Origin of the sequence: Methylocystis sp. SB2, assembly GCF_049817085.1 — a bacterium.
Taxonomy (GTDB): Bacteria; Pseudomonadota; Alphaproteobacteria; order Rhizobiales; family Beijerinckiaceae; genus Methylocystis; species Methylocystis rosea.
Genome location: NZ_CP187401.1, coordinates 782400 through 893094, shown reverse-complemented (window position 1 = coordinate 893094; position 110695 = coordinate 782400). Strand labels below are relative to the sequence as shown.

General features: G+C 63.7%; 107 protein-coding genes and 1 tRNA gene (2 of these 108 only partly in view). 60 read left to right on the top strand and 48 right to left on the bottom strand.

Going from position 1 to position 110695, the window contains the following annotated elements; all coding sequences use genetic code 11:
• Together ACPS74_RS04550 and ACPS74_RS04545 are read left to right on the top strand one after the other, a co-directional pair.
• On the top strand, positions 1-106 hold the 3' portion of the coding sequence (locus ACPS74_RS04550; protein WP_018408820.1) for a hypothetical protein. Its footprint begins 311 nt before the window's first position; the window shows 106 of its 417 coding nt (coding positions 312-417); the start codon falls outside the window, past its left edge; its stop codon occupies positions 104-106.
• Positions 107-191: 85 nt separating this feature from the next.
• Complete coding sequence (locus tag ACPS74_RS04545; RefSeq protein WP_051381762.1) at positions 192-1028, top strand: DUF3108 domain-containing protein; 837 nt, start codon at positions 192-194, stop codon at positions 1026-1028.
• Between the two features lie 16 nt (positions 1029-1044).
• On the opposite strand, the gene ACPS74_RS04540 is transcribed toward ACPS74_RS04545, so the two are convergent.
• The gene (locus ACPS74_RS04540; protein ID WP_018408818.1) at positions 1045-1437 is read right to left on the bottom strand and encodes a DUF1190 domain-containing protein; all 393 of its coding nucleotides are present in this window, start codon (positions 1435-1437) and stop codon (positions 1045-1047) included.
• 790 nt (positions 1438-2227) lie between these two features.
• Between ACPS74_RS04540 and ACPS74_RS04535 the strand changes: the two genes are divergently transcribed.
• Positions 2228-3013: a response regulator transcription factor gene (locus ACPS74_RS04535; RefSeq protein ID WP_018408815.1), complete on the top strand. Its 786-nt coding sequence runs from the start codon at positions 2228-2230 to the stop codon at positions 3011-3013.
• A 15-nt stretch (positions 3014-3028) separates the two neighbouring features.
• Here ACPS74_RS04535 and ACPS74_RS04530 read toward each other — a convergent pair whose 3' ends face one another.
• Positions 3029-3820: a YdcF family protein gene (locus tag ACPS74_RS04530; RefSeq protein ID WP_029650240.1), complete on the bottom strand. Its 792-nt coding sequence runs from the start codon at positions 3818-3820 to the stop codon at positions 3029-3031.
• A 57-nt stretch (positions 3821-3877) separates the two neighbouring features.
• The gene (locus ACPS74_RS04525; RefSeq protein WP_029650237.1) at positions 3878-5554 is read right to left on the bottom strand and encodes an electron transfer flavoprotein-ubiquinone oxidoreductase; all 1677 of its coding nucleotides are present in this window, start codon (positions 5552-5554) and stop codon (positions 3878-3880) included.
• Between the two features lie 176 nt (positions 5555-5730).
• On the opposite strand from ACPS74_RS04525, the gene ACPS74_RS04520 reads away from it, so the two are divergent.
• The 5 genes from ACPS74_RS04520 to ACPS74_RS04500 are packed head-to-tail and all read left to right on the top strand — an operon-like array spanning position 5731 to position 9540.
• Positions 5731-6720, top strand: coding sequence for an HlyD family secretion protein (locus ACPS74_RS04520; protein ID WP_029650235.1), 990 nt, complete (start codon positions 5731-5733; stop codon positions 6718-6720).
• The gene (locus tag ACPS74_RS04515; protein ID WP_029650233.1) at positions 6717-7646 is read left to right on the top strand and encodes an ABC transporter ATP-binding protein; all 930 of its coding nucleotides are present in this window, start codon (positions 6717-6719) and stop codon (positions 7644-7646) included. The genes ACPS74_RS04520 and ACPS74_RS04515 overlap by 4 nt, the downstream gene beginning before the upstream one ends.
• A complete protein-coding gene (locus tag ACPS74_RS04510; RefSeq protein WP_029650231.1) occupies positions 7643-8830 on the top strand; it encodes an ABC transporter permease in 1188 nt (395 codons plus the stop codon). Before ACPS74_RS04515 ends, ACPS74_RS04510 begins: the two co-directional genes overlap by 4 nt.
• A 49-nt stretch (positions 8831-8879) precedes the next feature.
• The gene (locus tag ACPS74_RS04505) at positions 8880-9083 is read left to right on the top strand and encodes a hypothetical protein (RefSeq protein WP_029650229.1); all 204 of its coding nucleotides are present in this window, start codon (positions 8880-8882) and stop codon (positions 9081-9083) included.
• 13 nt (positions 9084-9096) lie between these two features.
• Positions 9097-9540: a hypothetical protein gene (locus ACPS74_RS04500; protein WP_154453455.1), complete on the top strand. Its 444-nt coding sequence runs from the start codon at positions 9097-9099 to the stop codon at positions 9538-9540.
• Between the two features lie 10 nt (positions 9541-9550).
• On the opposite strand, the gene ubiA is transcribed toward ACPS74_RS04500, so the two are convergent.
• Both ubiA and ACPS74_RS04490 read right to left on the bottom strand, forming a co-directional pair.
• A complete protein-coding gene (gene ubiA / locus ACPS74_RS04495; RefSeq protein WP_029650227.1) occupies positions 9551-10507 on the bottom strand; it encodes a 4-hydroxybenzoate octaprenyltransferase in 957 nt (318 codons plus the stop codon).
• Positions 10504-10968 carry a hypothetical protein gene (locus ACPS74_RS04490; RefSeq protein WP_239754246.1) on the bottom strand — a complete coding sequence of 155 codons (465 nt, stop codon included), beginning with the start codon at positions 10966-10968 and terminating at the stop codon, positions 10504-10506. Before ACPS74_RS04490 ends, ubiA begins: the two co-directional genes overlap by 4 nt.
• Before the next feature lie 122 nt (positions 10969-11090).
• On the opposite strand from ACPS74_RS04490, the gene ACPS74_RS04485 reads away from it, so the two are divergent.
• Positions 11091-11861, top strand: coding sequence for a 16S rRNA (uracil(1498)-N(3))-methyltransferase (locus ACPS74_RS04485; RefSeq protein WP_036241793.1), 771 nt, complete (start codon positions 11091-11093; stop codon positions 11859-11861).
• A gap of 247 nt (positions 11862-12108) precedes the next feature.
• The gene (locus ACPS74_RS04480; protein WP_029650222.1) at positions 12109-12432 is read left to right on the top strand and encodes a hypothetical protein; all 324 of its coding nucleotides are present in this window, start codon (positions 12109-12111) and stop codon (positions 12430-12432) included.
• A gap of 26 nt (positions 12433-12458) precedes the next feature.
• On the opposite strand, the gene ACPS74_RS04475 is transcribed toward ACPS74_RS04480, so the two are convergent.
• From ACPS74_RS04475 to ACPS74_RS04465, 3 genes are all read right to left on the bottom strand, one after another.
• A complete protein-coding gene (locus ACPS74_RS04475; RefSeq protein WP_029650220.1) occupies positions 12459-13847 on the bottom strand; it encodes a glutamate--cysteine ligase in 1389 nt (462 codons plus the stop codon).
• A 191-nt stretch (positions 13848-14038) separates the two neighbouring features.
• A complete protein-coding gene (locus ACPS74_RS04470) occupies positions 14039-14914 on the bottom strand; it encodes a DUF937 domain-containing protein (RefSeq protein ID WP_029650218.1) in 876 nt (291 codons plus the stop codon).
• Between the two features lie 51 nt (positions 14915-14965).
• Complete coding sequence (locus ACPS74_RS04465) at positions 14966-15109, bottom strand: hypothetical protein (RefSeq protein WP_157055242.1); 144 nt, start codon at positions 15107-15109, stop codon at positions 14966-14968.
• A 102-nt stretch (positions 15110-15211) separates the two neighbouring features.
• On the opposite strand from ACPS74_RS04465, the gene ispH reads away from it, so the two are divergent.
• The 11 genes from ispH to ACPS74_RS04410 all read left to right on the top strand — a co-directional run bounded on the left by ispH (position 15212) and on the right by ACPS74_RS04410 (position 25174).
• Positions 15212-16180, top strand: a complete 969-nt coding sequence (gene ispH, locus ACPS74_RS04460; protein ID WP_029650214.1) for a 4-hydroxy-3-methylbut-2-enyl diphosphate reductase — start codon at positions 15212-15214, stop codon at positions 16178-16180.
• A gap of 29 nt (positions 16181-16209) precedes the next feature.
• On the top strand, positions 16210-17175 hold the full coding sequence (gene thrB / locus ACPS74_RS04455; protein WP_029650212.1) for a homoserine kinase: 966 nt from the start codon (positions 16210-16212) through the stop codon (positions 17173-17175).
• On the top strand, positions 17172-17648 hold the full coding sequence (gene rnhA, locus ACPS74_RS04450; RefSeq protein ID WP_029650210.1) for a ribonuclease HI: 477 nt from the start codon (positions 17172-17174) through the stop codon (positions 17646-17648). The genes thrB and rnhA overlap by 4 nt, the downstream gene beginning before the upstream one ends.
• A 192-nt stretch (positions 17649-17840) precedes the next feature.
• Positions 17841-19592, top strand: coding sequence for an OmpA family protein (locus ACPS74_RS04445; RefSeq protein WP_244471423.1), 1752 nt, complete (start codon positions 17841-17843; stop codon positions 19590-19592).
• A 21-nt stretch (positions 19593-19613) separates the two neighbouring features.
• Positions 19614-20402, top strand: coding sequence for a hypothetical protein (locus ACPS74_RS04440; protein WP_029650206.1), 789 nt, complete (start codon positions 19614-19616; stop codon positions 20400-20402).
• Positions 20403-20436: 34 nt separating this feature from the next.
• A complete protein-coding gene (locus ACPS74_RS04435) occupies positions 20437-21216 on the top strand; it encodes a pentapeptide repeat-containing protein (RefSeq protein ID WP_029650203.1) in 780 nt (259 codons plus the stop codon).
• Positions 21213-22136 (top strand): ROK family protein, encoded by a 924-nt coding sequence (locus ACPS74_RS04430; protein ID WP_029650201.1) that lies wholly within the window; start codon positions 21213-21215, stop codon positions 22134-22136. Before ACPS74_RS04435 ends, ACPS74_RS04430 begins: the two co-directional genes overlap by 4 nt.
• Before the next feature lie 129 nt (positions 22137-22265).
• The gene (locus tag ACPS74_RS04425) at positions 22266-23069 is read left to right on the top strand and encodes an NAD kinase (RefSeq protein WP_029650196.1); all 804 of its coding nucleotides are present in this window, start codon (positions 22266-22268) and stop codon (positions 23067-23069) included.
• A 5-nt stretch (positions 23070-23074) separates the two neighbouring features.
• Entirely contained in the window at positions 23075-23374 is a 300-nt protein-coding gene (locus tag ACPS74_RS04420) for a (2Fe-2S) ferredoxin domain-containing protein (RefSeq protein WP_029650194.1), read from the top strand.
• Positions 23375-23453: 79 nt separating this feature from the next.
• Positions 23454-24170: an aldolase/citrate lyase family protein gene (locus tag ACPS74_RS04415; RefSeq protein ID WP_239754261.1), complete on the top strand. Its 717-nt coding sequence runs from the start codon at positions 23454-23456 to the stop codon at positions 24168-24170.
• 8 nt (positions 24171-24178) lie between these two features.
• Entirely contained in the window at positions 24179-25174 is a 996-nt protein-coding gene (locus tag ACPS74_RS04410) for a hypothetical protein (RefSeq protein WP_029650189.1), read from the top strand.
• Between the two features lie 53 nt (positions 25175-25227).
• Here the strand turns inward: ACPS74_RS04410 and ACPS74_RS04405 are convergent, their stop codons facing one another.
• Entirely contained in the window at positions 25228-26865 is a 1638-nt protein-coding gene (locus ACPS74_RS04405; RefSeq protein ID WP_029650186.1) for an outer membrane beta-barrel protein, read from the bottom strand.
• 353 nt (positions 26866-27218) lie between these two features.
• Here ACPS74_RS04405 and ACPS74_RS04400 point away from each other — a divergent pair, with 353 nt between their 5' ends.
• Positions 27219-28772: an FAD-dependent oxidoreductase gene (locus tag ACPS74_RS04400; RefSeq protein ID WP_029650183.1), complete on the top strand. Its 1554-nt coding sequence runs from the start codon at positions 27219-27221 to the stop codon at positions 28770-28772.
• A 7-nt stretch (positions 28773-28779) separates the two neighbouring features.
• Here the strand turns inward: ACPS74_RS04400 and ACPS74_RS04395 are convergent, their stop codons facing one another.
• Positions 28780-34833: an Apolipoprotein A1/A4/E family protein gene (locus ACPS74_RS04395; protein ID WP_029650182.1), complete on the bottom strand. Its 6054-nt coding sequence runs from the start codon at positions 34831-34833 to the stop codon at positions 28780-28782.
• A 269-nt stretch (positions 34834-35102) separates the two neighbouring features.
• On the opposite strand from ACPS74_RS04395, the gene ACPS74_RS04390 reads away from it, so the two are divergent.
• A complete protein-coding gene (locus ACPS74_RS04390) occupies positions 35103-35546 on the top strand; it encodes an Hpt domain-containing protein (protein ID WP_051381758.1) in 444 nt (147 codons plus the stop codon).
• Here ACPS74_RS04390 and ACPS74_RS04385 read toward each other — a convergent pair.
• Positions 35513-36424: a transporter substrate-binding domain-containing protein gene (locus ACPS74_RS04385; protein ID WP_029650178.1), complete on the bottom strand. Its 912-nt coding sequence runs from the start codon at positions 36422-36424 to the stop codon at positions 35513-35515. The two genes, ACPS74_RS04390 and ACPS74_RS04385, sit on opposite strands and share 34 nt — an antisense overlap.
• Positions 36425-36496: 72 nt before the next feature.
• Here ACPS74_RS04385 and ACPS74_RS04380 point away from each other — a divergent pair, with 72 nt between their 5' ends.
• A complete protein-coding gene (locus ACPS74_RS04380) occupies positions 36497-38506 on the top strand; it encodes a glycosyltransferase (RefSeq protein WP_029650177.1) in 2010 nt (669 codons plus the stop codon).
• On the opposite strand, the gene ACPS74_RS04375 is transcribed toward ACPS74_RS04380, so the two are convergent.
• Entirely contained in the window at positions 38465-39535 is a 1071-nt protein-coding gene (locus tag ACPS74_RS04375; protein WP_029650176.1) for a DGQHR domain-containing protein, read from the bottom strand. The genes ACPS74_RS04380 and ACPS74_RS04375 overlap by 42 nt on opposite strands.
• Before the next feature lie 291 nt (positions 39536-39826).
• Between ACPS74_RS04375 and ACPS74_RS04370 the strand changes: the two genes are divergently transcribed.
• Together ACPS74_RS04370 and ACPS74_RS04365 are read left to right on the top strand one after the other, a co-directional pair.
• Positions 39827-41311, top strand: a complete 1485-nt coding sequence (locus ACPS74_RS04370; protein ID WP_036241782.1) for an ATPase domain-containing protein — start codon at positions 39827-39829, stop codon at positions 41309-41311.
• Positions 41308-42879, top strand: coding sequence for a hybrid sensor histidine kinase/response regulator (locus tag ACPS74_RS04365; protein WP_051381756.1), 1572 nt, complete (start codon positions 41308-41310; stop codon positions 42877-42879). Before ACPS74_RS04370 ends, ACPS74_RS04365 begins: the two co-directional genes overlap by 4 nt.
• Here the strand turns inward: ACPS74_RS04365 and ACPS74_RS04360 are convergent.
• From ACPS74_RS04360 to ACPS74_RS04335, 6 genes are all read right to left on the bottom strand, one after another.
• On the bottom strand, positions 42872-44275 hold the full coding sequence (locus ACPS74_RS04360) for a sensor histidine kinase (protein ID WP_051381755.1): 1404 nt from the start codon (positions 44273-44275) through the stop codon (positions 42872-42874). The two genes, ACPS74_RS04365 and ACPS74_RS04360, sit on opposite strands and share 8 nt — an antisense overlap.
• Positions 44276-44277: 2 nt before the next feature.
• On the bottom strand, positions 44278-44952 hold the full coding sequence (locus tag ACPS74_RS04355; protein ID WP_029650168.1) for a response regulator: 675 nt from the start codon (positions 44950-44952) through the stop codon (positions 44278-44280).
• Complete coding sequence (locus tag ACPS74_RS04350; RefSeq protein WP_029650166.1) at positions 44949-45506, bottom strand: cytochrome b/b6 domain-containing protein; 558 nt, start codon at positions 45504-45506, stop codon at positions 44949-44951. The genes ACPS74_RS04355 and ACPS74_RS04350 overlap by 4 nt, the downstream gene beginning before the upstream one ends.
• A gap of 1 nt (position 45507) precedes the next feature.
• Positions 45508-45786 carry a PepSY domain-containing protein gene (locus ACPS74_RS04345; RefSeq protein ID WP_029650163.1) on the bottom strand — a complete coding sequence of 93 codons (279 nt, stop codon included), beginning with the start codon at positions 45784-45786 and terminating at the stop codon, positions 45508-45510.
• A gap of 116 nt (positions 45787-45902) precedes the next feature.
• Positions 45903-47525 (bottom strand): ABC-F family ATP-binding cassette domain-containing protein, encoded by a 1623-nt coding sequence (locus tag ACPS74_RS04340; RefSeq protein ID WP_029650161.1) that lies wholly within the window; start codon positions 47523-47525, stop codon positions 45903-45905.
• A 174-nt stretch (positions 47526-47699) separates the two neighbouring features.
• Entirely contained in the window at positions 47700-48413 is a 714-nt protein-coding gene (locus ACPS74_RS04335) for an MgtC/SapB family protein (RefSeq protein WP_029650159.1), read from the bottom strand.
• 282 nt (positions 48414-48695) lie between these two features.
• On the opposite strand from ACPS74_RS04335, the gene ACPS74_RS04330 reads away from it, so the two are divergent.
• Entirely contained in the window at positions 48696-50045 is a 1350-nt protein-coding gene (locus tag ACPS74_RS04330; protein WP_036241763.1) for a DEAD/DEAH box helicase, read from the top strand.
• Between the two features lie 36 nt (positions 50046-50081).
• Positions 50082-51548: a glycerol-3-phosphate dehydrogenase gene (gene glpD, locus ACPS74_RS04325; protein ID WP_029650155.1), complete on the top strand. Its 1467-nt coding sequence runs from the start codon at positions 50082-50084 to the stop codon at positions 51546-51548.
• Between the two features lie 144 nt (positions 51549-51692).
• Here the strand turns inward: glpD and ACPS74_RS04320 are convergent, their stop codons facing one another.
• Positions 51693-53432, bottom strand: coding sequence for an acyl-CoA dehydrogenase (locus ACPS74_RS04320; protein WP_029650153.1), 1740 nt, complete (start codon positions 53430-53432; stop codon positions 51693-51695).
• A 122-nt stretch (positions 53433-53554) separates the two neighbouring features.
• Between ACPS74_RS04320 and ACPS74_RS04315 the strand changes: the two genes are divergently transcribed.
• From ACPS74_RS04315 to ACPS74_RS04295, 5 genes are all read left to right on the top strand, one after another.
• Positions 53555-54115 (top strand): hypothetical protein, encoded by a 561-nt coding sequence (locus ACPS74_RS04315; protein ID WP_051381754.1) that lies wholly within the window; start codon positions 53555-53557, stop codon positions 54113-54115.
• 38 nt (positions 54116-54153) lie between these two features.
• Positions 54154-54378 carry an FmdB family zinc ribbon protein gene (locus ACPS74_RS04310; protein WP_029650147.1) on the top strand — a complete coding sequence of 75 codons (225 nt, stop codon included), beginning with the start codon at positions 54154-54156 and terminating at the stop codon, positions 54376-54378.
• Positions 54375-55253: an alpha/beta fold hydrolase gene (locus ACPS74_RS04305; RefSeq protein ID WP_029650144.1), complete on the top strand. Its 879-nt coding sequence runs from the start codon at positions 54375-54377 to the stop codon at positions 55251-55253. Before ACPS74_RS04310 ends, ACPS74_RS04305 begins: the two co-directional genes overlap by 4 nt.
• 181 nt (positions 55254-55434) lie before the next feature.
• Positions 55435-55962 carry a translation initiation factor IF-3 gene (infC, locus tag ACPS74_RS04300; protein ID WP_018408763.1) on the top strand — a complete coding sequence of 176 codons (528 nt, stop codon included), beginning with the start codon at positions 55435-55437 and terminating at the stop codon, positions 55960-55962.
• A 262-nt stretch (positions 55963-56224) separates the two neighbouring features.
• The gene (locus tag ACPS74_RS04295; RefSeq protein ID WP_244471422.1) at positions 56225-56923 is read left to right on the top strand and encodes a hypothetical protein; all 699 of its coding nucleotides are present in this window, start codon (positions 56225-56227) and stop codon (positions 56921-56923) included.
• A 34-nt stretch (positions 56924-56957) separates the two neighbouring features.
• On the opposite strand, the gene ACPS74_RS04290 is transcribed toward ACPS74_RS04295, so the two are convergent.
• The 8 genes from ACPS74_RS04290 to ACPS74_RS04255 form a co-directional block, all read right to left on the bottom strand.
• A complete protein-coding gene (locus ACPS74_RS04290; protein WP_029650139.1) occupies positions 56958-57788 on the bottom strand; it encodes an ABC transporter permease in 831 nt (276 codons plus the stop codon).
• On the bottom strand, positions 57785-58531 hold the full coding sequence (locus ACPS74_RS04285; protein ID WP_029650137.1) for an ATP-binding cassette domain-containing protein: 747 nt from the start codon (positions 58529-58531) through the stop codon (positions 57785-57787). The genes ACPS74_RS04290 and ACPS74_RS04285 overlap by 4 nt, the downstream gene beginning before the upstream one ends.
• Before the next feature lie 145 nt (positions 58532-58676).
• Positions 58677-59630, bottom strand: coding sequence for a YVTN family beta-propeller repeat protein (locus tag ACPS74_RS04280; RefSeq protein WP_029650135.1), 954 nt, complete (start codon positions 59628-59630; stop codon positions 58677-58679).
• A 131-nt stretch (positions 59631-59761) separates the two neighbouring features.
• Positions 59762-60940: an ABC transporter substrate-binding protein gene (locus tag ACPS74_RS04275; protein WP_029650945.1), complete on the bottom strand. Its 1179-nt coding sequence runs from the start codon at positions 60938-60940 to the stop codon at positions 59762-59764.
• 65 nt (positions 60941-61005) lie between these two features.
• Positions 61006-61407, bottom strand: coding sequence for an EF-hand domain-containing protein (locus ACPS74_RS04270; RefSeq protein ID WP_029650947.1), 402 nt, complete (start codon positions 61405-61407; stop codon positions 61006-61008).
• Positions 61408-61498: 91 nt separating this feature from the next.
• Entirely contained in the window at positions 61499-63898 is a 2400-nt protein-coding gene (locus ACPS74_RS04265) for a TonB-dependent receptor (protein ID WP_029650948.1), read from the bottom strand.
• A gap of 316 nt (positions 63899-64214) precedes the next feature.
• The gene (locus tag ACPS74_RS04260; protein ID WP_029650950.1) at positions 64215-64943 is read right to left on the bottom strand and encodes a DUF1614 domain-containing protein; all 729 of its coding nucleotides are present in this window, start codon (positions 64941-64943) and stop codon (positions 64215-64217) included.
• Positions 64944-65148: 205 nt separating this feature from the next.
• Positions 65149-66480, bottom strand: a complete 1332-nt coding sequence (locus ACPS74_RS04255; RefSeq protein WP_029650953.1) for an ATP-binding protein — start codon at positions 66478-66480, stop codon at positions 65149-65151.
• Between the two features lie 108 nt (positions 66481-66588).
• Between ACPS74_RS04255 and ACPS74_RS04250 the strand changes: the two genes are divergently transcribed.
• Complete coding sequence (locus ACPS74_RS04250; protein WP_029650955.1) at positions 66589-67209, top strand: response regulator transcription factor; 621 nt, start codon at positions 66589-66591, stop codon at positions 67207-67209.
• Positions 67210-67335: 126 nt separating this feature from the next.
• Here the strand turns inward: ACPS74_RS04250 and ACPS74_RS04245 are convergent, their stop codons facing one another.
• Together ACPS74_RS04245 and pqqA are read right to left on the bottom strand one after the other, a co-directional pair.
• Positions 67336-68397, bottom strand: coding sequence for a cytochrome-c peroxidase (locus tag ACPS74_RS04245; RefSeq protein WP_029651804.1), 1062 nt, complete (start codon positions 68395-68397; stop codon positions 67336-67338).
• A 134-nt stretch (positions 68398-68531) separates the two neighbouring features.
• Complete coding sequence (gene pqqA, locus ACPS74_RS04240; protein ID WP_083481414.1) at positions 68532-68609, bottom strand: pyrroloquinoline quinone precursor peptide PqqA; 78 nt, start codon at positions 68607-68609, stop codon at positions 68532-68534.
• A gap of 348 nt (positions 68610-68957) precedes the next feature.
• Here pqqA and ACPS74_RS04235 point away from each other — a divergent pair, with 348 nt between their 5' ends.
• From ACPS74_RS04235 to ACPS74_RS04205, 7 genes are all read left to right on the top strand, one after another.
• Positions 68958-70058, top strand: a complete 1101-nt coding sequence (locus ACPS74_RS04235; protein WP_029651803.1) for a formylmethanofuran dehydrogenase — start codon at positions 68958-68960, stop codon at positions 70056-70058.
• Positions 70049-71686: a formylmethanofuran dehydrogenase subunit A gene (locus ACPS74_RS04230; RefSeq protein ID WP_029651802.1), complete on the top strand. Its 1638-nt coding sequence runs from the start codon at positions 70049-70051 to the stop codon at positions 71684-71686. The genes ACPS74_RS04235 and ACPS74_RS04230 overlap by 10 nt, the downstream gene beginning before the upstream one ends.
• Positions 71674-72582: a formylmethanofuran--tetrahydromethanopterin N-formyltransferase gene (fhcD, locus tag ACPS74_RS04225; RefSeq protein WP_029651801.1), complete on the top strand. Its 909-nt coding sequence runs from the start codon at positions 71674-71676 to the stop codon at positions 72580-72582. The genes ACPS74_RS04230 and fhcD overlap by 13 nt, the downstream gene beginning before the upstream one ends.
• Positions 72579-73388, top strand: coding sequence for a formylmethanofuran dehydrogenase subunit C (locus tag ACPS74_RS04220; protein WP_029651800.1), 810 nt, complete (start codon positions 72579-72581; stop codon positions 73386-73388). Before fhcD ends, ACPS74_RS04220 begins: the two co-directional genes overlap by 4 nt.
• A 62-nt stretch (positions 73389-73450) precedes the next feature.
• Entirely contained in the window at positions 73451-73666 is a 216-nt protein-coding gene (locus ACPS74_RS04215) for a hypothetical protein (protein ID WP_029651799.1), read from the top strand.
• 34 nt (positions 73667-73700) lie between these two features.
• Positions 73701-76769 (top strand): bifunctional proline dehydrogenase/L-glutamate gamma-semialdehyde dehydrogenase PutA, encoded by a 3069-nt coding sequence (gene putA, locus ACPS74_RS04210; RefSeq protein ID WP_029651798.1) that lies wholly within the window; start codon positions 73701-73703, stop codon positions 76767-76769.
• Between the two features lie 142 nt (positions 76770-76911).
• Complete coding sequence (locus ACPS74_RS04205; protein ID WP_029651797.1) at positions 76912-77418, top strand: Hsp20/alpha crystallin family protein; 507 nt, start codon at positions 76912-76914, stop codon at positions 77416-77418.
• Positions 77419-77451: 33 nt separating this feature from the next.
• Here ACPS74_RS04205 and ACPS74_RS04200 read toward each other — a convergent pair whose 3' ends face one another.
• Positions 77452-78729 carry an FAD-dependent monooxygenase gene (locus tag ACPS74_RS04200; protein WP_036242229.1) on the bottom strand — a complete coding sequence of 426 codons (1278 nt, stop codon included), beginning with the start codon at positions 78727-78729 and terminating at the stop codon, positions 77452-77454.
• Between the two features lie 132 nt (positions 78730-78861).
• Here ACPS74_RS04200 and ACPS74_RS04195 point away from each other — a divergent pair, with 132 nt between their 5' ends.
• From ACPS74_RS04195 to rlmH, 4 genes are all read left to right on the top strand, one after another.
• Entirely contained in the window at positions 78862-79575 is a 714-nt protein-coding gene (locus ACPS74_RS04195; protein WP_029651795.1) for a CDP-alcohol phosphatidyltransferase family protein, read from the top strand.
• Positions 79568-80539 carry a quinone oxidoreductase family protein gene (locus ACPS74_RS04190; protein ID WP_029651794.1) on the top strand — a complete coding sequence of 324 codons (972 nt, stop codon included), beginning with the start codon at positions 79568-79570 and terminating at the stop codon, positions 80537-80539. The genes ACPS74_RS04195 and ACPS74_RS04190 overlap by 8 nt, the downstream gene beginning before the upstream one ends.
• Positions 80540-80973: 434 nt before the next feature.
• On the top strand, positions 80974-81402 hold the full coding sequence (gene rsfS / locus ACPS74_RS04185; protein WP_029651793.1) for a ribosome silencing factor: 429 nt from the start codon (positions 80974-80976) through the stop codon (positions 81400-81402).
• A gap of 66 nt (positions 81403-81468) precedes the next feature.
• Complete coding sequence (rlmH, locus tag ACPS74_RS04180) at positions 81469-81948, top strand: 23S rRNA (pseudouridine(1915)-N(3))-methyltransferase RlmH (protein ID WP_029651792.1); 480 nt, start codon at positions 81469-81471, stop codon at positions 81946-81948.
• A 29-nt stretch (positions 81949-81977) separates the two neighbouring features.
• Here the strand turns inward: rlmH and ACPS74_RS04175 are convergent, their stop codons facing one another.
• From ACPS74_RS04175 to ACPS74_RS04165, 3 genes are all read right to left on the bottom strand, one after another.
• The gene (locus tag ACPS74_RS04175; RefSeq protein ID WP_029651791.1) at positions 81978-82409 is read right to left on the bottom strand and encodes a hypothetical protein; all 432 of its coding nucleotides are present in this window, start codon (positions 82407-82409) and stop codon (positions 81978-81980) included.
• Between the two features lie 14 nt (positions 82410-82423).
• Complete coding sequence (locus tag ACPS74_RS04170) at positions 82424-82747, bottom strand: hypothetical protein (RefSeq protein ID WP_029651790.1); 324 nt, start codon at positions 82745-82747, stop codon at positions 82424-82426.
• Between the two features lie 229 nt (positions 82748-82976).
• A complete protein-coding gene (locus ACPS74_RS04165) occupies positions 82977-83450 on the bottom strand; it encodes a YgaP family membrane protein (RefSeq protein WP_029651789.1) in 474 nt (157 codons plus the stop codon).
• 167 nt (positions 83451-83617) lie between these two features.
• Here ACPS74_RS04165 and ACPS74_RS04160 point away from each other — a divergent pair, with 167 nt between their 5' ends.
• The 6 genes from ACPS74_RS04160 to ACPS74_RS04135 all read left to right on the top strand — a co-directional run bounded on the left by ACPS74_RS04160 (position 83618) and on the right by ACPS74_RS04135 (position 89416).
• Positions 83618-84910 carry an adenylosuccinate synthase gene (locus ACPS74_RS04160; RefSeq protein ID WP_029651788.1) on the top strand — a complete coding sequence of 431 codons (1293 nt, stop codon included), beginning with the start codon at positions 83618-83620 and terminating at the stop codon, positions 84908-84910.
• A 238-nt stretch (positions 84911-85148) separates the two neighbouring features.
• A complete protein-coding gene (locus ACPS74_RS04155; RefSeq protein ID WP_029651787.1) occupies positions 85149-85637 on the top strand; it encodes a DUF2948 family protein in 489 nt (162 codons plus the stop codon).
• A gap of 28 nt (positions 85638-85665) precedes the next feature.
• On the top strand, positions 85666-86967 hold the full coding sequence (gene hisD, locus ACPS74_RS04150; protein WP_029651786.1) for a histidinol dehydrogenase: 1302 nt from the start codon (positions 85666-85668) through the stop codon (positions 86965-86967).
• A gap of 2 nt (positions 86968-86969) precedes the next feature.
• A complete protein-coding gene (locus ACPS74_RS04145) occupies positions 86970-87449 on the top strand; it encodes a UPF0262 family protein (protein WP_018408731.1) in 480 nt (159 codons plus the stop codon).
• 83 nt (positions 87450-87532) lie between these two features.
• The gene (locus ACPS74_RS04140) at positions 87533-88960 is read left to right on the top strand and encodes a hypothetical protein (RefSeq protein WP_029651785.1); all 1428 of its coding nucleotides are present in this window, start codon (positions 87533-87535) and stop codon (positions 88958-88960) included.
• 72 nt (positions 88961-89032) lie between these two features.
• On the top strand, positions 89033-89416 hold the full coding sequence (locus ACPS74_RS04135; protein WP_370646339.1) for a low molecular weight phosphatase family protein: 384 nt from the start codon (positions 89033-89035) through the stop codon (positions 89414-89416).
• A gap of 134 nt (positions 89417-89550) precedes the next feature.
• On the opposite strand, the gene ACPS74_RS04130 is transcribed toward ACPS74_RS04135, so the two are convergent.
• The 3 genes from ACPS74_RS04130 to ACPS74_RS04120 form a co-directional block, all read right to left on the bottom strand.
• Positions 89551-90726 (bottom strand): amidase, encoded by a 1176-nt coding sequence (locus ACPS74_RS04130; RefSeq protein ID WP_029651783.1) that lies wholly within the window; start codon positions 90724-90726, stop codon positions 89551-89553.
• A gap of 320 nt (positions 90727-91046) precedes the next feature.
• The gene (locus tag ACPS74_RS04125; protein ID WP_029651781.1) at positions 91047-91517 is read right to left on the bottom strand and encodes a DUF2269 family protein; all 471 of its coding nucleotides are present in this window, start codon (positions 91515-91517) and stop codon (positions 91047-91049) included.
• A complete protein-coding gene (locus ACPS74_RS04120; protein ID WP_029651780.1) occupies positions 91514-92809 on the bottom strand; it encodes an SDR family oxidoreductase in 1296 nt (431 codons plus the stop codon). The genes ACPS74_RS04125 and ACPS74_RS04120 overlap by 4 nt, the downstream gene beginning before the upstream one ends.
• A gap of 702 nt (positions 92810-93511) precedes the next feature.
• Between ACPS74_RS04120 and ACPS74_RS04115 the strand changes: the two genes are divergently transcribed.
• A complete protein-coding gene (locus tag ACPS74_RS04115; protein WP_239754285.1) occupies positions 93512-95956 on the top strand; it encodes a TonB-dependent receptor domain-containing protein in 2445 nt (814 codons plus the stop codon).
• Positions 95957-96075: 119 nt separating this feature from the next.
• On the opposite strand, the gene ACPS74_RS04110 is transcribed toward ACPS74_RS04115, so the two are convergent.
• The 4 genes from ACPS74_RS04110 to ACPS74_RS04095 form a co-directional block, all read right to left on the bottom strand.
• Complete coding sequence (locus ACPS74_RS04110) at positions 96076-96474, bottom strand: addiction module antidote protein (protein WP_083481411.1); 399 nt, start codon at positions 96472-96474, stop codon at positions 96076-96078.
• Positions 96471-96776, bottom strand: a complete 306-nt coding sequence (locus tag ACPS74_RS04105) for a type II toxin-antitoxin system RelE/ParE family toxin (RefSeq protein ID WP_029651776.1) — start codon at positions 96774-96776, stop codon at positions 96471-96473. Before ACPS74_RS04105 ends, ACPS74_RS04110 begins: the two co-directional genes overlap by 4 nt.
• Before the next feature lie 288 nt (positions 96777-97064).
• Positions 97065-97142, bottom strand: a tRNA-Pro gene (locus tag ACPS74_RS04100).
• 49 nt (positions 97143-97191) lie between these two features.
• A complete protein-coding gene (locus ACPS74_RS04095) occupies positions 97192-97782 on the bottom strand; it encodes a MerR family transcriptional regulator (protein ID WP_029651775.1) in 591 nt (196 codons plus the stop codon).
• Between the two features lie 159 nt (positions 97783-97941).
• Here ACPS74_RS04095 and ACPS74_RS04090 point away from each other — a divergent pair, with 159 nt between their 5' ends.
• Genes ACPS74_RS04090 through ACPS74_RS04075 form a run of 4 tightly spaced genes read left to right on the top strand, consistent with a single transcriptional unit; the run spans position 97942 to position 101380 of the window.
• Complete coding sequence (locus ACPS74_RS04090) at positions 97942-99054, top strand: COX15/CtaA family protein (protein WP_029651774.1); 1113 nt, start codon at positions 97942-97944, stop codon at positions 99052-99054.
• A gap of 10 nt (positions 99055-99064) precedes the next feature.
• Positions 99065-99988, top strand: coding sequence for a TIGR04222 domain-containing membrane protein (locus tag ACPS74_RS04085; RefSeq protein ID WP_029651773.1), 924 nt, complete (start codon positions 99065-99067; stop codon positions 99986-99988).
• Positions 99969-100811: a DUF692 domain-containing protein gene (locus ACPS74_RS04080; protein WP_029651772.1), complete on the top strand. Its 843-nt coding sequence runs from the start codon at positions 99969-99971 to the stop codon at positions 100809-100811. Before ACPS74_RS04085 ends, ACPS74_RS04080 begins: the two co-directional genes overlap by 20 nt.
• Positions 100802-101380, top strand: a complete 579-nt coding sequence (locus ACPS74_RS04075) for a hypothetical protein (RefSeq protein ID WP_029651771.1) — start codon at positions 100802-100804, stop codon at positions 101378-101380. The genes ACPS74_RS04080 and ACPS74_RS04075 overlap by 10 nt, the downstream gene beginning before the upstream one ends.
• Here ACPS74_RS04075 and ACPS74_RS04070 read toward each other — a convergent pair.
• Positions 101377-101781 (bottom strand): flagellar export protein FliJ, encoded by a 405-nt coding sequence (locus tag ACPS74_RS04070; protein ID WP_018408714.1) that lies wholly within the window; start codon positions 101779-101781, stop codon positions 101377-101379. The genes ACPS74_RS04075 and ACPS74_RS04070 overlap by 4 nt on opposite strands.
• Positions 101782-101958: 177 nt before the next feature.
• Here ACPS74_RS04070 and ACPS74_RS04065 point away from each other — a divergent pair, with 177 nt between their 5' ends.
• On the top strand, positions 101959-102432 hold the full coding sequence (locus ACPS74_RS04065; RefSeq protein ID WP_029651770.1) for a cupin domain-containing protein: 474 nt from the start codon (positions 101959-101961) through the stop codon (positions 102430-102432).
• Position 102433: 1 nt separating this feature from the next.
• Here the strand turns inward: ACPS74_RS04065 and pqqE are convergent, their stop codons facing one another.
• From pqqE to pqqB, 3 genes are read right to left on the bottom strand one after another with little or no spacing between them, the layout of a single operon-like run.
• On the bottom strand, positions 102434-103906 hold the full coding sequence (gene pqqE / locus ACPS74_RS04060) for a pyrroloquinoline quinone biosynthesis protein PqqE (RefSeq protein ID WP_029651769.1): 1473 nt from the start codon (positions 103904-103906) through the stop codon (positions 102434-102436).
• Entirely contained in the window at positions 103899-104669 is a 771-nt protein-coding gene (gene pqqC, locus ACPS74_RS04055; protein ID WP_029651768.1) for a pyrroloquinoline-quinone synthase PqqC, read from the bottom strand. Before pqqC ends, pqqE begins: the two co-directional genes overlap by 8 nt.
• Positions 104666-105595, bottom strand: a complete 930-nt coding sequence (gene pqqB / locus ACPS74_RS04050) for a pyrroloquinoline quinone biosynthesis protein PqqB (RefSeq protein WP_029651767.1) — start codon at positions 105593-105595, stop codon at positions 104666-104668. The genes pqqC and pqqB overlap by 4 nt, the downstream gene beginning before the upstream one ends.
• Before the next feature lie 315 nt (positions 105596-105910).
• Here pqqB and ACPS74_RS04045 point away from each other — a divergent pair, with 315 nt between their 5' ends.
• From ACPS74_RS04045 to ACPS74_RS04035, 3 genes are all read left to right on the top strand, one after another.
• Positions 105911-107029: an alpha/beta hydrolase gene (locus ACPS74_RS04045; protein ID WP_244471443.1), complete on the top strand. Its 1119-nt coding sequence runs from the start codon at positions 105911-105913 to the stop codon at positions 107027-107029.
• A 69-nt stretch (positions 107030-107098) separates the two neighbouring features.
• Positions 107099-107311: an AbrB/MazE/SpoVT family DNA-binding domain-containing protein gene (locus ACPS74_RS04040; protein WP_029651765.1), complete on the top strand. Its 213-nt coding sequence runs from the start codon at positions 107099-107101 to the stop codon at positions 107309-107311.
• Positions 107311-107691, top strand: coding sequence for a type II toxin-antitoxin system VapC family toxin (locus tag ACPS74_RS04035; RefSeq protein WP_029651764.1), 381 nt, complete (start codon positions 107311-107313; stop codon positions 107689-107691). The genes ACPS74_RS04040 and ACPS74_RS04035 overlap by 1 nt, the downstream gene beginning before the upstream one ends.
• Before the next feature lie 15 nt (positions 107692-107706).
• Here ACPS74_RS04035 and pssA read toward each other — a convergent pair whose 3' ends face one another.
• The 4 genes from pssA to ACPS74_RS04015 form a co-directional block, all read right to left on the bottom strand.
• The gene (pssA, locus tag ACPS74_RS04030; protein ID WP_018408706.1) at positions 107707-108549 is read right to left on the bottom strand and encodes a CDP-diacylglycerol--serine O-phosphatidyltransferase; all 843 of its coding nucleotides are present in this window, start codon (positions 108547-108549) and stop codon (positions 107707-107709) included.
• A gap of 7 nt (positions 108550-108556) precedes the next feature.
• Complete coding sequence (locus tag ACPS74_RS04025) at positions 108557-109255, bottom strand: phosphatidylserine decarboxylase (RefSeq protein ID WP_029651763.1); 699 nt, start codon at positions 109253-109255, stop codon at positions 108557-108559.
• An 87-nt stretch (positions 109256-109342) separates the two neighbouring features.
• Positions 109343-110545 (bottom strand): molybdopterin molybdotransferase MoeA, encoded by a 1203-nt coding sequence (gene glp / locus ACPS74_RS04020; RefSeq protein WP_029651762.1) that lies wholly within the window; start codon positions 110543-110545, stop codon positions 109343-109345.
• 7 nt (positions 110546-110552) lie between these two features.
• Positions 110553-110695, bottom strand: partial view of a hypothetical protein gene (locus ACPS74_RS04015; protein ID WP_029651761.1) — the 3' portion only. The gene runs 43 nt beyond the window's last position; only the last 143 of its 186 coding nucleotides appear in the window; its start codon lies beyond the right edge, outside the window; its stop codon occupies positions 110553-110555.

Sequence of the window (110695 nt, the reverse complement as noted above, 5' to 3'; positions counted from 1 at the left end):
CAAGCATCTTGTCGCCGAGGCGAAGGCGGGACGGCTCGTGGTCGCAAAGGCGGGGTTGCGGGCATGGCGCATTTTCGAAGACGGACATTGGCAAGAATGGGCCTGAGCCTCACAGCCGCGCGCGCCATCAATTCGACCGAGAGGTCGAGTGCGGTAGAAGAATGGGCTGCAACAAGCGATACGCTCAGGCCATGAGAGTGCTCAACCGACTTTCATGCCTTACGGCGCGCGGCGGCTGCGCCGCCGCAGCGATATCGGTAGCGCTCTGCACGCCCGCCGCCGCGGAGATGCTGAAGGCGCATTACGCCCTGAGCCTCATGGGACTCTCCATCGGCAGCGCATCCGCTTCCGGCATCGTCGACGCGCAAAACTACCGCGTCGAGATCTCGATGCGGACCACAGGTCTCGCCAATCTCATCAACAACGCCAAGGGCGCGGCCAGCGCCAGCGGCGGCCTGACCGCCGGCGGTCCGTCGCCGGCAAATTACGCCAACACCACCTCGAATAGCGACGAAACGCGCACGGTGCGCATGTCGCTCGCCGGCAACGCAGTGCGCGCGGTGGAGGTGAGGCCCGCGCCCTGGGACGCCGAAGCGCGCGTGCCCGTGACGGAAAGCGCCAAGCGCCACATCGTGGATCCGGTCAGCGCGCTGATCATGCGCGTGCCGCCTGGAGAGGAGCTGACGGGTCCTTCGGCGTGCAACCGAACCATTTCCGTTTTTGACGGCGTGACGCGTTTCGACGTCGAGCTCGCCTATGCCGGCGCGCACACGGCGCAAACGCGCGGTTACGCTGGCCCCGTCACCGTGTGTTCGGCGCGCTATACCCCGATCGCCGGGCATCGTCCCGACAGCTCCGCGACACGCTATATGGCGGCCAACAACGACATCAGCGTCTGGCTCGCGCCGCTTCCCGACGCCCATGTGGTCGTGCCGATTCACATCGCGATCGGCACCGCCGCCGGCAAGCTCGTCATCGATGCGTCGGAGTTCCAGATCGAGCAGCGCCGCGCCGATGTCAGGCGCTGACCGGCTTCGGCCGATTTCACTGGACGCGAACTTCCTTGGTCTTTTTCCGGTTCATGCGATCGGATTCATATTCGAGATATCTGACTTCCAGAGGGTCGGCCCCCTTGTTTGGGCGTAGACAGAATGAGGGACGCGGCGAAAAGCCTCCGTCCTGCGCCTCGAAGCAATCCGAGAAGCGCACCTCGCATTGAAACATCGTTTCGCTTTTTGGCGCCGCCCGCGCCACCACAGCGCGCGCTTTCTCGATCGCCTGCTTGCAGACGTCGGGGTTGAAGCCCCATGCCTCGCAGTCGCTTTGCGTCGCCATATACTTGCCGTCGGCGGAACAGACGGGCGAGCGTCGGAACGCGTAATAGGCTGAAAATCCAGCGGCCGCGACAGCGACAGCGATGATGAAAAACTTGAACATCGGACGTCACGCTCGCGAGATGAACTGTTGCCGCGCTCCGATAGATAGTCTTCGGCGCGCTGCGGCGGCAAGCGCAAACTGAGCCTTTGTATGGGCTTTGATGCGGCGATGCAGCGCAGCGGCCGCCCTGTCGATCGCTTGACAGCGCTTTGCGTCTGCAATACTCCGAAACCACCGCATTTCGGAACCGCGGCCGAGAGCTGCGAGCATTATGGCTCTCCGGGCGCGGCTAGGGCCGAATAGCGATGCAGACGCGTTCCCGCCTAGGTGAGGTCAACGTTGAACCAAGACCGAGGTGGGCCGGCGTCAGCCAAGCTTTCCACTTGACCAATTCGACGAAGAAAGCAACGCCGCAATCGCGGATTGCAGCCTGAATCTCGGCTTGTGGCGAAACGGCAGTGTGTGTGACAGAAGGAGGAAACTATGGGCGCTATTCTTGAACTGACGAGCTATGCAGCGACCCCGGTCGGCATGATCGCGATCATCGTCATCGGCGCGGCCGCGTATTTCGCCGCCCGCTGGGTGTTCAACGACTAAAACAAGCTTCACAAAGCTTTCAAAGCGCGGCGCGCTGGCCTTGGCCAGCGCGCCGTTTTTGTTTGTCAGTTCGCCAGCGCCGGCCCGCGCAAAGAGGCTTGCATCCGTGGGAGCCTGCGGTATTGTGACTTACGCCCCACCTCTAACGGGCAGGGTACGCCGACCCGCCGAGCCCTAGGATTGCGGAGCGTCTGAGGCCATAACGTGGTGATCTTGACCAATACGCTGCGCTCCGCGCGGCGGCGGAGGCTGAATGGCTCCTACCTCTTCGATTAGGGCCGCAAACGACCAGAGGGACGGTTCGCGCGCCGCTCGGCCCGATGGCGTCGACGGCGTCCGCAAGACGACAGAGGCGGATCGCATCGACGTCGCGATCGCCGATAAGAGCCCGCTGATTCTGGCAGGGCTCGACAAGCTGCTGTCGGACGACCGGCGATTCACGCTTGTGGCGAAGCTGACGGACGGCGAAGAGTTTCTCGAGGCGGCGCGTCAGCAGAAATTCACCATCGCCGTGATCGGCTGGCAATTGCCGACGCTGCACGCCCGCGACGTCTTGCGCGCGCTGTCGCGTCAAGTCGCGGCGCCCAAGATCGTCGTCTACAGCGGCACCAATGATCCTGCGGCGCCGGCCGAGACTCTGCAGCTCGGCGGCGCGGGCTTCGTTTCAAAACGGGCGCCGCCGGAGCGGCTCCTCGACGTGCTTGCGGCGGTGGCGGCGGGCGACATGGTGTTTCCCTTCGTCGACATCCGCAAGATGCGCAGCGATCCGCTGGAAAATCTAACTCTGCGGGAGCGAAGCCTGCTGTCGGCGCTCGGCTCCGGGCACACCAACAGTCAGCTCGCCAAGGATTTCGGCGTCTCGATCAACACGATCAAATTCCATTTGCGCAATCTTTTCGAAAAGCTCGACGTGCGCAATCGGGCGCAGGCGATCGCGCTTTTTCTGGAGATGAAGCACGGCGCATATCCAGGCGGCGCCGGCGGGCGCAGCATGGAGCCCGCGGGCTCGTCGCGCGGACGCCGGCATCGCACGGACTGAGCGCGGCAGCGGCAGCTAAGGCGCGGGGAACAGCGCGTCGCTTTTTCCGGTCAGCCGATAGACGACGAGTCCTGCCCACTCATGCGCGGCGAATTCCACAAGGCCGAGCGCTTTCGTCGCGAAACGCGGGAATTCGAGTCTGGAGTCGCCGCTGGTGCGATAGTCGACCGGATAGGCGATCACATCGAAGCCCGCTTGACGGAACACGCCGACGGCGCGCGGCATGTGAATCGCCGAGGTGACGAGCAGCCAACGCGCGTCGGCTTTGGGGCGAAGCAGTTCGCGCGTGAAGACGGCGTTCTCGTAAGTGTTGCGCGAGCGGCGCTCGTAGAGAACGTCGCCCTGATCGAGTCCGATCTCACGCCAGAAGCGCTGCACGGCGTCGGCTTCAGAGTAGGGCGACGCCTGCAGCGCGGCGGAGCCGCCGGTAAAGATGAGGCGCGCGCTCGGATATTTGCGCTTCAGCGCGATCGGCGCCGTCAGGCGCTCGGCCGCGTCGACCAACGCCGGGCGGTTGCGGCTGACGCTCAGCCGTTCGTCGATTGTGCCGCCGAGCACGATGATGCCGTCGGGCGCGGGCATGTCATCTGGCGACGGCGGAAACCGCGCCTCGAGCGGACCCGCAAGGAGACCGCCGAGCGGTCCGAAAGCCATCAGCAGCAAGGCGAACGCGCTTAATGCCGAGAGCGCGCGTCCCCAAGTCTTCCAGCGCGTGAATAGCAGCATTGCGCCGATGACCGCGAGGAAAATGAAAAAGTGGACCGGCGCCAGAACGAACGCGAAGATTTTCGAGATGATGAAAAACATCGGTTCACGCAAATTCCCGGCGCGTCATCGCGTTTAACGAGGCTTCGCCGGGTCCGATCACATATTCGGATAGTTCGGTCCGCCGCCGCCTTCCGGCGGCACCCAGGTGATGTTCTGCGCCGGGTCCTTGATGTCGCACGTCTTGCAGTGAACGCAATTCTGCGCGTTGATCACAAAGCGCGGATCACGGCGCGTCGCCTCATCGGCATAGACCACCTCATAGACGCCCGCGGGGCAATAGAGTCGCGCCGGCTCGCCGTAGATCGGGAGATTGCGCGCGATCGGAATCGCGGGATCGGCAAGCTTCAGATGAACCGGCTGATCCTCCTCGTGATTGGTGTTCGAGACGAACACCGACGACAGCTTGTCGAAGACGACATTGCTTGCGCGTTTCGGGTAGACGATCGGCGTGACTTCCGAGAGCGGCTTTAATGTCTCGTAATCGGCCTTTCCGTGCTTGAGCGTGCCGAAGAAGGAAAAGCCGAACAGCTCATTCGTCCACATGTCGAGGCCAAAGAGCGGCGCGCCGACATAGGTGCCGTATTTCGACCAGAGCGGCTTGACGTTGCGCACGGGCTTCAAATCGCGGCCGATCTCGGAGGCGCGCCAGGCGGCGTCATAGGCGTCCACCGCGTCATGCGCGCGGCCTTCGCCGATCGCCGCCGCGACATGCTCGGCGCACAGAATGCCCGAAACAATGGCGTTGTGGGACCCTTTGATGCGCGGCACGTTCATGAAGCCCGCGGCGCAGCCGACCAGCGCGCCGCCCGGCATGACGAGCTTTGGCACGCTCTGCCACCCGCCTTCTGTCAGCGCGCGCGCGCCGTAGGAAAGACGTTCGCCGCCTTCGAGCGTCGGCGCGATCATCGGATGCGTCTTGAAGCGCTGAAATTCGTCGAAGGGAGAGAGCGTCGGATTGGAATAGTTGAGGTGCACGACGAAACCGATCGACACAAGATCGTCGTCGAAATGATAGAGGAAAGAGCCGCCGCCGGTGTCGGCCGCAAGCGGCCAGCCGAAGGAATGCTGCACAAGTCCATCCTTGTGCTTCTCTTTCGGAATGCGCCAAAGCTCCTTGAAGCCGATGCCGAACTTCTGCGGCTCGCTGTTGGCGCAAAGGTCGTATTTCGCCAGCAATTGCTTGGTGAGCGAACCGCGCGCGCCTTCGGCGAAGATCGTATATTTGCCTTTGAGCTCCATCCCGCGGGTGAAACTGTCCGTGGGTTTGCCATCGCGTCCCACGCCCATGTCGCCCGTCGCGACGCCGACGACTTCGCCCGTGTCGCCGTAAAGAACTTCGGCGCCGGCGAAACCAGGATAGATCTCGACGCCAAGGTTTTCCGCTTCCGACGCGAGAAAGCGAACGACATTGCTGAGTGAGCCGATGAAATTGCCATGATTGTTCATCAGCCGCGGCATCAACATATTGGGAATGCGCAAGCCGCCCTTTTCCGAAAGCAACAGGAAATGGTCCTCATGCACTTTCGTTTTCAGCGGCGCGTCGTCGCGCGTGCGCCACTCGGGCAGAAGCCGGTCGAGGCCGATCGGATCAATGACCGCGCCGGAGAGAATATGCGCGCCGGGCTCGGAGCCCTTCTCGATGACGACGACGGAGAGATCCGGCGCAACTTGCTTCAAGCGAATCGCCGCGGCGAGGCCGGCCGGTCCCGCGCCGACCACGACCACGTCATATTCCATCGATTCGCGTGGCGGCAGCTCCGTATCTTCAGCCATTTTCAATCCCTTTTGCCTTTTCTTGGAGGCATTCTAGCCTTTTTGCCGCCGCCGCGGCAAAAGGAGTTTCGCCTTCGGGAGGAGCTTTGTTGGAGGCGCCCTCGCGGCGAGGTTCGCCGGCGGCGGGATGAGGTGCATAATCAGGCCATGCTCGATCCGCTCTACGCCCCCGCCGCATGAAGCGGCTCGCGGTCTTCATCGCGCTGGCGCTTCTCGCCATCGTCGTTTGGCGCGTCGCCTATCGTCCGACGACTCCCGCCGATGTGTTCCTGGGCTATGTGGAAGGAGAAATCCTCTACATCGGTCCCTACGAGACCGAAAGGGTCGCGAATCTCGCGGTCTCCGCCGGCGCCCAGGTGAAAAAGGGCGATCCGCTGTTCACGATGTCGACGACGCTTCTCGACCGGGCGCGCGACGAGGCGAGCGCGCGTATCGCCCAACTCGAGGCGCAAGTCGAAAATGTGCAGGCCGCGATGAATCGGCCGGAGCAGATCGCCGTTCTACAAGCGGGGCTGGAGCGCGCCGAGGCGGCGCTCCAATTGTCCCGCGCGGATTACGATCGGCAGCGCAAGCTTTACGCCGAAGGCCATGTCGCGAAGGCGGCGCTCGATCGCGCTGAGATGGCCCGCGCGCGCGACGAGGCGAGCGTGAAGGAAGCGCGCCGGCAGGTCGAGGCGTCGCGTATGGCGAGCCGTTCGCAGGAGATCGAGGCTGCGGAAGCTAATTTGAAACAGGCGCGCGCGCAACTCGACGCGATGAATATCCGCATCAAGCGCCAAAGCGTGCTCGCGCCCGCCGAAGGCGTCGTGCAGGACGTTTTTTTCCGGCCTGGCGAAATCGTCAACGCCGGCCAGCCCGTCGTCGCGCTGCTGCCGCCGGAGAATCGCAAAGTGCGCTTCTACGTCTCTGAGCCTGAGTTGCCGAAAATTTCTCTTGGCGAACGGATGCGCGTCACATGCGACGGCTGCGCCGACGACCTCTTTGGGCGCGTCAGCTATATCGCCAGCCGGCAGGAATATACGCCCCCCGTGATCTTCAGCGACAAGGAGCGCGCAAAACTCGTTTTTAAGGCCGAAGCGCGCCTGGAAGGCGCGGCGCGCGCGCTGCCCCTTGGCATGCCGGTCGCCGTCAGGCCGGCGCCCGAGCCGACGGGAACGGCGCAATGAGCGTCGACAGCGACATCGCGATCGACGTGCGCGGGCTGACCAAATTCTTCGGCGCCAAAAAGGTCGTCGACAATTTCACGCTGCAGGTGGCCCGCGGTCACATCCAGGGCTTTCTCGGCCCGAACGGCAGCGGCAAGACGACGACGATCCGCATGCTCTGCGGCCTTCTGACGCCCGATTCGGGCGAGGGGAGGTGTCTTGGCTACGACATCCGCCGCCAGCAGGAGGAGATCAAGCGTTACGTCGGCTACATGACGCAGGGTTTTTCGCTCTATCGCGATCTCACCATTCGCGAAAATCTGGAATTTGTGGCGCGAGTCTACGGCCTGGAAGCGCCGGAGGACGCGGCTCAAGTGGCGCTGGAGCGCCTGGGGCTCGTCGCGCGCGCCGATCAGCTCGCCGGCGAACTGTCCGGCGGCTGGAAGCAGCGGCTGGCGCTTGGCGCCTGCATCCTGCCGGGCCCGTCGCTGCTCCTCCTCGACGAACCGACCGCGGGCGTCGATCCGAAGGCGCGACGCGACTTCTGGGACGAGATCCATCATCTGGCGACGCAAGGCTTAACGGTGCTCGTCTCGACGCACTACATGGACGAAGCGGAGCGTTGTCACCGGATCGCCTATATCGCCAATGGGCGGCTGCTCGCTTCGGGCACGATTCCGGAGATCATCGCCAGCGCGAATCTCTCGACTTGGGTGGTGACGGGCGAGGGCCTCGATCCGCTCAGCAGCCAATTGAAACGTCAACCCGGCGTGGACATGGTTGCGCGTTTCGGCTCGGCGCTGCACGTCGGCGGGCGCGATGAAGCCGCGATGGAGCGCGTCGCGGACCGCTATAGCGCCGAAGGGCTTCATCATTGGAGACGCGACGAGCCATCGCTCGAAGACGTGTTCATTGATTTGATGACTCGCGCTGGAGCCGACCAGTGAGCACGCAGGAAGGCCTGCCGAGCGTCGTTCCCCGTCCCGCGCGACGCGGCGCGCTCGCCCAGTCCTGGCAGCGTTTCGTCGCGATGTTCGTCAAGGAATTCATTCAGCTTCGGCGCGACCGGCCGACCTTTGCGATGATCGTCGGCATTCCGATCATTCAGCTGATGCTTTTTGGATATGCGATCAACACCGATCCCAAACATCTGCCGACGGCCGTGCTGACGGGCGATGATAGTCCGATCGCGCGCGCGCTGATCGGCGCGTTGCGCGCCACCGATTATTTCAACATCAAATATGTCGCGCGCGGCGAGGCCGACGCCGACAAATTGATCCTCTCGAACAAGGTGCAATTCGTCATTCAAATTCCGCCCGATTTCTCTCGCCAGCTCGTCCGCGGCGAAAAACCGGGACTGCTTCTCATCGCCGACGCCACGGACCCGACGGCGACCTCGGGCGCGGTCGCCGCCGCGCTCGGCGCCGCAAATCAGGCGCTCGACCGCGAACTGATCGGACCGCTGGCGTCTCTTGCGCAGAATGCGCCGCCTTACGAGATCCGCGTGCATCGGCGCTACAATCCCGCGGGAGAGACGCGCCGCAATATCGTGCCCGGACTGATCGGCACGATTCTCACCATGACGATGCTGATCTACACGGCGCTGTCGGTGACGCGCGAAATCGAGCGCGGGACGATGGAGGCCTTGCTCGCCATGCCGGTGCGCCCGGTCGAGATCATGCTCGGCAAGATCGCTCCTTATGTCGTCGTCGGCGCCGTGCAGATGTCGACGATCCTCATCGTCGCTTCCTTGTTGTTTCAGGTGCCGGTGGTCGGCTCGCTCTTTACGCTCACCGTGCTGACTCTGCTTTTTATCGTCGCAAATCTGTCGGTGGGCTACACTTTCTCGACGGTCGCGGTAAATCAGCTGCAGGCGATGCAGATGACCTTCTTCTTTTTTCTGCCGAGCATGCTTCTGTCGGGCTTCCTTTTTCCTTTCCACGGGATGCCGATGTGGGCGCAATATACGGGTGAGGCGCTGCCGCTCACCCATTATCTGCGCATTGTGCGCTCGGTGATGTTGAAGGGCTCTAACTTCGGCGATCTCGCCGTCGACGCCGGCGCGCTTGCAGCCTTCACGCTTGTTGCGATGAGCGTCGCGGTGATGCGCTTCCGGCAGACGCTGGACTGACGTTGACGGCCCAATTTTCGGCGGCATAACATTGGCGCGGAGACAAACAATGTCGGAAACCCAAGACGCGGAAACGCGATTTAACATCATCATGAAAATCGCCGCCGTCGCCGCGGTGGTGCTGACCGTCTATTATGTCTGGTCCTTCTTCGTCAGCAGTCGCTACGAGGCGCTCTGCGGCGGCTCTTATTGGGAGCTCGACAAAAAACAAATCGACTCCTGTCTCGACAGGAAAAAGGAACTCGAAAAATAAGGGAAGGCCGCCAATGCTGCGAAGCCACCCCAGTCGTTGCGCTTGCATAATCGTCGCCGCGCTGGCGTTGCTTGCGTCAAACGCATCGGCCAGGGAGATACATCTCGATTGCGCCCGCGGCAATCAGACCGCGATGGTCGATATCGACAGCGACCGCGCCTTTATGCAGATCATGTGGGGAGATGGCGTCGCCGAGGAATTCAAGGAAGGCGACTCCTATATTTCCGGCCCCGACAAGTTCGGCCGCAAGGAGAAGGTCGTCTATGTGATGCGACTCGAGAAGGACCTCGTCACCTTCGGAACCGACCGCAACTGCCTTGAGGACGGCGTCAAAAAGTGCGTGGAGCAACATGTGCGCAACACGCTCGACGTCAATCGCGGCGAAATGAAATATGACGAGGGCGACTCAATCGCGGTGCTCAGATGCAATCCCGCGCCGCCGGGACGGCGGTTCTAATAAGCCGCCATCAGAAGAGAAATGCCAGGCTCTGCGCAAAAAAGCCTGCGAACAGCAGCAGACCCGCGTCGCGATTTGAGCGGAACAGGCGCAGAGCGGTGATCGGCGCGACATCTTGTCGGGTCTGCGCAGTTTGCCATGCGAGATGCGCCGCATAGGCGACGACTCCGACGTAGGCGAGCCATCCGCCGCCCGCCAGAAAAACGGCGAAGGCGGCGCATGCGGCGGACATGGCGTAGAGCGCGCCGACCGCCAATTGCACGCGCGGTCCGAACAATCTCGCCGTGGAGCGCACGCCGACGATCGCGTCGTCACGCAAGTCCTGAAGCGCGTAAATCGTGTCGAAGCCGATTGTCCATGAGATCGCCGCCGCATAGAGAAATAGCGCCGGCGCGCCGAGTTCGCCCGTGCACGCCGTCCAGCCGAGCAGCGCGCCATAGGCGAAGGCTAATCCAAGGATCGCCTGCGGCCAGGACGTGAAGCGCTTGGCGAAGGGATAAATCAGCACGATCAGCGGCGAGATCAGTCCAAGGGCGATCGTGAGGCCGTTGAACGACAAAAGCACTGCGAGCCCAACGAGGCATTGGGCGACGAGGAAGCGCACCGCCGCCGCAGGCGTCGCGCGCCCGCTCGCGAGCGGTCGTAGACGCGTGCGCTCGACTTTGGCGTCGATCTCGCGATCAACGTAATCATTATAGGTCGAGCCCGCGCCGCGCATGGCGACGGCGCCGATAAAGAAGAGCGCCAAGTGCCAGACGTTGGGGCCTTCGCGCATCGACGCGGAGGCGAGCGCGCTCGATTCCCAGCAGGGAAGCAGCAGCAGCCACCAGCCGATGGGCCGGTCGAGTCGCGCAAGCTGGACATAGGGCAGGAATGCTGGCGGCGCGCGGCGCAGTAACGGATGATTCGCGATAGCGTCGGGCAGCGCGGTCGTCCCCGCCGGATCGCCGCTTCGCCTTATGCTCACAGCGGTCCGGCAGGCAACTTTGGCGGCGCCATCATGCCGCCGCCGCCCCCAGCCGCCGCTTGATCACGCATCTCTTTCATCTTCGCTGCGGCCGCACAGGCCTGCGACGCGAAGCCCTGAGTCTTGGCGCGCGCTTCCTTGAAGCCGTCGGCGACATTGTCAGGAATGTTGCACCATTCCTTGTTCTTGGTGATGTAATTCATCATCTCGGTTTCGACGGCGACGAGACGTTTCGCCGCGGGGCAGGCGGCTTCGGGATCCATCTTGCCCTTGCCAGCCTTTCCCAGATTGTTGAGCGCCTCGATTCCCGCCATGCGCTTCTCGGTGAGCTTCCTGAAGTCTTCTTGACAAGCTTGCGCATGCGCGCCGGTCGAGGCGAGCAGCATCGCAAACAGCGAAAGCCCCGCGACAGCGCGGGAAATATCGACAGCGCCGATGATCATGTGTTTTGGTCCGCTCATCAGGCTCGCAGCATTACCAGCAGGCTTGCCGGCGACGCAAGTTTTGGCGAACCTGCACGCAACAAAGCGGCGGCTTCATGGCGAGCGCGCCTTGCGCTCGCGTCTCCGCTTGGGAAGCCATTGTGTCAGCTTACGATTTTTCTGCGCAGCGCTTGTTCGTTCGTGACGATCTCGCGCCGGATGTCGAACTCGCGCCTTCAGCTGAGGCGGCGAACTATCTGCTCAATGTCCTGCGCATGCGGGAGGGCGCCCCGATCCATGTCTTCAATGGCCGCGACGGCGAATTTCGCGCGACGCTTGCGAATGTCTCGCGACGCTCCGCAAAATTACGCGTCGGCGAGCGACTACGCTCCCAAACCGAACGCGCCGACCTCGATTATTGTTTCGCTCCTCTAAAGCAGGCGCGGCTCGACTACATGGCGCAGAAGGCCACTGAGATGGGCGCCGGCCGTCTCCTGCCGGTGATGACGCGCCGAACGCAGGTCCGCCGGCTCAATTCGGGGCGGCTCGAGTCCAATGTCATCGAGGCCGCCGAGCAATGCGGCGTGCTGGCCGTGCCCGAAGTCGCAGCCGCCGTCGAACTCCCTGATTTTATAGCCCGTTGGCCGGCGCGGCGGCTCTTGGTTTTTTGTGACGAACACGCCGCGCTCGCCAATCCGCTGGACGCGCTCGGCGGGCGTACGGCGCGAGATGGCGTGAGCGTGCTCATCGGACCGGAAGGCGGCTTCGATGACGCCGAACGCGCCGCCATCGCCGGTCTGCCGAACGTCGCGCGGCTTTCGCTCGGGCCGCGCGTGTTGCGCGCGGACACCGCCGCCGTCGCGGCTCTGGCGATCGTCCAGGCCGCAATCGGCGACTGGGTCGCGGACGGCCGCCGTCTAAACGAAAAATAAATAAATAAAAAATAAAGCGTAGTTCTCACATGGCGCCGACAGTTTTCGCCAGTGAGCGTCCAAGACACGATCCTGCCACGATGTTTGGCTCTAGTTGGACTGCAGCGCCGGAATGCGCCGCTCGAAGGCGAGGAGGTTCTCGTCGCCGCCAGCGTATTTACGGCGTATCGAGACATTTGTCGGGATCGCAAGGCTCCTGAAATCTCGCGCGACGCGCGCGAACTTTCGGAAATGAGGCCCAAAACTCATGACCCTAGACAACATCAGCCGCAGTAACCGTCTTCTGCCGGCGGGCTTTTTCGGCGCCATCGCGCTCACGGCCATCGCCGTTGCGCCGGCGCATGCCGATAATGTCAGCCAATGCGCGCGATATGGCGCCGATTATGTCGCGGTCGCGGGGTCAAACGGTTGTGTTCGTCTCGGCGGCCACGTCCGCGTCTCTATGCCCCGCACCCCCGTCGCCCCATTGGGTTACACGGATATGCGTCGTGACGGCATGCAGCATGCCGCTGCGCGCTCCTCGCTGCCGCCGATGGCGCCCTTCGGGCTGCACGACCTCTTCCCACGCTAACCATCGCGTCGGCGCCGGCTCCCACACTATTGCGGAAGCACGCAATCGGTGAAGGCGGCGTCGATCGACTGTCCCCACCGGCCGTAATAGGCGTCCAAACGCCGCTGGGCCAAGGTGCGTCCGTCTTCGATAATCGCTTCCAGGGGCGCGAGAAAAACGCTCTCGTCGCGCCCTTTGGCGTCGAGGCGGGCGCGTTGGCGCAAGCCGCCTTTCGCTAGCGCGAGAACGTCGCGCCCAACGTCGCGCAGGCTACGGCCCTCGATTCTCGCATCGAGCGCCAGACCGGGCACATCGGCGCGTAGCGCCTGACGCGCGGCGGCGCTCCACCCCTTCGTCAGTTCGCGCGCCTGATCGAGCGCGGCGGCGTCATAGAACAGGCCGGCGCAAAGCGCGGGAAGGGCAGTGAAATGGGCGCGCGGGCCTGCGTCCGCGCCGCGCATTTCGAGATAGGTCTTTAATCTCACCTCCGGAAAGATCGTCGAGAGGTGATTGGCCCAGTCGGACATTGTGGCGCGCTCGCCGGGCAGCTGCTGAAGCCGGCCCTCCAGCAAGTCCCGAAAGCTCGCTCCCGCCACGTCGTGATAGACGTCGCCGCGTTTGACGAAATACATCGGCACGTCCAGCGCATAGTCGACGTAGCGTTCGAATCCGAATCCCTTCTCGAAGGCGAAGGGCAGCATGCCGGTCCTGTTGGGATCGGTGTCGAGCCAAATATAGGACCGTTGCGACAACCGGCCGGTCGGCTTGCCGTCGAGAAACGGCGAGTTGGCGAACATCGCGGTGATGAGCGGCTGTAAAGCGAGGCCGACACGCGTTTTTTGAACCATGTCGGCTTCGTCGACGAAGTCGATGTTGACCTGCACGGTTGCGGTGCGAAACATCATATCGAGCCCGAGCGCGCCGACTTTCGGCATGTAGGCTTGCATGATGGCGTATCGCTGCTTGGGCATGGTCGGCGTCTCCGCGCGCGACCATTTGGGGCTTGCGCCCAGATCGAGGAAGCGCACGCCAAGCGCGCGGGCCACGGGCGCAAGGGCCGCGAAATGCGCGTCAAGCTCGTCATGCGTGGCGTGAACGTCGGCCAGCGGCGCCCCGGAGAGTTCGAATTGTCCGCCGGGCTCGAGCGAAATCGCGCCGCCGCCATCTGACTGATAGAGGCCGATCAGCGCGTCCCGGTCGAGGATGGGCGCCCATCCGAGCGTGTCGCGCAGGCCCTCAAGCAGCGCGCGCACGCCGCCCCGGCCGCCGGCGCCCTCATAGGGGACCGGCGAATCGTCGGCCGCATAGAAGGGGATCTTCTCGTGCTCCGTGCCGATAAGCAGCGGCGCGCCGCCCGTCTTGGAGCCGGCTTCGAGCCATTCGACCAACATGTTGCGCGACGTGATCGGCGTCGTGTCGGATACGTCGCGGGCCATCTACGGGGAGTTTTCCGTGTTAGAGGAGATGCGCGATTGCGGCGCGGACGCGACTCGCGGGTGCAGGAATCGCGCCGATGGATTGCAGGAAAGCGAGCGCTGCGCAAGCCTGCGGCCGAGCCCGCGCGATCCGAAGGGCGTCAGGCGTTTAGAACTTGGGCGGGCTGCTCCGAGCCTGGTCGGCCAGCCTCTTAGCGCTTGCCGAACATCTGGCCGAGAATGCTTTCGAAGTCCGAGCGCGCGCCGGGGTTTTCGCCGCCGCCGCCGCCGCGACCGATCTGCAGCGTCTTCTTGATCTCTTCAATCGCCTGCTGAACGGACGCCTGATCCATGTCCTCGGGCAGGCCTTGAGAGCGCCCAGCGCCACGGTCGAGGTCAAGCGGGCCGCCGCGGCCCAGGCCGCCGGCGTCATTTGTGGGTCCGCCATAAGCATCCGGCGTGGTGCGGCGGCCGCCGCCGAGCAGGGAGCCCAGGATTGTTCCCAAGAGGCCGCCAAGCAGGCCGCCGCCGCCTGTTGCGCCGCCTCGAGGCGTCGGCATCGGCGCGGGTTCGGGCTGCGGCGTGCGCGCGCCGCCGAGCATCTGCTCCAAAATGGAGCCGAGCGCGCCTGAGCTGACGAGCTGGCCGAGCACGCCGCCGAGGCCCCGGTTGCTGACATTTTTGAATAGTCCGCCGATGAGCACCGAGACGAGCACCGGCAGCAGTTGCGAAAGAATGTCCGGACGCAGCCCCGACTCGCGAGAGGCGACCTGAACGACGCGCCCGGCGGCCGCCGGAGAGCCGAAGAGATCGGCGAGCAGCTGCCGCGACTGGGCCAGAGAGTCCACGTCCTGCGCGGCGCTGGGGTCTTCGAAGGCGGCCGCGCGCAGCGGTGACGCGATATCGCCCAAGACCTTTTCGAAGAGCGCCGGCTGTTCGGCGGCGTTGCTCAGGCCCACTTCCAGCGCGGGAGCGAGGGCTTTGATGGCGCGGTCCATCTGTTCGTCGGAGAGGCCGAAGCGCTGAGCCAGATTGGAGACCAACTGGCCGCCTTGCGCGGACTGCAAAATCTCGTCGAGATAGGACATGCGCGCAGCTCCGTTCACGCGAGCCCGGACGCCGAGCCCGCCGTCATGGTGTCACAGTCCGGCGGTCGCGCCAATCGACTGCGGCGCAGGAAACTTGTTGCGGCGCACCGCCGTTAGCAACGCATTGTCCGCGCTCGCCGATGGGTCTCCCGCAGCGGATTCGCGCTGCGCCGGCGGCTTGACACCGTCGCGCATGCGCGACATTGCTTGCCGGCATTCAGCCGGGTGATCCGGATGGCCGCGTTTGGCGCTTGAGCGGCTCGCCGCCTCGCGCCGCCTCTGCCAAAAGGCGCGAAGATGAACGTTCACCCCCGGCCGACCAAGCCGCCGCTTAAGATACTGCTTTGCTCGCCGCGCGGCTTTTGCGCCGGCGTCGTGCGCGCAATCGACGCCGTCGAGCGGGCGCTGGCCAAGTTTGGGCCGCCCGTTTATGTGCGCCATGAGATCGTTCACAATCGCTACGTCGTCGAATCGCTTAAGGCGAAGGGCGCGGTTTTCGTCGAGGAGCTCGACGAAATTCCGAACACGAACGCGCCGGTGATCTTCTCGGCGCATGGGGTCGCCAAAGCGGTTTCGGCCGCGGCGGCGGGGCGCGGACTCCTCGCCATCGACGCGACCTGCCCGCTCGTCACCAAAGTGCATCGAGAGGCGGAAATTCACTGGCGGCGCGGCCGCCGGGTGTTGCTCGTCGGACATTCCGGCCATCCCGAGGTCGTGGGCACCATGGGACAGCTGCCGGAAGGGGCGGTGGTGCTGGTCGAATCCGTGGAGGACATTGGGCGGCTCAAAATCGATGACGAAACGAATCTGGCTTATGTGACGCAAACGACGCTCTCGCTCGACGACTCGCAGGAGATCGTCAGCGCGCTGATGCGGCGCTTTCCAAAAATCATTGGCCCGCACAAGGAAGACATCTGCTATGCGACGACGAACCGCCAGGCTGCGGTGAAGGAGGTCGCCCCCCATGTCCAGGCCGTGATCGTGGTTGGCTCGCCCAACTCGTCGAATTCGCAGCGGCTGCGCGAGGTGGCCGAGCGCGCCGGCGCGCCGGCGCAGCTTGTGCAGGGCCGGGGCGAGATCGACTGGGAGATTTTTGGCAGCATATCGTCCCTTGGCATCACGGCCGGCGCGTCCGCGCCCGAAGTTCTGGTCGAGGAGATCATGGACGCCTTCGCCGAACGCTACGACATTGTCGTCGAAACCATCTCCAGCGCCGACGAGAACGTGTCCTTCCCTCTGCCCAAGGAGCTGCGGGCGATCGCCTGAGGGCGGCCCGCAGTGAACGGTCGGCGCCCATGGCCGTCTACACGCAGGTTGACGACGAGGAGCTGATCGCTTTTCTCGCGACATATGATCTCGGGCCGCTGCTCTCCTGCAAAGGCATCGCCGAGGGGGTCGAAAACTCCAACTATTATCTCCACACCGGCGCCGGCAGCTTCATCCTCACGCTTTACGAAAAGCGCGTCGCTGAAGCCGATTTGCCATTCTTCCTGAACCTCATGGAACATCTCGCGGCGCGCGGCGTGACCTGCCCGCTGCCGGTAAAGAACCGCGCCGGGCTTGCGCTGGGGCGCCTCGCCGGCCGACCTGCGGTCATCGTCACTTTTCTGGACGGCTATTCGATCCACCATCCGGAAACCGCGCATTGCGCCGCGCTCGGCGCGACTCTCGCGCAACTGCACCTCGCCGGCGCCGATTTCGCGCAGCGGCGCCGCAACGCGCTTTCTGTCGAGGGATGGCGGCCGCTATTTTCGACGAGCGCATCGCGTGCGGAAGAGGTCGCGACCGGATTGCGCGCGCTCGTCGATGCGGAACTCGATCATCTGGAGCGCAACTGGCCGCGGGATTTGCCGAGCGGCGTCATTCACGCCGATCTCTTCCCCGACAATGTTTTCTTTCTCGGCGAGCGCATCTCGGGGCTGATCGACTTCTATTTCGCCTGCACCGACGCCTACGCATATGACGTGGCGATTTGCCTGAACGCCTGGTGCTTTGACGCCGAGCTTCGCTATCAACCGGACAAGGGCGCCGCGCTGCTCGACGCCTACCGGCGGCTCCGGCCCCTTTCAGCCGCCGAGATCGCGGCCTTTCCCACGCTCGCGCGCGGCGCGGCGCTGCGTTTTCTGCTCACCCGCTACGTCGACTGGCTCAATGTGCCGGCAGGCGCGCTGGTGCGTCCCAAGGATCCGCGCGAATATCTCGCCAAGCTTCGATTTCACCAATCCGCCCCTGACGCGCGCGTCTATGGCCTTGGCTCATGACGCGCGGCGTCGAGATCTGGACGGATGGCGCCTGCTCGGGAAATCCGGGGCCGGGCGGCTGGGGCGCGATTCTCCGCTTTGGCGATCGCGAAAAAGAGATCAACGGCGGCGAGCCGCTCACCACCAATAATCGCATGGAGCTGATGGCGGCGATCATGGCGCTCGAGACTCTGACTCGTGCTTGCGCGGTGGATCTCCATACCGATTCGCAATATTTGCGCAGCGGAGTCACCTCATGGATCGCCGGCTGGAAAGCGCGCGGCTGGCGCACCGCCGACCGAAAGCCGGTCAAGAACGTCGATCTGTGGCAAAGACTGGAAGCGGCGGCGGAGCGGCACGACGTCGACTGGCATTGGGTCAAAGGCCATTCGGGCCATGACATGAACGAGCGCGCCGACGAACTGGCGCGCGCCGGCATGGCGCCTTTTCTCCCGGGCAGGCCGCCTGCAAGCGCACGCTTTTCATCAAAGTAGCCTTGTCGAAGAGCGGGCGAATCCTATTTCAGAGTCGACCAGGACTCTTCTTCGCCTTTGGGGAGCGCGGCGTGGCCGCGTTCCCCATTTTTGTTTGCCATCATATTGACACGTCGCCGCGCAAAAGGACCATGTGCGGTTGAGTTAAGCGCGTCTTTGCTGATTCTCTCTTCGATGGGGGGCAAGACGTCGATGCACCTTCCCAAAAAATGGTGGATTGGACTGCCGGTCCTTTTTGGACTGGCCTATTTCGCGCAGGGCGCGGTGGCGCCTCGTCTAGAGGACGATCTGCGCGCTGCGATCTTGTTGCGAGTCGCACAGTCGCCTGACGCGATCGACAGGCCGGAGGTCCGCGTCGCGGGCCGCGACGTCGTCCTTGCCGGCATTTCGCTGTCGCCCGACGTGAAAGCTCAGCTTTTGACGGCGCTGGGCGTTGAAACGCCGGCGCGGCGCATCATCGATGCGACGCAGCCTCTCTCGCGCGCGACGCCCTTCGTGCTGAGACTCGAACGCCGCGGCGGCAAGGCCATAATCTCGGGCAACGTCCCGCCGACGGGCGCGCGCGAAAGGTTGCGCGCCGAGATCGCCGCCTTAGGCCTGGAAGTGTCGGACTCCGCCGCCTACGCCGACGGCGCGCCGCAATCCTTCCCCGATCTCGCGTCCTTCGCCGTGCGCCGCCTTGCCGAACTCGATCCCGCATCGGCGATGATGACCGACGCGACTCTGTCTGTTTCCGGCGAAGCGCGCAGCGCGCCCGATTACGACAAGGCGCTCGCCGCGCTCAAGGCGTCGCCGTTCGGCGCGAGCGCGGTAAAGGTCGACGTGTCGCCGCCGCGTGTTTCTCCCTACGTGTTTTCAGCGGCGGCGCGTGATGGCGTCATCAGTCTCTCCGGCCATTTGCCGAACGACGATCTGCGCAAACAGGTCGTCGCCATGGCGGCCGTTGCCGGCGCCGGCGCTGCGGTCAGCGATACGATTCAGCTTGGCGCCGGCGCGCCGGCTGGAGACTTCGCCGGCGCGCTTGCATTCGCGGTCGGCGAGCTCGGCAAGTTGTCGCAAGGCAAAGTCGCGGTATCCGACGGCAAGATCATCATCGAAGGGCAGGGGCGCCAGAACATATTGGGCGAGACGATCCGGGCCGACGCGAAAGCGCGATTGCCTTCAGGATTTGAGATCGCGCGGCTCGACGTCATGGCGGGTCCGGTGACGCCGTATGTTTTCAGCGCCCAGCGCGCCGGCGGAGACGTCATGCTCACCGGCTATGCGCCAGATGAGGCCGTCCGTAATCGCATCGTCGAAACAGCGCGCAGGAGTTTCTTCGACGCAAAAGTCGTCGATCGGCTCATTATCGCGAAAGGCGCGCCGCAGAACTTCGCGGAAGCGACGGATCATTCGCTTGCCGCATTGGCGCGGCTCGACGAAGGCAAGCTCGCGATCAACGACTCGAATGTCTCGCTCGCGGGCGTCGCGCGTCATCAGAGCGCACGCGCTGAGATCGCGGCGAGCTTCGCCGATGCGCTGCCGCAGAGTTTCCGTGGCGAGGCGCAGCTGTCGACCCGCATCGTCGGCTCGCCGCTAGTTGCAAGCCAATGTGGCGCGGCGCTCTCCGAGCTTCTCGCCAAATCGCCAATCGTCTTTGTGTCCGACGATTCAGCGATCGCCGCTGAATCCGCGCCTCTCATCGATGCGATCGCCGCGACGGCGCTGCGCTGCCAGGGCGCTGCTCTCGAAATTGCGGCGCACACCGACAACGTCGGCATTGCAGAAGTGAATGTGGGGCGCAGCAAGCGTCGCGCGCAGGCGGTCGTCGATCGCTTGGCGAAGGCCGGACTCGATCCGTTCAGAATAAGCGCCGTCGGCTATGGCGGCGAGCGCCCAATCGCTTCCAATGACACTGACGAAAATCGTGCGCGCAATCGCCGCGTCGAAATCGTCGTCAAGTAGCGCCAGAGAAGGAGACGGCAGATGTCCTACTTGCTGACGCTTGGCTGGCCTTGGTTCGCCGCCGCCTGCGGGCTTGGCGCGCTTGCCGGCTATGTGACGACCTCGCCGGCGAAGGACGCCCCTGCGGCGCCCGGCTGGAACGTTATCGCGATCGCCGTGACGCTCGGCGCGGGCGCCGCCGCCTCCTGGCTGGGGCTCCTCGACGGGCGCGCGGCGCTGACGATGGACGTGTTGCTGATCGCGGCGCTCGCTTATCTCATCGGTCTGCCGGTTGGCGGCGCGCTCAAGACGACACAGGCCGCGCCCGCTTACGCTGCCAAGCGGCCGATCGTTGTATTGCGGGGCGCGACGCGCGGCGACTACGAATCGACCGTCGCGCCGTCGCCCGAACCGCAAGATGAGCAACATGAGATCGTTGCGCCTGCGCAGCCAGAGATGGCGACGAGCGTTGAGCCGGCGCTAGAGGCGGCGGCTTCTGCCGCCAAGGCGCTGAATGAAAAAGCCGCGCAGATGCGCGCGCCGAGCGCCAAGATGGCGCCGGGCGTTCCGCCTGCCGCGCTTCCCGCGCCACGCGACGGCGCGGCCGACGATCTTGCAAAAATCAAGGGCGTCGGACCAAAGAGCGTCGAGAAGCTGCACGCGCTCGGCGTTTTCCATTATGATCAGATCGCTGGCTGGAGCGACGACAACGTCAAATGGATTGAGGCGTCGATCGGCGCGGCGGGGCGGGTGAAGCGCAATGGGTGGATCGAGCAGGCGCAAGCGCTGAGCGGTGGAGCCCGCGCCGACCGCAACGCCGACGCGGCATAAATCGGCGGCAGAGAAAGAGTTCGTGCGTATGCGTATGGGTCTGAGCTTCGTCCTTATCTGCGTCGCGTCATTGTCCACTCAAGACCTCCGCGCGCAAGACATGCTGCAAGGCGTCGATCTTGCGCAGCCGGCTTATTCCAAATCCGAATTGACGCGCGCCGATGTCGAAGCGGCGCTGCAACACCGCAAGAGCGGACATAAGATCGATCTTTCGGAAAAAAGCCTCAACGGGCTCGATCTTTCCGGACTCGATTTGCAAGGCGTCGATTTTCACGCGGCCCGCATGAACAAGACCTCGCTCGCCGGCGCGCGGCTCGACGACGCGATCCTCGATCAGGCCTGGCTGATCGAAGCCGACCTCACCGGCGCATCGCTGAAGGGGGCGCACGCCTTCGCTTCGCAAATGCAGCGTATAAGGGCCGACGGCGCAGACTTCGCGCATGCGCGTCTCGCGGGCGATCTGACCGGCGCATCGGCGCGCGGTGCCAATTTCAGCGAGGCGGATCTCTCCGCCGACATGAAGAACCAGTCGATGGGATTGATGCGCGCAGTGCTGCGCTCGGCCGTGCTCGAAGGCGCGCGTTTTCACAAGGCCAATCTCGCGAGCGCCGATCTGCGCTTCGCGCGCGCCGCGGGCGCAGATTTTTCCGAGGCGAATCTGAAGGGCGCCGACGCCGCCGGCGCGGATCTGACCGGCGCAAACTGGGCTGGCGCCAAAACCGATGGTCTTGATCTCGATTCCGCGCAGATCGACCTCGCTGCGAGCGCCGCGCTCGCAGGCGCGCAGAACCTCGATCGCGCCCGCGTGAAATGACGCGCGACGCGATCCGCATCGGCGTCGATCTCGGCGGCACCAAGATCGAGGCGATCGCGCTCGACGCCGCCGGCGAGACGCTGGCGCGTCGCCGCATCGCGACGCCCGCCGATGATTATGCGGCGATCATCGACGCCGTCGCGACTCTCGTGCGCGATATCGAATCGAATATCGGGCGGCGCGGGGTCGTGGGCGTCGGCGCGCCTGGCGCGATCTCGACGCATACCGGGCTCGTGAAAAACTCCAACACGGCCGTCGTCAACGGCAAGCCGCTCGACGTAGATCTCGCACAGGCGCTCGGACGTCCCGTGCGGGTCGCCAATGACGCCAACTGTTTCGCGCTGTCGGAGGCGATCGACGGCGCCGGCCGCGGCGCCGGCGTAGTGTTCGGCGTCATTCTCGGCACCGGCGTCGGCGGCGGCGTCATCGTCAATGGAAAGATCCTCGAGGGGCGCAACCGTGTCGCCGGCGAATGGGGTCATACGCCGCTGCCGTGGATGACGCCGCAGGAATATCCGGGCGAACCATGCTTTTGCGGGCACAGCGGCTGCGTCGAGACGTTTCTTTGCGGCGCCGGCCTTTCGCGCGACTATGAGAAGCGCGCCGGCGCGCGTCGCCTTGCAAGCGATATCGCCGCGCTGGCGGACGGTGGGGAGGCTGTCGCGCGCGCAAGCCTCGATTGCTATCAGGACCGTCTGTCGCGGGCGCTGGCGGTGGTCGTCGATCTCATCGATCCTGACGTCATCGTGCTCGGCGGCGGACTGTCCAACATCTCGCGGATCTATGACGGCCTCGCGGCGCGCGTGGGGGAGAACGCCGTCACCGACGCCTTTGATACGAAAATTCTGCCGAATGCGCATGGCGACTCGGGCGGCGTGCGCGGCGCCGCATGGCTATGGGGCGCCGGCGAGGCCGAATGAGCTGGACATATTGAGGCCGCCGGAGCGGGGCTCGCGCGGAGCTTGCGCCGGCGCCGTTCCCTCCGGCCTCGCGCCGGTGTATGCGGAAGGCATCGCGGCGGCTGCGGCGAGCGTGAGAGGGAGTTTACGATGGGCGCCGCCGGAGATCAGCAGACTCACGCAAAGAAGCCTTGCGCTCATCTGGCTTTTCTCGCCTCGGGCGCGCCGGAGGCGGAGGAATCGCGCCAGCGCCTGATTGAAAAATACGGCGACTGCCCGCCTGAGGAGGCCGATTGCATCGTCGCGCTCGGAGGCGACGGCCTCATGCTTCGCACGCTGCATCGGTTCATGGACGCCGGCAAGCCGATCTACGGCATGAATCGCGGCTCCGTCGGCTTTCTGATGAACCAGTATCGCGAGACGGGGCTGCGCAAGCGGATCTCCGAGTCCAAGCCTTCGATCATTCACCCTTTGCTGATGCATGCCGTCAATGTGCGGGGCGACGAGTTTTCTGCGCACGCCATCAATGAGGTGTCGCTGTTGCGCCAGACCTCGCAGATCGCCAAGCTGCGCATTCTGGTCAATGGCCAGGAGCGTTTGCCGGAGCTCGTCACCGACGGCGTGCTGGTGTCGACGCCCGCCGGCTCAACCGCCTATAATCTTTCCGCCAATGGCCCGATCCTGCCGCTCGATGCGCCGCTGATGGCCTTGACGCCGATCTCCGCCTTCCGCCCGCGCCGCTGGCATGGCGCTTTGCTGCCCGATCTCGCAAAGGTGCGGATCGAGGTTCTTGAAGCGGCGAAGCGGCCCGTCTCCGTCGTCGCCGATCATGACGAATTCCGCGACCTTGCTTATGTGGACGTTGTGATGGACCACGCCACCAGTCTGGTCCTGCTCCACGACGCCGGCCATTCGCTGGAAGAGCGAATTTTGCGCGAGCAGTTCGGATACTAAACCCAATGACTGAATCAGCGATCAAGCCCTTCCGCCGTCATGTCTTCGTCTGCGTCAACACGCGCGACGGCCGATCCGCCTGCGAGGACCACGGCGCCAAGGAGGCGCTGGCGAAGGTGAAGGAAGCGCTCAAGGCGCTGCCCTTCGCCAAACGCGACGGCGTGCGCCTGTCGCAGTCGGGCTGCCTCGGCCAGTGCGAGCACGGCCCCGTCGCAGTCGTCTATCCTGGTGGGAAATGGATCAGCTATTCGTCGGCAGACGAGCTGATCCGCTTCGTGCTGGAGGCGATCGAGGCCCCGGACTGATCAGCGGCGGCCCTGCTGAGCGTGCTAAAAGGGGTCGGAGGTCTCCCGAAAAAAGCACTCAGCTCGCATGCGCTCTTGTTTGATCCTTGAGTCCGACGCCAGCGATGAAGATGTCGCGGCGGCGCTCTTTTGCGGCGCTGACGCGATTTTGTTTCGGCTTGGCCCCTGCGCGGAGGACGAGGCGCGACGCAGCGCCCGCGCGCGCGCCTGCACGCTGATCAGTGAGGCGCGATGCAAGAGCGCGGCGCCGAAGCTCTTCGTGGAAGTCGCCCCTCTCGAGAACGAACTCATCGAAGCCGACCTCGACGCGCTGTTCGGCCCGGGACCGGAGGGCGTCTTTCTGCCATCCTGCGACGGCGCCGCGAGCCTGCAGCGCATGTCGGTGAAGCTCGCCGTGCGCGAGGCGCAAGCCGGCCTCGCCGACGGCGCGACCAGGATCGGCGCTTTCGCCGGGGGCGATCCCGGGGCGGCGTTGGCGTTGCGTTCCCTCGCCGGCGCGTCGCCGCGTCTTGGGGCGCTGGCCTTCGACGAAGCCGGGCTGCGCGCGGCGCTGGGGCTTGCCGAGGGTGACGGCGCCGCCGTCCAAATGGCGCGCGGGGCTGTGGTGCTGGCGTCGGCTTCGGCCGGCGTTCCGGCGCTCGCTGCGCCCATCCCAGCGGGGGAAAATGAGGCATATGCGGCGGCGCGCCGCGACGGTTTCCGGGGGGCGATGGCGCTTTTTCCCGGCGAGATCGCGGCCATCCACGAGGTCTTCCCGACGGGCGAGAATCGACAAAGACCGCAATCCTCGGCATAGACAGGTCGATGAAAAAAGTCCGATTGGACGCGCTTGGCCGGGCCGCCGCGGCGGCGCTCGCCGGCGCAGCGCTTCTCCCCGAACCGGCGCAAGCGCAGCAACAGCCCCCGCGCCGTCCCCATCCGCCGCATAGCGCCGGCGAAGCGGCCGGACCTACCGCGCCGCTGACCGAAAGACGAGCAGCGCTGCGGCTGAGCGCGACGCTTGCAGCCAATGACCAGCAGCCGGTCCACTCGGGCCTCGTCTGGCGTGTCTTTGAGGAGAGCGCCCAGCCGGACGGATCGCACAAGCTCATTGCGCAGTCGGCAGAGGCGACCCCGACGCTGCCGCTGCCGGACGGCTCCTATATCGTCCACGCCGCCTATGGGCTTGCCGGCGTCACGCGCCGCGTCGCCATAGAGGGCGGCAATGTTTCCGAGCGGATCGTTCTGAACGCCGGCGGGCTCAAGCTCATCGATAAGCTGGGCGACGCGCAAATTCCCGCGCAGCGGCTTTCAATTTCAATTTATGTGCCGGAACGCGGCAATTCCGAAGCGAAGCTCATTCTCGCCAACGCCAACTCCGATGACGTGATCTGCCTGCCCGAGGGCGCCTATCACGTCGTGTCCACTTTGCTCGACGCGGGGCAGGGTGCCCAGGGCGGGACGAACCTGACCAACTCCGTGGTCACGGCGGATTTGAAAATCCCCGCCGGAAAGCTGATCGAAGCGACCCTGCGCCATCGTGCGGCGACCATGACCTTGAAGCTCGTCAAGCAGCCGGGTGGCGAGGCGCTCGCCAATACGAGCTTTTCGGTGCTCACGCCGGGCGGCGACGTCATCCGCGAGATGATCGGCGCTTTCCCTTCGCTCGTTTTGGCCGAAGGCGAATATGTCGCCATCGCGCGCCACGAGGGCAAAACCTATCAGGGAACTTTCCGCGTGCAGTCGACTAAAGACTCGGACGTCGAAATTCTCATGCGCGATCAGCCGCGCAATCACGCGAACGACGAACCTCCGCAATAAAAAACCGCCCGGCGGACCGGGCGGCTTGTTTCGGATGCTCTTGAAAGCTGCGTCTAAAGGAGCGTGAAGGGAACGATCACGTCCATATTGAACATGCCCTGGTTCGAGCTCAGGCCGCTGCGGCTGAAGAACGGCGTGGTGCCATTGACCGTCGTGTCCCAACGCAGCTCCGGGCGAATGATCAGGCCGGTGATGTAGGGCATCTTTGGCAGCTCCGGGGTGATCGTCATACCGAGCGTGAAGGCGAGATAGCTCGTGCCGGAATAGACCGGCCTGTTCGCATAAAGACCCGTTCCGAGGTTCTGGCTGATGCAGGACGGACACCAGAAGCCGTGCGCCAGATTGACCGCGTCGAAATAGCCCGGATAGGCGCTGACGAAGAAGTTGTTGTTGTCGCGATAGAATTCGGCGCGCCCGTTGAGCTTGAAGATATCGTTGATCTTATAGGAGAAATATTGCGCGATGCCGAAGGCGCGCGCGCCCATAGGATAGGCCGGCGCCGTGCCCCAGAAGGCGCCATTGCCGCCCAAGCCGCCGACGATGGCGTTGGCCGCGCCCCAAGCCTTTTGCGGCAGGCCGAACGAGCTATTGTTCCAGCCGCTTTCCAGCATGAAGCTGATGTCGGTGATGAACGTCAGATTCTCGGTCGCCTTCCAGGTCGTCGTGAGGTTGTTGAACGAACGGATCGCCGTGTTGACGTCGCAGGCGCAGAGGCCAGGGGCGCCGAAACCGCCCTGATTGACCGGCCAGCCCGCCGTCAGGACGTTTGGCCAACCAGTCGCTGTGAAGGGGAAGCCGTTGGCGAAACCGACGGGCCAGCCCACGCCGAGCGGATCGGTCTGCCTCTGGTTCTCGGGACCGGTATGGGTGATCGCCATAATGGTCAGATTGCCGTCGAGCAGGTTGAAGCCGAAACCGCCGTGGAAGGACGCAGCGGCGTTGTTGTCCCCAGGCCACCCGATGCTCGTGTTCACGCCGCTGGTCACGCCCGTGTAGACGTCGAGCCAGGGCTTGACGTGGGTGGTGACCATCGCGCCGGTGTGAATAAACGGACCGAAGTTGAAGATGTAGGAGTGGCTGTAGAACAGATTGTCTTTCGCCGGGATCACTTCCGCGCCATTGTAGGTGGTGAACATGCCCACCTTGAGGTCGACGCCGCCTTCGCTGATCGGGCTAATCCACGGAAAATGCGCCTGGACATTGGCCTCGATCGGTCCGATCTGCGTGCGCGAGGCGATCGCATAATCGAGAATGCCGAGGTAGTGGTTGTAGCGCATATCCTCGCCGATCTGGCCCTGGAACTTGAAGCCGAAGTCATAGCCTTCGGCCTTCGGATCGAGCGGACGCTGCACGGTCAGGAGGGCGCCGTTGAACGTCGGCCAGTTGGCGCGGTCCGTATAGAGGTGGCCCCAGTTCAGCTTGTTGAACGGCTGATTGAAGTTCACAGCGACGCCGCCTTCGACGTAGCCGTCGATGGTCAGCGTGTCGAGCCATCCCGGCGTCGGCGCCACGGCCGGGCCCTTGACGATCCGGCCTTTTTTGACGGGCTTGGCCGCAGACGGAGGCGCGGGTTGATTCTCTTCGATGAGAGTCGGGTCGACCTCCATCAATTTCGACTGAGCATAAGCAGCGCTCGTAACGCTGGTTGCTAGCGAGAGTGCAGCGACGGTCGAAAGATAGGGCCACTTCATAGCTGGGAACTCCGTCTGGGAGGCGAGATCTGATTGATATCACTCGCGAGCGGAGTTCCGTTCAAGCCCAACGTCCGCGCACCTGCTTAATTGTTAAGCAAAAAACGCCATGACGAATAATTGTTCTAATTAGTGTGGCGGCAATGTCACAATTTTCGAGGGTTCCAAGGCGGTCGATGCCGATTTCAGAGCGCCTCTCGTCGTTAAAAAGATGACAAATGTTCGTTTCTTGACGAATCACGATTGCTTCCGTCCAGATCGAGGCTTGCCTCTCTTCAAGCGCCGCCCTCTTTAGTAAGCGTGGCAATAGGCGGGCGCGCAGGGCGCGACGGCGCTGAACAGGAGAGAGCGACATGACGGAAGAGGGGCGCAATCAACCCGAGGGCCCCGACTTCACGCAGGGAGTCGCTCCCGCCGAAATTTCCGAAGGTAGCCCGTTGCTTGGTCATGTGGCCGGCGAGGACGCCGTGATGGCGCGACAGGGGGACGAGTTCTTCGTGATCGGCGCTCATTGCACGCATTATCATGGGCCCTTAGCCGAGGGCCTCGTGGTCGGCGGCTCGATCCGATGCCCCTGGCACCATGCCTGTTTCAGCTTGCGCAGCGGCCGCGCGTTGCGCGCGCCCGCCTTTGATCCGCTGCCCAGGTGGCGGGTCGAGCAGGCCGATGGAAAGGTGTTTGCGCGCGAAAGGCTGCCGGACCCCGCGCGCCCTGAGCGTAAGGGCGCCCCCGAGCCGCGCGGCGTCGTCATCGTCGGCGGCGGCGCCGCGGGCTTCGCCGCGGCGCAGATGCTCAGGGCGGAGGGATATGACGGCATTCTGGAGCTGATCAGCGCCGATGTGGCCGAGCCCTACGATCGGCCCAATCTCTCGAAGGACTATTTGGCCGGAACTGCGCAGGCGGACTGGCTGCCGTTGCGCGACCCAGCCTGGTATCGAGACAATGGTGTGCGGCTACGTCTCGGGCAGCGCGTCGAGTCGCTCGATCCGGCGGGCAAGCGGCTGACCCTCGCTGACGGGGCGGCGCTGTCGTACGACGCGCTGCTGCTCTCCACGGGCGCCTTTCCTGTAAAGCTGCCGACTCCGGGAGCCGAACGGAGCCACGTTCATTATCTGCGCTCGCTCGCCGACGCCGACCGCCTCATCGCGGCCTGCGCCGGGGTCCGCCGCGTGGCCGTGATCGGCGCGAGCTTCATCGGCCTTGAGGTGGCGGCGTCGCTGCGCGCCCGCGGTCTCGACGTGCGCGTCATTGCGCCCGAGGAGATACCGATGGCGCGAATTCTCGGCCCCGAAATCGGCGCGTATGTGAGAAAGCTCCACGAGAGCCACGGCGTCATCTTCCATCTCGGGGACACAGCGACGGAAATCGGTGAACGCACGCTCACTTTGAAGAGCGGCGCAACCTTGGACGCCGATCTCGTGGTCATCGGCGTCGGCGTGAAGCCGGATCTCTCGCTCGCCCAATCCGCCGGGCTCGCGGTGGACCGCGGCGTGCTCGTCGACGAATATCTGCAAACAAGCGCGCCCGATATTTACGCCGCCGGCGACATCGCCAGCTGGCCCGACAAGATCACGGGCGATCGGATACGCGTCGAACATTGGGTGGTCGCCGAACGTCAGGGCCAAACAGCCGCGCGCAACATTCTTGGCCGCAAGGAAAAGTTCGACGCCGCGCCCTTCTTCTGGAGCCAGCATTACGACGAGGCGATTTCCTATATCGGAAACGCCGCGTCGTGGGACCGGCTGGAGATGTCAGGCGATCCGGCCGCCGCCGACTGCGCCGTTTCCTACTTCAAGGGCGACAGGCTGCTGGCCGTCGCGACGATCGGTCGCGACCTCGACAATCTGCGCGCCGAAGTCGCTTTTGAAGCGCGTATCGGCGCCGAGCCGCCGGAATCGATCGAATAGGACCAGGCTATTCGAAGCGTCCGGAGGCGTGGCTGAGCATGGTGTAGACCTTGCCGGCGTCGCCCGTCAGCAGGTCGAGCGCTTTCGAGCCGTCGTGGTCGCCGCGGCTTGTCTCGATGAGCAGATCCTCGAAATGCTGGACGTAGCGATCGGCGGTCGCGCGAAACGCCTGATCGACGCGATAGCGGCGACGAATTTCCTCGAAGGTCTGATGGCCTTGCGCGGTGTAGAGACGGCGACCGAAAAGTCCGCCCTTTTCGCCGCGCTGATAGCGGCGCCATAGCTCCGCCACGGCGGCGTTGTCGACCATGCGCGCAATGTCGAGCGTCAGGCTGTCGAGGGCGCCCGCCGTCGCCAAGGACCGCGCCTGGCGCGGCGGTTGCGGCGCGGCGTCGTCGAAGGAGGCGCGCGCAAGCAGGCTGCTCAGCCATCCGCCTTGCGGCTCGCGTGTCGGCTCCGCCGAGCGATTCTGCGTGACGCGTGGCGCTGCGTGCTCGGCGCGCGTCGCTTGATCCAGGGCCGGCTGACGGAGCGGAGGCGCGCTTTGTTCGGCGATGTCATAGACGCGGCCCGAACGCGCCACGATGTCGGTGAGTTCGTTCAGCGCCTTCACCTGATCGCCGACGACCCGCCGCAGCGCCGCCGCCTGCTCGGCGGTTTCGCGCGGAATTTCGGTCGCGCCGCGGCGCACCTCCTCGCGGGTCTCCTCGATCTCGCGGTGAATGTTGCGCGCGAGGCCGCGAATCTCGTCTGTCGCGGCGTCGAATTTCGAGCGCGCGTCGCCGAAGAGACGGGTGATCTCTTCATTGGTTTCCGAGAAGGCGGCGCGCAGCGCCTCCGACGTCTGCTCGCGTTCGCCTTCCGCAGCGGCGCGCACCGCCGCAAAGCGCGTCTCGATCATATCGGCGGTTTGCCGGGAGGTTTCGCTCAGCTCTCCTCCAAGGTCGCGCGACCGCGTCTCGATCGAGCGGAAGGAACGGTCCATCAATTCGCTGAACTGTGTCATGGCGCTTTCAAATTCGGCGCGCCGGCCTTCGATGAGCGTCACCAGATCTTCGAGCGAACGGCGGCGGGCGGCCATCACGGCGTCGAGCGCCTCCTGGCTTTGCGCCAGTTTTTCCGCGCTCTGCGCTAGCGTGTGTTGTCGTTCGTCGAGCGCCGCGACGATGGCGTTGGCGTCTTGCATCGTTCCGCCAGCGATTGCGCTGATATGTTCAACTTGCGTCGAAGCCTCGTTGAGCGCGCCATGGAACTCGGCGAGCCGTCTGCCGAGCTCATGTTCGAGCGTAACCAGATTCCCGCCGGTCTTATCGATGACCGCATGGAGCGAGGCATTTGTCTCGCCGAGCGTGTCGAGCAGGGTAGGCAGCTCGGCGCGAATCTTTTCGTTTGTCTCCAGCAGCGCCGCAATCGAGGTCTGCGCGCTGGTCTCCAGCGTCAGCGCCAGCGCCTCGCGGGAGGCGTCCAGCGCGTTCGTCAGCTCGTCGCGCTTGACGCCAAGGCGCGAGACAAGGGCGGCGCTGCTATTTTCAACGGCGGTCGCCACGAGATCGCCGATCGTCGTCAATTCCTGGGCGACGGCTCCGCCGCGCGCGTCGAGCACGGTCTGCATTTGCGTGAGGCGCTCATCCAGCGCGCCGCTGATCTCCGCGACGCGTTCGGCGAGCGACTGGCCGAGATCGCCGGTGCGCGCATGAAGCGTCGTATCGAATTCGCGCCGCGCGACGGCGAGAACGTCTTTGATGTCCTGCAGACGGGCGCCGATCGTGTCCACGACCAGTCGGCCTCCCTCGTCGATCTCCGAAGAAACGGCGCCGAGCCGGCTGATCACATTGTTCTCGAGCAGTGCGATGCGCCCGTCGAGGGTCGTTTCCAACTCCTTCGCGTGTCCGCCCAGCGCTTCGTTGATTTCCTCTGTTCTGGAGGCGATCGTATGGGCAAGTTCGCTCGAGCGCGAGAGCAGCACCCAGTCGACGTCTTTGATCTTTGCGTCGAGCGTTTGCATGACTTGGCGCCCGCCGTCCTCCATCACCCGCGCGACGTCAGCCGCGTGTTTGGAGAGCGCCTCCTGCAGCATCTGGCCGCCGACGCCCAGGCCCGCGTCAACGCGGCCGACCAGTTCGTCAATGCGGTCCGCCGCCTCCATTGTTCTGGCGTTGGCGACGTTCTCGAAGGCTTCGATCTTGTTCGACATCGTCGACGCGATGTCGATCGCGCGGGCGCCGAGCTTTTCGACCAGATGGCCGCCTTTGCTCTCGATCGCGCCGTCGATTTCGGCCAGCCTCGCATCGATCTCATCAGCGAAATGGCGAGAATTGTCGCCGATCCGGGCGTTGTAATGCTCGACTTGCGCCGAGAGCCTTTCGACAAGCGCGCCGCCCTGCATACGGATGGTCTCGTCGAGCGACTGCAGCTGGTCGTCGATCCGATGCGTAATCTCTTGCGCCTGCACGTCGAGTCGGGCGGCCGCGTCCATCGTCCGCGTCGTCAGATTGTCGACGAGCTGCGTTCCCTTGCCGCCGATCACGTCCTCGACGACAGCGAAGCGCTGAGTGAGTTCGGCGCTGAGGCGTTCGGCCTGCGCGCCGACCCGGTCGGCGAGTTCGCCGCCGTCGCGAAGCAGCGCATTCTCGAATTGGGTGAGCTGTTCGCCGAGCGTGACCGCGATGCGCTCGCCATGGTCGGCCAGCGAGGCCACGACGTCTTTGCTTTCTGACAGGACGGCGTTCTCGAAGGCGCCGAATCGATCGTTCACCAATTCATGCAGCCGCTCGCCTTGCGTGGCGATCGCCAGAACGGCGTCGCTCGCCGTATTGGCGAAACGCTCATGCATCGTGGCGGCGTTTTCGGCGAGAGCCGAGGAGGCGTCGGCGACGCTTTGGCGAAGCTTGTCGCGCAACGCCGCGCCGTGCGTCTCGAATTCCTGCAGCGCCAGTTCGCGCGTCGTCTCCATGGTTTTGGCGACGAGCATTCCCGCCGTCTCGAGCGCGTTGAGCCGCTCGTCGAGCAATTGGTCGACGCGCGTCGCATGTTCGCCGACGACGGACGCCACGCTTTCACTGTGACGCTTAACGGCGTCTTCGAAGGAGCCGAGCTTATCGGCGAGGTCGACTTCGGCGCTACCGGCGTGCTCCGCCAGGCGCTGCGCGATCTCGCCGCCCTGGCGCACAAGCACGTTTTCGATCGCTTCAAGACTCTGCGCGACCGCGTCGCTGACCTGTCCGCTGTTGCGGGCGAGGCTGTCTTCGAAGGCGGCGAGTTTGTCGCCAAGTTCTGCGGCGGCGCGCTCGGTGCGGGCCGCGACCCGTGCCGCCAAATCTTCGCCCTGGCGCGCGACGACGTCTTCGAACGTCGACAGGCCTTCCGAAAAGGCCACCGTGGCGCGTTCGCCGTGCTCGCTGACGCGCCGGGTGATTTCTTCGCTGTGACGCTCGACGGCTTCTCCGAAAGCGGCGAGCTGCGCGGAGAGGGTCGATGCGGCGCGTTCTCCACGCTCGCCGACGCGCTCGGCAATCTCATCGCCGTGGCGGCTGATGGAATCCTCAAAGGCGGTGAGTTGCGCCGAGAGCGTCGATGTTGCGCGTTCGCCTTGCTCGCCCACACGCTGCGCGATCTGTTCTCCGTGGCGCGTGACGGCGTCTTCAAACGAGGCCAGTTCAGCCGTGAGCGTCGACGTCGCCCGTTCGCTCTGTTCGCTGACGCGAAGGGCGATGTCGTCGCTGTGGCGCACGACTGTCTCTTCGAAAGCAGCGAGCTGCGACGTCAGCGTCGACGTCGCCCTTTCGCCATGTTCGCTGACGCGCTGCGCGATTTCGTCGCTGTGGCGGGCGACCGTGTCCTCAAAGGCGGCGAGCTGTGTCGCAATGGTGGACGTCGCGCGTCCGCCATGTTCGGTTACGCGCGTCGCGACGTCGTCGCTGTGCTGCGTGACCGCTTCCTCGAATGCGGCGAGCTGAGCCGACAATGTCGCCGTCGCGCGCTCGCTCTGTTCGCTGACCCTTTCGGCGATTTCGCCGCTGCGGCTGTTGACCGACTCCTCGAATGCGGCGAGCTGCGTGGAGAGCGCCGACGTTGCGCGCTCGCTGTGTTCGCCGACGCTTTGCGCAAGTTCCTCGCTGCGCAGCGCGACCACCGTTTCGAAGGCGGCGAGCTGCGTCGCGACGGTCGTCGCGGCCCGCTCGCTGTGTTCGGCGACGCGCGAGACGACGTCCCCGCCGTGGCGCGCGAAAGTGTCCTCGAAGGCGGCGAGACCGTCCGAAATGACGGAGCTGACACGATCGCCATGTTCAGCGACGCGCATGGCCGCTTCCGCGCTGTTGCGCACCACGGCGTCTTCGAAGGCGGCAAGCCGCTCGGCGAGAGTGGTCTCGATCTGCAGCCCGCGTTCGGCGATCCGTTCCGCCACTTCGCCGCCGCGGCCGAGCACGGTCTGTTCGAAGGCCTGGAAGTTGTCGGCGAGCGTTTCATTGACTCGGTCGCCATGCGCCCCGATCGCCGACACCGCATCGCTGGCGGCGGCGACAAAACGCGCCTGCACGGCGTCGACCTGTTCGACAAGCGCCGTTGAACTCTGGTTCAGGCTGCGCGAGATTGACTCATGAAGCGCTTGTCCGCGCAGCTCGAATTCATTCTGCGCCTTCTGATGCGTGTCTTCGAGCAGGCCGACGATTCGGGTTTCCGCCGTTTCGAGTGTCGCTCTGGCGTTTTCGACATGTTCGGCGACGCGCGTCGTGAGCCGTTCCTGGGTCTCGGCGAGCGAGCGCTCAAAGGCTCCGCCCTGCCTCTCGATTGTTTCGCGAAGCGCCCCGCCGGTCTCCGTGAGCTGCGCGACGATCCGCTCCCCCTGGCCGCCGATCGCTTCGGAAAAACTCGCGCCGAGCTCTTCGAATCGTTCGAGCACATCTTGGCCGCGCGCGCCAAAATCGCCGGCGATCGCTTCGCTCGCGGCTTCCAGCTTGCGGCCAACTTCCTCGACTCCGTCGGCGAAACGGCGGCTGACGTCCTCGCTCGCGCCGGTCACTTTCTGCGCGACTTCGTCGCCGGTCTGGGTGAGGGCGATCAGCACTCTTTCGCCGTGACTGGCCAAGGTCGATTCAAATGCGTCGCCCGCTTCGTCCAGCGCGAGCCGGATCTCCTCGCCCTTGGAGCCGAGCGAGGAGGTGACGCGCGCTCCGGCCTGGCTCACCGCTTCGGCGAGATGGACCGAGGTCGTGGCGAGTTCCTGAGACAGCGTCTCGCGCGCGCCAAAGAGCGCCGTACGGGCGTTGTCGGCGTTGACGACAATCGCTTCGCGTTCGCGCGTCAGCTCGTCGATGAGAAGCCGAATGCGCCGTTCATTCTCCGTGTAGGAGCGTTCGAGGTTGGTCACCTCGGTGCGCACGATCACTTCCAATTCGCCGGCCCTTGCCAGCGCGCGTTCGATGCCGTCTCCCATGGAGGCGGCTTCGCGCCGGATCGCCTGAGAGAGCGAGACGACTTGCTCGGTGGCGACCGTTTCCGGCTCGATCAGCCGAATGGCAACTTCCGTCATGGAGTTGGCGATGAGCCGCATCTCATGCGCGCGGCGCGCCATCAATCCCGTGAGGAACAGAAAAACGAGAGGCGCGATCAGCGCTGCGAGCGTCAACACCGGCTTCGGCGCGAGCGTCAATACGTCGGAGTCGAGGATTTCGCCTTGATGGAAATAAACATACAGGGCCCAGCAGGCCGCCCACAGCCCCATGGAGGCGAAGGTGAGCACCATGATCGAGCGGTTGGGCTTGATCTGCAGCGCCTGCCGCAACTCGCCGACCGTGCGGCGGTCGTCGTTCGCGGGCGCAAGGGCGGGCGCCATCGCTCCGGGCTGCGGTTGGACGCGGCTCTGCTGCTCGCCGTAAGCCGAGGCCGGCTTTCGCTGGTCCCCGGCGTGCGCTTCCGCTCTTGGACTCTGGGCCGGGCCGGGCCGGTTGTTCGCCTCATCCGCAGCGCCTGCGGCGTTCGGCGGCGCGCCGATATCCAGCGCCTCCTCGATCGCCGTCAGAGCGGCGGACGCCGCGTCCTGGATCTTTCCCGATGTCGCCATTCGCCCTCTCCAGCGGCGCAGACGCGTGTCGCCCGGCCGATTTCACGGCCCACCGCTCAGCGACCGCCATTGAATAAAGATTAACCAAACTTTACAGCCCAATCCGGGCAATTGAAACATGCGCGCGGGCCGTATCGGGAAACTTCGTTAACGCGCCCTTCAGGATCGACGCGGCAGTCTCGACGCTGGGCGAGGTTTTAACAGTCCTTTCTCGACGGACTGCAAAACGGACCGCTTTGCGATAGATATCAAGGGGAACAGGAATGGGGATGGCGAAACTGGCGGACTCCACGTTTCTAAATTGCCAAGCTCAACCGCAGCCGTTTTCCCTGGCCGACGGAGAGTCGCCGATCGACCTGGTCCATCTCTCCCGGCAGACCTTTGGCGATCATGATCTCGAACGCGAGCTGCTGGGACTTTTCGACGCACAGGCGGCGCAATTTACAAAACGCTTGCGCTCGCCGGCCGCGCAGGGCGACGCCGACTGGCGCATCGCGCTTGCGCATACGATCAAAGGCTCGGCGCGGGCGGTCGGCGCAACTGAGGTGGGGCACGCGGCGGAGGCCTACGAACAGGCGTTGCGCGGCGAGGATGCGAGCGCCGCCGAGAAGGCCGAGATGCTGGGCGCCGCCATCGGACGCGCGCGCGGCGCCATCGCTTTATTGCTGGGCGGCGCGGCTCAGAACGGCCCCACGGGGAAATATTTCAAATAAAGCTCGGCGAAAACGCCGCGCTGGGCAAGGCGGGAGAGCGCATAATCGAGCGCCCGGCGCAACGGCGCATTGCCTTTTTTTACGGCGATGCCGACGCCCTCGCCGAAATATTTTGGATCGGTGAAGGGGCCATCCCGAAAAACGCAGCAGCCGGCTGCTTCGGCGCCGTTCAGCCAATAGGAAAGGGCGATGGCGTCGCCGAAAACCGCCTGAACGCGGCCGTTCTTTAGCGCGTTGCGGGCGAGGGCCGGCGTTTCAAACGTCACCAAGGTCGAGCGCGGATAGAAGGCTTGCAGAAACGCCTCGTGCCGCGAGCCCGCGACCACCGCGATCGGGCGGTCGGCGAGGGCGGCGGGAGACGCCGACGTCAGGGTCGTGTCGGCCTGCATGGCGAACCGGCCGGGCGTCAGCATGTAAGGTCCGGAAAAATCGACCTGTTTTCGAGTTTCATCGTTGATCGCGAGCGAAGCGATGATGGCGTCGCCGCTATTGTCGTTGAGCGAGGGAATGAGCAGATCCCACCGCCGCCGCTGGATCGTGCAGGCGGTGTCGAGTTCGACGCAGATCGCCTTGGCCAGATCGACGTTGAAGCCGGCGACCTGCCCATCCGAAAGCAGAAAATTGAACGGCGGATAGTCGTCCTCGGTCAGGAAGCGGATCTGGCGCAGTCCGGAGACGTCCGGCTTTTCCGGCGTGCGGTTGGGGTCCCAAAATGAGGGCGCATTCGTGGCCGGCGGCGTCGACGCGGGGGGCGCCGTCGCGGGCGGCGCCCCGTCAGCCGCCACAGCCGCGAAGCAGGACGTCAGGAACAGCGCGGCGAGCGCCGCACGAATTGAGGCGAGAAGACCGGTTCGGCGCGGCTGAGGGAGACGGCGCATAAAAGGATTGCTTGGCCTTTGTTGGAGGTCGATAGTCGCGCGCAGGCTGCTAGCGCTTGCCGGATTTATTGCATGAATGTTGTGCCGATCGATAGTGTTGCTTCCTCTGCTTCGCAGATCAAGGACGAACTTCCTCCTCAGCCATTCAGACGCCGGGCGCTCGCTGACTCCTCGGCCATTCGCCGGACGTCGCCGTCGCGTGCGACCGCGTCGAGATCCATTCCTGTCGAAATCGCCTTTCTTTCGGCGTACGGCGTGCCGGAGCAAGTGCTGCAATTCGCCGCTGCGACGGCGCGCCGCCAGGGCGTTTGCGCCGACGAAGCGCTGCTCGCCGAGGGGCTCGTCTGCGAGGATGACTTCTATCAGGCGCTGGCGAAGCATCTCAACGTCGACTTCGTCGACAGTCCTGTCGACGTCGCCCCGTCAGGCGTTGCGACGGCCGAATGCGGCTACGCGCGGGTTCGGGATCCGTCGAGCGGGTTTCTTTGGCTGTTCGCGCCGAGCGGCAGCGGCGTCTTCCGGTTGATGAGCGCGCGGCGTGCGGCAAAAGGCCGGCCGCTGTTCGCGATCACCACCCGAACGCGGTTCTTGGAGGCGGTGCGCCGCGCCGATCCCGCCAACGCCGCGCGCAACGCGGCCTTTCTCGTCGAGCGCGTCGACAGGGACTTATGCGCCCGCGGCGGCTTGCGGCGCGGACAGGTGGGACTGCTGCTCGTCGCGCTGATCGGACTGGCGGCGAGCCTTTACGCTCCCTTCTTCTTTCTACGCCTTGCATCGGCGTTGTTCCTTGCAAGCGCATTCTTTTGCGGAGCGTTTCTGAGGCTTTTCGCCTGCGCGGCGAGCCTTCAGCGCTGCGCGGACGCGGAACTGCTCGAAAGCGAGGCGCAACTGCCGATCTACACGATCGTGCTTGCGCTTTATCAAGAAGCAGCCGTGGCGCGCCAGCTCGCTCGGGCGATCGACCGCTTGGATTATCCGAGAGCCAAGCTCGATATAAAATTCGTTATCGAAGCCGACGATGAACCAACGGCTGCGGCGTTGCGCTCGCATCCGCCGCATGCGCCGCATGAGATCGTGGTTGCGCCCGAGGGCGCCCCGCGCACCAAGCCGCGCGCCCTCAACGTCGCCATGCCGCTCGCCCGCGGATCGCTCGTCGCGGTGTTTGACGCGGAAGATTTGCCCGAGCCGCGCCAATTGCGCCGCGCCGCGACGCTCTTCGCCGCCTCGCCGCCGAGCGTCGCCTGTCTGCAGGCGAGCCTCGCCATCGACAATGGCGAGCTGAATTGGATGACGGCGATGTTCGCGCTTGAATATGCGGCGCTTTTTGACGTTTACAACAAGGGCCTCGCAGCGATGGGAATGCCGCTCTTCCTTGGCGGCACGTCGAACCATTTCCGCATCGAGGCTTTGCGCGATATCGGCTTTTGGGACGCCTTCAACGTCACCGAGGACGCGGATCTCGGCCTGCGGCTCGCCCGTGCGGGCTTTGAGGTGCGGACATTCGCTTCGCAAACCTTTGAAGAAGCGCCCGCGGTCTTCGGCGCGCTGGTGAAACAGCGCACGCGCTGGTTTAAAGGCTGGATGCAGACATTCATCGTGCATTGCCGCCGGCCGATGCGGCTTTTCGTCGATCTCGGCTCGCGGCGCGCGATCGCGGTGCTCGCCATGTTCGCCAGCGGCTTGCTGGGTCCCTTGCTCGGCCCGTTCCTGGCGGCGCGCATGGCCTATGATGCGATCTTTGGGGCGCTGTTGGCGCCGGTCGCGCCATTAGAAGTCGCCTTGAGCACGCTGTGGTGCTGTCTGGCGATCGCCGGAGCGATCTCCCTGATCTTGCCGCTTGCCATGGGAATGCGCCGGCGCGGCCTGACGCGGTTTCGCCGCGCGCTCATCTATCTGCCGCTGTGGCTGATGATGCTGAGCATCGCGGCGTGGCGCGCCGTTTATGAACTCTGGCGGCGGCCGTTCCACTGGGAAAAGACCGAGCATGGGCTCACCATGCGCAGCGTTCTCGACGTGGAAATGGAAGTCGATCCATTCGTCTCAAGAGAAGAGCCACTGTTTGATCAGAAAGCCGGCGCTTAGCGCTTTGCCGTAATGCTCATGCAGCGCGACATGGCTCATGCCGGCGCGCGGCAGATCCGATTTCTTCAATCGTTTGAAGAAAGGAATGAGCACGTCCTCGAAGTTCGCCACCGTGTATTTTCCGGCGTGGCGATCGGCGACGCGCTCGGCGACATTGGCGAACAGCAGCGCCAGCGCCTTGAACAAGGCCGGATGCGTGATCTGCTCATCGGCGTTGTGCAGTCCAAGACCATGTCGGCAGGCGCGCAAATAGGCGTTGAGCACCGCGTAGACTTCCTCGGCCCGCGCGTCGACGAAGGCGCCCTTGATCGAGCGCAGCGCGGCGTTGAAGGTGACGCGCGAAATCGTGCCCTTGCGCCGCTCCGCCGGACTGAGCAGGTCCTTGAGCGCGCTGTCGTCGCGTGTGTGAAAAAGATCGAAGACGTCGTGCAACAGCGCGTCGGCTTTCGTCTCGACTTCCGAGAGCCGACGGATGTCCAGCAACAGCTCATTGGGCACGGGCCGCTGCTTGGTGTTGATGTCCATGAACAGCCGGCATTCTTCCGAACGCTTCAGCTTGTTGTAGATCACCACCGGCACGTCGACGGCGCGCTTCGCCAGCTTAAAGCCGAAAATCCGATGTTGCCCGTCGATGATCAGGAAGGCGCGGGGGTCCTGCCGGAATGTCAGCGTTCCGGCGGCGCGGTCATAATGCATATGCGCGCGCGACTGCGCCGACAGAACCACGGCGCCGGGAACCGTGCCGAATCCGGCGTCGATATATTTGGCGATGGACTTCGCGCGCTTTTCATCGAGCAGGCGCTGGAAGCCCTCTTCCGGATTCTCGACCCTCGGCTCGACCGTGCAGGTTTCGGCGAGCAGGCTGCTCGGCAGCACCAGCGCGTAAAAGCGGTGCGCGCCTTGAGAAACGAGTTGCGCCGGAACGCTGATCGACGTTTTGCTGGCGGCGGCGGAGGAACCGCGCAATTCGGCCCGTTCATCCGGCAAGGGGGCGGATTCGGCGATATCGCTGAGCGTGTCCCGATCCATGTTCTGATCCCTCGGAAGCGCGAACTTTCAGCGTTCACGACAGCTGACTCGACGAATCGACCGGCACTCGGACAAAACGCTAAGCGGGAAAAGGTTTAGGAGCAAGATGGGTTGAGGGCGCGAAGCAGGGTTTTATCTTCCGAATCCCGATCCGACGCGGTTGCGGCCACGGATGCGATGCTCTTTTGCGATGCTCTTTTCGGCCGCGGAAAGTCGGAGCATTGTGGAAAGCAATCTTGTCGAATACTTTGCCTATGCTGTATAACAATCATGATTATCGGGAGCGCCACAGTGTCCGTGCCGATTGAGACAACCTCGCGTTTTGCGACAGGCGTTCCGGGGCTCGACAGGGTTCTTTACGGCGGACTTCCGCGCTGCGCTCTTATTCTCGTCGAAGGTCCGCCCGGCAGCGGCAAGACGACCATGGCGCTGCAGTTCCTGATCCAGGCGGTTCGCGCGGGTGAAAGCTGCCTCCTCGCGACGAGCGCCGAGTCGCCGCAACAGTTGCGGTCGATCGCCGCATCGCACGGATGGAGTCTCGAGGGGATCAATATCACAGGCCTGTCGGAGCCGCCCAGCGCGGAAGAGGAGCTCGATTACACGCTCTTCCCGGAAGCGGAGGTCGAGATCGGCGAGACATTCGACCATCTTTTTTCCGAAGTCGAACGGTTGAAACCAAAGCTGCTCGTGCTCGATACGATCTCGAGTCTACGTGTTGTCGCGCCGACCGCGGCCTTTCATCGGCGCCAACTGAAACGTATTCGCGACTTCATGGCGGCGCGCGACTGCACGACGGTGATGCTGGACGAAGCGTCGACGACGGAAAAGGATCTCCGCAGCAAGACTATGTCTGACGGCATCATCGAATTGCGGCAAAAACAGTCTTCGTACGGGGCCGACCGGCGCGCATTGCGCGTGAGCAAACTGCGCGGCTGCAGCTATGTGAGCGGTTCACACGACGTAACGATCGCCACCGGAGGACTGACCGTGCATCCTCGCCTCGTTGCACAGAGCTTTCCGAGCCTCGTGGGGGCTCCGGCGCTCGGCTCCGGCAACTCACAGATTGACGCGCTTGTCGGAGGCGGGCTTCCCCGGGGTTCGAACACGCTTATAGCGGGGCCTGCAGGCGTCGGAAAATCAACCATATCATCGCTCTACGCGATGGCCGCGGCCAAGCGCGGCGAGAAATGCGCCCTTTTTCTATTCGACGAGAGCGAGGAGAGTTATATCGGCCGCAGCGAGGGATTGGGCCTGGACATGCGCGCTGAAGTCGAAGCCGGCCGCATTGAACTCAGGCATCTTGATCCGGCCGAACTGAGCGTCGGCGAGATCGCCGACCTGGTCATGGATCGAGTCGAGACGCAGAGCGTGAAGCTCGTCGTGATCGACACGCTGAACGGCTATCTGCAATCCGCGATGGAAGAACCGAGCGTTATTCTTCACATCAGGGAGTTGCTCTCCTATCTCAGCCGTCGTCAGATTGTCACCATCATGACGCTGACCCAGCACGGAATTTTCGGCACGGAACTCTCTTCGCCCCTGGACTTCAGCTTCCTGGCCGACAATGTGTTCCTGCTTCGTTTTTTCGAGCTTAGCGGCGCGCTGCACAAGGCTTTGTCGATCGTCAAAAAGCGTAGCGGCCAACATGAGCACACGATCCGGAGACTGACGATGAGAGCGGGGGGCGTCGACGTCAGCGAGCCGCTCACAGGCTTTACAGGCGTCCTGACGGGGACGCCGGTGTATCATCCTGAGTCCATCGTTCCGATTCCATGATGGCGGAGAGAAGCGCAGCGGAGGTCGTCCCCAGCGCCGAGGATAGCCTGCGCGTTCTGATTTTGACGCCAACGGGACGCGACGCCGCCCTCGCCGAAGGCTTGCTCAATCGTAGCGGTCTTTCCTGCTACGTTTGCAGCAACCAAGAAGAGCTGCGCCGAGAGATCGCGAAAGGCGCCGGCTGCGTTCTTATGGCGGAGGAGGCGTTGCCGCACGATCGCGCGGTGACCTGGGACGACTTGTTCGGTCCTGAACCGCCGTGGTCCCAGTTGCCCATTATGTTGCTTCTCGCCCGCGGCCACGCTCAAAAAGATTTAGCGTTGCTACGAACCATCGAAAAGCGCCCTAGTATCGGCTTCATCGAACGCCCTGCGCAAAAGCGCTCGCTGATCAGCGCGCTCAAGAACGCGATTGAAGCCCGTCGTCTGCAATACGCCATTCGCGATGCGATGGAAGCGCTGCAAACCGCCGATCGTCGCAAGGACGAGTTCCTCGCCGTGCTGGCCCACGAGTTGCGCAATCCGCTCGCTGTGATTTCCGCTGCGATTCACATCAAGAAGCGGCGCTCAGGAGACAGGGTCGACGACGACATGCTATCGGCGATCGAGAGGCAAACTCAACAGCTCACGCGTATCGTCGACGACCTTCTGGAAGTCTCGCGTATCAGCCGCGGCAAGTTAGAGCTTCACAAGGAGCGTGTGAATCTTGTCGCGCTTGTGCGCGAAGTGTTCGAAAAAGGGGCCGACAAACTTCAGGCCGGGAAACATCGCAAACAATTTTACGCGCCCTCGACAGAGCTTTTTATCGAGGGGGATCCCATTCGTCTCGGTCAGGTTTTTTCAAATCTTCTCAACAACGCGGCAAAGTATACAGCAGACGTCGGCGCGATCGACGTCACGGTGACGCAGGACGGTTGTTCTGCGGTGGTCATCGTTAAGGATACGGGCGTCGGCATTCCGCCTGAAATGATCACGCGCGTTTTCGACATCTTTACCCAGGTCGATCGCAATCTCGGAAGGGCTCAAGGCGGGATTGGCGTCGGTCTATCGCTCACCCGCAGTCTTGTAACGCTGCACGGAGGCACGATCGAAGCCCGAAGTGGTGGCGCGGATAAGGGCAGCGAGTTCATTGTTCGGCTTCCATTGAGCGAAGCGCCGGATGCGTCGAACGTTGAACCCGCGCAAGATACAAATGAGCCGCGCGCGTCCCAGACGAAGGTGTTGGTCGTGGACGACGACCACCTTGTCGGCAAACTCACTGGCGAGCTGATCGCCTCCTTTGGGATGGAGGTGCGGGTCGTCCCTGGCGGAGCCGAGGCGTTGGAAGTCATCCCGAAATTCCAGCCCCGCATCGTCTTTGTCGATATCGGCATGCCCGGGATGGATGGTTACGAGACTGTCCGGAGGATCAGACGGCTTCCCGGCGGAGATTCGCTGTTCGTCGCAGCGTTGTCGGGTTGGGGCCAGGCCGAGGACTTTGAGCGAAGCGCCGAGGCTGGATTTGACCGGCATTTTGTTAAACCGATCAAGATCGCAGAATTGGAAAATTTGTTCGCCTCGGTCACATGAGTCGGGGCGTGTGCTTCGCGTCGGCTGAGGCTGGCGGACGCGATGGCGAACTCTCTTCTGCGCTGCGCGATTCAGCGACAAAATCGATATGCGCGACCGTTGTTCGGCCCGGCGCTCTGATCAACTCGAACGATCCGCCATGAATTTCTGCGATACGACTGACGATCTTTAACCCAAGGCCAAGTCCGTCAGATGAATCTGCGGACGGCTCCGAAGCCTGATTGGACGCGGAATTATTCGCCTCGACACAGACCCGGAATTCAGCGCCGGGACCGGCTTCGACCGTTATCCTTGCGCCAGCGCCGCTATGTCGGATTGCGTTCTCGACGAGGTTTCGCAGCGCGTTCTCGACCAGCATTGGGCGTCCGTTGAATGACGTCCCGCCTTTGTCGACCAGTTCGATGGTGTGTCCCGCGGCATAGACGAGAGGCGCCAGTGCGCTGACGACGCCTTCCGCCATGTCGCCGGGGCTTATAAGTTCGGTCGGAATGAGTTCAGCGCCATCCAAGCGCGCCAACGTGGTCAGCTGCTCGACCAGCTGATTGAGCGCCTCCAGGTCTTGCTCCACTTTCCTCGCTCTGAAATCGGAAATTTTCTCCAGTTCGAGGCGCGCGATTGCAAGAGGCGTTCGCACCTCATGCGAGATCGCGGAGGTCAACAGCTTTTGAGCGCGCACCAGTTCGCGCACTCTGTCGAAGGCTGAATTGATGGCTTTCGTGAACTGAGCAATCTCCTGTGGCATGTCTTGCGTCGGAACGCGCGCGCCCGAGGCAAGCGGATTGATAGTTGACACAAGAGTCGCTGCGCGCCGGACGGGTTTGAGCGCCTGCATAAGGGAGAGCGTCGTCGCGCCGAGCACGACCACAAGCATCAAGCTCATGGGTATGATCATGTGGTCGACCACCTCATGCGCCAGCACAGAGCTGAGCACGCTTTCCTCATCGCCAATGATCGCCACTTCAATGAGGACTGGCTCAGCCTTGCGATCGACGACGAGGCCGCCGGCGACGTTCAGCGGCTTCCCTGGCGCGATCTGCTTCATCCAGAAGCTCGGCGGATCGAGGTTGAGCGGCAGGAAATGTTCAGCGCATTCGGCGTCGCAGTTTGAAAACAGAACGATTCCGTTTCCGGTGCGGATGCGAGCGAAGTAGTGCTTATCGCCGCGCGCATAGCGCGCGCGCAACTCGGCCGGAAGCACGAAGCGGACGTCGTTTTCGCCTCGCAGGACTCCGCGCGCCAGAGCGTGGGCCTCTCGTTCGATCGCCAGCTGTCCGAGCTGCTGATCGTCTGACCAGTATTCTGCGAAAACACTGATGAACTGGGCCAGCATCGCCACGGCCGAGAAGAAGAAAATGCGTCGAACGACGACCGCGATGAGCGACGGCGCGCTGTGCATCACTAATTGACCTCGCGCAGCAGATAACCGACGCCTCGAATCGTCTCGAGTGAAACGCCGGTCGCATTCGGCTCGAGTTTCTTGCGCAGACGGGAAATCGCCAGTTCGACGGCGTTGCTTGAGAGCTCGTCGCCGAACTCCGACAATGCGTGTTCGAGTTTGCGCTTTTGAACGACCCGGCCGACGTCTCGCATCAGTATCTCCAGAACGGACCGCTCGCGCGGCGCCAATCTCAGTTCGCCATTCTCGCAGGTCGTGATTCCCGTCGCGACGTCGAGTTTCAGTCGAGCCGCTGTGAGCGTCGGCGTCAGCGTGTCTGGGGCGCGTCGGAGCAATGCTCGGCACCTGGCCAAAAATTCTCCGTGATTGAACGGTTTGGTGAGATAGTCGTCCGCTCCCGCATCCAGCCCGGCGATGCGGTCATCGATCGCCACACGCGCGGTCAGCACGAGAATGGGCGTTTTGACGCCGGCGCGACGCGTGGCGCGAACCAAATCGAAGCCGTCGCCGTCGGGCAGACCAAGATCAATCAGCAGAAGATCATAAGGCGTCGTCGTGATGAGTTCGTTGGCCTCATCCACCGTTCCGACCGCGTCGATGCTCCAACCGACGGCGTGAACCGCTTCGATCAAAAGTTCCCTCAGACGCGGGGTGTCTTCCACGAGCAGCAGCCTCATGCGCGCTTACGCCCCGTAACCATCGACCAGACAAGATTCTCTTTATGGCGCCAACTCTCGTAAAGCGCGGCGGCTGCGTGCAAGCCGGCCAGGACGAGGATAGCGTTGGCGAACCCCTCGTGCAGCCTCTCGAGGCCATCGCTGCCGAAATAGGCGTCGAGCGTCAACATCCAGCCGGTTATCGACACTGCGCCCAGAAGGCCCATCAGCGCCAGCATCATAACGGCTCCCGCCGGGTTGTGGCCGATAAACCTCGGCTCTTCTCCGCGCGAAAGCTCTTTGAGATAGCGCGCGATCGATGCGGGTCTCGGCGCGAAATCCCTGAAGCGGGCGTGGCGTGCGCCGACAAAGCCCCACACCAGACGCACGGCCAAGGCGGCTGCAACGCCATATCCGACCAACCGATGAGCGCTCGCGCCATCCTCGAGGACAAACAGGTCCAGCACGCAACCGGCCACGACGGTCCAGTGGAACAGGCGCACGATTGGGTCCCAGACGCGCAGGTCGCCGCCGGAGGCGAAACCTGCCTCCGGCTTCGAGGCGAACAGAGCCATTTTAGCCTCCGATATTCGCCTTCACGACATCCCCGCTGACGGGGTTGAAATACACTTCCGCTTTCTTGCCGTCCTTGGTGTAGCCGTAAATTTCGTAACAGTTGCCGGACACCTTGAACGTCTTGATCCGCTCGTAACCGAGCGCCGCGACTTTCGCCTTCATGGCGTTTTGGGGCATCCATTTGTCCGTCGGCTCTCCCGTGCAGTTGGGAGCGGCCTGAGCGAGCGACGGGATCAACAGCGTCGTGGCGAGTGCAAAGGAAAGTGCGATGATGCGCATGATCTGTCTCCTATTCACCGGGCTCCATCGGCCGGTGAATAGAGTTCGCACGGCGTTGCTGTCGGTTCGCTGTCAACCGGGGCAATTTGTCCGGAACGACTTTTTTCCGCGCCGTGTCAGCTACGGAGACCGGGCGCCTCATGGCCCGTGCGCGCCACATATTCCGTGTAGCCGCCGCCATAAACGTGAACGCCGTCGGGCGTCAGTTCCAGCACCCGATTGGATAACGCGGCCAGGAAGTGACGATCGTGCGAGACGAACAGCATGGCGCCCTCATATTGCGACAGCGCCGTGATGAGCATCTCCTTGGTCGCCAGATCGAGATGGTTCGTGGGTTCGTCCAGCACGAGAAAGTTCGGCGGGTCGTAAAGCATTTTCGCCATGACAAGTCGCGCTTTCTCGCCGCCCGACAACACCCGGCATTTCTTCTCAACGTCGTCGCCGGAGAAGCCGAAGCAGCCGGCCAATGTGCGCAGCGAGCCCTGTCCCGCCTGAGGGAACGAGTCCTCCAGCGACTGGAACACGGTGCGCTCGCCATCGAGCAACTCCATCGCGTGTTGCGCGAAGTAGCCCATTTTGACGCTGCCGCCCTGGGCGACGGCGCCGTCGTCCGGCAGCGAGGAGCCCGCCACCAGTTTCAGCAGCGTCGACTTGCCTGCGCCGTTGACGCCCATGACGCACCACCGCTCATTGCGGCGCACTTGAAAATTCAGTCCCTCGTAAATTCTCAGGGCGCCGTAGCTCTTGTGCACGTTCTTCAGGGTGATCACGTCGTCGCCGGAACGCGGCGCCGGCGGGAATTCGAACAGAACCGTCTGGCGGCGCTTGGGCGGCTCCACCCTGTCGATCTTCTCGAGCTTCTTCACGCGGCTCTGCACTTGCGCGGCGTGCGATGCGCGCGCCTTAAACCGCTCGATAAATTTGATTTCCTTGGCGAGCATCGCCTGCTGACGCTCGAATTGCGCCTGCGCCTGCTTCTCGTTCTGCGCGCGTTGTTGCTCGTAGAACACGTAATTGCCCGAATAGGTCGTCAACGCGCCGCTGTCGATTTCCACGATCTTGGTGACGATGCGGTTCATGAACTCGCGGTCGTGCGAGGTCATCAGCAGCACGCCGTCATAGGCTTTGAGGAATTCCTCCAGCCAGATCAGGCTCTCCAAGTCCAGATGGTTGCTCGGCTCGTCGAGAAGCATGGCGTCGGGGCGCATGATGAGGATGCGAGCGAGCGCCACGCGCATTTTCCAGCCGCCCGACAGGGCGCCGACGTCGCCGTCCATCATCTCTTGCGTAAAACTCAGGCCCGCGAGGATCTCGCGCGCGCGCCCTTCCAGGGCGTAGCCGTCCAATTCCTCGAAGCGCCCCTGCACCTCGCCGTAGCGTTCGATGATTGCTTCGATGTCGTCCGCCTGGTCAGGATCGACCATGGCGTCCTCCAGCTGCTTCAGCTCGGAGGCCACCGCGCTGACCGGACCCGCGCCGTCCATCACCTCGGACACGGCGCTGCGGCCAGACATCTCGCCGACGTCCTGATTGAAGTAGCCGATGGTGACGCCCCGATCGACGGCCACCTGGCCCTCGTCGGGGTGCTCCTGTCCCGTAATCATCCGGAAGAGGGTCGTCTTGCCGGCGCCATTGGGACCGACGAGGCCGACCCTCTCGCCCTTAAGGAGCGTCGCGGAGGCCTCGATGAAGAGGATCTGGTGACCGTTCTGTTTGCTGATGTTTTCGAGACGAATCATGTGTGCAGGGGACCCGGGAAGGAAAGTTTGGGTAGCCATTAGGCCATGCGGCGCGCCAGCGGAAGAGCATTCCCGAACCGCAACCCGTCTCGGCTAAGCTTCGACGGAAACGTCCGCTCTGGATCAAAATCGTGAACCGCTGGGCGATGGCGGCGCCGCTTACGCGGCGCGATTTCAGTCGCTTGTGCGGGAGGACCAGGTCGCGTGCGAGACGCCGTCGAGGGCGGCAAGCGCCTCGACCACCGCGTCAAGCTGTTCGCCCGTCGCGCTCGACGTCGCCAGCGTCGCGACGATCTCGACGTCGTCTTCGCGTTCGTTCTCGGCGATGTCCTGAATCGGATAAGAGGCGGCTTCGAGCCGCTCGATCAAAGTGTCCCGAATGGCGTCGCGTCGGGCGCCGCTCGCCGTGACGCGGACGTCATAGATCGCTTCCGTCGCGGTTTCGTCGATCGGCGTGCGTTCGATCAGACGCACGAGCGGTCGAAGAACCGTGTTGCCAGCGAGCACGAAACCCGCGAGCAATAGGGCCTCCGCCGGGCGATCGGCGCCGGCGAAGCCGCCGGTCACCGCCGAGCACCAGACGGTCGCCGCCGTGCTCAGTCCGCGGATATTCATGCCTTCCTTGATGATCACGCCAGCGCCGAGAAAGCCGACGCCCGACGCCACATAGGCCAGCACCTGGGTCGCGCCCTGATTGCCCATGAGCCGCATGCCGAGATCGACGAAAGCGGACGCGCCGAGCGCGACGAGAGCGTTAATCCGCAATCCGGCGGTGCGCTGCCGATACTGGCGCTCCGCGCCGATCGCGGTCCCCAGAACGAACGCCACAAGCAGCGACACAAACGTATTGAGAATTTCCGCGCCGTCGAAATTTGCAATGGCGTTCATGGCCTAGATCCATCAGCGTTCCGCTGCTCGGCTTATAGAAGGCCGGGCAAAGCTTGTCGCTGCCGACGCCGGGGTCTCGAATGTTGACCCTGAGGCGACGCTCCTGTATGAAGACTGCGCTGCGCCGCAGCATGAGGCGCTCCAGCCGCGTAGGTTGACGTTTTCGTCGACGAGCTGTCGAGCGCCCCCTTTTCCCACGCCGAGGCCCGTTACGCGGGGCCGACTCTTTTTTGGTCCTGAGCTGGCGCTCTCCTCGCCGGTCCTCGTGGCTCGAATCGACAAATGAAAGCAACAACTGAAGTGATGACATTCTCCGATCTCGGCTTGAACGAGATCCTGCTCCGCGCGCTTGAGCGCGAAGGCTACACCACGCCCACCCCGGTCCAGTCGCAGGCGATTCCTGCGCTGCTGCAAGGTCGCGACCTTCTCGGCGTGGCCCAGACCGGCACCGGCAAGACGGCGGCTTTCGCTCTGCCGATCCTGCACCGGCTGCTGGCCGATAAGCGGCGCCCGGCGCCCAACACGGCGCGCGCGCTGATTCTCGCGCCGACACGCGAACTCGCGGCGCAGATCGCCGATAGTTTCCGCTCTTACGGCCATTTCTTTCGCCCGAGCGTCGGCGTCATCGTCGGCGGCGTGTCGCATCGTCCGCAAAATGAAATGCTGGCGCGCGGCCTCGACGTTCTGGTGGCGACGCCTGGGCGTCTGCTCGACCATCTCGGCAGCGGCCGTTTGAAGCTCGGGACGACCGAGGTGCTCGTTCTCGACGAAGCCGACCATATGCTCGATCTCGGATTTATCGTTCCGATCCGCCAGATCGTCGCGAAATTGCCGAAGCAACGGCAAACGTTGCTGTTCTCGGCGACAATGCCGCGCGAGATCTCCGCGCTCGCGGACGATATGCTGCGCGATCCGACGAAAGTTTCGGTGACGCCGGCGGCGACCACCGCCGAGCGTGTCGCGCAACATGTCTATCTGGTCTCGGGCGGCGCCAAGCGCGACCTTCTCGTCGAACTGCTGAACGACCGCGAGATTTCGCGCGCGATCGTGTTTACGCGCACCAAGCGCGGCGCCGATCGCGTCGCGCAGCATCTGGAGAGCGCCGGCGTCGGCGCCGATGCGATCCACGGCAACAAGAGCCAAAGCCAGCGCCTGCGCGCCCTCGACGGCTTTCGCAAGGGCCGCACGCGGGTGCTTGTCGCGACCGATATCGCCGCGCGCGGCATCGACGTCGACGGCGTGACGCATGTCGTCAATTTCGAATTGCCGGAAGTCGCGGAAGCCTATGTGCATCGCATCGGCCGTACTGCGCGAGCGGGCGCGACCGGCCAGGCGATTTCGCTTTGCGACAATGGCGAGCGGCCGTTGCTGCGCGCGATCGAAAAGCTGACGCGTCAGACGCTCGAATTCACTGACCGGCGCGCCGAAGGCGCCCGCCAGGATGACGGCGACTCCGCGCGCCCCGCGCCCAAGAGGCCGAATTCGCCGTCGCCGCATCGAAACGGCGCGCAGCATCCGCGTCGCGAGGGACAGCGTCCCGCCGCGAAGCGACCGGGCGCCTCTTTCAATGGACAGAAGCGCCCCGCAAATGGCGGCGCGCGTCACAAGCAGGCGAACCGTCCGCAGGGATAACGCTATAGTCATGGCCGCTTCGAATCGAGGGCGGCCATGATCTACGATCTTCTCATTGTCGGCGGCGGGATCAACGGCTGCGCCATCGCCCGCGACGCCGCCGGCCGCGGCCTTGCCGTCAGGCTCGTCGAGCAGGGCGATCTCGCGCAAGGCACGTCGTCCGCCTCGACGAAGCTCATCCATGGCGGTCTGCGCTATCTCGAGCTCTATGAATTTCGCCTCGTGCATGAAGCGCTTGCCGAACGCGAACTGCTGCTCGCCGCCGCGCCGCACATCATCTGGCCCTTAAAATTCGTTCTGCCCTATGAAAAAGGGCTGCGGCCCGTCTGGCTGCTGCGTCTCGGACTTTTCATTTACGACCACCTCGCGCGCCGCAAGCGCCTCGAAGCCTCCCACATGGTGACGCTTTCGCAGGATGCGCTCGGCGCGCCGCTACGCGACGCTTACCGCGTCGGCTTCACTTACGCCGATTGCTGGGTGGATGATTCGCGCCTCGTCGTGTTGAACGCGCGCGACGCGGCGGAACGCGGCGCGACGATCAACGTCGGGTCAAGGCTCGTTCACGCCGAACGGCGCAGCGACCGCTGGTGCGCGACGCTTGCGGACGGCGAGACGATTCAAACGCGCGCGCTGGTCAACGCCGCCGGCCCCTGGGTGTCGCAGGTGATCGAAGACGCGCTGCGCATCCCTTCGCGCAAACATGTGCGGCTTGTGAAAGGCTCGCATCTGGTTGTGCGCAAGCTTTTCGAAGGTCCGCAAGCCTATATTTTGCAAAACCCCGACGGCCGCATCGTTTTCGCCATCCCCTATGAGCGGGACTTCACGCTGGTCGGCACGACCGACGTTTCCTATGACGGCGCTCCTGGCGCCGTGGCGATCAGCGACGCAGAGACGGACTATCTGCTCAATTCGCTCAATCATTTCTTGCGCGTTCCAGCGACCCGCGACGACATTGCGTCGAGCTACGCCGGGCTTCGGCCGCTCTACGACGACGGGGCGCTGAAAGCTTCGGTCGTGACGCGCGACTACGCTTTCGATCTCGATGCGCCGGAAGATTCGGCGCCGTCGCTATCGATCTTTGGCGGCAAGATCACCACGGCGCGCCGGCTCGCAGAACATGCGCTGAGCGAACTCTCGCGCTTTCTTCCCGCGCACGGCGAGGCCTGGACGGCGGACGCGATCTTTCCCGGCGGCGACATGCCGGAGGGCTTCGACAGCTTTCTTGCCGATCTCAAACGCGACAAGCCCTTTTTAGGAGATGCGTTGGCGCTGCGCCTTGCGCGCGCCTATGGAACGCGAATCTTCGAGATATTGAAGGATGCGCGCGCGTTGAGCGATCTTGGCCGTGATTTCGGCTGCGGCCTCACCGAGGCGGAGATCGCCTATCTGCGCGAAGAGGAATGGGCGCGCACGGCTGACGACATTCTCTGGCGCCGCTCCAAGCTCGGGCTTCATGTGAGCGACGCGCAGCAGAGAACGCTGCGGGAGTTCATCGGCGCCTGACAATTTCCGCGCGTCATGGCCGCGCTTGTCGCGGCCATCCACGCGTCGCCGTCGCGGTCCTGTGACGATCGCTCCGCGATGTCCTGGCGTGGATGGCCGGCACAAGGCCGGCCATGACGTCTTTGGACGGCCTACCGAATTCCTTCACTCCCCAAGCGCCGCATGCGACTCATTCACCGATGCGCCGCCGTCGATCACGCTTTTCGCCAATCCCGGCGCGGCGAGTGCGATATTTTCGACAAAGAAGCGGGCGAGCGCGGCGTAGCGCGCCGCATTCGGATCGGCTTCGCGCTGCTCGCGCCTCGCGCCCTTGACGAGCAGCGTCGCGCCGCGGGCCAACGCGAAGAGACGCAGATAGGGCGACGCGCCGGCGAGCGCGCCGGCGAGTTCGGCTTTCGTCAAAAATGCGCTCGCCTGCGCCAGCGCCTCGACGGTCTCGCGCAACGCCTCGCGCGCGACATCGGCTTCGCCGGCGATGGCGCGCATGTCGTCGATCTCGCGCGCGAGCGCCACGCCGTCGCCGCCGCGGATCTTGCGCGTCACGAGATCAATCGCCTGAATGCCGTTCGTGCCTTCGTAGATGGCGCAGATGCGCGCGTCGCGCATCAGCTGGGCGACGCCGGTCTCCTCGATATAGCCCATGCCGCCGAAGACCTGCACGGCGAGCGACGTCGTCTCATTGGCGATATCGGTCGAAAACGCTTTGGCGACGGGCGTCAGGAGAGAGGCGCGTTCATGCGCCGCCGCCGCGCGTGCGGGATCGCTTTCGCGATGCGCGCGATCAATCGCGGCGGCCGTCTCGTAGCAGATCGCCCGCGCCGCCGCTGTTGAGCTCGCCATGGTCAGCAGCATGCGCGCGACGTCCGGATGCTCGATGATCGCGCTCGTCTCCTTGTCGCCGGGGGCGCGCCCCTGCTTGCGCTCGCGCGCGTATCCGAGCGCCATTTGCGTCGCACGCTCGGCCAGCGCCACGCCTTGCAGTCCCACCGACAGGCGCGCGTTGTTCATCATGGTGAACATGCAGGCGAGGCCCTTGTTCTCCTCGCCGATGAGATAAGCGACAGCGCCGTCTTCATCGCCATAGATCATGGTGCAGGTCGGTGAACCATGGATACCGAGCTTGTGTTCGATGCCGGCGCACCGCACATCGTTGCGGCGCGTGAAGCCGCCCGTTTCGTCGGGCAGGAATTTCGGCGCCAGGAACAGCGAAATGCCGCGCGTGCCGGGAGGAGCGTCGGGAAGGCGCGCCAGGACGAGATGCACGATGTTCGGCGCAAGATCGTGCTCGCCATAGGTGATGAAGATCTTCTGGCCGAAGAGACGATAGGAGCCGCCGGGCGCGCGTTCGGCGCGCGTGCGCATCAAACCGAGATCGGAGCCGGCGCTGGGCTCGGTGAGATTCATCGTCGCGGTCCATTCGCCGCTGACGATCTTGCGCAGATAGACGTCCTTCAGCGCGTCGCTCGCATGCGCCTCCATCGCCTCGATCGCGCCATGGCCAAGCAGCGGGCAGACGGCGAACGCCATATTGGCGGCGTTCCAGATCTCCGTGCAGCCGGCGTTGAGCAGGGCAGGGAGATCCAGCCCGCCATAGTTCTCGCCGGCCGCGATGGCGTTCCAGCCGCCATCCTGCCATTGCGCATAGGCTTCACGCCAGCCGGGAGGCGTCGTGACGGCGCCATTGGCGTATGTCGCGCCCACGCGATCGCCGATCTGATCGAGCGGCAGCAGAACCTGTTCGGCGAATTTGGCCGCCTCGGCCAGCGTCTGTTCGGCGACGCCGTCGGCGAGATCGCGGTAGACGCCGTCCGCCTCGATCGCGCCTTCGCCGGCCGCGAGGCGAAGCGCAAAAACAATGTCGTCGAGCGGCGCGCGGTAGGTCATCCGATTTTCTCCAATCCGAATCGTTGCACGGAATCTAGCGCGCCAGCGCGAATGCGCGGGCCATCTCCTCCATGTGCGTCAAAACGCATATTTCGCCGCATGGGTCGGGCATTCGCAGAAGTATGGGGAAGAAATGGAAATTCAATTATGAGGAGCGGGCGGCGGCGGCGCGCGTGGCGCATCAGGAAATCGGCCGCACATTCGCGCGACTCAAGAATCGCAATGACGAGAAAGATCCCGCGACGATCGCCTGGAAGGCGGCGATCGCCCGCTTTCGTGACGCATTACGCCTCGCCTATCCGGGTGATTTCGGAGAGGATCTCGAACGACTGAAAGCAGGCGACGCGCGTGGACTCGAGGGCGTGATTCGCTTTCTTGAAGCCGATCCGATGTTTTTCGGCTCTGGCTACGCCAAGGCCGATCTCATTCGTTTCATCAACCGCATGGCGCTGACCGAGCATCAGGCGAAGCGCCTGCGCGCGGTGGCTCTTGCGATCGTCGACCGGCGCGCGTCGCAGGAATTTCGGCGTTATTGCCGACTGGCCGCAAAGGTCAATCACCCAGGCTTGCGAGAGGAGCTGCGGAGTCGAGCGGCGTGCGGCGATCCCGCCGTTGCGCGGCGCGCGCGCTGGATGCTCGCCTATGTCGAATCGCCGCCTTGCGCGAGGCGCGCCGGCCGGTAAAATCGGCGGATCGTCAATTCGGCGGATCCGAGGGACAAATGCCGCTTTTCGCCTACCGCTGCAGTGACTGCGCGCATCAGTTCGAGACTCTGTCGCGTTTCGACGAGACCCCCGAGTGCCCCGCGTGCGGCGGCGCCCATGTCGAGCGCCAGTTGTCGCTCATCGCGCGACCCGCCGCAGGCGGAGAGTCCGGGGACAGCTGCGCCGCCATGATGGGCGGTTCGCCCTGTCCGAGTTGCCCGGCGTTAGCGGGACAGGTGTGACCTCCGCGGCGGCGACTCTACTCGGGGCGCGTCGCCTAGTCGTTCCAGCCAACGGAATTGAGTTCGAGGTTTTCGAGGCCGGCGCGGGCGATCGGCTCGCGCTGCTCCTGCACGGCTTTCCCCAGCACGCCGTCATGTGGCGTCATCTCATCGGACCGCTCGCCGCCGCCGGATATCGCGTTTGGGCGGTCAATCAGCGCGGCTATGGCGCCACAACGCGCCCCGTGGAGAAAGACGCCTATTCCCTCGAGGCGCTGACAGCCGACGTCGCCGGATTGATCGACGCCGCCAATCCCGCCTCGGTCTCGCTTGTCGGCCATGACTGGGGCGGCTTCGTCGCCTGGGTCGTCGCCATTCGCAAGCTGCGGCCGATCGACGCTCTCGTCGTTCTGAATATACCGCACCCCCTGTGCTTCCGGCGCGCTCTCGAACAGGAATGGCGACAGAAGCTGAAGTCCGCCTATGCGGCCTTCTTTCAGCTGCCCTGGCTGCCTGAACGAATGCTGTCCGCGCGGCGCGGCGCCGGCGCCGCGTGGCTGATGCAAAGGGCCGCAGGCCGGGACGGCGTCTTCTCAAAAGAGGCGATGGACATCTACCGCGCCAATGTCGCGGCGCCGGGCGCCGCCAGCGCTATGCTCAATTGGTATCGCGCCGCCGGACGTGACATTCTGGCGGCGGAAGACCTCGAGGCGCCGATAGATGCGCCGACGCTTGTGGTCTGGGGGATGCAGGATGTGGCGCTTGGCGAGTCCTGTCTTGACGGCACGGAATGCTATGTTCGCGATCTCCGGATCGAACGGCTGCCAGACGTGTCGCATTGGACGCCCGAAGACGCGCCGGAAAAAGTTAACGAGCTGATTTTGGGCTTTGTTTAAAATATTCGTCCCTTGCGGACGCAAAAAGCAGCGCGTCGGGGCCGGTAACGGTTGACTTGGCGCGCTGGCGTGGGAATCTGTTCAATGGTCCCGGACCCTGCGTCCGGCGGTAGCTGTTTTGCGCCTTTGGCTCAGCGGCCGGCTTTTGACCAAGAGAAGGAGTTGATCCATTCGCCGTCCAATGAAGAGCATCGCAGCCCCCCAGAAGGAAGGGCCGCGCATCAATCGGGAAATTCGCGCGCGAGAAGTGCAGCTAATCGATTCCGAGGGGAAAAATCACGGCGTCATCCAATTGCCGGACGCGCTGGGCATCGCCGAAGCGGCGGGACTCGATCTCGTCGAGATCGCGCCCAATTCCACGCCCCCCGTCTGCAAAATTCTTGATTACGGGCGTTTTCGCTTCGCCGAGCAAAAGAAGGCCGCCGAGGCCCGCAAAAAACAGAAAGTCGTCGAGGTTAAGGAAATAAAGCTTCGGCCCGGCATCGACGACCATGATTACGGCGTGAAAATGAAAGCCGTGCGCCGCTTCTTCGAAGAAGGCGACAAGGTCAAGGTCACTCTTCGCTTTCGCGGCCGCGAAATCGCGCATCAGGACATTGGCTATCGGCTTTTGTCCCGCGTGAAGGCTGAAACCGCCACGCTGGCCAAGGTCGAACTCGAACCGTCCATGGAAGGACGGCAGATGGTGATGGTGCTGGCGCCTCGATAGCGCGCGTCTCGCCGCAAGGGCAGGGCCGGGCTGCGGCCGAGGGGTGGCGATCGCTATGTGTCAATCTTGGTTTCGCACTCTGACCGCGCGTCGCGCTTGCGTTCTCGGCGTGGCGGCGGTGATTGCTGTGGGCGTCGCGCCGGCCAGAGCGCAGCTTGTGCTCCCGGGGGCGGTCGCCCCGACTCCCGAAGGGACGGTCGCCAGTCCCACAAAGAAAAGAAGCGTCGGCGGCGAGATGGGAGCGGCCGCAGGGCCGGCCATTATGCCCAAGGCGCCCGCCGAAGACGCGATCGTCGGAAAAATCATCAAACGCGACGGCGAGGGCAGCGCCATAGAATTCTCCCGCGCCGGAGCGGACCTGCAGGTCGCCAAGCTCACGCTCGTTGGGGATGATTTGCGGCGCTCCGGCGAAGCCTGCCGAGTTGAAGTGGCAGGAACGCCGTTGAAGCTCACGGCCCGCCAGAGCGAGACCGGATTGCGGCGCTATCAGATCGCATTTCCAGCCTGCGCCTTCACATTCGACGTTCTCGACGGCGCGATTCTCGTCACCAACGAGGGCAAGGCCTGTGAACTGAAGGACGCCGGTTGCCGCGCTGATCCCGAGGGTCTCTGGGGCATGAGCGCGGATGAAATCGACCCCAAGAAGGGCGAAGAGATGCTCGGCGCCCGCGCGCGCGTCGAGAAGACGTTACGAAGCACGTTCCGCGCGCTTTACGATCAGTACAAGAAGGAAAAAGCCATCCGCAACTTCATTGTGAAGGAGCAGGCGGGCTTCTCCTCCTGGCGCGAGGAAGTGTGCCGGTCCTATGCGCGCGAGCCGGATTTCGGCTATTGCGCCTTGAGACTGACGGAAGCCCGCGCCATCGCGCTTGGCGCGCAGCTCGCCACTGGCGTCAAACTGCCGCCTGGGGTGGTCGAAGAGGCCGCGGCGGAGAACACGAAGAAGGACGAGAAGAAATAGTCGCGGCGCCGACCATCGCCAGACTAACGCATTGTCAGCCGCCCCTACGCATCAACATGCCGCGGCCTGGATCATAAGCGAGTATGGCCGCCACCAGGAACGCGCTCGTGTAGGTGAAGACAATCGCGAGCGAGGTCCACTCGACTTTTTCGTAGAAGGCGAAGCGGATCAGTTCGACCGCATGCGTGAACGGATTGACCTCGCACAAATAATAGAGCCAGGGGCTCGACTCCTTCACGCGCCACAGCGGATAGAGCGCGGAGGAGGCGAAGAACATCGGAAAAATCACGAAATTCATCACGCCGGCGAAGTTTTCAAGCTGTTTGATCAGCGATGACAGCAGCATGCCGAGCGCGCCGAGCATCAGGCCGCTGAGCGCGAGCGCCGGCAGCAGGGTCAGATAGCCCCATTTTGTCGGCGGCTCGATCTCCCAGAAATAGGCGATCACCAGGAAGGCGTAGACCTGCAGTATCGAGACGGCGACGCCCGCCAGAAGTTTGGAGCCGAGCAGAAACCAGCGTGGAAAGGGCGAGACGAGCAGCGTGCGCATACTGCCCATTTCGCGGTCGTAGACCATCGAGAGCGAGGACTGCATGCCGTTGAACAGCTGGATCATCGCCATCAGGCCGGGCGCGATATAGACCTCGTAGAGAACGTAAGTTTCGTAAGGCGGGATGATCGAAACGCCGAGCACCTGCCGGAAGCCCGCCGCGAAAATAAAGAGCCAGACGAGCGGGCGCACCAGCGCCGAGACGAAGCGTTCGCGCTGATGCAGAAAGCGCAGGCCCTCGCGCCAGACGACTCCCGAGAGACAGATGAGATATTGGCGAAGGGTGAAGCCTCTCGGCGCAGCAATTTCGCTCATGCCGAAAGCTTCTCCTGACCGATCCCGGCGATGCGCGCGAACGCGTCGCCAATGGTCGCCGCGCCCTGCGCCGCGACGATCTCCCGCGCCCGGTCGGTCGCGAGCACCTTGCCTTGATGCAGAATCACCACCTGATCATCGTCGGCGATCTCGTCGACAAGATGCGTGGTCCACAAAACGCCGAGATGTTGATCGCGCACCAGACCGCGGACGAGTGCGAGGAGATCGGCGCGCGCCTTGATGTCGAGCCCGACGGTTGGCTCATCGAGCAGCAGCAGCCGCGGATCATGCAGCAGCGCGCGGGCGATTTCGACGCGGCGCATCTGTCCGCCCGACAAGGAGCGGGCCTTGTCCTTGGCGCGGTCGGCGAGGCCCGCACGCGCCAGCGCCGCCTGTCCGAGGCGGCGGGCGTTGATCGGGCCAATACCGTGCAGTGCCGCGTGGTAGAGGAGATTTTGCATCACGCTGAGTTCGAGATCCAGCGTGCGCGCCTGAAAGACGACGCCAAGCTGGCGCAGCGCTGCGCCGGGCTCGCGCATGACATTGTGGCCGAAGATCTCAATCTCGCCTTGGCGCGCTGCATAGAGCCGTGTGACTAGCGAAAACAGCGTGCTTTTGCCCGCGCCGTTCAATCCAAGCAGCACCGTGAAACTGCCGGCCGGAACGGAAAAGCTGACGTCGTCGAGCGCCTTGCGCGCCCCATAGAAGTGGCTGACATTTTTGATCGCGAGCGCGTCGGTCATTGCGGCGCTCCGACAGGATTGTCATTCCCGGCATTCGCGACGCGAATGACCGGGAATCCAGAGCCACGGCCAACAGCGCCGATCGCGGCTCTGGATTCCCGATCGCGCTCCGCGCGTCGGGAATGACAGGCGGGAAGGTTCACACTCATTGGGGCGCCACGACGACGCCCCAGGGGAAGGCCCCGACCGGAATCGATTTCACCACTTTGAGCGATGCGACGTCGATCACCGAGACGTCGTTTGAGACGCCATTGGCGGTGAGCAGATATTTTTCGTCGGGCGTGAAAGCGAGGTGCCAGACGCGCTGACCAACGAGCAGATATTTTTCGACTTTTTTCGTCTCGGCGTCGATCACGGCGAGGCGATTGGCTGGCCCCAGCGCGACGAAGGCGCGTTTTCCGTCACGCGTGAATGAAATGCCGATCGGCTGGATCGCTTCTTTCGACATCGCCGGAATGTCGAAGCTGATCTTCTGCTTCAACACACGTTTCGCGGGATCGATGATTGCGACGGTGCCCCCGACTTCGGACGAAACCCAAAGCTCCGACCCATCCTGCTTGAACTCGGCGAAACGTGGCCGCGCATCGACGAGAATATTCGCGACGATCTGTTTCGACTGCGTGTCGATCAGATGCGCCATATTGGTCGTTTCCGAGGTGTTGACGAGCAGCTTGCCGTCGGGACTGATCGCCATGCCCTCGGGTTCAACCCCGACGGGAATGTCGCCGATCATTTCTTTCTTCTTCACGTCTATGAGCGTGACGAGATTGTCGTTTTCATTCGAGACATAAATCACGTCGCCATCAGGACTGAGCGCCAGAAGCTCGGGATCCGGGCCCGAGGGCAGCTTGCCGGTGACCTTGAGCGTTTTCGTGTCGAGCACTTGAATGGCGTCGTCGTCGCCGGCGCAGATATAGAGTTCTGAGCCGTCCTTGTTGAGCGCAATGCCGCGCGGGCGTCGGCCGACCTTCACGGTCGCTGTCGCTTCCAGCTTGTCCGTATCGAGGACGGTGATGGAATTGCCCTTCTCGTTGCTGACGTACGCCTTATAGGCGTGGGCGGGCGCGATCAAAGTTGCGAGCAGCGCCGCGACCCACAACCCCCTCCCTGTCCCTCCCCCGCTTCGCGGGAGAGGGGACGCTAACGATCGGCGTTTCGCGAAAAGGAGCGAGAGGCCGAATCTGCTCCCTCTCCCGCGGCAGCGGGGGAGGGGTGGGGAGGGGGCGTTCTTCACTTCAATTTGCATTTCGACTCCGGCTGATCGACTCCAAGCGTGTCGAGTTCGCTCGTTTGATGGAGAAAGCCTTCCTGCGGCGAAACCGAGACGATCATCCGTCCGTCGGAAAGCAGTATCGGCTGGCGCAATTGCTGGTTCCAGGGCCGCAACGTAAGCCGCACGCCTTTGAATGCGGCGATCGAGAAGTCGTTGCCGAGCAGGTAGAGGCGGAGCTTCTCGGGGTCGTTCGACCCAGTGCGCGTTGCGGCTTCGCCAATCATCCGCATGGCGAGCCACGCCGCATTGTCTCGCGCATTCATCTGGCGCCTGAACGTCTGGGTGAAACGGTTCTGCAGCTGAAGCGCGCCCCATTGCTCATGTGAGGCGTCCCAGCTCGTCGGCATCAGGCCGCCTGAGCCTGCCACAGGACGGGGGTCCCAGGTGCGGTAGGGAAGATAGCCCCCGAAGACCTCGTTCTCGTCCGCGGCGACCAGCACGTCATAGGCGGGCGCGTTTTGCGTCAGGACCGGAATCTGCCGTTGGGTCTGCACCGAACCGGAATCGCTGCGGCGTCCGCCGCCGGTGTCTTCATAGACGCGTTCCTCGACGACCTTCGCGCCAAATTTCTTGGCGCTGTTGCGGAAGGCTTGCGCCAAAAGTTCGTCTTCGGGATGCGAGCCCTTGATGAGGAGCCAACGCCGCCATTGTTTCCAGATGAGATATTGCGCGAGCCCATCCGCGAGCATCGAACGCGTCGGCGCGACATGAATGACATTGGCGCGGCAGTCATTTTCGCGAAGCCTGTCATCCGTGGCGGAGACATTAAAAAGCACGGCGCCCTTCGGCTTCGCGCGCTCGGAAGCGGCAAGCAGACGTTCTGCCGAAAGATCGGCGATGATGAACAGCGCGCCCTTGTCCAGGAGCGCGTCGAGGGCCGCCACGACGTCATCGCCGTCCTCGAGCCTGGCGTCGATCGCCTCGAACGTCTGGTTGGTGAATTTGCCTGTGGTGTTGTTGTCGGCCGCGCCCATCAGCGCCCCGGCCAGCGTATCGTCGGCGGCCGGAATATCGAGAATAGAGAGGGTTTCTCGGGCGTGCGTTTCGCGCAATACGCCGACTTTGACGTTGACCGTTTCCGCCGCGACCGGCGCGGCGAAAAGCACGAAACAGAAGGCGGCGACCAAGCTTCTCATCTTGCCTAGATGGCCGCTTTGGCGCGCAGGATCAAGTTCTTCGGAACCCGCGCGCCTTCCTCGATTCACCGTGTCACGCGCAGCAGCGCCTTGCCCTTCTTGGACGCAAGCTCCTTGGCGTCGAGCGTGCCGTCATTGTCGGGATCCGCGTCCTTGAACAGGGAGGAGACCATCGTCAGAAATTCGTCCTTGGAGAGCGTGCCGTCATTGTCCGGATCGGCGGTTTTAAAGTCCTTCTTCGAGACGCGTCCCTTCAGCTCTTTGATGTCGACCGTCCCGTCCGAGTCCTTCTCGAGACGCGTAAAGAGGTCCGTCGCAGACTTGTTGATTTCCTTCAGATCGACAGTTCCGTCATCGTCGGTGTCGAGCGCGGCGACGGGGCCGCTCGCCTTGGCGAGCGCGGACGTCGCCGGCAGCGCCGTGACTGCAGCAAGCGCCAGCGCGCCGAATAGCAATGCTTTCTTCATGTGCGACTCCTTTGAGTAAGGTCATCGCAAGCAATATAGCGCGGGCCCTGCCGAACCGGCTAGCGGTCTGCGACATTCCAGCCTCCCGGCGTCAGAAGGTGATCTTCACGCCGCCATAGAGGCCGAGCGGCGGCCCAACCGAGACCATGCGCGGGTTGTTGAAGGCGAGAAAGGAGATGCTGGTTGTGTCGAAAAACGTGCCGAAGCTACGCGCTCGGGTGTTGGTGACATTTTCGAGCAGGCCATAGACCTGAATATTGGGGCCAAGCTGATAAGAGGTGCGCATGTTAAGGATCGCATAGGAGGGCAGCGTGCCCGCGAGGTTGATCTCGTCGCCGCGTAGCCAGGGACCCGAGGAATAGTGGACGTCCGCGCCAACCTTCCACAGCGGAGTCACTGCAAAATCGATCCCCGCTTTGAACCGGTGACGTGGCGTCGACGTGAGATTGGCGCCGGGCGTGACAAGGATCGAGCCTCCGGTGCCAAAAATTTGCGTCAGCGGATTGTTCGGCGAGCCAAGCACGATCGTCGAGCGGAACGTCGCGTCGGTCAGCGTGTAGCTGAGGAAGGCGTTCACGCGCTCGGTCGTATAGCGGAAGGATGATTCGAAGCCCTGTCGCAGCGTCGTGCCGGCGTTGGTGAAATAGCCGCGTCCGGCGATCGCGCTCGGCACGCTCAGAATGTCGTTAAAGCTATAGGTGCGGAAGACGCCAAGGCTCCAGTTGAGATTGCCGGGCAGCGCATCGGCATAGGCGGGCAGGACCGTCGGAACGGCAATATCCCCCCGAAAGCCCGCTTCGATCGTTTGCGCCTCCACCTGCTTCAGCGGCGGATCGGCCACGAGGAAGGCGTCTATCAGACAAGGTCGATTGGGATCGGCGCAGCCGAGTTCGAGCGGCGTTGGCGCGCGGTTCGCCTCGGAGTAGCTGGCGTAGGCGGAGACGTTCGGCAGTATTTTGTAAGTCAGGCCCGCGACCGGATTGATGCGCGTAAAAACGCCATTGCCGTTCAGCGTCGTGCCGACCATATCGTAAAGCGCGATGCCGGCGCGATTGAAACGGGCGCCGGCCGTCACCTTGAGATCGTCCGTCAGATCGAGCGAGTCGAGCGCATAGACGCCGAGATAATCATTCGCCGCCTTGACTGAGACGCTGGAGATGCCCGACGCCGGCTCCTCGACAATGTAGCCGATCCCCCCGACGGCGAGATTGGGCTGGATGATTCCCAGCTCCTCATTGGCGCTAAAGGCGCTCCAGCCGTGATCATAGCTGACGCCGAAGGTGATCTTGTTGTGGAAGCCGAAATACACATCGTCGTTCGTGACCTGCACCGTGCCGCCGACGGTGCGCGAACGCGTCCAGGTTCGATCGATCACCCCGAGCGGCGACTGCCCGTTGAAGAAATTGGGAATATTTGTGTCGCCGGCGCCGCTCTCGCAGAGCGCCTCGTCCGCTTCGCATTCGAAATCGGTCGTATTGCCGTCGACCCTCGCCTGATCGAAGGCGCGGTAGTGCATGTCGCCAAAAAGCTTCCATGTCGGGGTCGCCTGGAACACGCCGTTGAGGTCGAACATCGACAGCGTGTTCTTGATCGTCTGTGGCGTCGTGTAAACCGCGCTTTCGTCGATATTGGTTAGCTCCACAGGCGCCGGCCCTGAAACGCCGAACTTGTTATTGGCGAGCGTCACATTGGCGTGGATCTCGCCGCTCTCGCCGCGGTAGCCGACATCGCCATAGAAGCGCTTGATGTGCGCGCCGGAAAACTGGCGGTAGCCGTCGTCGCCAAGCGCCTCCATCGCCATGTAGGTGGCGAACGGCCCAGAGATGAGACCGTGCTGCATCGATGCTTGGCGACGGCCGCGGCTGCCGAAACGTCCGTCGAGTTCGAAGCCCTGCCATGTAAAGCCGGTTTTCATGTCGAGCGTGACGGCGCCGCCGATGGCGTTGAGGCCGAACAGCGGGTTGCCGGTCACGAGCGTGAAGCGATCGATCGCAACGCTCGGGATCATGTCCCAGTAGACGTTGTCGCCCCAGGCTTCGTTGATGCGCACGCCGTTCTGATAGACGGCGAGGCCTTGCGGCGTTCCGGCGATGGGCGAGGCGACGAAACCGCGGAAATCGACCTCCGGCGTGAAGGGACTGCCCGCCACGTCGTTGACGGTGACGCCAGGCGCCTGACGGAGAAGGTTGTCCGTGAGACTGAAGGCGCGCGTGTTCTGGAGTTCGTTGCCGGTGATCGTGTAGGTCGCTGCTGGAACAGCGTAACGCACGATCGGAGACGCCGGCAGAGCAGGCGTCGCAGGCGCTGACGTCACCGACGCCCGACCTGTCGGCGCGCGCTGGGTTGAGGGCGTCGTCTGAACAGGCGGCCGCGCGGTCGAACGCAAAGGCGCGCCCCCTACCTCAATCGTCGGCAGCGCCTGCTGCGCGCGGGCTGTTGTGGCGAGAGACGCGCAAAGAGCGATGAGCGAGACCTGCTTGACGTAGCGCATTGAGAGCCCTGGAACATTCAATCCTGTTGAACGACTTATAGCTATGAGGCTCGCGGCCGGTAGTGGCGCAAGGCGACAAACCGGCAATATTTCCCGTCTGTTGCGCGACGGCTACACTTCTGAAAAATAACGGAAAACTTCGGACGGGTTCCCGCATAGATCGGGAATATTTCCCGACTCGTCGGCAAAGGCGGATGGCCGTGCGCTCCAGCGTCAACAACCTGTCGGTCATCCGACTGCATATCGTCATCGACGCCCGATCTCCGCGCGTCGAACACGCTGGCTCGCATGTTGTTATTGGCTCGCGCAGATCGGGTTAAGTCGTCGCCGAAACGCCAGTGATATTGCGCCGCAAGGGCAGGCTCGCGATCAGGACCGCAAGAATTCCCGTGACGAAAATGCCGTCGAACGTTCCTGCGCCGCCAAAGGAGACGATCGGCGTCCCGATGCCCTCTAGCTTATCAAGATTGAGTAGGTCAGCGCCTATGAGCGTGCCGAGACTGCCGCTGATATAGGCGACCGGCGCAGCGAAATCGCGCGACAGCAAAATAGCGAGAGCCGCCGACAACAACGGCGGCGCCAGAATCGGCACGCTAATGCCGGCGCCGGGCACAATCCGCGCAAAGAAATGGACGACCACCGCGACGATCGCCGTCGCCAAGGACGCCACGATCCAGATGCGATTGCGGGCCAGCAGATAGATCGAAAGCAACAGCGGAATAACGGCGCCGCCGACATTTACCGCCAGTATCATGCCCGGCCAATCGACGATCACGGGGACGACATAGCGCCTGCCGAAGAAGTCGATCATCTCTTGAGGAACGACGCGTTCGTCGGCGAAGTGCGTAATCGGAATGTTCACATAGCTTCCCAGAAGCGACGCGAACAGGAGGAGCGTCGCATATTTCGAGCTCAGGCCTATGCGGCCGAAAGCATAGCGAAGCACGCCAAACTGGATCAGCAGGAACAGCGCAATGAGCGCGCCCGTGAAGACCGCGTAGAGGATTGGCGGCAGCGGGAGATAGTCAACATGTTGTGAGTACACGCGCCACCCCATGGATTGCGGTGCGTCGACCGTTAAGCCGCATATAGGGGCGAAGCGATGCGAGTCGAGTTGAGTTGAGTTGAGTCTCAGTTAGGCGAAGGGCCGAGCCGAAGCGAGACGGAACGCCCTTGGCTTGACTTCATCGCGGGTCGTGTTGCGCCGCTCCCGACCGCGCAAGCCGATCAGGCGCGCGACTGGATTTCGTTCAGTGACGCGCCGTTCCGCCCTCGCGCATCGGCAGCGACACGGTTAGCCGCGCGCCGCCCTTTGCGTCGTTCGCAAGCGTGAGCGCGCCGCCGAGCGCGCCGACTCGTTCGCCCATGCCGCGCAAGCCGAGACCGCTCGAAGATGGAGAACGAGCGGCTTGGAGACCCGCCCCATTGTCCCGCACGACAATATGCAGTGCGCCCGTCGACCGCTTGACGACGACCTCGACCCGATTGGCGCCCGAATGCTTTAACGCATTGGCGAGCGCTTCCTGCACGATGCGATAGGCGGTGAGCGCGGTCGCCTCTTCGATGTCCCCGGAGGCGCCGTCCAGCGACAGCGCGATGCCGACCTTCGGGTTGGTTTCGCGCCAGCCTTGCGCCAGCGCCTCTAACGCGTCGGCAAGTCCCATCTCCTCGAGGGCGGCGGGACGCAGCCGTCCCAGAATGCGTCTGTTGACCTGTTGCAGAGCGGCGATCTGTGCGTCGATGCGGGCGCAATCTTCTGCGAGCCGGATCGGGTCTGCGCCCGGCGCGGTCGCCCGGCGCGCCAATGCGCCAACGCCAGCGCGCACAGTGAAAAGAAAAGGGCCGATCTCGTCATGCAGGTCGCGCGCGATGTCTTTGCGCTCTTCGTCCTGCACATGGATCATGCGCCGCACGAGCCTGCGATTTTCTTCGTCGAGCCGTTGCAGCGTCGCCGCCAACGCGTTGATCCGTTCGGCGATGATGACGAATTCTGGAGAGCCATCGGCGGGAACGCGCATCGAATGTTCGCCGCGCTCGAGACGCTGCAGGCCCTCCGCGAGCGTGGCAACCGGACGCAGCGTTCGCGACACGGCGAGCGAAACGAGCGCGAAGGCGGCGACGGCGATTCCCGCGCCTCCGATCGCGAGCCAAACGATCTCCTGCCAAATTTCGGCGATCTCATCGGCGGGATTGGAAGCGATCATGATCGCGGCCCCCCGGCCGGTTTCGATTCGGGTCACAGCGGCGTTCGGCAGCACGAGCCGGGTGAACCACTGCGGCGCACGGTCGACGTCCTCCCGCGCGTGCGTCTCCTCTCCGGCGAGCGTGACGCGAACATGGCGCAGCCGTCGCGCGTCGGCGAGAAGTCGCGCGATCTCCGCTTGCGGGTCTGGCGCCGCGTCAAGTCGCGTTAGCGTCGCTTCTACGAGTTCGCGCGCAAGGCGCGTCGCGCCGTCGGCTTCGGCGCGAACGCGCGCGCCCGCATGCAATACGAGCAGGCCGACGCCGAGCGCCAATCCCAGCGCAAGCACGACGCCGAGCAGCAGCGACAGGCGAAGGCGCAGGGAGAGCCTTCGAAGCATAGGCAAATTCTCTAGAGAAGCGTGCGGCTTTACGAAAGGCCCCAAATGCCGGCAATGTTTTCCCGCCTGCCTTCGGGAGGCCCGGGATTCTTGGAGCCATGAGCGATTATGCGCGTTCTTATCGTTGACGACCATCCGATCATCGTTTCCGGCTGCGCGGCGATGCTCGCCGGTGAGGGCGACATCGACGTCGTCGACGCGAGAGACGCGGAGACGGGTCTCGCCGCTTTCGTGGCGCAGAAGCCCGATATAACGGTCGTCGACATCGGCCTGCCGGGGGTTTCCGGATTCGAGTTGACGCGGCGGATTCTTGAAGCTGATCCGCAGGCCCGCGTCGTCGTCTTTAGCATGAACGACGACCCGATTTTTGCGGCGCGCGCGATTCAGATGGGCGCAAAGGGCTATGTGACGAAGAACGACGATCCCTATCTTCTGCTGACGGCGGTGCGCGAGGTCGCGTCCGGCGGCGTTTTTCTTATGCCCAAAATCGCCAATCGGCTCGCCTTCGAAAAGAGCGGCGCGGCGGCCAGTCCACTCTCCGCGTTGACCGCGCGTGAATTGGAGATTTTGCGAATGCTCGGGCGCGGGCTCGGGATGGCCGAGATCGCCGATGCGACTCAAGTCTCCTACAAGACGATCGCCAACAGCTGCTCGATCATGAAACGAAAGCTTGGCGCCCGCACGCCGATGGAGCTGATGCGCATCGCGCTCGAACACAAGCTGACGTGAGATGCGTATCCCTTCTCCCGCATGCGGGAGAAGGTGTCGTCGCGAAGCGACGACGGATGAGGGCCCTCACCCGGCCCTGCTTTGCAGGGCCACCCTCTCCCGCGAGCGGGAGAGGGGACGCGCGGGCTATTTCGTCTCGGCGTCCGGATAGGGCTCCGGCGCGGAATAATTCGGCGGAATCGGACCCGTCAGCGCGCCGAGAAAGGCGACAATGTCGGCCGCATCCTTCTCCGACAGATCCTGCCCGAGCTGTGTCTTGCCCATGATTTTCACGGCTTTGGTCAGATCGTCGACCGACCCGTCGTGGAAATAGGGCGCCGTCTGCGCGACGTTGCGCAGACTCGCGACCTTGAAGACATAGAGGTCCGCATCATTCTTGGTGACGTCGGCGCGACCCTTGTCGGGCGTCGTGACTCCTGTTTCTTTCCAGTAGTCGCTCACAACGCCAAATTTTTGGAAGGAATTGCCGCCGACGCCCGCGCCATTGTGGCAAGAGGCGCAGCCCAGATCGATGAATTTGCGCAGCCCCGCCGCCTCTTGCTTCGTGAGCGCCGAAGCGTCGCCCGCGAGGAAGGCGTCGAATTTAGAGGGCGTCAGCAGCGTGCGCTCGAAGGCGCCGACCGCGACGCCCCAATTCTTCGAATTGATCGGGTCCTTGTCGCCGGGAAACGCCTTGGCGAAGGCGCCGGCGTAGGCGGGAACCGCCTTCAGCTTGCTCATCGCCGTCGCTTGATCGGGATTACCAAAGCTCACAGGGCCGAGCAGCGATTTTTCCGCCTGGTCTTCGAGCGACTCGCGATCGCCGCGCCAATGCTGTTTGAAATTCAGCGCGGCGTTGAAGATCGACGGCGCGTTGCGCGGATTTTCCTTGCCGAACACGCCAATCGCCTTCGGCAGCCCGTCGCTCGCCTGCTTCTCCGGCAAATGGCAATGCGCGCAACTGACGTTGCCGTCCATCGACACGCGGCTTTCGAAAAACAATCGGCGACCAAGCTCGATTCGCGCCGCCGTCACCGAATCATTGCCAGGCGAGGGAACGACGATCGGGTGGAAATTCTGTTTCGCGTCCTCAAGAAGCGTCTTCGCGTTCGGAGGCTCCGCGTGGGCGGTCGCAGTGATGAAGAGGAGAGAGACGAGGGCGATGAAAAAAGAAGGCGCGCGCACGTCGACGCTCCTGTTCGTGGCCATTCGTTCGCCGACGTTGGCCAAAATGATTCGAGCCGGCGAAACGAAAAGCGCAACCGCTTTGCGCAGCGCTCTTTTTGCCGGCTCGATTTTTGGAATTCGTTGGCGGCTTCGGCAAGGCGAAGGCCGCGCCGAAATTAGATCTCGGCGGACTCGTAGCTGGTGATTTCCATGCCGACGCAGACTTCGACAATCACGGGAGTCGTCCAGGCCATTTTTTCCTCCGTATTAGGACTCTCTACGGCTCTGCCTGCTTATGTGGCGCGTCGCGCCCGCAGGTTTAAGCTCGGCGCAGCATTTAACATGATCGCCGCCGCTTCGCAAATGGGATGCGGCGCACAATATCGGCCGCTTGCGACGACAGCCGAATGCTTCTGTGGGGCCTCGAATGCAAATGACGCAGCCGGACGTCTCGACAGTCGCCGTGACGGCTGATAGGCATAAGCAAAACGCGGGAGGAGCCGCCCGGCTCGGCGAGTAGGCGCTAAAAAACAAATGGATAGCGCTCACTTCGCCGTTAAGCTTTCAAGCTTGGCCAGGGCAGGTCGCAAATCGGGGTAGGAATGGAGACAGCAACGCTCGACGGCAAGGCGATTGCGCTTGGCGACGCCTATCGACATGCCGGCAAAATTCTGAAGGAAGCGGCCTTTCCGCTCATCGCCGGCCTTGGCGCCGACGTCGCCGGCGCGCGCGCCGCGATCCTTTTGGCGGAGCGTCTGAAGGGCGCCTTCGATCATCTCGCGTCGCGCGAAACGCTCGCCGATATCGACGTCAAGCGTTCCTTCGGCATGTTCACGACGACGGCGAACGAAGCGCGCCTTCGCGGCGACTGCGTCGTGCTGATCGGCCCGGGACTGACTCAAGCCTGGCCTGGCATGCTGGAACGCCTTGCGCTTGCCGAGACGCCGCGCCGCGGGGCGCAAGCGCAGCAGCCGCGCAAGGTGATCTGGGTCGGGCCGGACGGCGACGAAGCGAACGCCGTCCCAGGCGCAAAGGTCATTCCGGCCTCTGTGCAGGAGCTTTCCGGCGTGCTGGCGGCGTGGCGCGCCCGCTTCGGCGTACGGCCGGTGGCGCTGGACGCCGAAAAAGTCGCGCTTATTGACGGCCTCGTGGAGACGCTGCGAAACGCGCGCTTTGGCGTCTTCGTCTGGTCGGCGTCGACGCTCGATCCGCTGGCGATCGAAATGCTGCAGGCTTTGGTGATCGAGCTCAACGCCACGACCCGATTCACCGGCGTTCATATCGGCGGCCGCAGCGGCGCTTCGGGCGTGACCCAGACGGCGGGCTGGATGACGGGCTTTCCGCCGCGCACGGGCTTTGGCCGTGGTTATCCTGAGCACGACCCGTGGCGTTTCGAGTCCTCGCGGCTCGTCGACAGCGGCGAGGCCGATGCGGCGCTGTGGATTTCCGCCTTCGACGGCGAAAAACCCGCTTGGTCTCGCTCCGACATCCCGCTCATCACGCTCGCGCCGGCGCAGGCGGCGCCGTCTCGCGGGCTGTTCATCAAAGTCGGTCAGCCCGGCGTCACGCATGACGCGGTGCTGATGAGTCAGGAAACCGGCGGCATGACGCTGCGCAGGGCAAGCGCGCCGACGGATGCGCCAAGCGTCGCGCAGGCGATTGGCGCCATCATGGCGGAAGTTTCGGAGGGCGCATGGCGCTGACAGTTTTGCGCGGCGGCCATATCGTCGATCCGGCGACCGGCCAGGACGCGATCGGCGACGTGTGGTTCGAGGACGGCCGCATCGTCGAGCGGCCCGACGGGCGCAGCGCCGACAAGGAGATCGACGTCTCCGGCCATATCGTCATGGCCGGCGCAATCGACATCCATTCGCACATCGCCGGCGGCAATGTGAACACGGCGCGACTGCTGCTGCCGGAGCTGCATCGCGCGATTCGCGCGCGGCTCGCCGACACGCCGCTGTCGACCGCCAAATGGTCGAGCTACGAGACCGGCCGTCTCTACGCGCAGATGGGCTTCACCACGGTCGTCGAGCCGGCGATGGCGCCGCATCACGCGCTGCAGACCCATCTCGAATTCAACGACGTGCCGATCATCGACAAGGGCGCGCTCACCGTGCTCGGCAATGACGACTTTCTGCTCGGCATGTTGCGCGACGGTGAGAAGGACGGCGCGATCAACGATTACGTCGCGCAGACCGTCGAGAACACCCGTTCGCTCGGCTTAAAGTGCATCAATCCCGGCGGAGTCGAGGCCTTCAAGGAGAACATGCGCGCCTTCGGGCTGGACGACGTCGTGCCGTTTTACGGGCTGACGTCGCGCCAGATTTTCCAGGCGCTGCAGAAGTCGACTCAGTCGTTGGGCATCGCCCATCCGCTGCATCTGCACATGAACAATCTCGGCCTTGCCGGCAACATCGACACGGCGCTCGCGACCATAGACGCCGCGCAGGGATTGCCGCTTCATCTCGCGCATGTGCAATTCTACGCCTATGGTAAGGAAGGCAAGAACGGCTTCTCGTCGGCCGGCGCGCTCTTCGCCGAGAAGATCAACGCGAATCCGAATGTTTCCGTCGACGTCGGCCAGGTGATGTTCTCGGACACGGTGACGATTTCGTCCGACGTTCTGAAACAGTTCAACAGCCTGCCCGGCGCGATCCCGAAGAAGGGCGCGATCTTCGACGGCGACGCCAATGGCGGCGGCATCGTGCCCTACGTCTATAAGGTTTCAAATTACTACAACGCCATTCAATGGGCGGCGGGCCTGGAGCTCTTCCTGCTCATTGAAAATCCCGAGCAGGTGTTCTTCACCACCGACCATCCGAACGGCGGTCCCTTCACGACCTATCCGGAACTCTTCGCGCTGTTGATGAGCGCCGATCTTCGCGCGCAGCATCTTGCGCGTCTTCCGGCTGAGGTGCTGGAGCACACCACGCTGCCGTCGATTTCGCGCGAATACACGCTTTACGAAATCGCGCAGATGAGCCGCTCCGGCGCTGCGAAGCTCTTTGGCTTTGTCGATCGCGGCCGGCTCAGTCCAGGCGCCGTCGCCGACATCGCCGTTTACAAGCCCGGACGCGACGTCGCCGGCATGTTCCGGCGCGCGGCGCTCGTCTTCAAGGACGGCGCTCTCGTCGTGCGCGATGGCCAAGTCTCGCATTACACGCGCGGCAAGACGCTGCATATTCGCCCGCGTTACGATCGGCAGATCACGAAGCGTCTCGATTCCTATTACGACGAGCTTTACGGCCTGCCGCGCAGCATTTTCGACGTGCCTGACGCGGCGCTGCCGCACAAGGACGCCTTTGCGGAGGTTCCATGCCGGATATAATTCGCAACGGCGTGACGATCGACGACAATTTCGCCGAAGCCTTCCCCATGAGCGGGACGGGCATTCTGATCACCGCGCCGAACGCCAAATGGGCGCGGCAGGCGGCGCTGACGATGACGGGTTTTGCAACGTCGGTCATCGGCTGCGGCTGCGAGGCCGGAATCGATCGCGAAGTGCCGCCCGAAGAAACGCCGGACGGACGTCCGGGCGTTCGCGCGCTGCTCTTCGCCATGTCGTCGAAAGATGCGGAGAAGCAGCTCGTCAACCGACTCGGCCAATGCGTGCTGACCTGCCCCGGCTCCGCGGTCTATTCGACGGTCGCGGGCGAATTCGAGATCAAGGTCGGCGACGCGCTGCGCCAATTCGGCGACAAGTGGCAGATGTCCAAGGTCGTCGATGATCGGCGCTACTGGCGCGTGCCGGTGATGGACGGCGAGTTTTTCTGCGAAGGCAAGGTCGGCCTGACGAAAAAATCCGTGGGCGGCGGCAATCTTTTGATCATGGGCGCGGACTGGGACAAGACCATGCGCGCGACCGAGGCCGCCGTCTCGGCGATCGACGGCGTCGCCGACGCCATTGCGCCGTTCCCCGGCGGCATCGTGCGCTCGGGATCAAAGGTCGGTTCGAAATACAAGGGCATGAGCGCGTCGACCAATGACGCTTATTGCCCAACGTTGCGGGGCGTCACCAAAAGCGAGCTCGACGCGGATATCGGCTGCGTGCTCGAAATCGTCATCGACGGCTTGACCGACAACGTCGTGCGCGAGGCGATGCGCGCGGGGCTTCACGCCATCATCGAGATGGGACCGGAGCAGGGCGCCAAGCGCGTCGGCGCCGGCAATTACGGCGGCAAGCTTGGGCCGTTTCATTATCATCTGAAGGAATTGCTGCCGTGAAGCCCTTTACCTTCACGCTTCGCCAGGAGCCGCCGCAGCGCGTCGATCTTTCGGCGCTGACGCCCGACCGCCTCGCGGGAAAATCCGTCGCGCAGATCGAAGCGATCGAGATCGGCGTGACGCGCATTTCGACGAAAGTCGGCGACCTCTTCAAAGTCTCGGAAGGCGATCTGAAGACTGTTCGCTTCGAGGGCGGCTCAGCGCGCTTCGATCTTCTCGGCGCAAAGCTTCTGCCTGGCTTTGAGATTCATGTCGAAGGCGACGTCGGGGCGCAGTGCGGCCGTCTGGCCAAGGGCGGCAGGATCACCGTCGCTGGAAACGCCGGCCCGCATGCCGCCTCGGGCAATCTCGGCGCCGAGGTGGAGATCAAAGGCGACGTCGGCGATTTCCTCGCCGGTCCGCTCGCGGGCGAACTCGCCGGCATGGCTGGCGGGCGCGTCATCGTGCGCGGCAAGGCGGGCGAACGCGCCGGCGATCGGCTGCGTCGCGGCATTCTCGTCATCGAGGGCGACGCCGGCGAAGATCTCGGCGCACGCGTCATCGCCGGCACGATCCTGGTTTTGGGCGAGGCCAAGGGGCGCGTCGGCTATCTCAACAAGCGCGGCTCGATTGTGCTCGCCCGCGGCGGCTGCTTCGGTTCGACCTATGTCGACTGCGGCGCACATGAGCTGACCTTCGCACGGCTTTTCGCACGTTCTCTGAGGGATCATAGCGCCCCGGCCGCCGATCTCCTGTCGCGCAAGCTGCGCCGCTATGGCGGCGACACGGCGGTCTTTGGCAAGGGCGAGATATTGACCCCCGACTGACGGGCATTACCCTTGCTAAGAAGCGAAACGCCCTCGAGCGGGCGCTTAGCAAGGAGATTACGATGAATTTCGTCGAACTCATCCTTACTGTCTGCACGCTGGCGCAGCCCGCCGCCTGCGACGAGCGTAAGCTCGTCCTCGAATCGACCACGGGCTCGACCAGCAATTGCATGATGCAGGCGATGCCATATATCGCTCAATGGTGCGGCGAACACCCGCAACTGACGGTTACGAAGTGGCGTTGCGCGCGGCCGGGAGCGGAAGGCGACAAGATCTGATCGAGCCCTGCGGGCGCGGTCGGTTCCATGGCGAATGAATCGAAAACACGATCGGCCTGCGCCCTTTGCGGCGCCATACGCGCCTCCCGACGAGAGCTTCGCTGAAGCCTTCCTCGGTTCGCGTCCGGATGCTGGGACGCAACGGGTCGTAGAAGAAGCTGCGCTGAGGCTCGTGCGCGGTATTCGCGCCCAACGCGATCCGCTCGGCGGCGTCGAAGATTTCCTTCACGAATTCTCCCTCTCCTCGCGCGAGGGACTGGCGGTGATGGCGCTCGCCGAAGCGCTGTTGCGCGTGCCGGACGACGCGACGGCCGATCAACTCCTTGCGGATAAGCTCGCCGAGGGCGATTTCTCCCATCACGAGACATCGAGCGACGCGCTGCTCATTCAGGCCTGCGCCTTCGCGCTGGGATTTTCGGCGCGCATCGTTGACGTCACGGAGCCGCGCGGGCTCGTCGCCGACCTTGCCCGGCGTCTTGGCCTGCCGGCGCTGCGCGCCGCCGCGCGTCAGGCGATGCGGCTGATGGGCGCTCATTTCGTCTTTGGCGAAACCATCGAAGCGGCGATCAGACGGGAGCAGGGACGGCGCGAACGCTTCTCTTACGACATGCTTGGCGAAGGGGCGCGGACGGCGGAAGACGCCGAGCGCTATTTTGAGGCCTACGCCCACGCCATTCGCGCCATCGGCGACTCGGCCGGAAGCGCCGAACTTCCTGTGCGCCCCGGAATTTCGATCAAGCTCTCGGCGCTGCATCCGCGCTATGAGGCGATTTCGCGCGAACGCGTGTTGCGTGAATTGCCGCCGCGGTTGCTTGACCTGGCGCGCCTCGCCAAAGATCGCGATCTCGTTTTCACCATCGATGCGGAGGAGGCGGATCGACTCGAACTTTCGCTGGACGTGTTCGCACGCGTCGTCGAAGACCCGTCGCTTTCCGGCTGGGACGGATTCGGGCTCGCGGTGCAGGCCTATCTGAAGCGCGCGATGGCCGCGATCGACTATGTCGCCTCGCTCGCGGAAGCGAACCATCGACGCTTCATGGTGCGTCTCGTCAAGGGCGCCTATTGGGACAGCGAAATCAAGCGCGCCCAGGAGCGCGGTCTCGCCGATTATCCCGTGTTCACGCGCAAGGCGATGACCGATCTCAATTTCGACGCCTGCGCGGCGCGGCTCTTCGACCAACCGCGTCTCTTCCCGCAAATCGCCACGCATAACGCGCGCAGCGTCGCCGCCGTTCTGGCGATGGCCGGCGCGCGGCGCGACTTCGAGTTTCAGCGCCTGCACGGGATGGGCGAGTCGCTCTATGAGTCGCTGGCGGAAATGAGCGACGCCGCCGTTCGAATCTATGCGCCGGTCGGCCCGCACCGCGATCTTCTCGCCTATCTCGTGCGGCGCTTGATCGAGAACGGCGCCAACTCCTCTTTCGTCGCGCGCGCCGCCGATCCCGAAACGCCGGAGAGCGCGCTTATCGCGGACCCTTATGAAGCGCTCGGCGCGCCAAATCGCGCGCGCCATCCGCGCCTTCTGCTGCCGAGCGAGATTTACCTGCCGCAACGCGCCAATTCAAAAGGCGTGGAATTTGGCGATCGGACCGCGCTTGCGGCGCTGATTAGCGAGACGCGCGCGCCAGCTCCGCCGCCTAACGCGCGACCGAGCGTCGAGTCGCGTGCTGCGGCGCGCCCGGTCCTGTCGCCGATCGACGGCGCCGTCGTTGGAGAAGTGGTCGAGGCCGATGAAGCTGGGGCGCATGCTGCGGTCGCGACGTCCGCGCGCGCCTTCCCGGGTTGGTCCAGGACTCCATTCGAGGCGCGGGCGCGGATGATCGAACGCGCGGCTGATCTCATCGAAGAGCGGCGTGGCCCATTGATCGCCTTGTTGCAAAGCGAAGGCGGTAAGACTCTCGACGATGCGCTCGCTGAAGTTCGCGAGGCGGCTGATCTTTGCCGCTATTACGCGGCCCAGGCGCGAATTCTCTGCCCCGACATGCCGCTGCCGGGCCCGACGGGCGAAGCCAATGTCCTGCGCCGGCATGGACGCGGCGTCTTTATCTGCATTTCGCCCTGGAATTTCCCGCTCGCGATTTTCATTGGTCAGGTCGCAGCGGCGCTGGTCGCGGGAAATTGCGTCATCGCCAAGCCCGCCGAACAGACGCCGCTCGTCGCCGCCATGGCGATCGACCTCTTGCGCCAATCCGGCGTTCCGAAGGACGCGTTGCAATTTACGCCGGGCGATGGCGCCATTGGCGCCGCGCTCGTCGCCGATCCGCTGACCGCCGGCGTCGTTTTCACGGGCTCGGTCGAAGTCGCCCATCGGATCAATCGCACGCTCGCCGAGAGAGATGGCGCGATCGCGCCGCTCATCGCTGAAACGGGCGGGATCAATGCGATGATTGTCGATTCGACGGCGCTGATCGAACAGGTCGTCGACGACGTCATGACGTCTGCGTTCCGATCGGCGGGCCAGCGGTGCTCAGCCTTGCGGCTCTTGTGTGTGCAAGAGGAGATTGCGCCTGCCTGTCTGGAGACGTTGATTGGCGCTGCGCGCGAGTTGCGCGTGGGCGATCCGCGCGAGATCGGCACGCATGTCGGCCCGGCGATCGACGCCGAGGCGAAGGACAAACTCGACGCCTATCTTTCGCGTCAGCGCGCCGCCGGGCGAATTCTTTACGCTGGCGTTGCGCCTTCGACGGGAACTTTCGTCGCGCCGCATATCGTCAGACTCGATCGCGTCGAGGATTTGCAGGAAGAGATCTTCGGACCGGTCTTGCATGTCGCGACGTGGCGTTCGGAGCGCCTGCCGCAACTTCTCACGGACATCGAGGCGGGCGGATACGGACTCACGATCGGCTTGCATACGCGCATCGAGCAGCGCATTCGCGAGTTGTCGCGCAAAGCCTCGGCCGGCAACATCTACGTCAATCGCAACATGATCGGCGCCGTCGTTGGCAGTCAGCCCTTCGGCGGATTCGGCTTGAGCGGCACCGGCCCAAAGGCGGGCGGGCCGGATTATCTCCTGCGATTCCTTCATGAGACGACGCTGACGATCAATACCGCGTCCTCTGGGGGCGACGCAGGACTGCTGTCGCTCGGAGAATCCGACGAGTGATCGCGACAAATTGGCGCAAAATCACTGCTTGAAGTCACGCCTCTGACGCTCCACGTCCCTAACGTTTCCACGTCGATCGTCAGCGCCATTGCTGCTGAATTTTCGGTTGCTTGGCGATCGTCCGTTCATGAGGGAGATCAGCATGGCCGAACAAAGCAAGCTGCCGGCGTCAAGAGAGTCCGCGCAGACCGGCGTTTTCGATTGGCATCCAATCGAATCATTCCGGCGTCAATTCGATCGCCTGTTCGACGAATTTCCGTCGCGCCGAAGCCTCGCCGACTTTCAGCCGTTCGACCGGATGATGTCGCAGTGGTCAGCGAGCCCCCCTGTCGATTTTGTTGAAAAGGACGGTGGATACGAGATCACCGCCGAACTGCCGGGGCTCGATGAAAAGAGCGTCGATGTGAAGCTTGCGAACGGCGTCTTGTCGATCTCGGGCGAAAAGAGCGAAGAAAAGGAAGAGAAAAAGGAAGGCTATTTCTGTTCCGAGCGCCGATATGGCTCCTTCCGCCGCGCCTTTCGGGTTCCCGAGGGAGTCGACGTGGACAAGATCACGGCGGATTTCGAAAAGGGCGTGCTGAGAATCCAGCTGCCAAAAATGCCCGAGTCCAAGAAGGAAGAAAAGAAGATCGAGATTGCAGCGAAGTAGCGCCGCGTGAGACGCGGCGCTCAAATGCAGCCTCTAAGATCGCAGGCCGGCGCGTCCGTGCGGAGCGCCGGCGACTTCGGGCTTCTGCGCCGGCCGGCGCATCAGGCGCGGCAGAACGAGATGCGGCAACACGCCCTCGCGAATGACCGCGCGCCGCAGCGGCCCGAGCGCCGCCATCGCGATGAAGCTCGCGCCGCGCAGCAAATCCACCGGCAAATAGGGAATGATGAGCGAGCGGTTGAGCAGGTCGACGCCATGCGTTCTAAAGCCGATGTCGGCGCGTCTATGACGGTCGTAACGGGCGAGCGCCCGAGACAATTCACGCGGATTCTTGAGATCGACGCTGGCGAGACAATCCTCGAGATCGGCGACGTCGCGCAGACTTAGGTTCAGTCCTTGCGCGCCGATCGGCGGAAAAATGTGACAGGTCTCGCCGACGAGCGCGAGACGGCCCGTGGCATGTTTCGAAACCTGCATGCCGCCCATGCGGAACTGCCCGATATCGCCTTCGATGCGCATCGTGCCGAGTTCCGACTTGGCGTAATCCTCGATTTCATATTCGAGCTCTTCGCGGGGCTTGGCGAGACGCCGCCGCGCGTCGGCGACGCTCATCAGCCAGACAAGGCTCGAACGATTCGGCGCATCCTCTCGCGCGGGCAGCGGCACCAGCGTGAAAGGGCCCGAGCGCGTGTGATATTCCGTCGAGACATTTTCGTGCGGGAACTCGTGGCGCAGCATCATCGTGAGCGCGATCTGCGGATAGGTCCATTCCTTCACGTCGATGCCGGCGACCGCACGGGCGCGGCTATTGCGCCCGTCCGCCGCAACGATGAAGTCCGACTGGAGCCGGCGTCCGTCCGAGAGAATGGCGACGGCGCCGTCGCTGCTGAATTCATAATCCGCGATGTCGGCGTCGACGAACGCGATCTCAGGGCGGCCGCGGCAGAGATCCAGCAGGATCGCGACGAGGTCGTCGTTCGACACATTGACGCCGAGCGCCGGCAGACCGATCTCGCGCGCCCGCAGGCTGAGTTCCGGAACCGGAAGAAACTGATCGGTGTCGTCGATCATGTGGATCGCTTCGACGGCGCAGCCGCGCGCTCTGACGCGCTCTAGCGCGCCGAGCGCATCGAGAAATCGGACGGATGATTCGAACAAGGCGACGGTGCGGCCCGGCAGCGGGGGCGGAATGCGCCCGGCGAGCGTCGTCTTGAATCCCCCGCGCGCGAAGGCCAGCGCCGCTGCGAGGCCGGTCGCCCCGGCGCCGGCGACGAGAATGTCCGATCTGGTGTTTTCTTGCGCCGCGTTCATCTCATCCGTCTCCTTTGCCTGTTATAGCGGGAGAGTCTTCGGAGCGCGAGCAGCACGGACAAACAGGATGGCTTTGGCTCGGCGCGAGGGCGGTGGTAGGCTGACGTCCCGCTTCTCCAATCCTCCGCGCCCGTGACGTCTTCTCGTCTCATCGGCATTTCCGTCCACCTCTTCACCGCGAGCGGCGCGGCGCTGGGCCTGATTGCGCTATTCCTTGCGGCGGACGGCCGCTTTGCAGCGATGTTCGCCTGGCTCGGCGCGGCGCTCGTCGTGGACGCCGTCGACGGAACGCTGGCGCGGCATTTCAAGGTGACGGAGACGGCGCCCTTCATCGACGGCGTCGCGCTCGACCTCGTCGTCGACTTTCTCAACTATGTGGTCACGCCGCTTGTGGCGCTGTGGCGCTCCGGTCTCTTGGATCCGGCGCTCGTCGGCCCCGTTTGCGCCGCGGTCTGCGCCTGTTCGGCGCTCTATTTCGCGGATCGGCGAATGAAGACGACGGACTATTGGTTTCGCGGATTTCCGTCGCTGTGGAACATCGTGGTCTTCTATCTTCTCGTGCTGCGGCCGGCGGCGGGCGCCAGTCTCGCGGTCGTTCTCGTGACGGCGGCTTTCATGTTCATTCCGGTCGTCTTCGTTCATCCGCTGCGCGTTCAGCGGCTGCGACTGGTAACGCTCCTCGTCACCGGCGTCTGGGGCGCGGCGGCGATCGCGGCGGTCGCACAGGATCTTGCGGCGGCCTCCGTCCTCGTAAAGGCGGCTCTGGTCGCGACGGGATGCTATTTTCTGACTTTGCCGCTTTTTCGTGAGGGCGGCGCGATCGCGAAAGGAGAGGTCGATGGTTAAAGCGATTCGCGTGCATCAGCCCGGCGGGCCGGATGCGCTCGTCATGGAAGACGTTGATCTGCCAGCTCCGACCGCCGACGACGTGCAAATCCGCCACGCCGCCATTGGCGTCAATTTCATAGATGTCTACCGCCGTACCGGCGCTTATCCGGCCGAATATCCGTTTGTCCCCGGACATGAAGGCGCCGGCGAGGTGATCGCCGTCGGCGAGAATGTGAAGAACTTCAAGGTGGGGGATCGGGTCGCTTATGTCGGCGCGCTTGGCGGCTATTCGGAGGCGCGCAACATCGCCGCCGGCTCAGTCGTCCATCTGCCGAAATCCTTCAGCTACGAGCAGGGCGCGGTGATGATGCTGAAAGGGCTGACGGCGCAATATCTCCTGCGCAGGACGTTCAAGGTGGAGAAAGGCCATCGCGTTCTCGTCCATGCCGGCGCCGGCGGCGTTGGGCAGATCCTCTGCCAATGGGCGGATGCGCTCGGGGCGAAGGTCATCGCGACGGTTGGCTCCCCCGAGAAGGCCAAGATCGCAGAAGACGCAGGCGCTAAGCACACCATCCTTTATCGCGAGGAGAATTTCGTCGAGCGCGTGCGCGATTTCACCAAGGGCAAGCTGTGCGACGTGGTCTATGACGGCGTCGGACGCGCGACCTTTCCGGCTTCGCTCGATTGCCTGAAGCCGTTCGGCATGTTCGTCAGCTTCGGCTCAGCCTCCGGTCCGATCGCGGCCTTCGACCTTGGCCTTCTGGCGCTGAAAGGATCGCTCTATGCGACCCGCCCCTCGCTTTTCACCCATATCGCGCGCAGGCGCGACTATGAGGAGATGATGGACGATCTCGTCCATGCGGCGAAGCGAGGATTCGTGACTATCGCCGAGCCGGCGCGTTTTCCGCTTGCCGACGCGGCCAAGGTGCACGCCGCGCTCGAATCGCGCGCCACCAGCGGGTCGATGGTCCTAATTCCCTGATTTCGCCATAAAGGGACCGGCGAAAGCAGGGCTCAACCGGGGCTCCAGCGACAAACTTGACATGTGTTGCAATTTGAGCACTGGGCCGATTGATGTGCTTCGCAACGCTTTGTTAACTTAGCCGAATCGGACGCTGGCGGCGCGCCTCTCGCGGCATGAATTCAGCAGTTTTTCCCCGCTTTTCGCGCCGCCGACCGGCGTGTCGGCAATTTCGTCCTACGCTTTTGGCGCAAATCGATTATGCTTTTCTTGTTCCGGCTTTGAGGTTCCTCCCGCCTCTCGATTAGCCCGAACCGCCTTCCAAAGCCCGGCGCTTGAGCCGGGCTTTTTTCTTAGCCCCCCTCGGCAACCCCGCAGTTTCTATTGCAATTTTTCAGCAAGAGCCCCATCCTTGTGTGGCGGCGGGCTCTCTTCCGGGCTTTGGGCCGCGAAGCATGAGGGTTGCAACGCTGTCGACAGGTGTTCATCCGGGTGCGGCTCCTGGGCCGCTCCGACCGGAAATTGGCGCAAGCGCCCAATTGACCGGCTCAATCGTGCAAAAGGTTCTCGCCAGCCTGGACGAAACCAAGGCCGAGGACATCGTCTCCATCGATCTGCGTGGAAAAACGGCGCTCGCCGATGACATGATCATCGCGACGGGCCGTTCGACCGTGCATGTCGGCGCCATAGCCGACAGAGCGATCAAGGCCCTGAAGGCGGCGGGCGTCATTGCTCCGCGGGTCGAAGGCCTGTCCCAGTGCGACTGGGTGCTGATCGACGCTGGCGACGTCATCGTCCACATCTTCCGGCCCGAGGTGCGCCAGTTCTACAATCTTGAAAAGATGTGGGGCGGCGACCGACCGCTGGAGATTCGCCTGGTCTGACGGGAGCGGACGCAAGCGCCCCTTGGGATCGCTTGTCCATCTCGCCTCCGTCTTGCCTGGCGTTGGATGAAACTGGGACTGATCTGCGTCGGCCGCCTGAAGGCGGGTCCCGAGCGAGAGCTCTTCTCGCGCTATGCCGAGCGCATCAGCGCCTTGCGGCGGCTGGGCCTCGAAGGTCTCGAACTTAAAGAGATCGATGAGAGCAAGGCCTCCTCCAGCGCCGAGCGGTCATCGCGCGAAGCGATGGAACTGCTTGCGGCGCTGCCTGCCGAATCGCGGCTGGCGGCGTTTGATGAACGGGGCAGGGCGGAGACAAGCGCAGCCTTCGCGCAATTCATCGCCTCCGAACGCGACAGAGGCTGCAAGGCGCTGTGGTTTGCGATCGGCGGCGCCGAGGGGCTCGACGAGAGCGTGCGCGCGCGAGCGACGGCCGTCTTGTCCTTCGGCGCGATGACGCTGCCGCATCAGCTGGCGCGCATCCTCGCGGCGGAGCAGATTTATCGGGCGATGACGATCTTGTCGGGGCACCCGTATCATCGGCAATAAGATGGCTGCGGTATCCCCCCGCGAAGCGGTTACCCTATCGACTCCTCGACAACCGGCAGACCTGACACGTCCCGCGCATGCTGCGACAAGTCGTAGCTCACAGTGGTGACCTCAGGGCATCGTTTGCACGCCGCTTCGCCCTCCTGAGCATGCCAGCGGCATTCCTTTCGGATAGCGCACGGCGGCAAACTGTCGACTGCAGTGGGCAGCATTTTCACGACTCGCGTCGCCAACTGGCAATCTGCGCCGTCGAAGTGCGGACATTTGTGCTCAGCGCATGTCGCCGCGAGTCGAAATACTTCGGTCGGCTTTAAAGGGGCGGACAGGGCAAGGATCTCGGGCGTCGCAGGAAGCCGCTCGTTCAGATATTGGACGACGGGACTCGGCCCGTCCTGCTGAACGACGCCCAAGACCATCGCTCGATCCATGCCGGGCTGCGCGCTCGGACAAAGTTTCGACATGGGCTTGGATCCAGCTATTTTTGTTCAAGCTGAAGAATTTCAGGGGGAACGGGAATTCCGACAATGATGTGGCGACCAATGGAATAGACCGCGCCGCCCTGTTCGCCCGCGAACGCTCCCAGATGGCCTGCGATGTCGTTGGCAAGCGCCTGCGTCTCGCCAAGCGTCACTTGTGAAGCGATCGACTCTGGAACGGGAATGCCGCGAATTAAATAAGACATCGAAACGGCGTCAGGAACCTCCAATTTGAATTTTAGATGTTTCGCGCTCGCGGCCTTCACGGCGGCCTGAACGGATTCAGTGAACTTGCTTATGGAGATGGAAACGGGCTTTTTCATTGTGAAACCCCTGCTTATTGAAACTTATCGGCAAATGCGACAGGGCAAAAAAGATCGCCCCTCGACAGCCAAGCTGTCAGCAATGCAATCTTCGGCGCCAAGCTAAACTGGCTGCGCGCCAAATTGAATGTACCTTTGGATACATGCGCGCGCTTTTTTCGCGCGTCGCTTTCCCTCCGCTGTTTCGTTCACGTCGAGATCGCGCAAATTCTTGTCGAGCCGCGCGCTCCTAATGCACGGTACGCCCGTGCATCTCGCAGCCGAGCCCGGCGGCGCGCGCCGCCTCCTGCACCCTGTCGCCGGCCTTCTTCACCTTATCGAAATCGCCGCGCAGCGCCTTGAGCGCGTTGCGCTCCTGACTGATTTCCTCGGCGGTTCGGAACGACATTCGACGCAGGAGCGGCAAGGGCGGGCACCAGCCCTGCAGCGCGTGCTGGAGCAGAAAGCCGCTGACGAGAACCGGCAGCGCCAGCCAGCGGCGATCGGACGTTAAGCCGAGCGCCAGTCCGACGAGCGCCACCGAGGAGGCGTTGGCTTCGAGCGCCCGCTCGATGTCCCACTCCCGATCAAGCTCCTCCAGACGTTCGTCGATCTTCTCCGGGTGTTTGGCGAAATAGGACAGCCGCGCCTGCGTTTCCTTGCGAATGGCGCGATTGATGTCTTCATCGGTGTTTTGTGCAACGCGAGCGACCGTGGTCGGCATGCATCTACCTCCCCTTATTTGTTTCCAACCGAAAAGGCCGCTCGAAGTTCCTGATTTTCGGACCGTCGGCGGCCTTTACGCTCTCGGCGGCATGCGCTAAACCCCTGCGGTAACGAGCCCCGGCGTTACGCGCGGGGCTTTTTCTATTTGGAGATCGAGATACGGCCATGGCGAATGTGGCGGTGGTCGGCGCCCAGTGGGGCGACGAGGGCAAGGGCAAAATCGTCGACTGGCTGTCGCTCGAGGCTGACGTCGTCGTACGCTTCCAGGGCGGCCATAACGCCGGGCACACGCTCGTCATCGACGGCGTGACGTATAAGCTTGCGCTGCTGCCCTCGGGCATCGTGCGGCCGGGAAAGCTTTCCGTCATCGGCAATGGCGTCGTCGTCGACCCGCATTTCCTCGTCGGCGAGATCGACCGGCTGCGGGAGCAGGGCGTCGCCATTTCGCCGATGAATCTCAAGATCGCGGAAAACGCGCCGCTGATCCTTTCGCTGCACCGTGAGCTTGACGCGCATCGCGAGGACGCAGGCGGCGGCGCCAAGATCGGCACGACGAAGCGCGGGATCGGACCCGCCTATGAGGACAAGGTCGGCCGCCGTTCGATCCGCCTCATGGATCTCGCCGAGCCGGATCTGCTCGACGACAAGATCGCGCGCGTGCTCGCGCATCACGATCCGCTGCGGCGCGGCCTCGGCCTGCCCGAGGTCGACCCCGCCGCGCTGCGCGAGGAGCTGATGTCCGTCGCGCCGCGCATCCTGCCGTTCATGGACGCGGTGTGGGAGCTGCTCGAGGACAATCGCCGCGCCGGTAAGCGCATCCTCTTCGAGGGGGCGCAGGGCGTGCTGCTCGACGTCGACCACGGCACCTATCCCTATGTGACGTCGTCCAACACCGTCGCCGCGTCGGCGGCGAGCGGTTCGGGACTTGGTCCCGGCGCGATCGGCTATGTGCTCGGCATCGCCAAGGCCTATACGACGCGCGTCGGCGGCGGCCCGTTTCCGACGGAACTCCATGACGAGATCGGCCAATTGATCGGCGATCGCGGCCGCGAATTCGGCACCAACACCGGACGGCGGCGCCGCTGCGGCTGGTTCGACGCCGTGCTCACGCGCCAAGCGGTGAAGACGTCCGGCATCAACGGCGTCGCGCTGACGAAGCTCGATATTCTCGACGGTTTCGACGAGATCAAAATCTGCACGCACTACATGCTCGACGACAGGCGCATCGAGCGCTTGCCGGCCTCGCAGGCGGCGCAGGCGCGCGTGCAGCCGGTCTATGAAAGCTTCCCCGGCTGGAAGGAATCGACGAGCGGCGCGCGTTCCTGGGCGCATCTGCCGGCGCAGGCGATCAAATATGTGCGTCGCGTCGAGGAGCTGATCGAGGCGCCGGTCGCTTTGCTCTCGACGAGCCCCGAACGCGACGACACGATTCTCGTGCACAATCCATTTCAGGATTGAGCGCGGACTTACCTCCCCCTTGCCGGGAGGTCGATCGCCGAAGGCGATCGGGTGGGGGTGATTAAACCGCACCCAGCTCGCTTCGCTCGCCACCCTCCCGTAAAGGGGAGGGGATTGCGCGGCACAACGCTCGTCTCTTTTATATCGTCCAGGGCGCTATCCAATATTGACGCTGCCGCCGCCCATAGGGTTGCGGCCCCTCCCATCCTTCGCCATATCGGGCGAAGGAGGAGAGGACATGGAACCACCCAATCGGCCTTGTGAGTTCGCCTTGCGCCTGCACGCGCTCGACAGCGAAGATCTTTCGCTCCTCTCGGCGCATCTGCAGGACGCCCTGGTGCGCGTCGGCGACATCGCCTTTCTTGCCGAAAAGCGCCGGTTCGCCATGGTGGGGTCGCGTTTCGACTGGGCCGCTGAACTTGACGGCCGACTGGAGCGCTGCCGTTGCGGCCTGCATTTCGAAGGCGTGCAGCGCGTGCGCTGCCAGCGCATCTGCCGCGACCACCCCGACGCGATCCTCGAACTTCTGGCGGTCACCTTCGAGCCCGACCCCGAGCCCCCGTCGGGAGTCATCCGGCTCTTTTTCGCCGGCGGCGCGTCCATCGCGCTCGACGTCGAATGCGTCGAGGCGCAACTTTGCGACGTGGGACCGCGCTGGAAGGTCGCCGCCCGGCCGAGCCATGATTTCAGCGGCGAACTTGACGAGCACGCTCCCCGAGGGCCATGACAGCCGGACTTCCCGGCTGGAGAGGATCATGACCCTGCGTTTGGACGCCGCGGCGCCCGATTTCGAACAGCGTTTCGCGTCGCTGCTCGCCATGAAGCGTGAGGCGTCGCAGGATGTCGACGATACGGTCCGCGGCATCATCGAGGACGTCGTCGCGCGCGGAGACGCGGCGCTTGTCGACTATTCCAAGCGCTTCGACCGCATCGACCTTGAGGCGACCGGCATCGCCGTCTCCCGCGAGGAGGTCGCGGCGGCGGAAGCCAAATGCTCCGCCGAGCAGCTCGCGGCCCTCGATCTCGCGCTCGATCGCATCACCACCTTCCACGAGCGGCAGAAGCCGCAGGATTTGCGCTTTCGGGACGCCGCCGGCGTCGAGCTCGGCTGGCGCTGGACCCCGCTCGACTCGGTGGGGCTCTACGTGCCCGGCGGCACCGCCGCCTATCCGTCTTCCGTGCTGATGAATGTCGTGCCGGCGAAGGTCGCCGGCGTGAAACGCATTGTCATGGTGGTTCCGACGCCCGGCGGCCATGTGGAGCCGCTGGTGCTCGCCGCCGCCAAGCGTTCCGGCATCGACGAAATCTACCGCGTCGGCGGCGCGCAAGCCGTGGCGGCGCTGGCCTATGGCACGAAGACGATTGCGCCCGTCGTCAAGATCGTCGGGCCGGGCAACGCCTGGGTGGCGGCGGCGAAGCGCCGCGTCTTCGGTCAGGTCGGCATCGACATGATCGCCGGCCCTTCTGAAGTGCTGATCCTCGCCGACGCGAGCGCCAATCCCGACTGGATCGCGGCCGACTTGCTTGCGCAGGCCGAGCATGACGAGTCCGCGCAATCGATCCTGATCACCGACGAAGCCTCGCTGGCCGACGCGGTCGTGGCCGCCGTCGAGAGGCATCTCTCGACGCTGTCGCGCAAGGAGATCGCCGGCGCCTCCTGGCGCGACTATGGCGCGACGATCATCGTGAAGACGCTCGCCGACGCGCTTCCGCTCGCCGACCGCATCGCCGCCGAACATCTTGAGATCATCAGCGAAGACGCCGAGGACCTCGCCGCGCGCGTTTCCAATGCCGGCGCCATTTTCATCGGCGCCTATACGCCGGAAGCCGTCGGCGATTATGTCGGCGGCTCGAACCATGTGCTGCCGACGGCGCGATCGGCGCGCTTCTCGTCGGGTCTGAGCGTGCTCGACTTCGTCAAGCGCACGTCGATCCTGAAATGCGACGCGGACTCGCTGCGCGCCATCGGCGCGGCCGCCGTCACGCTTGGCGAGGCCGAAGGCTTGCAGGCCCATGCGCGTTCGGTGTCGATCCGCCTCAATCAGCTCGAGGCGTGAGGGTGGAGTCAAACGAGTCGAAGCGGCTGATCTCCGTCACGCTCGACGAAAACTCGATCGGCCGCGGCTCGGCGGATCAGGAGCATGAGCGCGCCATCGCGATCTACGATCTCATCGAGGAAAACAGTTTCGCGCTGATTGGCCATCATGGCGGACCTTATGAGCTGCTGATCTCGCTCGTTGACGCCAAACTGGTTTTTAAGATTTGCGACGCGGAGGGCGTCTGCCTCGTCACGCACATTCTCTCGCTGACGCCTTTCAGGCGCATTCTCAAAGATTATTTCATGATCTGCGAAAGCTATTACGCGGCGATCCGCCATGCGACTCCGAGCAGGATCGAGGCGATCGACATGGGGCGTCGCGGCCTCCATAACGAAGGCGCGCAGCTTCTCCTCGAACGCTTGAAAGGCAAGATCGACACCGATCAGGATACGGCGCGCCGTATCTTCACGCTGATCACGGCGCTGCACTGGAAGGGCTGAGCGCCGCGCTCGGTCGCCAAGGATGACAGCGCTGCGCGGCGCAGCGCTCGACGCTGTCACATTGTCATCATGGAATCATCCGCATGGGCAAAGGTAATTCGGATCATTTCGCCGAGCTGCGGCTGTCGATGGAAGCGGAAGGGGGCGAACTGCTCCGCGCCTTCGTTCGCGAAGCGTCGCTGGTCGAAGGGGTTCCGCCGATGACCGCCAGCCTGATCGCCGCCGATGCCGCACAAACATGGCAGATTCTCTGCGGGTCACGCACGAACGCCGAGCGCGCGGCGGTTCTTCTGTCCTCTTCCAAAGGCGAGGCGCGCGCACGGATTCTGCTCAACGGCCATTCCCGGTTTTCCGCCGTCGTCGGTTCGCTCAGCGCGCAGCTGCGGCGAGATGCGGGATTATCCTACCGGGAGCGCGGCGTCGACGGATGGGAGATCACGATCCATCGCGGTTTCGAGCCTTCTCGCGAAGGGACAGAACATAACGAAGAGCCGATCGCCGAGGCCGCAGAGACGACGGAAACGGTGCGGATCGACGTGCCTCAGCAGAGCGATTCGGCGGCGATCGCGCGTTGTTTCCTGGCGGTCTATGGACGCAATTACGTTCATCGGGAAGTCTTTTCGCCGCACCGCTATTGGCGGAAGGTCGAAAGCGGAGAACTCATTCCGGTCGTGACCCGCGATGCGCGGGGCGAGGTCGTCGGGCATGTCGCGCTCGAGCGCGAACCCGGCGCGGCGATCGCCGAACGCGGCGAAGCTGTCGTGCTTCCGTCCTACCGAGGACGTCATCTCCTGGAGCGCATGACCGAGCGGCTGACGGACGAAGCCACGAAACTCGGGCTCGTCGGAATCTACGCCGAGCCGGTGACGACTCATACATTTTCACAGCGCAACGACGAGCGGGCCGGCATGCCCACATGCGCGATTCTGCTCGGCGCGGCGTCCGAGTCGCTGCATTCCAAAGACTTGCCTGTGCCGACGGCCGGACAGCGCCAGAGTTTTCTGCTGACGTTCCGCTTCCTGGAAACCGGGCGGGCATGCGAGATCGTCGCGCCTGCGGCGTATCGCGACGTCATGACGACGACATACGGCCGTCTCGGCGTCGGCGTTTCTCTACGCGAGAGCGGAACGCCAACAGAGACTCGGTCGATGACGAGCGTCATGGTCAACCCATGGGGCTATGGCAGGATTCGCTTCGAGATGATCGGATCGAACGCCAGCATCGAATTGAGCCAGGCGGTGAGCGACGTCAGCGGGCTCGGCGCGCGCGCCGTGCAGCTTTCCGCGCATGTCGACGACCCCGGCTTGCCGCTCCTGGTTGAGAGCGCGCGGCGCCAGGGATTTTTCTATTGCGGGCTGGCGCCAGCCTTCTCCGAGGGGCGAGATCTGCTGCTGATGCAGCATGTAAGCGAGCCGCTCGACATCAATGAACTGCAGCTGTTCACGGACCAGACGAAGGAGCTTGCGGCGTTCATCGAACGAGACCGTCAGTCAGCGCAAAGCCAGCGATGAGAATGCGTGAGCAACGTGGCGCGCCCCCAATCCATTCTTTTCGCCTGCACGCTGAACACTGTGCGATCGCCGATGGCGGAGGCGATCGCGCGGTATTATTTTGGCCGCGAAACCTATTTCGCTTCCGCTGGTCTGAAGCGCGGCGCCCCTGACCCCTTCGCCATCGCGGCGATGGACGAGATCGGCGTCGACATTTCAGCGCATAAGCCGCACACGTTCGAAGATCTCGAAGATTCCAATTTCGATCTGATCGTGACGCTGTCGCCCGAGGCGCATCACAAGGCGCTGGAGTTTACGCGCACGATGGCCGTCGACGTCGTCTACTGGCCGACGCCAGACGCGACCGCCGCGCAGGGCTCGCGCGAGGCCATTCTCGACTCCTATCGCGACGTGCGCGAGCGGCTGACGGGGCGGATCAAGGAGCTGCTCGGACACGGGCCGCCGCTGAGCGGATGATTACGTGTCGGGGGGCTTCCGCTATGTCATTCCCGACGCGCGAAGCGCGATCGGGAATCCAGAGTTGCGACGCGGAGAGGATTTTGCTCTGGATTCCCTGAAGGGAATGACAACCGGTTGCGTATAGAAAAAACTCAAAGAGACGGCTTCATCTGCGCGCAGAAGCGTTGCGCAAGGGCGATTAGCGCGTGGTCCGAACCGCGTCGGCCGATGAAAGAGAGCGCAACGGGCGCATCGCTCGTCGGAAGAGGAATGCTGATCTGCGGCAGGCCAAAGAAGCTCGCGATGAGAAACAGGCGCATCATCTGATAGCGCTTGGCGTCGAGCGTCTCCTCGCTTTCGGTGAGCAGCGGCGCGCGAAACGGCGCCGTCGGCGACACAAGGAAGCCTTGCGAACCGAGGAGCGCGTCGATTTGCTTGCGCGCCTCCTCGCGGAAGGTTTCTGCGGCTTTCTTTTGGTCGGCCGTGACTTTCGCCGCATAGGCGAAACGCTGCTCGACGCCCTTGCCGAAAGTCGGGCTGTTCGCCGAAATCCACGCGCCATGCGAGGCCCAGGCCTCGAAGGCCTGCATGTTGCGGAAATGTCCGAGCGCCGTCTTGAAGAAGTCGTCGCCGAGCGTCGCTTCGCGCCAGGAGCCGAACGCCTTCAGAGCGTCGACGGGATCCGCCGCCGCCGAAGCGAAGTCCATTTCGACTCCCGAGAAGGCGTCGGTGAGCAGCAGGGCTTCTTTGAACTCGGCGCTCTCCGCGTTTTCCGGCAACAAAGCCTCGCCGACGGAGGCCATGACGCCGATGTCGCGGGCGAACCAGCCGATGGCGTCGAAGGACGGCGCAAGCGGAATGATTCCATCCATCGCAACTGCGCCATGCGACGCGCGGAAGCCAAAAACGCCGCAAAAGGCCGCCGGCGCGCGGCAGGAGCCCGCGGTGTCGGTGCCGATGGCGAAATTGACGAGGCCGGCGGCGACAGCGACCGCCGAGCCTGAAGACGAGCCGCCGGGGTGGCGATTTTGCGCGGCCGGATTGATCGGCGTGCCGTAATGCGGATTGGCGCCGAGCAGGCTATAGGCCATCTCGTCCATTTGCGTCTTGCCGACGAGCCGCGCGCCCGCATTGAGCAATCGGTCGACGACTGGGGCGTCGCGCTCGGCAGGGGCGTGGGTCGCCGCCCATTTCGGATGGCCGTTGGCCGAGACGTTTCCCGCGACGTCGATGTTCTCCTTGACGACGAAGCTCGCGCCGGACAGTCGTCCCGGCGTTTCCGTGCTCCGGTTGAGAACGACGGACAGCGCGCCGAGATCGTCCTTCATCGCGGCATCCTTCCTTCCGGCGGGTCTATAGGCGGGCGCGGCGGGAATCCAAATAGCGCCTGATGGGCGCGACTATACTGAAGAATGTGGCGAGACAAAATGCAGACGCCGCGGGGAGACTGTTGTTGCGCCATTCGCAGGCTTGCGCCAGATTGTCCGCTGCGGCGCGCGACCATTGGAGACGCAACATGGATGAGTTCGGCGGGGGCTTTATACGCAACGTCATGATTGGCTTTGCGCTGGCTTTGGCCTTTTCCATCATCTACGTCTGGTACACGCGATAGGCAAACCCTCGCGCGTCTGGGGACGGTCGCGCGGCGTCAGAAGATCAGCGGCTTGGCGATCATCAGCCATATGATCGTCATAACGGCGCCGAACGCCGGAAAGCCGAAAGCGAACCACCACCAGAAAAATCGATGATAGATCTGCGGTAGCGGCTGGTTCGCCGCTACCGCAGCTTGCGCGAGATCGCGGATACGCATCTGCATCCACACGACAGGCAACCAGAACGCGCCGGTCAAAAGGTACAGCGCGATTGAAAGCGCGATCCAGCCTTCGGTGAGCGAATAGCCGGCCAGCCAGGTGAGCGCGACGCCGGTGATGGGCTGAACCACCACGGCCGAAGTGGTAAAGACGAAGTCCGCGATCACGACGATGCGCGCCACCCCGGCGATGACCGGCACGGAGCGGGAGAAATGCGCCATCAGCATGAAGAACGCGATTCCGGCGCCCGTGCCAAGCAAAACTGCGGCGCCGATGATGTGAATGTATTTGAGGAGGAGATAAATCACCGGTCGTCGACAATCGCCAGAGAAACGACGTTGAGCACCATCACCGACCAGATCTTCAACATCGGCCCTAGCGGCTCCCGCCAAAGTCGCGGCACGAGGATGGTGCCGAGGATGAGGTAAACGAAGGATAAGATGAGCGCGGCGAGCAGCGCAATCTTCGATGTGCGGCGAAAGGCGATGGCGACGCCGATGATAAGATCGGAGGTGGCGCCCGCGATTACGGCCAGCGGCACGATTGGGCCTGACAGTCCGCCCTCGTACAAAAGCCCGAGCCCAATGTCCCATCCCGGTCCGTAAGAGACCAGCGCGGTCGAAATCCAGAACAGCGCCGTCACGGCGAAGATCAGCGGTTTAAGCGCGTAGATGCGTGCAAACCATTTTTCGCGCACGTCGGCGGGTTCGGCCATAAGCGCCGCTTCAAGCGACTGCGGTTTGATTCCCGTCATGTCTGTCCATTGCGTGGGATCGCCGATGGCGCCGCGGACCATTTCCTGTTTTGCGATGCTGCGGATCGGCGTGCGCCATCCCAGCCAGGCGAAGAAATCTCCGAGGCGATACATCCAGTCGATCAGCCGGTCGGGGACGTCGACGAGCTGGGCGGGACGCGATCCGAGCCATTTGCGATAGATCGCGACGACCTCGTTGAAGGTCAGGCGCTGCGGTCCGACGATCTCCAGCTCCACACGCGCCGGCGCCGAGGGGGCGAGGAAAAAAAGCGCCGTCGCCACGACGTCGTCGAGCTGGACGATCTGCAGTTCCCCCGCGTCCCGGAAGCGGGGGAGAAGCGGCAACGCCGCCAGTCCCCGAAACAGCGCGCTCCCGCCGTAAGCGCGGCGCCCGAGGACGACGGAAGGCCGCAGAATGACCCAGTCGAGTCCCGTCGCTTTTAGGGCGGCGTCGCCCTCCGCCTTGCTCTTTGAGAATTCGCTTGGCGTCTGCCGGTCGACGCCGACGGCGGAGAAATGAATGACGCGCTTGACGCCAGCCTGTTCGCAGGCCGCGAACAGCGTCGCTGGACCTTTGGCATGCGCGGCGTTAGTGGAATCTGAGCCGCTTCCGCCAAGCACGCCCGCGCAATTGACGACGGCGTCGACGCCCTCGAGATAGGGCGTCCATTCTTGCGCGGAGTCGACGCTTCTCAGATCGATCGACACCCATTGCGCCTGAGGAAATTGCCGTCGGACATTTGCGCGTCCGCGCGACACGGCGATCACCGCATGGCCGGCTGAGAGAAGTTTTGCGAGAAGGCTTGAGCCGATGAGGCCGGTCGCACCAATCAGAAGAACTTTCATTGGTCCGCCTTGGCTGGTCTAGTCGTAATGTTGATCGTGCGACGCGCGGGAGACGAAACGGCCGTCACTGCCGCGCTAGGCAATCCGTGTCGGCGAAAGTAGCGCATAAGCCGACGCCGACCAGCGCGGCCGCCTAGCGCAGCATTTTATAGATGATGCCGAACAGGCTGGCGTTCACCGTCGCCAATAGGAACAGGATCAGTGCTGTCTCTGCGAGCCGAGGCATGGCGCGCCTCACATATTAAGTTGCGGAACCGAAAGCTACCTAACGCAGCTCCGCGCAGCGACAATGCGCATGCGGACGATCTCCCGCAGGAATTTTGAACGCCGCCCCTCCTGGTGCGCGTGCTCGAGAGTATGGCCAGCGTGGAGCTTGCGTCGTGGCGTCGCTTCCACCGTCGCCAGGCTTGCGTCGAGCCGCGCCGCCAGGGCGCCCACTTCCAATTGAGATGACGTGAGTGACCGGCGCATCGCGCCAAGGCGCGCGCTCCCTCAAGACGCGCCGTGATGTTTCTGCATCACTGCCGAGAAAAAGATGCATGAGAGAATTGCGCGCCATTTCATCGGCTTGCCGACATGCAGTTTAACGCGTACTCTCATAGACATTCCCCGCAGGGCGCTTTTATGCCGGGGATGGCGCGTTGGCGCTCGACGCGGCATGACCCTTCGCAGTGATGGCCCATGTTTGCTGCGGAGTCGGCGATGTCATTTCGCTTACCCTTGGTCTGCTTTCTGACTGCGATATTTGCAGCGCCGCCTCCCTTCACCGCACAGGCTCAAACCGCGCTTCCCACAATCCAAGTCGGCGGACGTCGGACTGCTCCAGCAGCCCGTTCTCACGCGCCCACGCCAGGACCCGTAGCGCGCGCTCGTCCGGCTCCACAGCCGCCGCGCGCTTCGCCGGTCGTCGCTGCGGTCAGTCGACCACCGGCGGAGCCTTCCGGACCCCAGCCGCCGCCGATCACAGCTTCAAGCGAAAAGTTCTTCACCGGCAAGGAGGTCAACGCGCTGCCCTTCGCGCGCCCCGGAGACGCGCTGGAGATCGTGCCCGGACTGGTCGTCACGCAGCACAGCGGCGAAGGCAAGGCGAACCAGTATTTCCTGCGCGGCTTCAATCTCGACCATGGCACCGATCTGGCGCTCTACCTCGACGGCATGCCGCTCAATATGCGCACCCATGGCCATGCCCAGGGCTACGCTGACAGCAATTTCCTGATCCCCGAACTCTTGTCTTACGTCCTCGCCCGCAAAGGGCCGTATGACGCGCAAGACGGCGACTTCTCGTCGGCGGGTTCGATCTACATGCAATACAAGGACAGGATCGACAAAGGCTTCTTCCTGCTCACCGGCGGCAGTTTCGGCTATGCGCGCGCGCTCGCCGTCGCGCCTTACCAGGATTTCGCCGGCGGCTCCGCCTATGGCGCGGTCGAAGCCCAATATTACAACGGACCCTGGGAGCGCGGCGACAACATGCGGCGCCTCAACAGCGTGTTGCGCTGGTCGCGCGGCACGCAGGAAGACGGCGCCTCCGTGACCTTCATGGGCTACGCCAACAAATGGTATGGAACGGACCAGATTCCCAGTCGCGCGGTCAGCGCCGGGTTGCTGTCGCTATGGGGCACGAGGGACCCGACCGCCGGCGGCGCGACCTCGCGCTTCTCGCTCTCGTCCCGCTGGAGTCAGGTTGAGGGCGATCAGGCCACGCGCGTCGAAGCCTATGTCGTCCATTCGACCTTGGATCTCTACAGCACTTACACCTATTTCCTGGCGCATCAGAATTTGGGCGACCAGATCCGTCAGTTCGACGATCGCACGCTCGTCGGCGTTAACGCGCAGCATGCGATCAAATGGGCCGACGTGAATGGCGCGCCAGTCGAGACCCGCGTCGGCTTTCAGGGCCGCTACGACGACATTCGACTTGGCTTGCAGGAGAGCGTGCGTCGACAGCTCTATGACACGCTCAGCAACAACGCGGTGGGCGAAGGCAGCATCGGCGTCTGGACGGACACGGCCGTGCGCTGGACGCCCTGGCTGAAGACCGTCGCCGGCGCGCGCTTCGACTATTACAACGCCGCCGTCAGCTCCCGCCAAACGCTATTGGACGCGCCCAAACTCGTGACGAGCGCAGGTCTGCCGGCGTTCCTTCTCACCGGACCGTTCAATCAGGGCGTAAAAAATGCGGCGCTGTTCAGCCCGAAGCTCTCGATCATCGTCGGCCCCTTCTACAAGACGGAATTCTACGCCAATTACGGCGAAGGCTTCCACTCGACCGACGCACGGGGCGCGGTGCTGCGAGTCTCCACATCCGAACTTGCGGACAATGACGGCTTCGTTCAGGCCGCTTCAATTCCGCTGCTGGTGAAATCACGCGGCGCCGAGATCGGCGCCCGCACTAGATTCATTGAAGGGCTCGATTCCAGCATCAGCCTGTTCTGGCTCAATCTCGAATCGGAGAACCAGTTTGTCGGCGATAGCGGCACGACCATCTTCGGTCGTCCGAGTCGCAGATATGGCCTCGAACTCGCCAACAAATACGCCCCAAATTCCTGGATCAGATTTGACGGCGACGTGGCGCTTGTGCAGGCGCGCTACCGCGGCGTCGACGTTGCGCAGACCTTGGCGTGGCTCGATTTGATTACGCCTGAGGCGGCGCCCTATGGGACATTCCTCGGCAATGCGCCCGGCAATTATCTGTCGAACGCCATAGCGGTGACGGCGATGGGCGGGTTGGAGCTTGGCGAGACGACCGGATGGTTCGGGGCGCTGAAATACCGCTATTTCGGCGCCAGGGCGCTCACCGAGGACGGCTATTTCAATTCGCCAGCCACCGGCACGTTGAACGCGCGACTGGGCTATCGATGGGCGGATGGCTGGCGATTGCAGTTCGACGCCTTCAATGTTTTCAACTCGCGCTCCGACCAGATCACATTTGCATATGGCTCGCTCCTGCCGAGCGACCCTCTTTACGCGCAATGCTTCGCAGGCGTCGCTCCCGCCCAGATTTGCGGCGTCGGCGTCATGGACCGCCATCTCAAGCCGCTCGAACCCGCGGCTGTGCGCGTGACGCTGAGCGGGCCGCTCAATTTCGACGGTTCGTTCGCTGGTGGGACCGATCGCGCGGCGCTTTTCTCGCGGCTGCCGAACTGATCGCCGCTTGGTCCCGCCTCCGCGATTGGGCTATTAGAACGGCTGCGTCAAAGGGCGTTCCAGCATCATCGTGGCCATAGAACGCGCCCGAAATGGATGCCACTAACGGCGCCCGCCGCTCAGCGAGGCGAAGACTGTCCGGCGCACTTCTCTTGGGCAGCCGTCTTGCGTCTTGTGGCAGGCTTGCTGAAACGTCCTGTGTTCGGCTTTGTCTCAACTTTATGCGAAACCGCTACTACAGGCGCGACGGCGAATTTCACATTTAGAGCACGCATGACGGCGCTGACGGTCGAGTATCGCGGCTTCGCCCCTGGCGCGAGCGCCTTGTAAAGGCTCTCTCTGCCAAGTCCAGACGCAGCAGCGACCTGAGACATGCCTCGCGCCTTCGCGACTTCAGCAAGCGCGGATAGCAGCACGTCTGGGTTTTCATCCTCAGCGGCGGCGGAGAGGTATTCGGCGACGACTTCTTCATCGTCGAGATAATCTGCCGCGCTGAAGGTGGCATATTGCGTGGTCATTTGTCGGACTCCTTCAACTCGCGCGCCATTCTCTTTGCTTGTGCGATATCCCGCTTTTGCGAACCTTTGTTTCCGCCGTTGAGCAGGACATAGACAGTCGAGCCGTTCTTTACGAAATAGACGCGATACCCTGGACCGAAGTGGATTCGCATTTCCGACACGCCTTCGCCAACCGGCTCACAGTCTCCGAAGTTGCCATGCTCGACACTGGTCAACCGAGCCAATATCCGAGCCTTCCCCTTTTTATCGGTGAGCGCGGCAAGCCAAGCTGAGAAAGTGTCGGATCGAACAAGCGTTAACATATGCGGATTTTTGAACGACAACGCACATGTATCCTAATGGATACATCAATGCAATGGAAACCGTTCGCCCTCAGCCGCGCAGAGGCAATGGAGCGCTAAGCCGGGAGCGACGATCAAGAAGCTCGCCGAAACTGGTCTGCGGCCTTGGATAAACGCCGGACGGAGCAAAGCGCTGGCGGGGCTAATCGGGTGGGGCGGTGGGGCGTCCTACTATCGCTGCTACTACCAGGAGCCATTTCAGACAGATAACCCAGCTACCAGATTCTCTCGTAACAGTTGATTTTTGAATGGTCGGAGTGGCGGGATTCGAACCCACGACCCCTTGTCCCCCAGACAAGTGCGCTAACCGGGCTGCGCTACACTCCGACTGGCGCCGTTATAGTGAGGCGGCGCGGCGCTGGCAACGCCTGGGTCGTTATCGCCTGGTCAGTCTGAGCAAGCGTTTGCATTCCTCGATCTCGGCCAGAACCTCGCGCAGGATTCGCGTTTGCGGCGCGGCAAGGGAACGCGGTTCGTTATGGGCCGAAGGCGGCGCCGGTGGCTCGTCAAGTTCGACGGCGGGAGCCGCGTCCTGGGCGTCGATTCCGGAAAGATCGGGGTCACGCGTGCGCAGAGCGGCAAATTCGTCGGCCGAGAAGGCCGCGTCCGTCTCGTCTTCGTCTCGCGATCCGATTCGTCCCTCGCTCACGCCCGGACGGGAAGGGGAGGGAGGCCCGGGCAGATCCCCTTGGCGTCGCCCCGCGCCCGCCAAGACCGCCTCGACGCCAGCCTCCTTGAGGATGCGCTGCACGCCCCTGATCGTATAGCCTTCGTCGTAAAGGAGGCGGCGGATCGCGATCACGAGTTCAATGTCGCGCTCCCGGTAGAAGCGCCGCCCGCCTGCGCGCTTAAGAGGATTGATCTGCTTGAAACGGGTTTCCCAGAAGCGCAGCACATGCGCGGGGAGGTCGAGGCTCGCCGCGACCTCGCCGATCGTGCGCATCGCTTCATCGCTCTTGCCCGACACCTGATCCCTCGACTCAAGCCGCGCTAGTCTAACACCCGCAGCGGCGCAGTTTTCAGCCAAATTGGCCCGACCTGCCGGAGACGGCCGCGGGGTGTGGACAAGCGAGGGCCGCATCCCTTAACTGGCCGCCGTCATCCGCCTCCCAACCCTCGGCGTCTCATGGAAGATTGGCTGCATTTTCCCCAACCGGTCCCGGCGATCAGACACCATGCGACCGAGGCGAACGCCCTGGCGGTGCGCAACTGGCTGTGGCTCGTCGCGGGGCTGGTCTTTCTGATGGTCATCGTCGGCGGCGCGACCCGGTTGACCGAATCGGGCCTATCGATCGTGCAGTGGAAGCCCGTCACCGGCGTGCTGCCGCCGCTGTCCCAGCAGGAGTGGCAGGAGGCGTTCGAGGCATACAAGCAGATTCCGCAATACAGGGAACTGTTCCCGGACATGGATGTCGCCGGGTTCAAATATATTTACGCCTGGGAATGGGCGCATCGTCTTCTCGGACGGGTGATCGGCGTCGTTTTCGCCGTTCCGCTCATATGGTTTTGGGCGACCGGCCGGCTGCCGCGTTCGGCGAAGCCGAAGCTCGTCGGCATTCTCGCTCTCGGGGCGCTGCAGGGCGGCGTCGGCTGGTGGATGGTCGCATCCGGCCTCGTCAATCGCATCGAGGTGGCGCAGGAGCGCCTTGCGATTCACTTGCTGCTCGCCGCGCTGATCTTCTCCGCCTGTTTATGGGTGGCCGGCGGCCTCGGACCGCGCGCCGTCTCTCTCGTGCATGGGGGCGCGGGTCGGCTGAAGGCGATCGCGCTGACGATCCTGGCTTTTGTGTTTCTGCAGATTTTCGTCGGCGGCCTTGTCGCTGGACTGCGGGCGGGACTCGTCAATAACACTTGGCCGTTGATGGACGGCGTCTTCGTTCCTCCGGCCGACGTCTTGTGGCGATTGGAGCCGGCCTGGACCAATCTCGTCGACAATCCGGTCACCGTCCAATTCTTCCACCGCATGATCGCCTATCTGATCTTCGCTCTGGCGCTCGGGCATCTTCTGGACGCGTGGATCAATGCCGAAGGACGCGCGCGCCGCGGCGCCGTGATCCTGTTCGGCCACGTGCTCATGCAGATCGCGCTTGGCGTTGCGACATTGGTGCTGGTCGAGCCGCCCTTCGCCGGCGACCCGCATCTCGCGCTGGCGCTCGCGCATCAGGCGATCGGCATGGCGGTGTTGGGCGTCGCCACGCTGCAGGCGCGACGGCTTGTGCAAGACGTGATCACGAACTGAGGCGGTTGGCGTGCAGAATATTGCGATCCTTAATCTTCCCGGGCCAGAATTCCTTAACGTCTTCGGCCTCGTCGTCATCCTCGTGCTGGCGACCACTTACCTTTGCATTCGGCTCGCGGATCGCACCGATCGCCGCCCGCCGCCGCCTGTGCCGCAGAGCCCCGACGCGATGGAGGTCGCCTTCCTGCAGGGCGGCGTCAATCAGGTCATCCGAACGCTGATCTATGATCTTGCGCAGCGCGGCTTCGTCGTCCTCGCCGCGGAGGATCACGTGATTCCTGCAGACAAGCAGCCGGAGCCGGGCGAACTCAACGCCATGGAGACGCGCCTGCTCGAAGCCGTGCAGGCGAAGCCGAAGGCGCATGCGCTGTTCGAAGATCGCGGCTTGCGGCGCTGGCTGCTGGAACAGCTTGCGCCGCTGCGCGCCAAGCTCGCCGCGGAGGAACTGATCAAGCCCAAGTCCGTGAAGGTCTGGCGCCGGCGCGCGCAGATCGGCGGAACGCTGATCATCGTCGGCCTGGCGCTTGCCAAGATCTATGTCGAATGGACGGCGGGCGCCGTGAATGTCGCCTATCTGGTCTTTCTCGCGGCTGCGTCGGTCGCGTCGCTTTTTGCGCTTGCCTATGTGCTGACCAGAACCCATGCGAGCCGTCGCGGCCACGCCTATCTTGACGCGATGCGGCTTGCCTATGGCGGCCGTCTGAAAGAGGCCGTCGGTCACATCGGATCGCCCGGACCCGAAGCGCGCGCCTTCCACGGGGCTGCGCTGTTTCTCATCGGGCTATATGGATTCGCGCCGCTCAAGGGCACGACGGAGGCGATGTTCGCCGAAGCCTTCAGTCGCGGCTCCGGAAGCGATGGCGCCGATTGCGGAACAAGCTGCGGCGGCAGTTGCGGCGACGGCGGAGCGAGCGATGGTGGCGTCCGCGATTGACGCGCCGGCCCTCGGGTCCGGACTTGGCTATCGTCCGCAGTTTCGCGCCGATCTCTTCGCCCGACGGGACGATGTCGATTTTATCGAGATCATCGCTGATCATTATCTCGACGCATCGAAAGAAAAGCTCGCTGAACTCGAGCTTTTAGGCGCGCATTTTCCGCTCGTCGCGCATGGTCTCGATCTCTCGATCGGAAGCGCGGACGGCGTCGACTCATGCTATCTCGATAAAGTCGCCGCGCTGATCGAACGCATCGATCCGCCCTGGTGGAGCGAACATCTTTGCTTCACGCGCGCGGGCGGAATCAGCATCGGCCATCTTGCGTCGCTGCCCTTTACGCAGGAAGCGATCGACGTCGTCGCGCGCAATGTCGAAGTTGTGCGCAGGCGCATCAAGACGCCGCTGATTTTGGAAAACATTACGTGCGTGGTGCGCATTCCAGGCGGCGAAATGGACGAGCCTGAATTTTTGTCGCGCACGCTCGACGCGACCGGATGCGGTTGGCTGTGCGACGTCGCCAACATGCATGTGAATGTAATGAATTTCGGCGTCGATCTCGAACGCGATTTCGAGCGCTGGCCATGGGACAGGCTCGTGCAGATCCACTACGCCGGCGGACGCGAGCGAGACGGCCTGTTGATCGACAGCCATGACGCCGCGACGAGCGATGCGGTTTGGCGGCTCTATGAGCGCGTCATCGCCCGCGCGCCGGTCAAGGCCGTCATCCTCGAGCGCGACGAGAAAATGCCGCCGTTCGGCGAACTCATCGATGAAGTGGCGCGCGCGCGACGAAGCCTCGTGGAGAACGGGCGATGGCGTTAGCGCAGACGCAGGCGCTGCTCGCGCGGCTGTTCACCGACGATGATCTGCGGCGGGAATTCTTCGAAGCGCCGATCGCGGTGGCGACGCGTTTCGGCCTGAGCATGCATGACACGCAGCGCCTCGCCGGAATCGACCGTCGCGAAATCGAAGCCTTTGCGCAGAGCCTGATCGGCAAACGCGCGCTTTACGCGCGCAGGGCGCTGCCGCTCACGGCGCGCGCGTTGGGCGATCGATTCGATGCGCTTTTCCGGAACGCGATCGGCGGCGCCGCGCGAGAGGCGACAAATCGCTCGGACTCTGTGGCGCTGATCGCATTTCTCGATACGCGTGTCGCAAAGTGCGAATTGGAGCCGCGCTGGGTCGCCGACCTCGCGCGTTTCGAATTGGCCTTCATCGATGCCGGGCGTTCCGGCGCGACGCTTTTTTTCCAAGCGTTTGACTTCAATGTCGCATCGGTCGCCCACGCTCTCGCCAAAGGCGAAGAGATCAGCGCCGTTCGCCGAAAAACATTTGGCGTTTGGGTGCGCGCGCCTGGAGGCAGGCCGCGCTGGCGGCTATTTCAGCCTTAAACCCTGCGCAAAACTTCAGGCATTTCGGCATGACGCCGCTCGGCGACGACATCAACCATGCGCTCGGCGCCGCGATCCCGCGCTTCCTGGCTTTGCGCCTTGGCGAAGTCTTCGCTGGCCTCTTTGAACTGCGCTTCGGCTTCTTCGAGTTGGCCGCGCAGTTCCGCGATCGAAGCAAGGATGTTGTCGCGTCGGGTGCGCGCCGCCCGCGCATAAGTCGGATAGGCGAAATGATTGGGATCGTCGATGTTGGCGCGCCGCTCTTCCTGGCCAATTTCCCGGTCGAGCTCATTGGCCATGCGCGTGAATTCGCCGATCATTGCATTCAATTGGACGACGCGCCGGCGTTTTTCCTCGGCCTGGAACCGTTTGAGACGGACAAGCGTATCCCGCGACTTCATGCGACAAGCTCCATTACGCAACTTATGCGAAACAAATCCTTAACTCCGCGAGACAAGGCTCAATATGCCCTGTGGAAGTTGCTCGTTTGTTACCGAAATCGAATTTTTGAATTCTTCGTCGCTGTGTGTCTTCGGCGCACTATCTCAAGCCGGGGGCGCGCGTTGGAGGCCCAAGCTATGCGAAATCTTGCTGCAATTCTTGCGGGCGCGGCCATAAGCCTCGCAGCTCCCATCGCCGTAATGGCGGAAGCTCCAGGCCCCGTCTTTTCGCAAGACAAACTCGAATGGAAGGCGGGTCCGCCGGAACTGCCGCGCGGCGCTGAAATCGCGATGCTGTTCGGCGATCCTGGGGGAGGCGGACCTTACATCCTGCGCGTGCGGGCGCCGAAGGGTTATAAAATTGGACCTCATAAGCACAACGGGATGGAAACGATGACGGTGTTGTCGGGGGTCGTCCGTTACGGTCAGGGAGCCAAGGTCGACCCAAACGCCGAGAAGACGCTTGCCGCCGGCAGCTTTGCGGCGACGCCCGCGGAAGCGGGCCATTGGGTCAATTTCGAAGACGACACGGTGATACAAGTGACCGGCGTCGGGCCGTGGAACATCACCTATCTTGACCCGCGCGACGATCCGCGCGCGGCTCAGCGGTAGATCACGCCGGCTCCTTGGCGCGCGCCGTTGACGCCGCGGCGCCGCCATAGCGTCGGTAGATAAAGTCCGGGGCCGAGACGTGCGATTCGACTTCCGCGTAAGCGGCGAAGCGCGCATGATCCGGCGAGAGGTGGCAGGCGGGGTCTGTCGCCGCGGCGTCGCCCGCAATCGCGAACGCCTGACAGCGGCAACCGCCGAAATCGATTTCGCGGCGCTCGCAAGAACGGCAGGGCTCCTTCATCCAGTCCGTGCCGCGGAAGGCGTTGAAGGCTGCGCCGTTCCGCCAAATGTCGCCGAGCGTCCTCTCGCGCACATTGTCGAACGTCAGTCCCGGCAAGGTCTGCGCGGCGTGGCAGGGCAGGGCCTTGCCAGATGGCGTCACCGCCATGATCGATCGGCCCCAGCCGCCGGTGCAGGCCTTCGGCCGCGTCGCGTAATGGTCGTGGATGACGAAATCGAAATTGAGCACGCCGGCAAGACGCTTCTTCGCCTCGTCGACGATGCCGACCGTTTCCATAAAGGCTTCGCGCGTCGGGATGAGCGCGGCGCGGTTCATCTGCGCCCAAGCGTAATATTGAATATGCGCGATCTCGATGCGCTGCGCATCGACCTCGACGGCAAAATCGATGATCTGCGGCAGATGCGCAATGTTCTGCCGGTGCATCGGCGCATTGATCGTCAACCCCATGCCGAATTCGCGCGTCCATCGCGCGACGTCGCGCTTTTTGGCGACGCCGCCCTGATAGCCCGAGATTCGGTCGGCGCTCTCAGGAACGACATCCTGAATGGAGACCTGCACATGATCGAGGCCGATCTCGGCGAGACGCTGCAACCGCTCGCGCGTAAGCAGAACGGCGGAGGTGACGAGATTGGTGTAGAGCCCCGCGTCGACCGCCTGTGCGAGTATCTCTTCAAGATCGCGTCGCACGGTGGGTTCGCCGCCGGAAAGATGCAGCTGCAGCGCGCCGATCGACGCCGCCTGACGGAAGGTCTCGCCCCATTCATCGGCGGTGAGTTCGGTATTCGAGCGCTCGAGCTCCAGCGGATTGGAGCAGTACGGACATTGCAGCGGGCAGCGATGCGTAAGTTCGGCGAGCAGCCCCGCGGGTCCGCCCGCGAATGGCGCGATCGACGCGGTGAAGGCGGAAGGCGGCGGCGCCGCGAATTCGTCGGTCCCGTCGCGCAGCAGCCGCTTGTCGGCGAGGCCTTGCAGCAGCACCGTCACGTCGCGCGTGATAATATCGAGCGGCGCGGAATATTGCTGCGCGAGGCGCGCGCACAGATCGGCGAGGCGCGTTGAGCCGTCGATCGCGCGCAGAACGATCAGCCCAATCGGATCGAGTTCATAGGCGCGCTCGGGCGCCAGAATGACCGTTCGGGATCGCGCGCGGTCTTCGTGCAGCCGCGCGTAGCGCGTGAAGGCCGGACGCGCGTCCGGGCCGATCACGAACCGCGCGGCGTGCGCCTCAGACATTTGCTTCTCCTGGCCGCCATGCGCCGGGCGGGATCGGCCCGGGCGTGACGTAGGCGTGATGTAATGCGTCAAGCTGCGCCCACAAGACGTCGCATTTGAACCGCACGGCGCCGACGCAGGCTTCCTGTTCGGCGCGCGTCCTGGCGTTATCGAGCACATAGCCGAGCGCAAACTCGGAATCGCGCGGCGCCTGGGTCAGCCGGCGCTTGAAATAGGCCATCACCTGGTCGTCGACGAAATCGTAACTCTCAAGCATTCCGGCGATGCGTTCGCGATGGATCGACGGCGCGAAGAGTTCGGTCAGCGAAGACGCGACCGCGACGACGAGCGGCTGCTCGACGACAAAGCGCACATAGGCTTCGACGGCGAATTTTGTCGCGGGCAGGGCGCCGCGCCGAGAGGTCACGTAATCGCGCGAGAAGCCGAGCGCGTCCGTCAGCACGAGCCAGCGCTCGATGCCGCCGCCTTCTTCGCCAAGTCCATCATGATCATGGATGCGATGTATCCATTCGCGGCGCAGTTCGCGATCATGGACGCGGCTCATGAAAGCGGCGTCCTTGCGCGGCACCGCCTCCTGGTAGCAGTAGCGGTTCAGCGCCCAGGCGGCGACCTGATCCTTGGTGAGCTTGCCGCCGTGCAGCAGCTTATGAAACTCGTGCTTGTCGTGATAGCGCTCCGCGCCAACCGCACGGATCGCAGCTTCGAATTCGTCGCGGGGGAGGGGCGCGACGCCGCGCCAATCAATGGCTACGATCTCGTTCACAGGTCGACCTCCATGCCATCCTCGCCGATTTCCCAGCCGGCCGCTTGAGCGGTCGCATATGCGTCCGAGAATTCGTTGAGCAGAGGATTGGAATTGTTGATGTGCACATAAATTTTGCGGTTCACGTCGAGCGGCGCGAACGCGGCGATGGAGCCGTCGGCGCCGCTGACATTGATGTGGCCCATGCGCGAGCCCGTCTTGCCGAGCAGGCCTTGCTCGATCATCTCGTTTTCGTGGAAAAGCGTGCCATCGAAGAAGACGAGCTTGGCGCCCCGAAGCCGCCCGGCGAGGTCCGCGTCAACTTTGGCGCATCCCGGAATGTAAAAGAACGAGTCGCCAGTTCCGGCTTCGATGATTTCCAGCCCCAGCGTATCGCCAGCGCTTGTTCCGAAATTCGGCGCATTGGCGTTTTCGAGGTAGAGCGCGATCTTGCCCGGAACGGGAAAGGCGCGGATCGCGAGACCTAGATCAATGCCCGCTCCGGTGACAGGCACGGCTTCTTCTATGCGCAGCTCAATGCGGGGCACGAGTTGCGTCTGCAGGATCGTGAAAATCGGATTGGCGCCGAGCGCATCGAGAACCCGTCCTGCGGCGTAGAGGCTGAACGGCTGCGCTTCTCGCATGTTGAGAAGACCGGCGACATGATCCACGTCGCCATTTGTCAGCGCCACCGCCTTGATCGGGCTCGCGCGCAAACCGTCGTCGGGGCCCGGAGCAAGCTCGGGCGTGGCGGCGATTTGCTCGCGCAGATCAGGCGAGGCGTTGAGCAGTAGCCAGTCGGCGCCATTGGCGCTCACCGCCAATGAGGACTGTGTGCGCGGCAAAAAGCCGGGCGCTCCGGCGCGGACCGCCCGGCAATTCGCGCAGTTGCAATTCCATTGCGGGAAGCCGCCCCCGGCGCCCGACCCCAAGATTCTGATCCGCATTGGCTTTTCGACATAGCGGGCGCGCCGCCACGTCGGATCTCCCTGAATGTTATTTTCTTGGCACTATGCGCAGGCGACCCACATTCGCGCAAGTGCGACCGATTTGCGCGGCCTTCATGAAATGTCGAGACTTTTTCCCTATCGCGACGGGCGTGTCGCCCCGGTTTGGTCGCTTTCTTTTGTCAGAAACGATGGTGGAGAGGCGAAGCGCCTCAGTCGAAGCGCGCCGCTAAGGATTCAGTTCCGAGCAGGCGCTGGATCGAGCCAATCAATTTGCGCACTCATGGAAAAAAGCTGACGCGCTTAAGCGCGCTCTTGATCGCGGCGTCGCTTGGCGGCTGCGTGTCGGACGGCATGCGCATGGTCGACGGCCACGTCGGCAACGCCGTTTCTCTTGTCTCTGGAGCCCAGGGCGAGCCGTCGGACGTCGCCATTTTCGTCGCTTCGACGCGGCGCTCCGAAGGCGCAACAGACGACGGCCGCGCGCATTTTTCACTGACCTCGATTGGCGTCCCGCTCAACCATCGCGCTGGAAGCCTCGAGCGTCCAAGCTTCGGCGGCGCCGATCGGCGTCGGCATTTTACAGTGCTGTCGAAGCGCAACATGGATGAGCGCGAGTTCTACGGCGAAGTCGCCTCGCACGTCTCGGGTCGCATCGGCAATTCGCGCGACGTGTTGCTTTACGTGCACGGCTTCAACACGGGAGTCGAAGAGGCGCGCTTTCGGCTGGCGCAGATTGTCGCCGACGGACGTTTCTCCGGCGTTCCCGCGCTCTTTACCTGGAATTCCCGAGGCGGGCTGTTCAACTATGAGTCCGACAAGGAAGCGGCGACAGTCTCACGCGACGCGCTTGAGAAGTTCGTCGTCGAACTGTCGCGCACGCCGGGCGTCGGACGGATTCATGTGCTCGCACATTCGATGGGCGCGTGGCTGACGATGGAGACGCTGCGCGGCGTCGCGCAGTCCGGCCATCCGGATCTCGACGGCAAACTTGGCGAGGTCATGCTGGCGGCGCCGGACATCGATCTCAACGTTTTCAGGCAACAGGTCGCGCGCGTCGATCCTCGGCATGTGTCGATCTTCGTCGCCAACAATGATCGCGCGCTGTCGCTCGCGTCGCGCATCGCCGGCGACCGGCCGCGCCTCGGCGCGATGAATCCCACCAATCCTGAAGACAAGTCGGAGCTCGATCGATTGGGCGTCGCCGTGCACGACATCTCGTCGTTCTCGACGGACTTCGTCGGCCATGGCGCCTTCGCCGAAGCGCCGGATGTGGTGCGAAAGATCGGCGCGCAGCTGACAGCCCCGCGCCCGGGCGAGGCAGAGACGCAAGCGGTCATTGACGCGAGCGGCGGAACCGCCCCCGCCGGGCCGCCGCCGCTCAATCAGAAAGTCGAGAGCCAGCCGCTGGCGCCGCTCGCCGCCGCTCGGTGAGCTTGCCATTTTCCGGTCTTATGACTACCTTCTTACGGGTCGACGATCGATAAGCTCAACGTATGAAAAATGTCAGACACCGCTACACTTTCCGCAAAATTTCAGATCTCGATCCCCAAGGCCGTTCGCGAAGCGCGCAAATGGAAGGCCGGCCAGGAGTTTGCGTTCATCCCCAAAGGATCTGGCGTGCTGCTCGTTCCCGTGCCTGAGCGCGATCAACTGGCCGGGATCGCAAAGGGCGCAAAACCAGAAAACTACCGCGACCGCACAGACCGCTTTTGATGCGTCTCGTCGATACTTCTGCGTGGATTGAATGGCTGATCGGGTCACCCACGGGAAAGGCGTTGTCACCGGCCATTCCCTCCCGTGATGACTGGCTTGTTCCGACAATCGTGCAGCTTGAACTCTTCAAATGGATGAGCCGCGAAGTAAGTGAAGATCGGGCGGACGAGGTGATTGCTTTCACCCAACTTTGTGTAGTGGCGGCGCTCGACACTAAAATCGCTCTCACGGCTGCGGAGCTAAGCGCCAAACACCATCTGGCCACCGCCGACGCCATCATCTACGCCACTGCGCTGGAACATGGCGCAGACGTTCTGACATGCGACGCGCACTTCAGAACCTTGCAGGGCGTCCTGTATGTCGCGAAAAGCAACTCGTAGCCGCTATCTAGACCGTCACGCCTCTTTCAGCGCCGCAGCCTTTTCCGCCTCCGCTTTCGCGAGCTTGTTATAGCGCCTCACGCTAAGCGGAATAGCGGCGAGGAACGCGACGCTCAGCACGGCGAGCAGCTCCATCGGATAGATCGCCAGCAGCAGCGCCGTCACGCCCACGCCGAAAAGCACCGGAATCACGAGGTCGCGCGGTATGCGCCCGATGCGCTTGCCGGAGAAATGCGGAATGCGGCTCGCCATCAGGAAGGCGATGCCGAGCACATAGACGATGTAAAACGGCGTCATCGCCTTGGACGCCGGCAGCTCCAAGACGGAGAAATGCAGATAGAGCGGCAGCAACACCGTCACGGCGCCGGCCGGCGCCGGCATGCCGACAAAGAATTCGGCGTGCCAGGCGGGCTTCGTCGGATCGTCCATCGTCACATTGAAGCGGGCGAGCCGTAGTGCGCCGGCGATGGCGAAGACGAGCACGGCGAACCAGCCGAGGCCTTTGATCTCGTGCAGCGTCCACAGATACAGCAACAGGCCGGGCGCGACGCCGAAATCGACGAAATCCGACAGCGAGTCGAGCTCCGCCCCGAAGCGCGACGTGCCCTTGATGGCGCGCGCTAGGCGGCCGTCCAGCCCGTCAAGCACCGCCGCGGCCATCACCGCCGTCACGGCCGTTTCAAATCGTCCTTCGATTCCATAGCGGATCGCCGTCAGCCCCATACAGAGGGCGAGCAGCGTCACGAGATTGGGAAGCACGATGCGCAACGGAATGTTGCGAAATCGCAGCCGACGCTGTTCGGAGGGCGTCAGGGTTCCTTCTTGTGAATCGCGCCCGGAGAAGAAGGGATCGGCCATGGCGTGTTCAACCCGCCTTGAATGACAGCGCAGGGGCGCCGGCGGTCATGTCGGCGAGGATCGTCTCGCCGGCGATGGCGCGAGACCCAATAGCCACCATGGGCCGTGCCGATGACGGCATATAGACATCGACGCGCGACCCAAAACGAATGAGGCCAAAACGGTCGCCGACGCCGATCTGCTCGCCTTCTTTCACGAATCCGACGATGCGCCGCGCGACGAGTCCTGCGATCTGCACGACCCCAAAGCGCCCCGACGGCGCTTCGATGACCATGCCGCTGCGTTCATTGTCGTCGCTGGCCTTGTCGAGGTCGGCGTTAAGGAACAGGCCCGGCTTATAAGCGATTCTCGAAATGCGGCCGGTGATCGGCGCACGGTTCACATGCACGTCAAAGACGCTCATGAACACGGAGATGCGCTGCATCGGCTCGGCTCCCAGGCCGAGTTCGGCCGGCGGCAGAAAGAAGCCGACCGCGCTGACGACGCCGTCCGCGGGCGAGATGACGAGCCCATCGCGCAGCGGCGTCACCCGCGGCGGATTGCGGAAGAAATAAGCGCACCAGGCGGTGGCGATGAAGCCCATCCAGCCGAGCGTCGGCGACAGCCAGTCCAGCAGGAAGGAGACGGCGGCGAAACCAGCGATGAAGACGTAGCCTTCCGGATGGATCGGAACGAGCGATTTACGGACGGAATCGATGATCGACATGCGGGCCTGCTTTCGTGGCGGGCTGATCAGCGCGCGCGTTTCCTTTGCCATGTTGCGGCGCCAAAGTCACGGATGCGCGGCCTCGGATCATGGCAGCCGAAGGACGCGGCAGGGGTCGCCCTTCGCCAGGGGCGGCGCGCCCGGCTCGCGGATCAGCAGCGCCTGCGATTGCGCCAGCTCGGTGAGCAGCGACGAGTCCTGCAGCGGCTGCGGCGTTGCTGCGAGGCGGCCGTTTTCGTCCAGGGCGAGCCGCGCGCGCATATAGTCGCGCCGCCCCTTGTTGGCGGGAAGATCGGCGCCAGCGGCCGCCGTCTCGGTTCGGTCGGCGCCGGCGTCTGGATCGCCCTGCAGCGCGCGCAGAAGGGGCGCAAGAAAGACCAGCGCGCAAATGAAGGACGCGACCGGATTGCCGGGAAGGCCGAGGATGCGCGCGTCGCCCAGCGCGCCATGGATCAGGGGCTTGCCCGGCCGCATCGCGATTTTCCAGAAGTCGAGCGACATCCCTTGGCGCGCCAGCGCTGGACGCAGCAGATCGTGGTCGCCGACCGACGCGCCGCCGAGCGTCACCAGAACGTCGGCGCGCGCCTCGCGGGCGAGGCCGATGCCGCGTTCGAGTTCTGCAAGATCATCGCGGAAGATGCCAAGATCGATCACTTCAGCGCCAGCGTCTTCGGCGATGGCGGCGACCGCGAGATTATTGCAGGAGATGATCTGCGAGGGGCCGGGCTCGGCTCCCGGCGGCACAAGTTCGTCGCCCGAAGCGATGATCGCCACGCGCGGGCGCCGCGCGACGGGAATTGCAGCGTGATTCATCGCAGCGGCGAGCGCGAGTTCGGCTGGGCCGAGGCGCACGCCGGCGAAGAGCGCGACCGCGCCTTCGCGAAAGTCGAGGCCAGCTCCGCGAATATGCGGACCGGGCGGGGCGCCTGCCGTCAATGCGCCGTCAGCGACGACAGCGTCTTCTTGAAGCAATATCGCGTCGGCGCCCTCCGGCACTGGCGCGCCGGTGAAGATGCGCACGGCTTCACCCGGCTGCAGCGCCGCGCCATAGCCGTGCCCCGCGGCGCTTTCCCCGATGACTCGCAGCGGCCCGGCGGCGAGGTCAGCGGCGCGCAGCGCAAAGCCGTCCATGGCCGAGACTGCGACGGGCGGCTGGCTGCGGCGGGCGACAAGGTCGGCGGCCAGCGTGCGGCCCCGCGCCCGCGCCAGCGGCGTCAGTTCTTCGCCAAGCCGTGAAGCCCCAGCGAGCACCCGCGCAAGGGCGTCGGGAACGGAAAGAAGCTTATCCACGCAAAACTTATCCCCGGTTCGCGACGCGGCGATAGATGAACGCCGCGAGGCTTTCGGCCGCGAGCGCGACGAGCACGATGACTGTCGCGAGCGCCGCGTCAATGTCGACGCTGGGATAAGCGAAGGAGAACGCTGCGCCAAGAGCGATCG

What these genes read in the sequence shown, in the direction of transcription:
- ACPS74_RS04290 (WP_029650139.1), bottom strand. Translation starts at nt 57,788, where the DNA reads ATGAGCGAAATTGCTGCGCCGAGAGGCTTCACCCTTCGCCAATATCTC.
- ACPS74_RS04105 (WP_029651776.1), bottom strand. Translation starts at nt 96,776, where the DNA reads ATGTTAACGCTTGTTCGATCCGACACTTTCTCAGCTTGGCTTGCCGCG.
- ACPS74_RS04400 (WP_029650183.1), top strand. Translation starts at nt 27,219, where the DNA reads ATGACGGAAGAGGGGCGCAATCAACCCGAGGGCCCCGACTTCACGCAG.
- rsfS (WP_029651793.1), top strand. Translation starts at nt 80,974, where the DNA reads ATGAGGGTTGCAACGCTGTCGACAGGTGTTCATCCGGGTGCGGCTCCT.
- ACPS74_RS04445 (WP_244471423.1), top strand. Translation starts at nt 17,841, where the DNA reads ATGCACCTTCCCAAAAAATGGTGGATTGGACTGCCGGTCCTTTTTGGA.
- rnhA (WP_029650210.1), top strand. Translation starts at nt 17,172, where the DNA reads ATGACGCGCGGCGTCGAGATCTGGACGGATGGCGCCTGCTCGGGAAAT.
- ACPS74_RS04375 (WP_029650176.1), bottom strand. Translation starts at nt 39,535, where the DNA reads ATGGATCGGGACACGCTCAGCGATATCGCCGAATCCGCCCCCTTGCCG.
- ACPS74_RS04190 (WP_029651794.1), top strand. Translation starts at nt 79,568, where the DNA reads ATGGTTAAAGCGATTCGCGTGCATCAGCCCGGCGGGCCGGATGCGCTC.
- ACPS74_RS04530 (WP_029650240.1), bottom strand. Translation starts at nt 3,820, where the DNA reads ATGTTTTTCATCATCTCGAAAATCTTCGCGTTCGTTCTGGCGCCGGTC.
- ACPS74_RS04380 (WP_029650177.1), top strand. Translation starts at nt 36,497, where the DNA reads ATGAATGTTGTGCCGATCGATAGTGTTGCTTCCTCTGCTTCGCAGATC.
- ACPS74_RS04135 (WP_370646339.1), top strand. Translation starts at nt 89,033, where the DNA reads ATGGCGGAGGCGATCGCGCGGTATTATTTTGGCCGCGAAACCTATTTC.
- ACPS74_RS04310 (WP_029650147.1), top strand. Translation starts at nt 54,154, where the DNA reads ATGCCGCTTTTCGCCTACCGCTGCAGTGACTGCGCGCATCAGTTCGAG.
- ACPS74_RS04295 (WP_244471422.1), top strand. Translation starts at nt 56,225, where the DNA reads ATGCCCAAGGCGCCCGCCGAAGACGCGATCGTCGGAAAAATCATCAAA.
- ACPS74_RS04345 (WP_029650163.1), bottom strand. Translation starts at nt 45,786, where the DNA reads ATGCGCATCATCGCACTTTCCTTTGCACTCGCCACGACGCTGTTGATC.
- ispH (WP_029650214.1), top strand. Translation starts at nt 15,212, where the DNA reads ATGAACGTTCACCCCCGGCCGACCAAGCCGCCGCTTAAGATACTGCTT.
- ACPS74_RS04170 (WP_029651790.1), bottom strand. Translation starts at nt 82,747, where the DNA reads ATGAAAAAGCCCGTTTCCATCTCCATAAGCAAGTTCACTGAATCCGTT.
- ACPS74_RS04040 (WP_029651765.1), top strand. Translation starts at nt 107,099, where the DNA reads ATGTCAGACACCGCTACACTTTCCGCAAAATTTCAGATCTCGATCCCC.
- ACPS74_RS04275 (WP_029650945.1), bottom strand. Translation starts at nt 60,940, where the DNA reads ATGAGAAGCTTGGTCGCCGCCTTCTGTTTCGTGCTTTTCGCCGCGCCG.
- ACPS74_RS04475 (WP_029650220.1), bottom strand. Translation starts at nt 13,847, where the DNA reads ATGGCCCGCGACGTATCCGACACGACGCCGATCACGTCGCGCAACATG.
- ACPS74_RS04500 (WP_154453455.1), top strand. Translation starts at nt 9,097, where the DNA reads ATGCTGCGAAGCCACCCCAGTCGTTGCGCTTGCATAATCGTCGCCGCG.
- ACPS74_RS04230 (WP_029651802.1), top strand. Translation starts at nt 70,049, where the DNA reads ATGGCGCTGACAGTTTTGCGCGGCGGCCATATCGTCGATCCGGCGACC.
- ACPS74_RS04140 (WP_029651785.1), top strand. Translation starts at nt 87,533, where the DNA reads ATGGGCAAAGGTAATTCGGATCATTTCGCCGAGCTGCGGCTGTCGATG.
- hisD (WP_029651786.1), top strand. Translation starts at nt 85,666, where the DNA reads ATGACCCTGCGTTTGGACGCCGCGGCGCCCGATTTCGAACAGCGTTTC.
- ACPS74_RS04255 (WP_029650953.1), bottom strand. Translation starts at nt 66,480, where the DNA reads ATGCTTCGAAGGCTCTCCCTGCGCCTTCGCCTGTCGCTGCTGCTCGGC.
- ACPS74_RS04425 (WP_029650196.1), top strand. Translation starts at nt 22,266, where the DNA reads ATGGGCGCCGCCGGAGATCAGCAGACTCACGCAAAGAAGCCTTGCGCT.
- ACPS74_RS04440 (WP_029650206.1), top strand. Translation starts at nt 19,614, where the DNA reads ATGTCCTACTTGCTGACGCTTGGCTGGCCTTGGTTCGCCGCCGCCTGC.
- ACPS74_RS04215 (WP_029651799.1), top strand. Translation starts at nt 73,451, where the DNA reads ATGAATTTCGTCGAACTCATCCTTACTGTCTGCACGCTGGCGCAGCCC.
- glpD (WP_029650155.1), top strand. Translation starts at nt 50,082, where the DNA reads ATGATCTACGATCTTCTCATTGTCGGCGGCGGGATCAACGGCTGCGCC.
- ACPS74_RS04250 (WP_029650955.1), top strand. Translation starts at nt 66,589, where the DNA reads ATGCGCGTTCTTATCGTTGACGACCATCCGATCATCGTTTCCGGCTGC.
- ACPS74_RS04075 (WP_029651771.1), top strand. Translation starts at nt 100,802, where the DNA reads ATGGCGTTAGCGCAGACGCAGGCGCTGCTCGCGCGGCTGTTCACCGAC.
- ACPS74_RS04515 (WP_029650233.1), top strand. Translation starts at nt 6,717, where the DNA reads ATGAGCGTCGACAGCGACATCGCGATCGACGTGCGCGGGCTGACCAAA.
- ACPS74_RS04465 (WP_157055242.1), bottom strand. Translation starts at nt 15,109, where the DNA reads ATGCGCGACGGTGTCAAGCCGCCGGCGCAGCGCGAATCCGCTGCGGGA.
- ACPS74_RS04200 (WP_036242229.1), bottom strand. Translation starts at nt 78,729, where the DNA reads ATGAACGCGGCGCAAGAAAACACCAGATCGGACATTCTCGTCGCCGGC.
- ACPS74_RS04540 (WP_018408818.1), bottom strand. Translation starts at nt 1,437, where the DNA reads ATGTTCAAGTTTTTCATCATCGCTGTCGCTGTCGCGGCCGCTGGATTT.
- ACPS74_RS04285 (WP_029650137.1), bottom strand. Translation starts at nt 58,531, where the DNA reads ATGACCGACGCGCTCGCGATCAAAAATGTCAGCCACTTCTATGGGGCG.
- ACPS74_RS04070 (WP_018408714.1), bottom strand. Translation starts at nt 101,781, where the DNA reads ATGAAGTCGCGGGATACGCTTGTCCGTCTCAAACGGTTCCAGGCCGAG.
- ACPS74_RS04320 (WP_029650153.1), bottom strand. Translation starts at nt 53,432, where the DNA reads ATGACCTACCGCGCGCCGCTCGACGACATTGTTTTTGCGCTTCGCCTC.
- ACPS74_RS04315 (WP_051381754.1), top strand. Translation starts at nt 53,555, where the DNA reads ATGGGGAAGAAATGGAAATTCAATTATGAGGAGCGGGCGGCGGCGGCG.
- ACPS74_RS04110 (WP_083481411.1), bottom strand. Translation starts at nt 96,474, where the DNA reads ATGACCACGCAATATGCCACCTTCAGCGCGGCAGATTATCTCGACGAT.
- ACPS74_RS04090 (WP_029651774.1), top strand. Translation starts at nt 97,942, where the DNA reads ATGGAAGATTGGCTGCATTTTCCCCAACCGGTCCCGGCGATCAGACAC.
- pqqE (WP_029651769.1), bottom strand. Translation starts at nt 103,906, where the DNA reads ATGTCTGAGGCGCACGCCGCGCGGTTCGTGATCGGCCCGGACGCGCGT.
- putA (WP_029651798.1), top strand. Translation starts at nt 73,701, where the DNA reads ATGAATCGAAAACACGATCGGCCTGCGCCCTTTGCGGCGCCATACGCG.
- infC (WP_018408763.1), top strand. Translation starts at nt 55,435, where the DNA reads ATGAAGAGCATCGCAGCCCCCCAGAAGGAAGGGCCGCGCATCAATCGG.
- ACPS74_RS04365 (WP_051381756.1), top strand. Translation starts at nt 41,308, where the DNA reads ATGATGGCGGAGAGAAGCGCAGCGGAGGTCGTCCCCAGCGCCGAGGAT.
- ACPS74_RS04335 (WP_029650159.1), bottom strand. Translation starts at nt 48,413, where the DNA reads ATGAACGCCATTGCAAATTTCGACGGCGCGGAAATTCTCAATACGTTT.
- pssA (WP_018408706.1), bottom strand. Translation starts at nt 108,549, where the DNA reads ATGGCCGATCCCTTCTTCTCCGGGCGCGATTCACAAGAAGGAACCCTG.
- ACPS74_RS04115 (WP_239754285.1), top strand. Translation starts at nt 93,512, where the DNA reads ATGTCATTTCGCTTACCCTTGGTCTGCTTTCTGACTGCGATATTTGCA.
- ACPS74_RS04505 (WP_029650229.1), top strand. Translation starts at nt 8,880, where the DNA reads ATGTCGGAAACCCAAGACGCGGAAACGCGATTTAACATCATCATGAAA.
- ACPS74_RS04235 (WP_029651803.1), top strand. Translation starts at nt 68,958, where the DNA reads ATGGAGACAGCAACGCTCGACGGCAAGGCGATTGCGCTTGGCGACGCC.
- thrB (WP_029650212.1), top strand. Translation starts at nt 16,210, where the DNA reads ATGGCCGTCTACACGCAGGTTGACGACGAGGAGCTGATCGCTTTTCTC.
- ACPS74_RS04165 (WP_029651789.1), bottom strand. Translation starts at nt 83,450, where the DNA reads ATGCCGACCACGGTCGCTCGCGTTGCACAAAACACCGATGAAGACATC.
- ACPS74_RS04130 (WP_029651783.1), bottom strand. Translation starts at nt 90,726, where the DNA reads ATGAAGGACGATCTCGGCGCGCTGTCCGTCGTTCTCAACCGGAGCACG.
- ACPS74_RS04265 (WP_029650948.1), bottom strand. Translation starts at nt 63,898, where the DNA reads ATGCGCTACGTCAAGCAGGTCTCGCTCATCGCTCTTTGCGCGTCTCTC.
- ACPS74_RS04270 (WP_029650947.1), bottom strand. Translation starts at nt 61,407, where the DNA reads ATGAAGAAAGCATTGCTATTCGGCGCGCTGGCGCTTGCTGCAGTCACG.
- ACPS74_RS04245 (WP_029651804.1), bottom strand. Translation starts at nt 68,397, where the DNA reads ATGGCCACGAACAGGAGCGTCGACGTGCGCGCGCCTTCTTTTTTCATC.
- ACPS74_RS04065 (WP_029651770.1), top strand. Translation starts at nt 101,959, where the DNA reads ATGCGAAATCTTGCTGCAATTCTTGCGGGCGCGGCCATAAGCCTCGCA.
- ACPS74_RS04420 (WP_029650194.1), top strand. Translation starts at nt 23,075, where the DNA reads ATGACTGAATCAGCGATCAAGCCCTTCCGCCGTCATGTCTTCGTCTGC.
- ACPS74_RS04525 (WP_029650237.1), bottom strand. Translation starts at nt 5,554, where the DNA reads ATGGCTGAAGATACGGAGCTGCCGCCACGCGAATCGATGGAATATGAC.
- ACPS74_RS04395 (WP_029650182.1), bottom strand. Translation starts at nt 34,833, where the DNA reads ATGGCGACATCGGGAAAGATCCAGGACGCGGCGTCCGCCGCTCTGACG.
- ACPS74_RS04160 (WP_029651788.1), top strand. Translation starts at nt 83,618, where the DNA reads ATGGCGAATGTGGCGGTGGTCGGCGCCCAGTGGGGCGACGAGGGCAAG.
- ACPS74_RS04205 (WP_029651797.1), top strand. Translation starts at nt 76,912, where the DNA reads ATGGCCGAACAAAGCAAGCTGCCGGCGTCAAGAGAGTCCGCGCAGACC.
- ACPS74_RS04435 (WP_029650203.1), top strand. Translation starts at nt 20,437, where the DNA reads ATGGGTCTGAGCTTCGTCCTTATCTGCGTCGCGTCATTGTCCACTCAA.
- pqqB (WP_029651767.1), bottom strand. Translation starts at nt 105,595, where the DNA reads ATGCGGATCAGAATCTTGGGGTCGGGCGCCGGGGGCGGCTTCCCGCAA.
- ACPS74_RS04025 (WP_029651763.1), bottom strand. Translation starts at nt 109,255, where the DNA reads ATGTCGATCATCGATTCCGTCCGTAAATCGCTCGTTCCGATCCATCCG.
- ACPS74_RS04340 (WP_029650161.1), bottom strand. Translation starts at nt 47,525, where the DNA reads ATGATTCGTCTCGAAAACATCAGCAAACAGAACGGTCACCAGATCCTC.
- ACPS74_RS04330 (WP_036241763.1), top strand. Translation starts at nt 48,696, where the DNA reads ATGAAAGCAACAACTGAAGTGATGACATTCTCCGATCTCGGCTTGAAC.
- ACPS74_RS04155 (WP_029651787.1), top strand. Translation starts at nt 85,149, where the DNA reads ATGGAACCACCCAATCGGCCTTGTGAGTTCGCCTTGCGCCTGCACGCG.
- ACPS74_RS04520 (WP_029650235.1), top strand. Translation starts at nt 5,731, where the DNA reads ATGAAGCGGCTCGCGGTCTTCATCGCGCTGGCGCTTCTCGCCATCGTC.
- rlmH (WP_029651792.1), top strand. Translation starts at nt 81,469, where the DNA reads ATGAAACTGGGACTGATCTGCGTCGGCCGCCTGAAGGCGGGTCCCGAG.
- ACPS74_RS04470 (WP_029650218.1), bottom strand. Translation starts at nt 14,914, where the DNA reads ATGTCCTATCTCGACGAGATTTTGCAGTCCGCGCAAGGCGGCCAGTTG.
- ACPS74_RS04405 (WP_029650186.1), bottom strand. Translation starts at nt 26,865, where the DNA reads ATGAAGTGGCCCTATCTTTCGACCGTCGCTGCACTCTCGCTAGCAACC.
- ACPS74_RS04410 (WP_029650189.1), top strand. Translation starts at nt 24,179, where the DNA reads ATGAAAAAAGTCCGATTGGACGCGCTTGGCCGGGCCGCCGCGGCGGCG.
- ACPS74_RS04430 (WP_029650201.1), top strand. Translation starts at nt 21,213, where the DNA reads ATGACGCGCGACGCGATCCGCATCGGCGTCGATCTCGGCGGCACCAAG.
- ACPS74_RS04120 (WP_029651780.1), bottom strand. Translation starts at nt 92,809, where the DNA reads ATGAAAGTTCTTCTGATTGGTGCGACCGGCCTCATCGGCTCAAGCCTT.
- ACPS74_RS04035 (WP_029651764.1), top strand. Translation starts at nt 107,311, where the DNA reads ATGCGTCTCGTCGATACTTCTGCGTGGATTGAATGGCTGATCGGGTCA.
- ACPS74_RS04480 (WP_029650222.1), top strand. Translation starts at nt 12,109, where the DNA reads ATGACCCTAGACAACATCAGCCGCAGTAACCGTCTTCTGCCGGCGGGC.
- ACPS74_RS04490 (WP_239754246.1), bottom strand. Translation starts at nt 10,968, where the DNA reads ATGAGCGGACCAAAACACATGATCATCGGCGCTGTCGATATTTCCCGC.
- ACPS74_RS04360 (WP_051381755.1), bottom strand. Translation starts at nt 44,275, where the DNA reads ATGCACAGCGCGCCGTCGCTCATCGCGGTCGTCGTTCGACGCATTTTC.
- ACPS74_RS04175 (WP_029651791.1), bottom strand. Translation starts at nt 82,409, where the DNA reads ATGTCGAAACTTTGTCCGAGCGCGCAGCCCGGCATGGATCGAGCGATG.
- ACPS74_RS04535 (WP_018408815.1), top strand. Translation starts at nt 2,228, where the DNA reads ATGGCTCCTACCTCTTCGATTAGGGCCGCAAACGACCAGAGGGACGGT.
- ACPS74_RS04350 (WP_029650166.1), bottom strand. Translation starts at nt 45,506, where the DNA reads ATGGCTCTGTTCGCCTCGAAGCCGGAGGCAGGTTTCGCCTCCGGCGGC.
- ACPS74_RS04080 (WP_029651772.1), top strand. Translation starts at nt 99,969, where the DNA reads ATGGTGGCGTCCGCGATTGACGCGCCGGCCCTCGGGTCCGGACTTGGC.
- ACPS74_RS04390 (WP_051381758.1), top strand. Translation starts at nt 35,103, where the DNA reads ATGGCGAAACTGGCGGACTCCACGTTTCTAAATTGCCAAGCTCAACCG.
- ACPS74_RS04385 (WP_029650178.1), bottom strand. Translation starts at nt 36,424, where the DNA reads ATGCGCCGTCTCCCTCAGCCGCGCCGAACCGGTCTTCTCGCCTCAATT.
- fhcD (WP_029651801.1), top strand. Translation starts at nt 71,674, where the DNA reads ATGCCGGATATAATTCGCAACGGCGTGACGATCGACGACAATTTCGCC.
- ACPS74_RS04545 (WP_051381762.1), top strand. Translation starts at nt 192, where the DNA reads ATGAGAGTGCTCAACCGACTTTCATGCCTTACGGCGCGCGGCGGCTGC.
- pqqA (WP_083481414.1), bottom strand. Translation starts at nt 68,609, where the DNA reads ATGGCCTGGACGACTCCCGTGATTGTCGAAGTCTGCGTCGGCATGGAA.
- ACPS74_RS04355 (WP_029650168.1), bottom strand. Translation starts at nt 44,952, where the DNA reads ATGAGGCTGCTGCTCGTGGAAGACACCCCGCGTCTGAGGGAACTTTTG.